This window comes from Dysgonomonas sp. (assembly GCF_035323175.1).
Classification (GTDB): Bacteria; Bacteroidota; Bacteroidia; order Bacteroidales; family Dysgonomonadaceae; genus Dysgonomonas.
The window spans coordinates 1-112,230 of sequence record NZ_DAOKYH010000012.1; the positions used below are offsets into that span (position 1 = coordinate 1).

Sequence of the window (112,230 nt, forward strand, 5' to 3'; positions counted from 1 at the left end):
TACCGCAATATATACAGAATGAAAGGTCTGAAAATAGCTTCGAAATTGTAGCAAATGGTAAATCTGCTAAAATATATGTTGATTCTGATGATTGGAAAGGAGTAATAATTGCCACAAATAATCTGAGTAACGATATATACAAGGTTTCAGGAACTTCATCACTGGTTATTTCAGGAACTAGCTCTGAAAAAAGATCTATTCTGATAGGAACCATAGGTAAAAGTCGGATTATTGACCAACTAATTGCAGAAAAAAAAATAGATGTATCTGATATTCGCGGTAAGTGGGAATCATTTTTGATAGCAACAGTCGATGGCAATCTTGTTGTCGCAGGAAGTGATAAAAGAGGTACCATCTTTGGCATTTATGATATATCAGAAAAAATAGGAGTATCTCCTTGGTATTGGTGGGCAGATGCACCGATAAGAAAGAACTCTAAACTTTATGTTAAAGCTGGAAGATATGTACAACCCTCTCCAAAAGTAAAATACCGAGGTATATTTATTAACGACGAAGAACCTTCATTCGGAGGTTGGGCACGAAGTAATTTTGGAGGTATCAATTCCAAAATGTATGTTCATATGTTTGAATTATTGCTTCGTCTCAAAGCAAATTATCTATGGCCGGCAATGTGGGGAAAGTCATTTAATGAAGACGACCCGATGAATCCTGTTTTGGCTGATGAATACGGTATTGTAATGGGGACTTCGCACCATGAACCAATGATGCGTTCACACAAAGAATATACATCGCGAAAAGATGAAGTTGGTCCTTGGGATTATTCTACAAATAAAGAGAAATTAGATAAGTTCTTTCTTGAGGGAATTAATAGGAATAAAGGATATGACAATCTTGTGACAATCGGAATGCGTGGTGATGGAGATGTCGCTATGAGTGAAGGAGGGGACGAAGAAAATATGAAGATATTACACCGTGTTATTGACGGTCAGAGAGAAATACTTACTAATGTTTATGGAAAGCACCCTTCCGAGATTCCACAAACATGGGCTATATTTACTGAAGTACAACGCTACTATGATGCAGGTTTCTCTGTTCCCGATGATGTACTGCTCATGTTCTGTGACAATAATTGGGGATATATTCGTCGTATTGCACCTCCTCACGAGAGAGGTAAAGCCGGAGGATGCGGTCTTTATTATCATATTGACATGAATGGTGGACCATGGAATGATCGTTGGATAAATACCACCACTATACCCAAGTTGAGAGAGCAATTTAACCTTGCATATAAAAGCGGTCTCGATGCACTTTGGGTAGTAAATGTAGGGGATCTTAAACCTAAAGAACTTCCAATTGACTTTATAATGCGTTATGCATGGAATCCTGATGCTATACCGGCAGATAAAGTGCAAGATTATACAGTCAACTGGGCTGAAAATATTTTTGGAAAAGAATATGCAGAAGATATTGCAGATATTGTTTCCAAATATGCAAAATATAACCTTTGGCGAAAACCCGAAGTTCAGGCAACGACTATCTTTAGTCATGTAAATTATCATGAAGCAGACAGAGTACTGAAGCTATGGCACGATATTGTAGCCAAAGCGGAAGCAATACAACAAAAAATACCTGCGGAAGCGCAAGACGCCTATTATCAGCTTGTACTATACCCGACTAAAGCATCCGCTGGAGTCGCTGAAATATATTTAGCATCCGGTAAAAACAATCTCTATTCCAGACAAGGACGCACTAGCGCAAATGATTATGCAGCAAGAGCACGGGAGTTATTTAAAATCGACGAAGAACTTAGTGATTATTATAATGAAAAGATAGCCAATGGTAAATGGAAGGATATGATGCTGGACAAACATATTGGCTATGAGAAATGGTTCATGCCTAAAGAAAATAAACTACCCGATCTCATAGAAGTAAAAGCACTGGGAAATCCGACAATGGGAGTTGCAGTAGAAGGATCAGAAGAAGCATGGTCGAAAGCAATAGGGAAAGTAAAGTTGCCTGTGTTTGATTTCTTAAATGACAAATCTTATTATATCGATATATTTAACAAAGGAGTCGGGACTTTCGATTTTACGGCCAAAGCGGATAAACCTTGGATTAAATTAAGCAATAATAAAGGTAAAGTCAATAAAGACTTTCGTTTACAAGTTGAAATTGATTGGAATTTATTACCTAATGGAAAAGCAGACGGTATTATAAATGTAAAACAAGGTAAGATAACTATACCTGTCGAGGTGAGTGCAATAAAATCTTCAATGCCGGATACTAAAGAGAATTATTTTGGTGGGTTCATTGGCGAATTTACTATTCCTGCCAATAAATATAATGCTAATATATCAGGACGTGATGCAGAATGGATAACATTACCAGATTTGGGAAGAGGAGAAGCGTGTATGGGAATTTATCCGGTAACAGCACCAAGTGTAACTCCAGAGAAAGCACCTGTGTTGGAATATAAAATATATCTTCCAAAATCGGGTAAAACAACAGTTTGCCTTGGTATCTTACCCACACAAGATGTTTATCCACAAAGGGGACTGAGAATTGCTGCTGCTTTAGATGATCAGACTCCTCTGATTCTTGATGCTCGTAAAGGGCTTGTCGATACATTTGGAGAATACAATAAAGAAAACTTGGCAAAATCTACTGTATTGAAACCATTGCCTCCAGTGAACCGTGATTTAGCATTAATATCTCATAACAAACATTTCAGAAATGAAATTTTTGATAATATCCGCTGGTTGGATGTCGAGTTTGATGTTGATGAACCAGGCATCCATACGTTGAAAGTGTTTATGGTGGATCCGGAGGTCGTTCTTGAAAAGATTATCGTAAATCCCGATAACCAGTACCCTAGCTACTTTGGTGCTATACCAAAGTCGTTTTAAAATAATATGACAAAAACATTTAAATAAATATAAAGTGAAGAAGATGAACTTAAAATCGAATTTATTAAAAAAGTATAGGTTAATAATATTAATAGCTTATCTCATACTCGTATCCATATCAGGAGTATGTTCTGTTCTAGAAAATGGAAAAGCTCTATCTACAGGTGTTCCTATATTTACAAACTTCGTATATCAAGGGAATGATGAGGTTTATAATGAAAATCCATTAAAACTGGACGAATTTTATAATCCTATTCTTCAAGGGTGTTATCCTGATCCTAGTATTACTAGTAAAGGTGATGATTATTATTTAGTTTGCTCGTCTTTCTCTATGGTTCCGGGAGTACCAATTTTTCATTCCAAAGACTTAGTTAACTGGACGCAGATAGGGCATGTGCTCGATCGACCTTCGCAATTGAAGGTAGAAACAGCGGGCATAAGTATGGGAATATATGCTCCTGCTATCAGGTATAACAAATATAATGACACCTTTTACATGATTACAACCCAGTTTGCAGGTGGATTTGGTAACATAGTAGTAAAGACGAAGGATCCTCTTAAAGGATGGAGTGATCCAATCAAACTTAAATTTGATGGTATAGATCCATCTATTTTCTTTGATGATAATGGAAAGGCTTATGTGGTACATAATGACGCTCCGAATAAAGGAGACGAACTGTATAGTGGACATCGCGTGATCAAAGTTTGGGAGTATGACTTGGAAAATGATCAGATAATTCCGGGGAGCGATCAGATTGTAGTCAATGGAGGAGTAGATATAAATAAAAAACCGATATGGATCGAAGCCCCTCATATTTATAAAAAAAATGGTAAATATTATCTGATGTGTGCAGAAGGGGGAACAGGAGGCTGGCATAGTGAAGTAATCTTTGTGAGTGACTCACCTAAAGGGCCTTATACGCCTGCACCAAGCAATCCTATTTTAACCCAGAGGTATTTTTCTCCAAACAGAAAGGATAAAGTGGATTGGGCAGGTCATGCAGACCTAATAGAAGGTCCGGATGGAAAATATTATGGTGTTTTCCTTGCTGTTCGTCCAAATGAGAAGAGTCGTGTAAATACGGGACGTGAGACATTTATATTACCTGTCGATTGGACTGGTACATTCCCGGTTTTTGAAAATGGACTTATACCTATGGAACCTAAATTAAAAATGCCGAAAGGAGCTCACAACCGAACCGGAGATAACGGCTTTTTGCCGAATGGAAATTTTACATTCGCAGATAATTTCTCATCAGATAAATTAGACTATAGATGGATTGGCGTAAGAAGCTGGCGTGAAGACTTTGTTAAATTAACCAAGAAAGGACTACAAATAAATCCTTTCTCAGTCAACATTAAAGAAGTAAAACCAATATCGAGTTTGTTTTACAGGCAACAACATAAAAATTTTACAGTCACAGTTGCATTAGACTATTTGCCAAAGTCAGAAAATGATCTGGCAGGAATCACATGTTATCAGAGCGAATCATTCAATTATGTATATGGCGTTACCAAAAAAGGGAATGACTATTATTTAGTTTTGGAAAGAACGCAAAAAGGACAATCAATAATCATAGCCAGTGAAAAAATAGATGTAAAAAATCCAATTCGTTTACAGGTATCTGCCAAAGGGGACGAATACAGATTCAATTTTTCTACTGATAACAACAACTTTAAGAATTTAGGAGGAACGGTATCCGGTGATATTCTTTCTACTAATGTTGCCGGTGGATTTACGGGTGCCTTGATAGGATTATATGCAACGGCAGCAAATGATATCAGACTATAAGTCTTCCTTTTTAATAGAGAACGAAAACTTATTACGATTCTAAATAAAGTGAAAATATGGAAAAGGTGAGATTTTATATCGTAACTATCTTAATTTTATATACAGTCAATACTTGGGCGCAAGATACTAGATTGTGGTATGACACGCCTGCCAAAATATGGGAGGAGGCTTTGCCTATAGGAAACTCAAGGCTTGGAGCAATGGTGTATGGTATTCCGGAAAAGGAAGAGTTGCAGTTGAATGAGGAAACAATTTGGGGTGGGGGGCCATATAGGAATGACAATCCAGATGCTTTAGGAGCATTACCTAAAGTACGGGAATTGATATTTGAGGGAAGAACCAGAGAGGCTGATCAACTGATAAACCAAACATTCTTCACTAAAACTCATGGAATGCCTTTTCAAACAGCAGGTAGCGTTATCCTCAATTTTCCTAGTCACCAAAACTATCAGGATTATTATCGGGAACTCGATTTAGACAGAGCTTTAGCAACTACACGTTATACCGTAAACGGAGTAAAGTACACTCGTGAAGTCTTTTCATCATTTGCCGATGATGTGATCGTTATGCGGATTACAGCGGAGAAGAAAGGAGCTCTTAATTTTGAGACTGAATATACTAATCGTTCCCAACATTCTATCTCTAAGAAGGATAACATATTGATACTGGAAGGTAAAGGATCAGATCATGAAGGTATAGAAGGAAAAATTCGTTATCAAATACATACGCTGATAAAAAATCAGGATGGGAAGGTCGAAGTTACAGATAGTAAAATCTTGATATCTAATGCTACGGTAGCGACTATCTATATTTCGATGGGAACAAATTTTGTTGACTACAGATCTGTCGAGGGCGACCCCGCTAAGAAGGCTTCAGATGCTTTGGCTAAAGCTCTCAAAACGGATTATATATCGGCACAGAAAAAGCATTCTGATATTTACAGTAAACAATTCAACCGATTCAAACTAGACTTAGGTAGTGTGCCCGAAGCCGAAAAATTGCCGACTACTCAGAGGATTATAGATTTTCAGAAAAATCAAGATCCGTCACTAGTTACATTATTGGCACAGTTTGGTCGTTATTTGCTGATATGTTCGTCTCAGCCCGGAGGACAGCCAGCCAACCTGCAAGGTATCTGGTGTAATAGTATGTATCCGGCTTGGGATAGTAAGTATACCATTAATATTAACGCTGAAATGAATTACTGGCCGGCAGAAGTAACCAATCTTAGTGAAACTCACTTACCAATGATTGAGATGATAAAAGATCTGTCGGAGAGTGGTCGCCAAACCGCAAAAGTGATGTATGGTGCAAATGGATGGGTTGCACACCATAATACTGATATATGGCGTGTAACGAGTCCTATCGATTTTGCAGCGGCCGGCATGTGGCCTACAGGGGGAGCATGGTTGATTCAACATCTTTGGGAACACTACCTTTTTACGGGTGATAAGAAATATTTAGCAGAGGTTTATCCTGCCATGAAAGGTTCTGCAGACTACTTTCTTTCTTCGTTGGTAGAACATCCCCAATATGGTTGGATGGTTGTTAGTCCTTCAGTCTCGCCTGAACAAGGGCCAATGTCTGCTGGCTGTACGATGGATAATCAACTAGTCTTTGATGTATTGACCAGAACAGCGCAGGCAAATAATATTTTAGGTGAAAATGAGGCATATCGAAATCAACTATTATCTATGGTAAGCAAATTACCGCCTATGCATATAGGAAAATACTCTCAGTTGCAGGAATGGCTCGAAGATAAAGACGATCCGAAAAACGAGCATCGTCATGTTTCGCATTTGTATGGCCTGTATCCCGGTAACCAAATATCACCATATACCAATCCCGAGCTATTCGAGGCTGCCCGAAATTCTTTAATATACAGAGGAGATATGGCTACAGGATGGTCTATTGGGTGGAAGGTAAATCTTTGGGCTCGTCTGCTCGATGGCAACCATGCATACAAAATAGTGAGTAATATGCTTACATTGGCAGGAAAAGGGAATGAAGATGGACGGACATACCCTAATATGTTTACTGCCCATCCTCCTTTCCAGATTGATGGGAATTTTGGGTTAACAGCAGGTATTGCAGAAATGCTTATTCAAAGTCACGATGGAGCTGTTCACCTGTTACCAGCTCTTCCGGATGTGTGGAAAGACGGATCAGTATCTGGAATAATGGCACGCGGTGGATTTGAAATATCGATGCAATGGAAGAATGGCCAAGTTTCGGAGATTTCAATATTATCGAAGCTTGGTGGTAATTTGCGTATTCGTTCGCATACTCGATTATCTGGAAAAGAATTGAAAATAGCGGAAGGTAATAACTCTAATCTTTTTTTTGCTCCGGCAGATATAGCAAAGCCTATTATATCTCAAGAGGCTTCATTAAAAGGAATTTCACTAAAAGAAACATTTGAATATGACGTTCCTACCCAAGCAGGAAAGAAATATACTTTTTTACAAAAACGTTCCTTGTAAAATGACTTTAATATGAGAAAGAGTTATAGCTTAATTTTATTATTCTTTTTCTGTATGATAACTCATTCAGATTTAAGAGGGCAGATCGATAGTATTCGAGTTGGGGAAATAAATAGAAAACTGATAGTTTATGCTCCGCACAAAATCCCTGAAAATCGACCTTTGTTAATTTCAATACATGGAGCCGGTCAAGATGCGAATTATCAGCAAAGCCAAGCTAAATATGAATCAATTGCAGATACAGCAAAGTTTATAGTAGTCTATCCTGTAGGGATCAATAAAAGGTGGGATATATCCGGAACAAAGGATATTGAATTTATAGACGCTATAATTGATCAGATGTATAGTCGTTATAAAATTGATCGAAGTCGAATTTATCTGTCGGGTTTTTCGATGGGAGGGATGATGACATATTATGCAGCTACTAAAATTGCAGATAAGATTGCTGCTTTTGCGCCCGTTGGAGGATATTTGATGAGAGGTCCTAATACAGCGAGTTCTCGTCCGATACCAATTATTCATGTGCATGGAACAGATGATGATGTTGTACCTTATGATAGTAGTCTAGTGTCTGTAAGGGCCTGGGCGGCAAGGAATAACTGTTCTTCGGAAGAGCAAATTACCAGTCCTTATCCGTCAGAAAAAGAAAATTCATGCGCTACAAAGAGTTATTGGGGACCTGGAGATAACGGGGTAGAAGTAGTTCTGTTAACTTTGAAAGGGAAAGGACATTGGCATTCTACAGATGTCAATTGTGTCAATTCGAGTGAGGAGATCTGGAACTTTTTGAAAAAGTATTCTTTAGACTCTATAGAAAAATAAAACAGAGTTTTCAGCTCTATTTTTTAATTTTAGTATTTAGTATCAATGAAAAAGATAGTTTTCCTTATATTTATTGTAATTGCTTTTGGAGGTTGTAAAACTTTCGATAAAAAAGTAACCAAATTTACGAATCCTGTAATGTGGGCTGATGTACCTGATATGTCGGCTACCCGAGTCGGAGATGATTTTTATCTGATAAGTACTACTATGCATCTAATGCCGGGTGCTCCTGTTATGAAATCAAAAGATTTAGTTAATTGGGAAATAGTGAGTTATGTTTTTGATAAACTAACAGACACACCCAAATATGACCTGAAGGAAGGTACTGTTTACGGACGAGGACAATGGGCTTCATCGATCCGTTACCATAATGGGAAATATTACGTTTTGTTCTCTCCTAATGATGAGCCATATAAAGCTTATATATATTCTACAAACGATCCTTCGACAAAATGGGAACTGGTTTCACGCACTCAGCATTTTCATGATGCATCTCTTTTTTTCGATGACGATGGACGGGTATACGTATTTTCGGGTACAGGTTCATTAAAAGAACTTAAGAGTGATCTTTCGGGCGTAAAAGAAGATGGTGTAAGTATGCATGTTTTTGAACGTGATGAAGAAGAAACAGGACTACTGGAAGGCAGTCAAGTGATTAAATATAACGGAAAATATTATCTGCTGATGATCTCTTGGCCTAGGGGAAAACCTCGCCGGCAAGTCTGTTATCGTGCTGATGAAATTACCGGGCCTTATGAAAAGAAAGTCATATTGGAGGACAACTTTGCAGGTTTTCCTTATGCAGGACAAGGCTGTTTGATTGATGATAAAAATGGAAATTGGTATGGTCTCATTTTTCAAGATCGGGGAGCTGTTGGTCGTGTTCCTCTTTTAATGCCATGTCGTTGGGTTGATGGATGGCCTATGCTAGGTGATGAATCAGGAAAAGTCCCTATAATAGGGGAAATTCCACTGGCAAAGCATGACACAGGCAAACGTATAGTTGAGAGTGACGATTTTAAAAGCTTGCAATTGAAGATTAATTGGCAATGGAATCATAATCCGATTGATGAAGCTTGGTCTTTAATAGAGCGTCCGGGATATTTAAGATTAAAAACTAATAGAGTTGTAGACAATCTATATGCTGCTCCTAATACGATTACACAAAGAATGGAAGGACCTCAATGTCGCGGAGTTGTATCTATCGATATAGCAAATATGAAAGATGGAGATGTTGCCGGATTTAGTGCATTTAATGGACATTCGGGTATTTTATCCATTACAAAAGATGGGAATACGAAATATTTGGCAATGTCTACAAATGTTGTAAACTTGGAAGATCGAAGCAAGTCTATCCTTGGTGTAGATATAGAAGAAAAAGAACGTATGAAATTTGATTCAGATATTATTTACCTGCGTATTGATGCTGATTTTGACCTAAATAAAGATATCGCTTCGTTTTATTACAGTTTAGACAATAAGGAGTGGAAGAAAATAGGAGATGATTTTAAAATGATATTCGATTATAAGAAACTTTTTATGGGTACTAAATTTGCTATCTTCAATTATGCAACCAAGGCCAATGGAGGATATATTGATGTGGATTTCTTTGAATATAAGAAAAGTGATAATAAGGCATATTGAATATGAATCAGATTAAAATTCTTTTATTTATTGCATTTTGTTCAGTTTCTATATTATCATCCGAAGCGAAAAATCCTCCCAGATTGAAACAGAATATCAACCGTGAATGGAAATTTATTCTCTCTGATATTTCCGGAGGAGAATCAGTAGGATTAGATACAAAAGAGTGGACAGATATACATCTGCCTCATTCATTCTCCATTCCATATTTTATGTGGTATAAAGTTTATAACGGATATGGATGGTATCGTAAGACGGTAGATATTCCCCAAGATTGGAGTGATAAAAATATTTCTCTGGAATTTGAAGGAGCTTTTATCGAAACTGAGGTTTACGTCAACGGTGATTATTTAGGAAAACATGTAGGAGGTTACACCGGATTTTATTTTGATATTACAAAGCATCTAAATCCCGGTAAAAATGTAATTGCAATACGGGTAAATAACCTGTGGAAGCCGGATGTTGCACCACGTGCCGGAGATCATCAATTTAGCGGAGGAATATACAGAGACGTATACCTGAATATTACAGATAAAGTTCATGTAGATGTTTATGGCACATTTGTTTACACACCTTTAGTCGATAAAGAACGGGCTCTTTGCGAAGTACAGACTGATATCTGTAATAATTATAAAGAAGATAAAACCTGTACAATAAAGACAGAAGTCTTTTCTCACGAAGGTACAATTGTTGCCAAAAATCAATCTGTTGAGACGATTAATGGAGCTGAAACGAAAAAGATTAAGCAAATTCTTCCTGAAATAAAAAAGCCGGAACTATGGAGTCCCGAATCCCCGAAACTATATAAAGCAATCACAACTGTTTTGATAGAGGGGAAAGAAATAGATCGTTATGAAACTCCTTTTGGAATACGTTGGTTTGAATGGACATCCGACAGAGGCTTTTTCCTCAATGGTGAGCATTATTATCTTATGGGAGCTAATGTTCATCAAGATCATGCCGGATGGGGAGATGCCGTTACCAATGGTGCCATACGCAGGGATGTACAAATGATAAAAGATGCCGGATTCAATTGTATACGAGGCTCTCATTATCCACACGATCCGGCTTTTTCTAAGGCTTGCGATGAGATAGGGCTTATTCTGTTTCAGGAAAATGCTTTTTGGGGAACAGGTGGTGCTTATGGAGATCGTTTCAGTTGGACCCCTCCTACATCCAGTGGCTATCCTAACAATCCGGCATATAGGGCAAACTATGATAAAAGCGTCTTGAAGCAATTGAAAGAAATGATTAAAATACATAGAAACAGTCCTTCTATTGCTGCATGGAGCATGTCTAACGAACCATTCTTCTCGGACGGAGAAACATACGGAACGATGAAAAATCTGCTGAGGGTTGCTACTGACAGTTCACGCATATGGGACCCAACCCGTGAAGCAGCAATAGGTGGAGCACAACGCGGAGAAATAGACCGATTGGGAAATAATGCTATTGCATTCTATAATGGAGACGGGGCGTCTCGTGAGGAATTTCAGAATCCGGGAGTTCCCAATCTGGTTTCAGAATATGGAAGTACTACGGCTTATCGTCCGGGGCGTTTTTTTGCCGGATGGGGTGATATCGAAAAATCTCCGCAGGAAAGTAAAGACCCATGGAATCCTCCGGCATGGCGTAGCGGACAGATTATATGGTGCGGTTTCGATCATGGAACTATTTTTGGGACATGGTTGGCAACAATGGGTATGATAGACTATTTTCGTTTACCTAAAAGGCAGTATTATTGGTATGTAGAAGCCCTAAAGAAAGGTAACCGAAACCCGGTAGAGCCTGAATGGCCTAAAGAAGGAATCCCTGCGAAACTAAGTCTGAAGGCAAGCAATAAAATCATTACTTCAACAGATGGAACAGACGACGCTCAGTTGATTGTTACAGTATTGGATGCATCAGGCAAACATATAAGTAATAATGTTCCGGTTGAGTTTCGTATAATCTCAGGTCCCGGAGAATTTCCTACCGGACGAGTTATCCGTTTTATGCCACCATCTGAAGACGAAGCCTCTGATATTTTTATCCGCGATGGGCAGGCTGCTATTACTTTTCGTTCATATCATGCCGGAAAAACGATTATCGAGGCCTCGTCTCAAGGATTGGGATCTGCAACTATTGAGATTACGACAAAAGGAAGTCCTACATGGATTGAAGGTGTTACCCTTCCTGTGGTAGACCGTCCGTATAAAAGATATGAAATAGAATCTGTCGTGCAGAAATTGAGTACGCAAGAAATGCTTTTGGCTACATATAGACCGACTTGGGTAAGTTCGTCTTTGACTGGAACCAGCAAAGCCAATGTGAATGACAATGATTCCTATACAGTTTGGAGACCAACAGATGAGGATAAGGATAAATGGTGGAAGTTAAACTTTGAAGCTTTATATTGTATCAACAAAATACAAGTTGAACTACTTCCGGGAGAAGTTGTCTATCGATACAAAATAGAAGTGTCTACAGATGATGTCAGTTGGCAAGAGGTTATAGCCGACCGGGCAGCAGAGAAAGATTCCAAGATTCGGACTTTTGATGGTGACTTTGGCTGTGATATTGCCTTTCTCCGAATAACATTTATTTCTGATAAAGCTGGTTTGGCTGAGGTGAAAGTCGGCGGTAAAAGTCGAAAATAATAAAAAGTTATTGTTGAAAAATGAAGATATATAATATTGTATTTGCGTTTCTAATTATATTGGGATCGTGTAATAGTAAAAACAATAAAGAAAGCTACGATAGTACAACGAAAGAAACAACACAAAGTTTTCGTTATACGAATCCTCTAACAAGAGATACAATGATCTCGATGCGTGACCACTGTATTATTAAGGTTGACGATAAATGGTATTGTACTGGGACATCCAATCCTGTTTGGACAGGACTAAACCCAGGTGTGCGGCTGTTGGTCTCTGATGATTTGATCAATTGGGAGCATCATTCATGGCTGATAGATGCCGAAAAGTTACCCAAAGATTGTCCCTATAATGGTCGCTTCTGGGCTCCCGAAATTCATTTCATACAAAACAAATACTGGCTGACGGTAAACAGTGGTAAGGTTACAGAAGAAGATCCTAAAGGGATGAGTACACATAGTGTTTGGTTGTTTTCCTCTGATAATGTAACAGGACCATATGCGTTAGTGAATGGACCTCTAACCCCCCAGTATAATAATGATGCAACCTTGTTTGAAGATGAGGATGGACAAACATATTTTTATTGTAGTGGAAACGGGCTTTTTCAGGCAAAAATAGATTTAAGTACAGGAACATTAATAGGAGGTGCAGAAAAGTTCTTGGACAAGAGATCTCCCGATAATCCCGATTGGATGATTGGTGGTATAGAAGGTCCTTTTGTTATAAAAAGAGATGGCATATATTTTATGTTCTTTTCATCCTGGACTCGCGGCTATGAAGTTGGTCTCTTGAAATCAAGGACTCCTCTAGGACCGTGGGAGATGGTTTCTCGCGAACCTATTTTTGGAACCAGAAAGAAAGGTTATCGTCCAGAACTAGCCATCGAAGGTGGATACTCGCATCTGAAATTTCAAAATTCGGAAGACCCTTATTGCGAAACAGGACATAATGCATTATTCATAGGTCCGGATGAAAATATTTGGACTTCATGCCATTATTTGATGTATGACAAGCGTCCTTATCCATATTGTACCGACTTGAAGGATTGGGAAAAGACTCCGCAATTAGGTATAGAACCTGTACATTACAGAGATGGTATGTTTTACATTAATGGCCCTACATGGACAGAGCAAATAATAGAATATTGATTATTTCTATTCTTTATGAAAAATTAGCAAAAAAATATAGAAAAATTGGTGGATAATGTATTATTTATAAACTTTCATATACTAATAGAGTCTGTGAAAAATAAATTCTCTCGTTTTAGGCTCATGCCTGAATTTTGATGTTTGGAGATGAAACGACGAGTCTTACTTTACTGATTTTATAAATGAATACCTAATTATAAAACAGGTAATACACCTGCTTTTATTAAAGCGCAAACCTTTGCGTATCTTTTTTGAATTGTCTATTGATGAGATTAGGTTTTTGAAAATATATTTGTATAATAGGTTTGTTAATTCAATAAAATTTATGCGAGACTTAAATAGGCAAACAGCTTTTAATCGGGTTCGTCCGGAACGTATTATTCAATTTGGCGAAGGTAATTTTCTTCGCGCTTTTGTGGATTGGATTATATGGAATATGAATGAAAAAACTAATTTCGATAGCAATGTCGTAGTAGTACAACCGATTCCTAATGGAATGGTGGATACCCTTAATGCTCAGGATGGCTTATATCACCTTATACTGAAAGGTTTATGCAATGGCGAAGCTATACATAACACACAACTGATAGATGTTATCAGTCGTGGCATAAATCCATATACCCAATTCGAGGAATATCTTAAGCTAGCTGTCAATCCAGATATACGCTTTGTAATATCTAATACTACAGAAGCAGGCATATCATTTGACCCCGATAATAAATTTGAAGATAAACCTGCAAATAGCTATCCAGGAAAACTCGTGCAATTACTGTATCACCGTTTCAAAAAATATGATGGGGCAAAAGATAAGGGTCTTATTATTTTCCCTTGCGAATTGATATTTGACAACGGAAAAGTATTAAGACAGTGTATCGATAAATATATCAAACATTGGAATTTGGGAGAGGAATTCAACGAATGGGTAAAACAATGTTGCTATATATATAGTACACTTGTCGATCGGATTGTTCCGGGCTATCCTCGAGAAACAGCAGTTCAGATAAAAGGACAAATTGGTTATAATGATTGTCTGCTAGATGAGGGTGAAATATTTCACCTTTGGGTGATAGAAGCACCACAAAGTGTCGCAAAAGAGTTCCCTACCGATAAAGCAGGATTGAATGTTTTGTTTGTTCCTAGTGAAGAACCATATCATGAGCGTAAAGTAACATTATTAAATGGTCCTCATACTGTACTTTCTCCGGTCGGATATTTATCTGGATTAGATACTGTTCGCCAATGTGTAGAGGATGAAATTATAGGAGCTTATGTTCAAAAAGTAATGTTTGAAGAATTGCTTCCTACTCTTAATTTGCCAAAAGAGGAACTGATTCGGTTCTCTAACGATGTGCTCGACCGTTTTCGTAATCCTTATATAAAACATCAACTAACGAGCATTATGCTTAACTCTTTTTCTAAATTTAAAACTCGAGATCTTCCAGGATTGAAAACATATTCTAACCGTAAAGGTTCCTTACCAGATGGTATCGTATTAGGGCTAGCTGCAATCATCTCTTACTATAAAGGAGGGAAGCGTGGAGAGGATATTATTGTTATTCAAGATGAACCGAAAATTGTAGATATGCTTCAAAGACTTTGGGCAACAGGCTCAACACGTCAGGTTGCCGAGGGAGTTCTTGGTACACAGTTTATATGGGGCGAGAATCTTAATAATGTATCGGGACTTACCGATCAAATAACAAGTTACCTTGATGCTATACAGCAGAAAGGAATAAAAGAAGTAGTAAAGGAGATCCTTTGATGAGTAAATTTATAAAGATCAATCCTGCCGACAATGTTATTGTTGCTATAGATACAATATCAGCAGGTCAGAAGCTATCGATAGATAATATATCGTTTACAGTACTCGAAGATGTCCCTACAGGACATAAGATAGCCTTACAGAATTTTACAATTGGAGATAATATTGTCAAATATGGTTTTCCTATTGGTCATGCATTTAAAGATATCAAACAAGGTGCACTTGTCAATGAGAAGAATATAAGAACTAATCTTGATGGTGTTTTAGAGTATAATTATGAACCGCAGGATGTTTGTGCTGAATCTGTAAATGAGATCCTTACAATTAAGGGTTATCGTCGTAAGAATGGAACCGTTGGTATCCGCAATGAGATATGGGTTATTCCTACTGTAGGATGTGTAAACGGGATCATAAAAGAACTGGTCAATGATTTGAAAACTGAAACCGGATGCAAAGGAATAGATGCAATTGTAGCCTATCCGCATAACTACGGTTGCTCTCAGCTTGGCGAGGATCATGAGAATACACGTAAAATACTTCGCAATATGGTTTTACATCCTAATGCCGGAGCTGTTCTTGTAGTAGGGTTAGGGTGCGAAAATAATCAGCCTGCTGCTTTTCGCGAGATGCTTGGCGAATACGATGCGGATCGTGTCAAATTTCTTGTTACTCAGAAAGTAAATGATGAGCATGAAGAAGGTCTGAAAATTCTGCGCGAACTTTACAATTTGGCTTCAGAAGACCGTCGAGTTGATGTTCCTTTAAGTGAATTGAAAATAGGATTGAAGTGTGGTGGATCTGACGGATTTTCTGGAATAACAGCGAATCCATTATTAGGTGTATTTTCAGACTTTCTTGTTGCACAAGGAGGGACAACAGTCCTGACTGAAGTTCCTGAAATGTTCGGTGCTGAAACGATACTAATGGGACGTAGCCAGAATAAAGAGGTTTTTGAGAAGACAGTTCATCTGATAAACGATTTCAAAGAATACTTTATACAGAATAAGCAATCGATATACGAAAACCCTTCACCTGGAAATAAGGCTGGAGGTATATCCACCTTAGAAGAAAAATCGCTCGGGTGTACACAAAAATCAGGTACGTCAATAGTAAAAGATGTTTTGATGTATGGAGACCTCCTTAGAAAGAGTGGATTAAATCTATTAAGTGCACCCGGTAACGATCTTGTAGCAAGTACAGCTCTGGCAGCATCAGGTTGTCATATAATATTGTTTACAACAGGTAGGGGAACACCTTTTGGCACATTTGTCCCAACTATGAAAATCTCGACTAACAGTAATTTGTATAATCATAAACAAAATTGGATAGATTTCAATGCCGGGACATTGCTCGAAGGCGAAACGATGAAAGATCTAAGTAAACGTTTTATCGAATATGTAATAAAGGTGTCCAATGGAGAGCTTGTAAATAATGAAAAAAAAGATTACAGAGAAATTGCAATATTTAAGACAGGAGTTACTCTTTAGCTAATTTCAAGATAGAGGTTCTAACCTGATATGTTTTTTACAGAAGATTTCCTGATTGACAAAATGCAAGGAATAATAATCTGTTGAACTTTATTACTCCCTTTAATTTGTCTAAGGAGCAATTTGCATGCTGTTCCTCCCATTTTATACGTTTGATGAGTCATAGCCGTTAAAGGAGGATCTACGTAGTTGGAATGCATCTCGTCTGTATACCCGATTAGAGCAATGTCCTCAGGTATTCTTAGTCCCCATTCCCTAATAGCTTTCATCGCTCCAAAAGTCAAGCTGTCTGTCATACCTAGAATTGCATCAGGAGGATTAGTTAATGCCAATAATATGCGAGTCCCTTCATAACCTGTTTCATAACTTATTTTTTTACAAAATACGAGTTCTTTTTCTATTGGTATCTTATTTTCTCGTAAAGCCTGAAGATATCCATGTTTTCGTTGTTTAACTATTTCAAGGTGGTTTGCTCCTCCTATAAAAGCGACTCTCTTTGAACCCGTTTCAAAAAAATGGTTTGTCGCTCTTTGTGCAGATTCGACATTGTCAGTTATAACAGATGAGAATTTTTCTTTGAGACAAATCCGGTCAAAAAACACTAAAGGCACATTTTGCTCAAGTAAAACATCAAAATGAGAGTAATCTGTTGTTTCCTGTGAAAGACACGCAATTATGCCCTCGACCCTGATGTTAATCAAATCTTCGAGACATTGCTTTTCCTGTTCATATTGCTCATATGAAGATGTAATAATTGTCGAATAACCGTTTTTTCGTGCAATATCATTGATCCCACTAATAATAGACGAATAATAATGGGTGACTATATCGGGAACTATTATGCCTATTATTCTCGGTGAGTTTTTTAGCAAACTCATAGCAAAGGGATTAGGCCGATAATTTCGTTTTCGGGCTAAAGCTTTTACCTTATCTGTAATTTCCTTACCGACTTCGGGACTATTTTTTAGAGCCCGAGATACTGTAGAGATTGATACTCCCAATTCCTTAGCCAAATCTTTTAAAGAAATAGGTCTTATCTTTTGCATAGTGTATATAATAATTAAAGAATAAAGATACATAAATGCAAATTAAGCGCAAAGGTTTGCGTTCGATTTTATACTTACTAAGGTTGAAGAAAATGCATGATGTTATATTTTTGAATAATAACAATTATTTAAAATAATATAGTGGAATACAGAGAAATAGGAAAGACCGGAATGAAAGTCTCCAATCTTAGCTTCGGTGCCTCATCATTGGGAGGTGTTTTTCATCAAATCAAAGAAGAAGAGGGTATAAGAGCTGTACATACAGCAATAGAAAGTGGCATTAATTTTATTGATGTTTCCCCTTATTACGGGTATCTGAAAGCTGAAACAGTGCTGGGTAAAGCATTAAAATGCATTGACCGTAATAAATACTATCTATCGACTAAAGTAGGCCGTTATGGAAAGGATGGGGTAAACCACTGGGATTATTCAGCACAGAAGGCTACCGAAAGTGTCTGTGAAAGTATGGAACGTTTGAATATCGACTATATAGATTTAATCAATGTACATGATATTGAGTTTGCCGACCTGGATATGGTATGTAATGAAACGCTTCCGGCCCTTGTCGAATTAAGAGAAAAGGGTATAGTAAAACATGTGGGTATAACCAATCTTACCCTACGACATTTTAAATATATAATTGATAAGGTTCCGGAAGGAACGGTAGAAAGTGTATTATCATTCTGCCATTATTGCCTCAATGACGATGCATTGACCGATTACATAGACTACTTCGAAACAAAAAAGATCGGAGTAATTAACGCTTCTCCGTTTTCGATGGGATTGCTAACCGAGCGGGGGGCTCCCAATTGGCATCCTGCGCCAAAGCCATTGCAGGATCTGTGCAGAAAGGCTGTTAGTCATTGTAAATCGAAAGGAGTCTCAATTGAACAATTGGCTATAAAATATTCAGTTAGTAATCCACGAATTGCAACTACATTGTTCAGCACGACCCGTCCGGAGGCTGTTATACAGAATATAGCATGGGTAAAACAAGCCCTAGATGAAGAATTGCTACATGAAGTGCAAACGATATTAGCACCTCGTTTCAGAGATACTTGGTTAAACAGTTAAATGTAATGTAAGATGAAAGCTATTACGATATTAGAAGAGAATAAACTCGCGATTGTTGAACGGGAAAAACCAATTCTTAAACAAGGGGAAGTACTAGTCAAGATAAAATATGTAGGATTCTGCGGTTCCGATCTGAATACATTTTTGGGTAAAAACCCAATGGTCAAACTACCGGTAATACCCGGTCATGAAATAGGAGCTATTGTAGAAGCCATAGCAGAAGGCGTACCGGAGAATATACAACGGGGTATGGCGTGCACAGTAAACCCTTATACCAATTGTGGATATTGTTCCTCTTGCCGTAACGGACGGCCTAATGCTTGCCAGTTTAACCAGACATTGGGTGTTCAGCGTGACGGCGCTATGTGCGAATATATTGCTGTACCTTGGCAAAAAGTGATCGTTGATAAAGATATCACCTATAAAAATTTTGCCTTGGTAGAACCGATGAGCGTTGGTTTCCATGCCGTTTCGCGTGCACAAGTAACCGATCTGGATATTGTATTGGTTATAGGCTGTGGAATGATTGGTATTGGCGCTATTGTCCGCGCAGCAATACGTGGAGCCAGAGTCGTCGCAATGGATATGGATGATAATAAATTGAGTCTGGCAAAACAATTGGGTGCAGTTTACACTATCAATTCCAAAACAGAAGATGTACATAATCGCTTACAGGAAATAACAAATAATACCGGCCCCGATGTTGTGATTGAAGCCGTAGGTGTTCCTATTACTTATCAGACAGCAATAAACGAGGTTGCATTTACCGGACGAGTAGTTTGCATAGGTTATGCTAAAACGGAAATAGCCTTCCATACTAAATATTTTGTTCAAAAGGAAATAGACATTAGAGGGTCACGGAATGCTATGCCTGAAGATTTCCGGGCTGTAATGGAATATATGAAACGCGGAATCTGCCCTGTCGATGAACTGATTAGTGGTATATATCGACCCGAACAAGCACAGCAGGCACTGGAACATTGGGTAGAAGATCCGGGTAAAGTGTTCAGAGTACTCATTGAGTTCTAAAAAATTATACATGTATGGAATACAAGATAATCGATGCACATGCCCACCTTTGGCTTAAGCAAGATACGGAAATAAACGGACAGAAAATAAAAACACTCGATAATGGGAAGTCCATATTTATGGGAGAATTACGCCAGATGCTTCCTCCTTTTATCACTGATGGAAGAAACACAGCCGAGGTATTTCTTTCTAATATGGATTATGCACAAGTGTCCGCAGCTGTTATTACTCAGGAATATATAGATGGGCTACAAAATACTTATTTATGGGAAGTACAGAAAAAATACCCGAACCGTTTTCTTTGTTGTGGTATGTTTGATGTAAGGCAGCCGAATTATTTAACACATGCAAAAGAACTAATTGATAGCGGTTTTAAAGCGTTAAAAATACCGGCACAGCGTTTTATTTCATCCGAAGAAAGATTGTATCTCACTTCCGAACCTTTAATGGAAATATTCAAGTTTATGGAAACGAATGACATACTGTTATCCATAGACCTCGCCGATGGAGATGCGCAAGTTGGAGAAATGAAAGAAATTATTTCAGAATACCCCAATCTGAGAATCGCGATCGGACATTTTGCTATGGTAACCCGACCTAAGTGGCAGGAACAAATAAAATTAGCACAAAATAAAAATGTAATGATCGAATCAGGGGGAATCACATGGTTGTTTAATGATGAATTTTACCCATTTAAAGGAGCGGTAAAAGCCATAAAGGAAGCTGCAGATCTGGTGGGGATGGATAAATTAATGTGGGGATCTGATTATCCCCGTACTATTACAGCTATTACATACCGAATGTCATATGATTTTATTTTAAAGTCTAAAGAAATAGAAGAGGAAAATAAAGCGCGGTTTCTTGGATTTAATGCAGAAAAGTTTTACCGATTTAAGAACTTGATTGACCTCCCTTATATTAAAAATATGTCAGAATAGATAATAACTTATATACCATGAAAACAAATAACAAAAACAAATATACCATAACTCTAGCTCTTATATTCAGCTTGTTTTTTATATGGGCTATAAGCAGTAATCTATTGCCTACAATGATAAGGCAGCTGATGAAAACCTTTGAGCTCTCTGCATTCGAAGCATCTCTGACTGAGGCTTCTTATTGGATGGCTTATTTTATATTCCCTATACCAATAGCAATGTTTATGAAACGCTTTAGTTACAAAGCCGGAATTATTGTTGGACTGTTGATTGCTGCTACAGGAGGATTATTGTTTTTTCCGGCAGCATCTATACAACAATACTGGGCTTATCTGGCTATCTTCTTTATTATTGCAACAGGTATGTGTTTTCTCGAAACAGCAGCCAATCCTTACGTAACTGTTTTAGGAAGTGCCGAAACAGCTCCTCGCAGGCTCAATCTTGCCCAGTCATTTAATGGGTTGGGAGCATTCATTGCAGCCATGTTCCTTAGTAAACTGGTATTGAGCGGCAATGACTATAGTAGAGAAACTATCCCTACCGATTATCCTGGTGGATGGGAAGGTTTTGTACAACTCGAAACAGATGCGATGAAGCTACCATACTTAATTCTCGCAGGTATTTTAATTGTGATTGCGATTATCTTTATATTTTCTCATTTACCAAAAATTAAAGAGGGTGACCATGATGAGGGAGATATTAAAGGCGAAAAGCTGATTGATTTTGGTGTGCTGAAGCGTTCTCACTTGCGCTGGGGTGTTATAGCCCAATTCTTTTACAATGGTGGACAGACTGCCCTGAATGCTATGTTCCTTATTTATTGTTGCAAATATGTAGGACTTTCGGAAAGTACAGCTACTACATATTTCGGTTTCTATATGCTGGCATTTTTGTTGGGACGCTGGATCGGAACAATGTTGATGGTAAAATTCAAGCCTCAGAGTATGTTGGTTATATATGCTCTTGTTAATATTATGTTATGTGCTGTAATTATGATGTTTGGAGGTATGACAGGTATATATGCGATGCTTGGGGTATCATTCTTTATGTCGATCATGTACCCTACTCAATTTTCTCTTGCTCTGGAGGGATTAGGGAGTAAAACAAAGAGTGGTTCGGCTTTCCTTGTTATGGCTATTGTCGGCAATGTTGTGCTACCTCCATTAACAGGACATTTAATGGACTTGAACGAACGCTTGTACCACATAGCTTATGTAATTCCTCTTGTATGCTTTATTGTATGTGCCTATTATGGCTGGAAGGGGTATAAGATTATAAATTGAAGAGATAAATAATAGTTTTTTAATACTAGGTGATTTAAATTAAGCAAGATGGAAAAAAAGGAATTTGGGTATACTTCAAAAAGATATGATTTTCCTACTAAACGTTATTATCAGACTTTAGATCTAAAAAATGATGCCAATCTGATAGAAATGTATAGGCAGCGTCATCAAAAGGGATTCTATTGGGACGAAGTTGGAGCAGGTATCCGTGAAATAGGAGTTCTTGAGATGGAAATATTTATATACAATCAACATCTAGTTATGGTTGTGGAAACTGCCTTAGACTTCGATTGGGAAAAATCTTTTGAGAAATTATCAGAAATGCCCATACAAATCAAGTGGGAGGAATATATGGCTATGTTTCAAGATGCGGATTCGAAAGCGTCATCATCTGAAAAATGGCAAAGAATGGAGCGAATTTTTCAGCTGCCTTAGTTTCCCCGTTACTACGTTGAAAAATACAAAAAATAATAGAAAGTAATAACTAAATATATAATACCGAATGAAAAAAAAAATTCAAAGATTAGCTTACATTTGGCTTAGTATCGTACTGATGTCTTGTTCGGCGACAAAGCATGAAACGTTGTTGGAAGGGAAATATAGCCCCACTTGGCAGTCGCTTTCTCAATATAAGCAGGCTCCGGATTGGTTTCGTGATGCAAAATTTGGAATTTGGGCACATTGGGGACCTCAATGCCAACCGGAACAGGGTGACTGGTATGCCAGAGATATGTATATGGAAGGAACTCATAAATATAAATGGCATGTTGAAAACTATGGACATCCTTCAGAATTTGGATTCAAAGATGTAATCAATTTATGGAAAGCCGATAAATGGAATCCTGACCAACTGATGGATTTATATTATCGGGCAGGAGCGCGTTATTTCTTTACACTCGGAAACCATCATGATAACTTTGATCTCTGGGAAAGCAAATACCAGAAATGGAACTCAGTAAACATGGGTCCTCGGAAAGATATTGTCAGTGCATGGGAAAAAGCAGCCAGAAAGCATAATCTGTATTTTGGAATCAGTATCCATTCTGCTCATGCGTGGACATGGTATGAAACGGCGCAAAGAGCCGATAAAGAAGGTACCAAAGTCGGTATACCGTATGATGGGAAATTAACAAAAAAAGATGGAAAAGGAAAATGGTGGGAAGGTTACGATCCTCAGGAGTTATATGTACAAAACCATGCATTGAGTAAAGAAAGTGAAGATAACTGGAAAATCCACAGTCAATGGGCGTGGGGGAATGGAGCATCAGTTCCTTCAGATGAATATTGCCAGAACTTCCTTGACAGAAATATTGATGTCATAAACAAGTACAACCCCGATCTGATTTACTATGACGACACAAGCTTGCCACTATGGCCGATAAGTGATGTGGGGCTAAAGATTTTATCGCACTTCTATAACAAAAGCTTAAAATATAATAAAGGAAAAAATGAAGCCGTTGCATTTGCTAAAATATTGACCGATGAACAAAAAAACGCTTTGGTTTGGGATGTGGAGAAGGGTATCCCGGATAAGATTCAAGAAAAACCATGGCAAACATGTACCTGCCTCGGAGTTTGGCATTATGATCGATCTATTTATGAAAATGACAATTATAAATCGGCCAAGACGGTGATACATATGCTAATTGATATTATAAGTAAAAACGGGAACTTATTGTTAAGTATTCCCCAGAGAGGAAATGGCACAATAGATGATAAAGAGTTGAAAATACTGGAAGATATTGCAGCGTGGATGGCTGTAAATAGTGACGGTGTATATGGGACTCGCCCATGGAAGGTATTTGGAGAAGGGCCAGTTGCCGAGGCACCTAACCCTATACAAGCTCAGGGATTTAATGAAGGAAAACACCAACCTTACACATCAGAAGATATCCGTTTTGTGACTAAAGGAGATGTTCTGTATGCGCATGTGCTGGCATGGCCTGAGAATGGCAAAGTTGTAATAAAGTCCCTGTCTGATGGGAATAGTTTGTACCCTAAAACGATTCATAATATACAAATGGTGGGTAATGATGGGAAAATAAAATATTCCAGAACAAAAGAAGGCTTGGTTGTTGAATTACCTGAAAATTCAGATAAAAAGGCCATATCTATCTTATTGAAAATTATTTAAGAAAAATATTTTCCGTTCTAAGAAAGTTGACTATAAAGTTATTCATAAACTAACAGAAAATATATAAAATAAAAATATTTGCAGATGTTCTTCTAAAACAAAACAGGTATATAATGCTTATTGCCCTTGTGTTGATAATGATTATGCAGACTCACTTAAGGAAGAGAATATAGGAAGCCTTTTTATGTGGCAAGCCATGTTTTATAATCAATGTATGTTGAATAATGTGGGTTTTGATTATGAAACAGGAGAGCCTTATTCCGCTGATTTTTGGTGGTGTAACTTCGAATCGTAAAGATGGAGTTGTATTTACATGGAAAGAAGTTGATGGAATTTAGTACATACTAAAATATCTCTATGTTAAAACCACAATCAAAAATAGACGAAGATGCAACAGTGTTAAGTGTAAGATTGGTGATATTGATGACATACAGTTGTCACTAAATATATTTATTTTTGCTCTTAATTGTTATTTGAATGATTGTATACGAATAAATAAAATTAAATGAGAAAATTATTTCTGTCCTCTTCTTTCAAAGATGTAGCATCTTTATTGATAGATTTTGCAAAAGAAGACATAAAAGGGAAAACCGTAACTTTCATCCCAACTGCGAGTATTAATGAAAAGGTAAAGTTTTACGTTGGATCAGCACGTAAAGCATTCGAAAATATGGGTTTAGTAGTAGACGAGTTAGAGTTAACAAAAGCTACTAGTAAGGATATACTGAACAAGTTGAAAAAAAATGATTATATCTACGTGTCGGGAGGAAATACATTCTTTTTACTTCAAGAGTTAAAGAGAACAGGAGCAGATAAGATAATTATAGATGAAATTAATTCGGGAAAATTGTATATTGGCGAATCCGCAGGAGCAATGATTGTGTCTCCAAATATTGAATATGTTAAGGATATGGATGATTGTAAGATGGCATCAGGTCTAAATACATTCGAAGCTTTGAATATAATTGATTTTTATCCGGTGCCTCACCATACAAACTTTCCGTTTGCTAAAGCAGTGGAGAAAATAATAGCTAAATATGAATCAAAAATAAATTTATATCCGATTAATAACTCTCAAGTTATTTTAGTAGAAAAAGATAATATTCGGGTTGTTGGTAAATAATTTATATGCATTTATAGGGGCTGTTTTTGCCCTGTGCTTATATGAAAAAATAATAGGAAATACCGAAAGTATTTCCTATTATTTACTAAAAATATCAGATGTAGGTTGGGGCTGATTTATTTAGCAGTAGCTTCTACGTATTCCTTACCTTCGTCATCCAAGATAACAACTTTAAGGCTTTCTTCTGATTTTGAAGATAGGGTTACTTTAGTAAGTTTCTTATCTGCATTGTAGGCAAGAGCTGTAACATTATAAGATTCAGTGTATCCTTGTATCGCAGCTTGTACTTTTTCATTCAAGTCTTCAAACTTCACGTCTACATATCCATCATCGTTTGTTTGATTGATAGCAACAACTGCATTATTTTCACTAGAGAAACTTTGTACATTTGCAAAAGTTGATGTTCCAAAAACTATCGCAATGGCTAACATCATAAATTTCATTGTTTTCATGTCTTCTAATTTTTAAATTACTATTAATTTAGGTATAAATGTGTAATCTTCACTTACACTATATAGTTTGCAATAGCTATGCCAAAAGAAATAGAAATGTCTTTTGTTTGTGTAATGTGTTTATTATTAGATTTTTATTTCAATTTTATTTTAATAAAGAAGAATAATCGAACTGTAGAATTGTGGAAAATTTCTACAATCTAAGTTGTGGAAAACTAAATAGAATCATTAATTGTTCGTTTTATATATAGAAAAGACTAAGTAATGGTAGAAACTCCCGAGAAAAATATAAGATTCAAAGCTGTACTGATATATTTAATCGTAGCTCTTATTTGTTGCGGAATGCTCATTTATATATATAAACTTAGAGACGATATCGATGATCAAAAAAGAAGGGTTTTGCAGTATTATAAGGAGTTGTCACTTGTAAACAAGCTGATTGATTCTGTAAACGCATCACAATTGGAAGTAAACCTTTATGTATCTTCGAAACAAGTAAAGCATTATAAACTCTTTAATGAAAGATTAAATATTGTTGAATGTTTAATGGATTCTCTAAGTCATATAAATCCACTACACAATGAGAAACTACAGCAGATCAATAATCTTTTGGTAAAGAAAGGAGTAATTGTATCAAATTTGAATAAGCAGTTTAGCAATAAAAATCCAATCGAGTCAATAAATGAAGTATTAAAAGAAATTGATCCTGTTATCAGAAAAGATACTGTTTTAGTTACTGCTACCATACAAGATACTATAATCTATTCGGGCTCTAAAAAAGGTTTTTGGAAAAAACTGGGTGAATTATTTTCATCATCAAAAGGATCAGATACTGTAACTTCTATTACTACAGCCAAATTGGATACATTGACCATGCCCAAGAATGATACACTCCATATAGTATCAGAAGTCACAGAAATAGCCGAACAAGCTAAAGACGATTATGTAAAACGAATTATATCAATCGAAAGCAATTTAAGTAATCTAATTGTGGCAGACCAAGAAATTTCTTCTGAGATTACAACATTACTTATTGGTCTGTATAACCAGACTGTACAGACAAGACTTGATGAGATTCAGAAAAGCGAACAACTTATACGTGATAATAATACTTACTCTATTATAAGCAGCATTGTTTCTCTTATCCTGATTTTTATATTCATATTGCTTATAATAAGTGATGTAAATAAAAGTTATAGGTTGCGAAAGAATTTAGAGCAGGCAAACCGAAGAATCAAGCAAATTATGGATAGCCGTCATAAGTTATTACTGTCTATTTCTCATGATATCAAAACGCCTCTTAATTCTATACTCGGAACCTTAGAATTAAAAGAAACAAAGAATGATTTCCTTTCTGATGAGATTCGCACAATGAAGGATTCGGGACAATATATTCTTGCACTTTTAGGTAATTTATTAGAATTTTCGAGCATTGAGCAAGGTACCTCGAATATATCGAATCGTATATTTAATTTGCGTGACCTGTATCTGCAGACAGTCGAGATGTTTACACCATTAGCCAATAAGAAGAAGCTAAAATTGTCTTATACATTTGAATTCGATGAGAATTTGATATTATCATCTGATTCTTTAAAAATCAAACAGATACTAATAAATATCTTATCTAATTCGATTAAGTATACATCTGAAGGCTCCGTTCAATTTGATGTGAAATATTCTAATTCCATATTATATTGCATTATAGAAGATACGGGCGTAGGTATTCCTGAAAATCAGATAAAAGATATATTTCTACCATTTAGCCGGATAGATCAAAATTCTCATTTATCTGAAGGTTCAGGCTTTGGGCTGTACGTGGTTAAGGGGTTAGTCGATTTACTAAGAGGGAGTATAAAAGTTTCTTCTCAGGAAGGGAAAGGCACGAGAACTGAAATATCTATTCCTGTAAGCGAGGTCTTTGTAAAGGATAGTTTCATTCCTAAGAGAATATTAGTGGTAGACGACGATATGCCTTATCTGATTATTATTCGTAATATGTTGTTAAGACTAGGTCATATACCATCTACTTGTAATAATATAGATGAATTTGACGCGATAGTAGCTGAGATTGGTCAATATGATGAGATCTTGACAGATATGGAAATCGAGACTTTTAGTGGTATTGATGTTTTAAATAGGATAAAATACAGTCGAATAAATGTACCGATTACAATAGTCACAGCCCGAGAAGATGTCGATTATGATGACTTTATAAGAATGGGCTTTAAAGCCTATATTAAAAAGCCTGTGTCAATAAGTGATCTAAAATTATTATTTGGAGGGCAAATAAAAGATGAAAGGGTGATAGGTTTTAGTTCACTTAATAAAATTCTGGAAGAAGATACCGAAGCTTTACATGAGGTTCTGATATCTTTTGTTCAATCTACATTCGAAAACGTGAGTAGGCTTAAGCAGGCTCTCCTTGAGAGTGATTTTAATACGGCTCAACTTATAGGTCATAAAATGCAGCCAATGTTTATACAACTTGGGGCTGTTGATAAATTAGATGTATTGAAGAAACTAGATGCACATCGTTTAGATGCTGCTGTAATGTATCCGGAGTGGGAGAGCGACGTCTTTGAACTTATCGAATATGTCGAGCAAATAATAACCGATGTTCAAAATTATTTGGATTCTCATTAAATTTCCATACCATATTGATGCATTTTATTGTAAAGGGTTTTTCTATCAATATTGAGTAGGTTAGCTGCTTTCGTTTTATTTCCCTTTGTTATTTTTAAGGCTTTGATAATTTGCTCCCGTTCATCTATTGGTAATAAGATTTGCTCTGTTTGCTTCGGGATTTGGATAAACTCAGGTAAAAGGTCTGGCGTAATTTCTGTTCCTTTCGTAAACAATACTGTTCTACGTATTACATTTCTTAATTCTCGCAGATTTCCGGGCCAGTGGTATTCTTTTAGTATCGACATACACTCTTCCGAAAATCGCTCCACTTTTCGTTCCAATTCTTTATTGGCATCAGTTAAGAAGCTATTTGCAAAAAGAACAATATCATCTTTTCGCTCGCGCAAGGGTGGAACTATGAGTGTAAATTCATTTAATCTATGGTACAGATCTTCTCGGAAACGTCCTTCGGTGATAGCTATTTCCAAATTTTCATTCGTTGCAACTATCATTCTTACATCTACTTTTATGTCTGTGGCAGAACCCACCGGGCGTATTTTTCGCTCCTGTATGGCTCTTAATAACTGAACCTGAACCTCATATGACAAGTTTCCGACTTCATCAAGAAAAACAGTACCTCCCTCTGCTTGCTCAAATACGCCCTTCTTATCTGCAATAGCAGAGGTAAATGATCCTTTAAGATGTCCGAACAATTCACTTGGGGCTAATTCTTTTGATAAGCTACCACAATCCACAGCTATAAACTGAGCTTGTTTTCTTTGACTGTAATCATGTATCATTTTAGCCGTATATTCCTTTCCGGTGCCGCTTTCTCCTCTTATAAGTACAGACAAATGTGTAGGTGCTACGAGTTGTATATGCTCATACATCTGTTTGGATAAAACACTGGTACCATAAACGATACGTGTAGTAGAAGGTGTTTCTTTTGATGTTCGAATAGGAGTATGATTTAGAGCCTCTTCTATTTTTGATTTTAGAACTTCCGGGTTTATGGGCTTTTCCATATAATCAAAAGCTCCTAGTTTAATAGCCGAGACTGCGCTTTGCACTTCCCCATAGCTGGTCATAATGATAACAGGTGTATTTATTTTCTTTTCTCTAATCCAAGTCAGTAACATTATACCATCTCCATCAGGAAGTCTTAGATCTGTGATAATTAACGAGAAATCAACTTTTAATAAATCTTTTTTAGCTTCGTCTACAGTCGATCTAACCAAAGGATCGAATCCATTTTTATTAAACCATTTTTTTAGGACAATTCCGAATGTATTGTCATCTTCAATAATTAAAACTTTGGAAGCCATTATTCATTATCAGTTAGAGAAATATTATCTCAAAATTATTTGTTTTTCTTCTCAGACGAAAAGCTTTTATTCATAATTAACACTAATAAATAAAATGCTATTAGATCAACTTACTAATCAAAGTTGTATAAAACAACATATAACTGAAGGGGATTAATCTCCCCTCAACTATATTGTTTGATTAATAATAATCATATGTTTTTTGTAAATGATATTGATAATGGGTAACCTAAATCAATTCCATTTAAATAGTTTCATACCTATAACGAAACAGATAATTCCAAGAGCCGATAGAGTACAAGTAGGATAAATCACTTCCATCCATCCTGCTCCCTCATTAAAAATACTACGTATTCCATCTGTTAGTGCCGTTAGCGGAAGTAACTTAATAGTACTGATGCTCCATTCAGGGAAATTATGGTAACTAAAGAAGATACCCGATAGTAACATCATTGGCATTTGTACTGCATTAATCCATCCTGTACCCACCTCCGTTTTAGTAGTGCGGGATGCAACTAAGATGGCGATTCCTGTAAACGCAAGATTGCCGGCCAAAAATAAGACAATCAACGCTCCGATGTTTCCTTGGATATGAATATCGAATATTAGCCATGCGAAAAACAGAAGAATCAGAGACTCAACTACATTCATGAGAATACGTACAAACATCAATGCAAACAAGAAATTCGATTTCTTCATGGGTGTCGCAACCATCCGTCTTAACAGCTTCTGAGATCTTCGTTCGATAATTGTATAACTAATTCCCCACATAATAGAACTCATCAATCCGAAAGCAATTAGCCCCGGTATGAGGAAGTCAATATAACGAACACCCAGTAATGTTAATGGTTCTATATTGGTGTTTTCAGCATTCATGGTTGAATCGGGTGATTTTACCAATGCTGAAAGTTTCATATATGCTAATTGAGACTGAGTGTTGAGCGGGTCGAAATGATAGATGGCCTTTCCCAACGAGTCTGTTACAATGACATCTGCTTCACCCCTCTTTAATGAAATGATAGCAGAATCCCAGTCGCTTTGTGAGAACTTAAATACGGTATTACCCAGTTCTTTGTTACTAATTTTCCAATTTAGGACGTTCCCTTCTTTACTCTGTACACTTGTTCCATAAATATGGAGGAGTGAATCTAATTCTGTTTTATTCTTTTCAACAAGAATAACATTAAATTTTGATTCCGTTTGCTGTGTAAAAGCCAAACCCAATCCGATGGAGATGAGTACAGGAAAGATCATACCCCAAAAAAGAACTTCCGGTTCACGGATTGTTAATAAAAACTGGGTCTTGAAAAGTTGATATAGTTGATTGGTTTTGATTGATTCCTTTATTGACATAATTGAAAGTATATAAGTGTTATTTACAGTACAATATTTCCGTTCTCTCGAAGAGCTTTTCCTGTGAGGTTGATAAATAATTCGTCGAGGTTGCGGGAATTTTCGTCCAACAATTCTTCTAGTTTTCCTTCCTTTAATATTTTTCCTTCATCAATAATGATTATATGGTCGCAAAGAGATTCAGCTTCTTCCATATAATGTGTTGTCAGGATAAGAGTGGTTTCACCTTTGTCTTTTAATTCTTTCAGAATATTCCACAGATCGAGTCGTGAATGTGGGTCAAGTCCGGTAGTAGGTTCGTCCAAAAAAAGAATTTGCGGAGTATTTAGTAGTGCTACTCCTAAGGCTAGCCGTTGTCGCTGTCCTCCGGAGAGTGTTCCTACCATAGATTTTCGTTTACTTTCCAGACCGGTGAGTTCGATAATTTCATTTGCTCGTTTCTCGCCAAGTCGGAAGAAACTGGCAAACAAGCATAATGTTTCAAAGACAGTCAGTTTATCCGAGAAACGAGTCTCTTGCAATGATAGACCTATTATCGCCCGGAGTTCCTTTTCATTCTTATGCCAATTTTTACCCTGCAAGAGAATTTCTCCCGAGTCCGGCTTTTTTAATCCTTCCATCATCTCAACCATTGTTGTCTTTCCGGCTCCATTAGGCCCAAGCAAAGCTACAAATTTACCGGGTTCTATTCCAAAAGAGATACCTCTAACGGCATGTACATCCTTAAATGACTTATATACGTCTTTTACTTCTATCTGATACATTATTCTAATTTATTTACCCTACCTAATTTATTATTAAGTGATAAAAGTAATAACGAATTTTATCACTACAAAGTTTTGGTATCTGGTAATCTATTTTGATTATGGCTCTAAACACATCTTTATATCCATATTAAAATTAAAGGCGTATGTTGTTCATTAGTTTGTTATTGTATGTTTCAGTAAGAATATTTTGGAGATGTTGTATTTGCTATATTCAATACCGCTTTAGAAGCCACGATGAATAATCAAATTTTTATATCTAAAGAATATTATTAGAAAAATATTAGAGCCCTACTCTTTAATTCTAATGTTTTTATAATGGATTGTTTTTCATTTGTTTATGTTGCAATATCTACCTTTGCAGTATCAAAATTAGAAAACAATATTATAAAATCAAAAATAGTTTAAATCACAATTAAAAAATTAAAGAAATGAAAAGAATTTATTTGTTTATCGTAGGCTTTATATCTTTGGTAACAATACCGAAAGCAAATGCATGTACACGTGTCGTTTATACCGGAGATAATGGAATGGTAGTAACAGGTCGTACAATGGACTGGAAAACTGAAATGCATAGTAATATATGGGTTTTCCCTAGAGGAATGGAAAGAAGTGGGGAAACTGGAAGCAATTCTTTAAAATGGACCTCTAAATATGGTAGTGTAGTAACATCTGCTTTTGAAATAGCCAGTACCGATGGTATGAATGAGAAGGGTTTAGTTGCAAATTTGTTATGGTTGAATGAGTCTGTATATCCGGCATGGGATAAGAGCAAACCGGGACTAACCATAGCTGCTTGGGTGCAATATATGCTCGACAACTTTGCTTCGGTTGATGAAGCTGTTTCTTTTGTAGGTAAAAATTCTTTTCAAGTAGTTTCTGATAAGATGCCTGATGGTTCGAGACTGGCAACATTACACCTTGCTATTTCTGATGCTACAGGCGATAGCGCTATTTTCGAATATATAGATGGAAAGCTCAATATCTACCACAGCAAGGACTATAATGTAATGACCAATTCTCCAACTTATGATAAACAATTGGCCTTGAATGACTATTGGAAGTCTATTGGCGGATTGACTTTCCTTCCGGGTACTAATCGTGCTGCCGATCGTTTTGCGAGAGCAAGCTTCTATATCGATGCACTTCCTAAAATAGGTGATGAGAAATTAGCGGTAGCAAGCATTTTCAGTGTTATTCGTAACGCTTCTGTTCCTTATGGAATTTCTACTCCTGATAGTCCTGAGATTTCTACAACACAATGGAGAACAGTATCGGATAGTAAGAATTTGACTTATTTCTTTGAATCGAGTTTGACTCCGAATACATTCTGGGTAAATCTTCAGGACATGAATTTATCAAAAGGTGCTCCTGTCCTTAAATTGTCTTTAGCTAATGGTGAAACTTACAATGGGAATACAATAAATAACTTCAAGGTTTCACAGCCGTTCAAATTTTTGGGTGTGAATGATTAAGGAATAAAGATTGAAAAGTCCATTGAAGAAATGGACTTTTCGATTTGTATTTTGCACGTAGTTTATTACACTTATTTTTGGTCTTTATCCAATAAATATACTACCCACTTTGGCTCTGTTTTATAATAATTTAGGATTCGGTGTTACATCGTTTTATTCTCGAGCCGTCTTTATCACAAAGTGCAATATTCTTATCTTCTTAAGTAAATCAGATTCGCACTTGTTCTAAAAGTATTTACGCTACCATATTCCGATATTATTTTTCGGTATATAACTGTAAAGATTTTTTCTCTTTGGAAAAAGTCATGGGTGTCTTATTCTATTTTATAACGACAATCGGACATTAAGAAGTGTAAAATATTTATTGATAGATCGTGCGTTGCTACTGTCTTATCCGTTTGCTCTTATTGAGGAGTATTTATGATAAATCAATTAATTTCTATAAATAATCTAATTATTCTTTGGAGAATCAGATAACATACAAATTATTAGAAGCTTTACATAAAGGGAACCATAAAGCATTTGAAACTATATTTCTGAAGTATTTTCCGAAAGTAAAGTATTACATAAATGGCTTTGTAAAGTCTGTTGCTGTTGCAGAAGAACTAACTCAGAATGTATTTGTCAAAGTTTGGGAGAATCATGATTCGTTTACGATAACTTCTAAAGGGATTAAAGGCTTTGATTCATATATATACACGATTGCCTATCGCCAAACGATCGATTACATCCGAGGCAAACAGATTCGCGAATCATTTTATAATGAACGAATAGTATTACCCTTAGACTTAGTAAATGCTGAGGATGAGTATATAGCAAAGGAAACCATGCTGCTGGTAGAAATGGAAATAGAAAATATGCCTGAAAAGCAGCGAACTATATATAAGATGAGCAGAAATCAAGGGATACCGAACGATAAGATAGCCGAACAGCTAGAGATAAGTAAAAGAACAGTCGAAAATCAATTGAGCTTAGCAATGAGAAAAATTAGAAATGTACTATCATTTTTCTTTTAAAAAAAGATATACAATGATCATATTATTAAAACATTATGTAATTAAAGAAAGAAAATTATTTTTTTGACCGTGCGTAGATATAGGCTAGATCGTTTTTAATACAGAACGTGAAAGTAAAGCTCAACAAAAAATAGAAAATGGATAATATACCAACTAAGCAATATTATAAGCTTATAAGCCGGTTCTTTGAGAATAGATACTCCGAGAAGTTGGAAAATAAGATACATGCATGGCTGGTTAATCCTGAAAATTCTGAAGAAAAGCAAAAAGCTATGCATAGGCTCTGGGATTCATTAGATAATCAGGAAGATTTATCTTCTAAACAAGAATATGAAAAGATTACAAAAAAACTAGGCTTTAACAAAAAGAAAAGAATGAGCCAACGCCCTTATTATTGGCTTCGTGTAGCAGTAGTGGTTTTACCTTTACTACTATTGATAGGAATATATAATTTGACGAAGGATGTTCAGAAAGATAAAGATAAACAGGTGGTTGTAGTTGATGTTCCTTATGGCAAACATGAAGAGGTGAGGCTCGCTTGCGGTTCGCAGATATGGATTAAGCCGGGGAGTAAAATTAAATATAATGAAAATTCGAATGACAGCGCAAGAATTATTAATCTGGAAGGGCAAGCTTATTTATCAGTAACAAGGCAGAAGGACATGCCATTTATAGTACGCACAAAATATCTAGATGTAAAGGTCCTTGGAACCCAATTTAATGTATCGGCATATCCTGATGACCAATCAACTGTTGTAACACTAAATAAGGGTTCGATTGCTATACGAACTATTGATAATAGGGAATTTAAACTAAAACCGAATCAGCAGTTTGTGTTAAATAACACAACCAAAGAAGGGATCATACGTGATCTGGATACAAATGTAGTTAAAGATATTGCGGATTGGACGAATGGGAAGATTGTATTTAATAATGAAACACTAAAAGCAATTGCTTTAACGCTTAAACGAGAGTTTGATATTGATGTAGAAATTGATAAAGATGTCGATCTCAATAGAAGTTATACACTAACGATAGACCAATCGGATAACATAACTGAGATAATAGAGATATTCAGATGTCTGGATAATAGCTTATCCTATAAAATAGAAAAAAATACGGTATATATAAGTAATAATAAGACAGAATAACCAACTTAAAAATGCAACTATATAACAAAATGTATCCACTTATGTATGGATATAGGCTTTACATGCTCAAAATGATACTTTTTTTACTTTGCTTCTATGCATTACCTGCACTATCGGCACAGGAGAGTAGCGTGACAGTTGTAGGACAAAATATTCCGGTGAGTGAAGTTCTATCTCAGATAGAATCTCAAACAAAATATTCTTTTGCCTTTGTAAACTCCAACTTTAACACAAACCGTAAGATAACAATTAGGTTGCATGACGCTGATCTGAAAACTGTTTTAGATAAATTGTTAGCAGATACAGACTATACTTATACTATACGTAAAAATCTTATTTTTTTATCTACGACTAAAACCTCTAAAAAAAAGGAAAATCTTGTTCACGTAAAAGATACTAAAGAAAGTCCGTTAGTATCTGTTAAGGTGGACAAAGAGTTGAATGAGGAAATAAAAATAATGCCTGTTGATCTTTCATTACCATCAGAGAGCAAGCATGTCACTTTGGAATCGATATCCTCAGCAAAAGATTCTTTGGATTTGAACAAAATGGTTGATATTCTGAATAATCTGACAGATTGGAGACCAATTCAAGCGAAGACTCCTCTATGGGCAGTAAAAAGTAACTTGTTGTTTGATATAACTAGCTCGATTGCTTTTGGAACAGAATTCAAAGTCGGAGAAAGATACAGCATCGATCTCTCTTTTAGTTACAATCCATGGGAGTTTAATGTAAACAAGAATATGAAACATATACTTGTACAGCCTGAAATTCGGTACTGGTTATGTGAACCTTTCAGTGGTCATTTTTTCGGATTGCATGGCGTCTATGCTTATTATAATTTGACTGGGCTTCCATTCTCGGATTATATGAAAAGCAGTCGTTTGCAGGGAGACTTATATGGTGTTGGATTTAGTTACGGATATCAATGGGGTATGTCTAAACGTTGGTCGCTTGAAGGAAATTTTGGAATGGGGTATGTCCATGCTGATTATGATCGATATGCCTGCAAGAATTGTAAAAAGTTTTTAGGCAGTGAGAGCAAAAACTTCTTTACTCCCACTAAGGCTTCATTATCTGTGATTTATTTTATTAAGTAACAGTTTGTAACAATCAAGAGAGAATAAAAATTGGCAGACATACTTCTAAATATGTTTGACTAATAAAATATAACAAATATCTAAAGCCTTTAATGAATGGCTTAAGTAAAATCATATGAAACGAATATTAATATTTATACTATTCACAATCATTGTATTAAATGTTTCTGCAAAGGGATATACAGGACGAATCATTTTTATAAGTAACGAGGTAAAAGAAGAGAATGATAGTCTTCATATATACTTTAAAGTAAATATCCGTGCAGGTGCTGTCAGTGATTGTACTGCCATGTATTTAACACCTCAGTTAGTTTCAAATGAATCAATTATGGAGTTTCCCTATATGCTCATTTCCGGAAATAAGAAATACAATCTAATCGAAAGATGGAGGTCTTTAAATAAAGATAAATTTGAAAATATTGTTCCCTATACAACCATTATTACCAATCAGTTTACAGATACATTACTTACTTATGATTTTAAAGTTCCGTATGAGATGTGGATGGATAGTGCACATTTTGTAATCAAGCAAGAAGTTGCAGGGTGTAGAAATGAAAGTCACTTGTTTACTTTTCTGATGAACAATAAGGTAAAATTAAAATTTCAGACCCCTTATCAGGTAAATCCTTCCGTTTCTTATATAGAGCCAAAGTATGAATCTAAAATACTTACAATACATGGAGATGCATATCTTGATTTTCAGGGAGGGAAATCTGTTATTCTTCCCCAATATAGGCATAATCAGGAGGAGTTAGAGAAAATAGATACTTTGGTAAAAGGTATTATCAATGATCCTGATTTAAAAATAAAAAGCTTATTTATTGAAGGTTATGCTTCTCCTGAAGGTTCATATGCCTTTAATGATCGCTTGTCATATGCACGGGCAATATCCTTGAAAAACTATATGAAAGATAAATTTGGTTTTTCGGAAAGCTGCTTTCGGGTAAGTAATATTACTGAAGATTGGGATAGGCTTAAACAGCTGGTACTTCAATCGAATATTACATACAAGAATGAGATAATAAATATTATAGATAATGCAGATACTTCTGATGGATACGAGTTTGAACTGAGAAAACTAGCAAATGGAGTACCTTATAAACAAATGTCAGACGAATTATTTCCTCAATTGAGGCGTGTTGAATATAATATAAACGTGACGGTTAAAAATTATACACTCGATCAGTCCAAAAGTTTATTTCGAAAAAAAGACTCACAACTCAATCAATTGGAACTTTATGAAATAGCTCAAAGCTATGGTGAAGGGAGTAAAGAATTTGTAGAGATATTAGTCGATACTATTCCAAAATATTATCCCGGCGATCAAACGGCAAATAATAATGTAGGTGCAGCTCTTATCTTAGTAAATGAATTGTCTCTAGCTAAAAGAAATCTATTAAATGCAGGCTCTAATCCATCCACATTAAATAACCTTGGTGTCATTTTTTTGAAAGAAGGAGATCTGGATCAGGCTGAAGACTTGTTTCGAAGGGCTTTAACAGGAGGGGTTCCAGAAGCAGGTCATAATCTACAGGAGTTGCAGATCAAACGAGAAGATAATCTCAAATTAGAACGATATAATAAGTAAGGATGAGAGGTGTGATTAGAGTATTGATAATCATTATAAAAACATTAGATTTTTAGATGCTGATTCTAACTTTTTTATAATGAGATATATAAGATCATCCTCATCTGATATGCCTAGTTTTGTACTATAAATTAAAGTGATTGATAATCTCGAATCAGGAAACCTGAAAAAGATTTATTCGATAAATAATTTATAAAGAGAGAATCCATAAATAAATAATTAATTCAAAAACAATTTTAAAAATGAAAGTATTTTTCAACTATTTAATTGCAACTTCAGCTCTGATAGCTGGTTTCACAAGTTGCTCCAATGATGATGACTTAATAGGTAAGGGTGGAAACCCTACTCCTAATGGTAAAGCTACAACTTTTACTCTTTCGATAGCTCAGCCAAAAACTTATGCAACAGATATGAATGCTACTGCCGATGAAAATATGATGACTTCAGTTGATGTATTCATCTTTAACGATAGCGATGTCCTTGAGAAACGTGAACGTTTGAGTAGTTCAGACTTTACCTCGTCTACAGATAACGAGTACACAGCTAACAGGACAATTGCAACAACAGTAGGAGCAAAAAAAATCTATGTGGGTGTTAACTTATCCGACGAATTAGCAAGAGATGTTGCAAGCAGGGGGCTGACTGCAATATATCAAGTTTCAAGTGCAAATGATTTAATGAATCCTGCAAACGGTTTTGCTATGTTCAGTAAAGTTGCATCAAATCCTACTTTTGTAGAAGAGACTGATACTAATGCTGCTACAGCAAACAAAGTATCTGCAACTGTATCTCGTTTATTAGCAAAGGTAGCCGTAGAAAAAGGCGCAGGATTGCAATATAATGTATTGGGAGGAACAGTATCTGACTTACAATTTTCACTAAGTAACATTACGAAATTATATTATGTACTTCCTAGTGCTTCAACGTTTAGTCCGACCAATACACTAGCTGATTTTTATAAAGAAAATACTTATAAAGCTGTAAATGCAAATGGTACAACCATTACTACAGCAAATGTATCGTATGCTTTGGAAAATATATCTGCTCAGAGTCTCGAAGGTTATTCTACCTACACTTCTATCCGTGCAAAATTTTTACCAACTAAAGTTGTAAAACTGAGTGTTGCCGGAAATGGTTCTAGCGGATTAGTTAGTGAAACGGCTCCGGTTAATCCCCAAACATTCTATGTTGTATCAAATGCCGGTGTTAAATATTATTTTATAGATCAAATAGATGCTGCTGCTTATGATGCTACAATAAATGGGACTACTCCAACTATGATTACCTATCAAGACGGATATTGTTTTTACAAGGCCTATTTGAATCCGGCACATAATTATAATATTTTCCGTAACAACCTTTACAAAGTAAATATTACTGCAATAAATGGTTTAGGACAAAGTGGAGATAATATCGATAATCCGGGTCATGAAATATCTAAACCAACTAACATTACAGTTGATATAGTGGTTGAGCCTTGGGCAGAAAATACTCAGAATAGTGAAATTTTATAATTCTAACATTAAAAGAAAATAGTTAATACCGGTATCGCAAAGCAATGATACTTTGCGATACGGATTAACTCAATAAAAAGATTCTCTTATTGACAAATATTTATAATGAAACACTTGAAATATATACCGCTATTATTTCTGATTCTGTTAGTTTCAATGCAATATTCTTGTATTGACCAGAAGCTGGAAGATTGCCTTCCCGAAAATAAAGATATACGTGTATATTTTGAATACACACCTCGAATCTACTCAGGTACTATTCTGGATACAAAAGAAGTAAACGATGTAAAGCTTTATATATTTGATAAAGATGGCAACTTTATGCAAGAAAAGCATGATGCTCAACCATCATTCGGAACAAATTATTACATGACTATTTCTCTTCAGCCAGGCACATACACTTTTGTTTCATGGATAAATTTAGAAGATCCATATAAACAAAACAGCTACTCGAATTTAGATGAAAGACGAGTATATATTGAAAAAGATAAAGATGATACTGTCCGAACAAATCCTCCGGCATTATTTTATGCCTACAGAACATCGGTAGATGTAAAAGAAGAGCAAGATCAAAGTGTGAGATTGTCTCTTACAAGAAATACAAATACAATAAATATTAAGACGAAAAATTTCGTACCAAACAGTAACGATTACAAGCTGATTATAACAGCACGTAACGGTATTTATAAATTTGACAACTCATTCGCTTCCGATACGGAAGAGGTTCATTATACAAGTTCTCTGCTAATTGGCGGAGATCAACAATTGTCAGGTTCACAGAATATACTCAGATTGAGTAAAGACCGTAAAGATCCTATCCTGAAAATTCTAAGTCCTATAAACAGCCAGATTGTCTATCAGGCCAACCTGATGACTCTTATCGAAAAAGTGAATGAAGGCGGAGAGGTGATAGATATCGAAAATACATATACATATGACATTCTATTGACATTTGCTCGCCCTTATGTTCCCGGGCAATCTAATATGGATATAACGGTTACCATTAATGGATGGGTCGTAAATATGGATAATACAGAATTACAATAACTCATAATAATATAGAAAACAGATAATCGATGAAGCAAATATTTTTTTATATACTACCATTACTTTTGGTACTAATCGGCTGTCGTGACGATTATGAAGAAGGAGATCACTTTCCCGTATCGAAAGAAGGTAAAGTACAAGTGCCATTTAGCATAAGTATGCCGGCTCAATTGCCAAGAACATATGCATTGGTTGAAAACGATGAAAATGAAGTTAGATCTATTGATATATTGGCTTTTAAAGTAAATGGAAATGACGAAACCTTCGCTTATCGCGCACAAGCCGAGCAAGGATCGATAGTCGATGATGGAGTTAATAATAAGAAAAAGTTTGTTGTTACTCTCTTTAAAGATGGTACCCAGACATACCGATTTGTTGCTTTGGCTAATGCGAAAGATCAGTTGGATAATACTTTTGCCGGAGGTATTACTGAGGGGGCGTCTAAAGATGCCATAATGCAACAATTGCAACTTACAGGTATAAACAAATGGAATGTAAATAATGAAACTGCCGGATATTTACCAATTCCGATGTGGGGAGAAACGACTAATAATATAATAATTCAAGATAATACTACAATTACAGACTTGAAGTTATTACGTATGGTTGCCAAGATTAATGTCAAAATAGATCCATCAATAAGCGAGAATAGTTTTGCTCTATCAAGCGTGTCTTTATATAACTATTATAGCTCGGGAAGGATTGTTCCTGATGCGGAAAATCTTGTGCCAGGTAGCAGCTCAACCGTGGAAAAGCCCACCGTAACAGGTACAACAACTAAAGGGCCTATCGACTATGAAGGCTCTGGTATTGTTATAAACAATAGTATTATTAATAACATATATACTTTCGAATCTTTAGTACCGAAGACAGCTTCTGAAGTGAATCTGAGTAAAGTAACAACTTTGGTGCTGGGAGGCAAATATAATGGTTCTACCGAGGTTAGTTATTATCGTGTTGATATCGCTAATGGGAAGACTTATTTGGATATACTACGAAACCACCTATACACAATTAATATAACCAAAGTGAAATCGGCAGGGTATGGTACTAAAGAAGATGCATTCAACTCAAGACCTATCAATATTGAGGCGGAGGTTGTTGTCTGGGATGAAGCTGCGATTGGCAATATTGAATTCGATGGGCAGTTTATGCTTGCAGTTTCTCAAGGGAAGTTTGACTTTACAAAAAGTGCTTATACTACATTTAGTGATGATAATACAGTAAGCATTAAGACTGACTACAAAAGTAATGATGGTAGTATACAAGGGTGGAAAGTAACTTCTATCATCGATGACAGCGGTAATCCTATAAACGATTGGTTAAAAACTTCAGTTAATAAAGGTGATGCTAATGTTACTACCGATATGCAACTAATTCTGACTGAAAATAATTCGGGGGCAAATCGACTCGGATATATTACTATCAGTGCCGGAAGGCTCACTTATAAGATTGAAGTGAGACAAAGTATGGTTCCTCCACTCGAACTGAGATTGAAAAAATTGAACGGTGTAGAAATCAATGAGCTTATATTTGAGAGTCAATCGGCAGGTATAATTCCTGCTAGTCAACAATTTGTAGCTTCGTGGATGCCTATTGATAGGGAATGTGGTTTGACTTATTTAGGATTGGGCGGAAAGCCTTTTAGCTTTGGTTCAGGTTCTGATACTCCCGGGTTGAATGGTATACTTAATACTTCTGCTGGAGGTACAGGAAAACAAACCTTTACGATTGTTCCTACAGCTCTGACTCAGGCCGAAATAGATGCAAATCCTCTTATAGAGAAGGCATCTAAAATTGACTTTACTCTATCTAATGGAGCCGGTTTCACTACCAAAACGATCTATTTGCGCCAAATACGCTATGGGGTACAGTCTGTACTAAATCAATATTATATCTTAGATAATTCACAACAAAGTATGAGGATAAAGTCGAATAGCTTGTGGAAAATCAAAAGCGTGAGTGATCCTCAATCATTATTGATTTCATTCGATATGAACCAAAATGGAGGCTACAACGTAGCAGGCGGCGATCTTTTACTTTTTACTTTAAGAAAACCGTCTACAGAAGCTGATCTTTCGTCGTATATTATATTTACACTTTTTGATCCTGCAGGTAAATATGAGGATGTGCAAGTGCAGATTAATCCTGTGGCTTGCGGTATAAACGGAGTAGCAGTTCCTTTGAAAATCGGTAATCGATCTTATTTGACTCATATGTATGGAACGAAATGCTGGATGGTAGAAAACTCTAAAGAAGGTACAGCAAGTGCTGTGTATTTTGGTGGAGCTATTAGTGGGACGAATTGGAGAAATGGATCTACTTATCCGCCATCAGCAAGTAACGGACAGTACTATTATTCGGATAATAATAGATATTCAGCATGTCCTGCTGGGTGGCATTTACCTGCAACTGGAGAAGCTTCAAGTCTAATAAATCTGGTAACTCAGGATATAGCAAATACCCAAGGAAAGAAAGGTGCTCAATGGTGGGCAGGACCGGCTATAACAGGACTAAACTCTTCGAATGTAAATGCTACATTAACAGGAGGTGCTTTCTATTGGGTTTCGGATTCTTATTATACATGGTCAAGCTGGTCTCAGCTAGGTTATTGGTGGATAAATGGTGGAACAAATTTAGTTGGAAGTTCGACCAAATTAGCTTCTGAGACAGGACGGAGTACTACGGCTATCTTGCCTGTACGTTGTGTACAAGATTAAAATAAAAATCAACAAGAACCGGCAATGGAAAGTAAATTTCCATTGCTCGTTCTGAATAAAAAAAGAAACTTGATGATTAGGAATAGTTTGACCGCTTTAATCGTATCTTTTATACTTACTCTTGCGATTGTCTCGTGTGGGAAAAAGAATCAGCATTATATAGAAAAAATAATAGAAAAAATGGAGAAAGGAGGGACATCAGAAGAAATTGTAGAAGTAGAACTTTATACGGTTGATTCACTCAATTTTGTCTCACTCGATTCGCTTGGTCTCACAAAACAGTATATAAATGCCTGGATAAAACTGTACGTGGATAAGAGTGGAACAGAAAAGTTAGTTAGAGATTCTAAGAGACTAATAGATCGCTTGGAAAAACAATCTCTGGAAAATATAGAAATTTTTATTAAAGTTATTGCTCATAATAATGCTTTGAGAGAATATCCAGATGCTACAGCGGCTATTGTTGCTTATGCTTATGGAATAGATGTGCCGGCCGATGGATATAGTGAAATTGCAACACGTCTTCTTGTGTCCACTAGACTTCCCCGAAATAAAGCTCCTCAGATTGAAGGATTACAATCTATGACGGGGGTAAATTCGACTTTAATTTTATTTTACGATGGTAGTTGTGGTATTTGTCAACATTTATTGGATGAGCTGGCAGATAACTACAGTAAATTGACAGAAAGAGGAATCAGAGTTGTGACAATATCTGCAGATGGGAGTAATGAGGCTTTTGAACAGAATATTCGAAAATACCCATGGCCAGATAAATTATGCGATTATCAATCGTTTAGCGGTATAAACTTTAAACGTTTTGGTATAGCAGCTACTCCTGAGATGCTTGTGATAGATAAAGATGGAATGGTAGTAGATCAGTATAGAAATCTGCAAGAAACAAAATTATTGGATTAGATTATTTCTGTTTGATTACATTCCAGCTGATAATATATAAATAAAAAATGAAGACAATAATAAAAATAGCTCTAATTATCTTTTCTGGGATATTCTTTGTATCCTGTGAGAAAGATGAGAACACTTCTGTTGTAACTTCTAACAAACATCTAATCCTTCTTTATTTGGGAGGTGATAACAATTTATCTTCCGAAACTTACCAGAAAATAGAGGCTATTAGGCAAGGATGGAAAGGCAGTGCTGATAAAAAGTTGTTGATATATACGGATTCAGCCGATACTACCCCGTCATTAATAGAAATAGCCACAGAGAATGGGCAAAACATAAAGAAAACAATCTATAATTACAACGAGGAGAATTCTGCAAGCAAAGAAACTTTGTCCCGTGTTATAAAAGAAGTGACAAGTCTTTATCCCTCTTCCTCATACGGTCTCATCATTTTCTCGCATGCTTCTGGCTGGTTACCTCAGGCTACATTAACAAGCCCAAGGTCTATTATTATGGATAAGAAGCATGAAATGGAACTGGTTGATTTTGCTCAGGCCATTCCTGATAATACGTTTGAATACATCATCTTTGAAGCTTGTTTCATGGCTGGTGTAGAAGTCGCCTACGAATTAAAAGAAAAAACAAATTATATTTTGGCATCCTCAGCAGAGATCATATCTCCTGGCTTTACTGCAATTTATCCCAATAGTATAAATCAGTTATCGGGTTCTTTAGATGGACTAAAACTGTTTGCAAAGGATGCTTTCTCTTGGTTTGATAATAAGACGGGGTATTTACATTCGGTGACATTTTCTATTATTAGAACGTCAGAACTTGATAGGTTGGCCGGATGGCTTAAAGATAATTGCGACTTATCTAAGCAAGTTGATATAAATACAATTCAACACTTCGACAGATATTCTTATAGTCTATTCTTTGATTTCGAAGATTATTACAGTGCATTGCTTGAAACAGATGCACAGAGAGATATGTTAAAGAGTTTGATTTCCAATTGTGTTTTATGGAAGGAATCCACCTTATCCTTTATGAAGGATTATAACGGCTTTGATATAAGAAAACATTCGGGGTTGACGGTATATATAGGCCAAAAGCAATACTCTTATTTAAATACAGAATATAAGAACTTGAAATGGTATAAAGCTTCAGTTAATGTAGAATTAGAATGATAATTAACATTCTGGCACAAATATCATATCGAAATACAGGCGAGTCTCAAGCCTGTGTGTAGTTTTGTAAAGTTTGCGGCCATGTGGGTTGGGATAATTCGCATGGCTTTTTTTACATTAAAAACGAATATTATTTAATAACAGATATCAATAAAGCTGAATTTGATTCTTTAAGAATAGATGATTAACTCGATATATTTTATTGATGGAAAAACAAAAAATATTATTTTTACTGTAATTGTCTTCAGTTATATGATAGTTAAGAAAAATATATAAAAATAGAGGTATGATAAGAAAATATAGTATAATGAAAATTTTATTATGGGTTATCTATCCAATAGTCATTCTGTTAGTACTAGGGCTTCTATTTGTGACATGTATAAAAAAAGGGTCTGAACAAAATAAGAGAATGGATCAGGATAAACTCGGATTAACACCAAAAACATTCCGTATGGTGGCTATCCCTGACGCATTAACCCAAGCCAATGAAAGAGCTGATTATCTATTGTCTCATTATTGGGATAATTTCGATTTTGCCGACACCACCTATATTCATTTACCCGAGATTACAGAACAGGCATTTGTAGATTATATTAATATATTTCCTCAAGTAGAGAATGAAAAGGTCTACTCTTCGATAACCAAAATGTTAGAACATTCTATAAGGCAAGATAAGACGAACAAAGTATATTCATATTTTCTGGATTTGTATAAAAAGTATCTATACGATGCTAATTCACCGATGCGGGATGATGAATATTATATTCCTGTTGTTGACTGCATACTTAAAGATACGATCAATGATCTGACAACGAAAGAACGCGCAAAGTTTTCCTTAATGATGATGCAAAAGAACCGTAAAGGAAATGTTGCGACAAATTTCATCTATACTCTTCAAGCAGGGAAACAGAGAACACTACATCAGATAAAGTCTGAATATACTTTATTGATGTTTTACAACCCTGATTGTCATGCCTGCTCGGAGACAGTTACTTACCTCAAACAATCAAAAATAATCAATACTCTTCTGGCAGAAAGGCGGTTGAGTATTTTCGCATTTTATCCGGATGATGACTTGAGTATTTGGAAGAAGCATCTTTCGGATATTCCCGAAACTTGGATAAATAGTTATGACCAGAAACAAGAGGTGAAGAATAAGTTATTATATGATTTGAAGGCAATACCATCTCTTTATCTTTTAGATAAGGAAAAAAGAGTATTACTTAAAGACGCCAATGCAGCAGACATTGAACTCTTTCTAAAAACAAAGGTATCATCATCAATGATATATGATAATGATACCTCCCGATTTTGATTGAAGGTTTTTAATAAGTTCTCATTATTTCTTTAAAATACCATTGCACTTTTCCGAAGTTTTCGAGCGAGATGTATTCATTCTCATTGTGAATTGTACGCTGTTCGTACTGATTTAATTCAAGAGGTAAAAGACGGTAGATATGATCACTTACAATCTGATATTTGTAGGCATCAGTTCCTCCTATGGTAATGTATGACGTTACTATTGCTTCAGGATATATTTGTGCTATTTTTTCTTTTATGACTTCAAATCCTCTGACGTCTATAGGTGAGATACCCGAAGGTTCGCGTTGAGATATTACTTCTATATTAACATCGTAACCGTTACATATTTTTTTAACATGCTCAATAACGTCGGCAACTGAGTCTCCGGGTAGGATACGGAAATTTACAGTTACTACTGATTCTGATGACAATACATTCGGTGCATCACTTCCCTTCGCCATTGTAACAGCAGTTGTTGTTCGCACCAGGGCATTCGAAGCCGGAGTTTTCTCCATGGTTTTTAACAATAGTCGTTTCAGTATCCATTGGTTAGCTATTGCCATGCGAGCGAAGAAATTCATTTCATTGCCTATATTATCAAAAAAAGATGCTATCGGAGAAATTATACGTGCTGGAAATTGGTTTTCATTTAGTTTTTCTATTATCTCTGCTGCATATATCAACGAACTTTTAGCCGGAGGCATGGAAGAATGCCCGCCAATGCCTTTAACCGTTAGTTGTAAAGTAAGGAAACCTTTCTCGCCAATACCTACGAGAGCCATAGGCTTTTGAATCATCTCCATAGCTGAACCCGGACTTGCGATAATACCACCTTCATCGTAAACAGCGTCGAACCTTAATCCTTTTTGCTTAAAATAGTCTGCAATTTTAAGAGCTCCTTGACGTCCACTTACTTCTTCATCGTGACCGAAAGCGAACCAAATATCTCTTTCCGGTTGAAAACCTTCTGCTATAAGATTATCAGCACCTTCCATGAGAGAAAACAGCATAACCTTCATGTCAAGTGTACCACGGCCATATATGCGTCCGTTTGTTACTGCGCCCGAAAATGGAGGATAATCCCATTTGTCAGGAATAGACTGAATAGGAGGTATGGGCTTGTCATTTATCTGCAAAACGGTATCGCTTGTATCCATCATTGCCGGATCATAGCCAATTACAGGAACCACATCATAATGAGATAGAAATAGTATAGGCTTCAGGCTACTATTTTTTCCTTTCCAATGAAACACTAATCCATATGTATTTATGGTGTCGGTTTCCATTACTCTATACACTTCAGGATATACCTGAGCTAGATATTCTTTAAACTCATCAAATGGTTTAAAGTTTGTCTGATTATAAGTTTCATTACTGATTGTAGGAATTCGTATTCCACCTGCAAAACGACGAATCGCTTTTTCAGAAGGCTTCGTGTTTACGGCTTCTTTATTACTTGAACCATTTGCCGTATTTCCAAATTTATACGTAATAGTTCTTATGATAAAAACAAGGCTAAGAATAACAATTATGACCAATAAAAAGATGATAATTTTTTTTGCTTCCATATTTTAATTTTTAGGGTGTTGTTTTTATTTGATTATGCAATAATCGATTCTGCTTTGGCCTTCTTGATATTATACCTGTATGCTAAGCAAGCAGTAATAAAATAAACGAAGCATTGTATCCAAAGCGTTATGTATTCAGTTTTGATATCAGCTAATGAGGCTCCCATCGAGTTTACCTTTATATATGCCAAAACGCCGGAAGGAGCGGGAATAATATAGTGCACAGCTTGCCAATACCAGGGCATTAATTCGAGTGGGTAAGATATTCCTGAAAGGAAAACAAGCCCTACAGAAAAGAAAGCTACCATAAGAATAGGGCTTTCAGAATCGGTATAGAAAATAGAACATGTAAATCCAAAGAAACAAGATGCTAAGAAAAATGGGATCAAAAGCATTATGATTTCCCCAGTATTGCCAATATCGGGTATGCTGAATATTTTAGGTAATAATCCTATCAGGAAATATGCAAATACGGTATAAAGCATACTGTAAACAAATGTTTTGCTTAATATTATTAAAGCCATATTTCCAAATCTAAAACCGTTTTTTTCATAATAAAGAATAGACTTTTCATGGCGCTCATTTCCTGTTATCATACCTATCACCATCATTAATGTCTGAAATATGATAACAATAAGCACAGCCGGAATAAGGTAACTTCCATATCCTTCTGTATAATTAAACAAATGAGAACCAACGATGTTTACGGTTTGTGATTGCGACATTGCATAAAGTGTTGTTAAGGGAAGGAAAACTACCATGTCGGAGCGGTGGCGTGTATCAAGCTCAAGCATTGCACCAACCGTAGCCTCCTGGATGGATGCAAAATTGAGAAAAGCACTCGTATTTCCCATCGCTAAAAACACTGATTGTTGCCCACGTCCCATTCTTGTCTCAAAATCCTGTGGAATATAAATAATACCTACCGTTTCTTGCTTTTTCATCAATTCCTCTGCACTGTTAATATCTGTAGAAAAGCTATGTATCGTTACCTGTGGAGAGGCTTCGAGCAACCTTGTATATTCACGGCTCAAAGGTGAGTGAGACATATCTACAATGACTATAGGTGCGCTACGAATAAGGTTTGGCTGATACATGTAGTTGTATAACAACCCGTAAATAAATATACCTCCAATGAGTACCAACAAGATAGAATAGCTGGTAGCTATCGTTTTAAACTCTCTTATAATATATGTTGATATTATGTTCAATTGTTTTTTCATATTATTCAATGTCTGGATATTTATGACTTAATGTTGCGTTTTTCAAACGAGGTAATGTTAGTAGAGCCAATAAAACATATATAAGCAAGATACCTATATGTTGCCATGAATAAGCGAATCCATAGTTGCCGTATAAAATATTCTGGTTGATCTCGATAAAATGTCTTATTGGAAAAAGAAACGAAGAGTAATAAACTGGCGGAGGCATAGCAAAAACCGGGAATGTCACCCCCGAAAGAGTAGCTCCTAAAGAACCAATCATTGATGCTACACTAATGATGATGCTTAAGGCCGGAAAAAGAGAAAATATAAAAACACTGAAAGCCTGCGTAGCAATAATAAATAACGCAGTGACCAGATTGACGAAAAGAAAACTTGCACTCAAGGGTATATTCGATATATTGAACATCACGAAATTACCTAAAATAGCCATAATAATATACATAATCGTATAAGGTAGCAGTTTGCCTGTAACTGCAATAAAAATATTCATATCAGCTGTTTTTAGCCATTCATCAGCCGTTTTAAACTTTATTTCAGATCCTAAAACATACATTGTAACTAATATGATAATTATTTGTAACAGGACAAAAAAGAACGGATTCGTAAGATATATAGAATAGTCTAAGGACGGATTGAATAAAGGATGAGCCTCAAAACTGACAGGTAAGATAACGCTTTCGATTCTGTCTTGATCTGTTCCCGCAGCTGTTCCTGCACCTACCATAGGAGCTAAAGAGACTTCTGCCAGAACAGTTTCGAGTGCGGCTTCCATTTCTACACCTACACTCAAAAGAGCATAATGAATATAATATGGGATAGTAGCATCACGTTTACCCAGTAGGTCAGATTCTAGATTCTTGGGAATAACAACATATGCATATATTTCCTTCTTTACAGTGGCTTCTCTTGCCGCTTTCGGATCGGAATAGTACTTTGTGGTTTTAGCAGTAGGAATAGTACTCAGAGTACGGCTTATTTGTCGCGAAGTTGAAGTCTGATCCATGTCTACAATGCCTATAGGTATGTTTTCCATACCTCCCGAGCCAAAGATTGTATTCATAAAGAATATACAAAATAAAGGGAGAATAATACATACTCCAAAGTATAGCCTTCGTGATGTTATTCTTGCCAGTTCTCGTTTGAGGACAAGAAAGAATGCTTTGTTTGTTTTTGCTGTTCTCATTCAAAGGCTTATTTACTCATTGTTACAAGTACCGACATTCCCGGACGAAGGTCAGCAACCTTCTCTGTTGGGCGTGCTTTTATTTCAAAAGTCCTCATATCATACGAGCCGCTCTGTTTCGTAGATTTCCATGTAGCATAACTCCCTAATGGACTTACATAATATATTTCGAATTCGATTCCTTGCTGATTGATAGATGGAACATCTCCTTTGAATTTTCCGCCCATTTTGAAGTGCGGCATGAGGTCTTCCCTTATGTTCAATACTACATAGGCATCGTCAAGTACCACGAGTGACATTATAGGTGTTCCGGGGCCCACTAATTCTCCACGCTTAGGGTAAACAACCGCAATTTGTCCTGATTCAGGCGCAATTAATTTTGTGTCTTCTAAAAGGGAGGCAATCTCCTTTACTGTGCTTTTGGCGGCATTGACTATAGACTTTGAGCTTTCTCTGTCTTGTTTTCTCGCTCCGTCCTTTGCCATTTGGTATTCTTGGTAGGCTGCCCTTTCAGCAGCTTGTGCTGCTTTATATAATGCTACTGTTTCGTCAAAACGCTGCACTGTGACTACACTATCTTTGTAAAGTAATTCAATCCGGTTGTAAGTAGTTTTTGCCAACTCGAGGTCTGACTTTGACTTTTCCCATACCTGACGTACTGTCTCTACAATTTGCTTGCGAGGGCCTTCCTCTATTTTTTGATTTTCAAAGATCGCTACATTACCCAATGCACTTACCTGATCATACTTTGCTGAGAATTCGGGACTGTTTATAATTACGAGTGTATCTCCTTTCATTACATTTTGCCCTTCTTCTGCATAAAATTTATCGATACGTCCCGGTATTTTTCCTGATATACGGATCTCTGTCGCCTCTATTTGTCCTTGTAGTATTTCGGGTTTGTTTCCCAAAGAAATAATTCCAACAGTAGTGATAACAACTACTAAAATAAGTACCACTACAAATGCTATTGCTATATATTTTTTATTTTTATCCATAACTGTATGATTAATATTTTTTTTTAAGTGTTTTTATTTTAAAAGAATCTGACTTTCGTCCTTACCCGATAGGCTGTATTGATGGAATGTTTCAGGTATTCCGCATACTGCTAATAGATTTATCAGACCCGAATCGAACTGGTAGTAAGCCATTAGAGTTGCTATACGTACTTTTGAAAGTATTAGCTCTGCGTCAATTACTTCGGATGAAGATGCCATGCCTTCGGTAAATGCTCTTTGACGTGAACGTACAAGCTCCATACTCATCTCCATTGTGGTTTTAAGAGCAGAAACATTCACCAACGCTGATTGAGTTTGATTATAGAACTTATCTACAGTCAGAGCTATATCGTCTACAATCTTTTCCTTCTCAGTTTCTAAAATGACGCTCTTTATTTTTGCTTGCTTTATTCTCTTCTCACGATCCAGTCCGTCGAATATATTCCATGAGAAACCAACGCCTACCATTGTGCGTGGGGCTATATTTTTAGGAATTCCATTCGAATAGAGCGTTTGTTTTCCGAACAATTCTATATTCGGAAAATAGGCTGATTTAGCGATTTTTACTTCGTTTCTCTGAATGTATTGTTGTGTCGTCAATCCGTTAACCAAATGGTTTTTCTCTATAATAAGATTCTTAAAATATATAATCTCCGGTAGAGATTCGTTAATGAACATGGGTGTGGTAGTGAGGATATTATCTTCTGACTCTATTTTTGTTAGTGTTTTAAAGGCGTTTTTTACTATTTCCAAATCTTTCACTGCAATCTCAAGTTCTCTCTTGGCCTCATCCCTGTTTACCTGAAGGAATAGCCTTTCAGCTTTATTTATCATTCCGTTGGCTTCGAGTTTCGATGCATTCTGGTAATGATGTTCAAGTGCATTATATGTTTCTTGTTTTACTTCTACTATTCTTTGTCCTAGACGCAAACCATAATAAGCTTCAACTAAAAGGATTTGTTGATCTGCACTTATTTTCTCTTTATTTATTTCAGCAATATCTACCATTAATTTGCCTATTTTCCCGGCATATATTCGTTTTCCTCCCGTGAAAACCGGCATGGTAACAATAGCATCAATACTTGTCATATTCTGTGGTAAAATAGGAACACTGAAAGAACTTTTGCCTAAATTATTAAGAATAGAGGATATAAACTGTTCACTCGGATCTATAGAGTGAATGAAATCTGTAGTCGGATTTGTAAATTGAGATAATGGTTCTTTCACTTCTATATCATTCACCATATGCATATATGCTCCGGTTGTCATTACTTGCGGGTACCAAAAAGAATTCAGCCGCTGTTGTTCATTTTTAGCCCATTCCATTTCTTTATTTGCAATCTTCAATGTTTTATTGTCTCTGTTCATCAGTTGATATGCCTCTTCAAAGCTTATCTGCCTTTGTCTCTCTTGCGCTGATAAAGAAGCTACTGAAAGAAACAGGAAAATACAAGTGATGATGACTTGGCGAGTAAAAGTTCTTTTGGTATTATAAACTAACTTCATATTAATTGACTATTATAATTTTTTAATATTAACTCTTCAAATTAATCTTCGTATCACAAAGGTAGAGGGAGTCAACTGTTTATTTATCAGAAGTTTCATTACAAAAATATTAGAATTGAATTTTGGTTTCTAATGATTTTCTAATGCTTGTATAATAGGTAGAAATATGAGTTAAAAGAGTTGTTCGATCGTCTGTGTTATTACCCGAGAATATGTGTATTTAATAATCTGAGCTTGTCTATTATTATCTGTATTATAAAGTAAATATTGTATAAAGGTAAATTGGTTATTTTTCATGTAAAATATATATAGTTAGTTGATAAAGATTAGTATATTTTGTTTTATTTTACTATTTGATTTTCTCAATAAATTCTATCGCCTATGATACGAAGTGGTGGCTATCTTAAAGCACAAAATCAATTATAAAAAACTCAGGTAAATATGTTTTTATATTCGTATTTGATAAACCCTCTATATATAGGTTCTTTTGCAAATCTGGAAGCAAAAGGTTATACAAAACTTTAAATACAGATTATTGTTAATACATTAATAACATTACGAATGAAAAAGATATTGGTAGTAGAAGATGAACTGAGGATTGCCGAACTTCTTAAAAAAGGGTTGGAAGAATTTGGCTATATTGTTACCTTGGCCTTTGATGGAGAAATGGGAAAACGCCTCGTAAATAATCATATATATGATCTAATAATTACAGATGTAATTCTACCGCATATCAATGGCTTCGAACTCTGTAAGGAGATAAGGGCAGTTCAGCCCGAAATTCCAATTATTATGCTTACGGCTTTAGTCACAACAGATGACAAACTAGATGGTTTTGATTCGGGTGCGGACGATTATATGGTAAAACCATTTGATTTGAGAGAGTTAAATGCTCGTATAAATATTCTGCTAAAAAGAAAAAATGGCGTATCGGCAACGGTTAAAACAGATCATTTAGAATATGCCGATATAAAATTAAATTTAGATAATAAAACCGTAACGAGAGGTGATCGAGAGATGAAACTTACCCCCAAGGAGTTTAACTTGTTGCAATATATGATGCTGAATCCCGAACGTGTACTCTCACGAACTGAAATCTCTGAAAAGGTATGGGATACTCATTTCAATACGGGAACTAATTTCATTGATGTTTATATAAATTACTTAAGGGTGAAGATTGATAAAGGGTTCGATTCGAAACTCATACACACTCGTCCGGGATTAGGTTTTATACTAAAGAGTGGAGAATGAAAATACGCACTAGGATAGCTCTTCGTATTACAGCTGTGATAACTGCTGTAATGTTTGTATTTGTTGCACTCAACTATATTGTATCCACTAGGGTAAGGATGCAGGAATTTTATGTAGATCTGAAAAAGGAAGGTGCTGCAAGAACAGAACTTTTTTTGAAAGCAAAAGTTATCCAGAAAGAATTAGATAAAATAGATGTTTCTATATATGATAGTAATTACAAACTTCTTTATACCGACGCAGATCGTATTTCTAACAGAACACAAGAAATAACAACTATACTAAAAGAGATATTTGATACAAAAGAAGATTATACGAAAAATGAAGGGAAATTCCAGACCATCGGATTTCTCTTTACTCATCAGAATGTAAATTATGCAGTAATTACATCTGGACATGATAACTATGGACAGATCAAAATGCAAAAATTGGTTCTTTACCTTCTTATATTAAGCTTGGTTTCTTTACTTGCGGCATGTGCCCTCGGATACTATCTCGCAAAATCTGTTTTAAAACCGGTAGGAACTATTTCGGATAGAATGAAAGATATAACGGCTAATAAACTCCATTTACGACTGGTAGGATATAATGAGAAAGATGAATTTGGAGAACTTGCAGCATCATTTAATAAAGCATTGGATATAATAGAGACATCCTTTGAATCTCAGAAAATGTTTGTAAGCAATGTATCACATGAACTTCGTACACCTTTGGCAACACTTATAGGAGAAATAGATCTATCATTATTAAAAGAACGTACGGCAGAAGAATATAGAAATACTTTAATAAACTCGCGTCAGGATACAAGTAAACTGATAAAACTGCTTAATGGTTTACTCGATTTGGCAAAAGCCAGTTACGATGAAAACAATATGTCAATGAGTCCCGTAAAGATTGATGAAGCACTCTTAGAGGCAGTAGAATTAGTTTTAAAAGGAAATCCTGAATATGATATTAAGCTTATTTTCAATCAAGGTATTATGGAGAATACAGAACTATCTATTATTGGAAATGAGTATCTTTTAAAGACAGCCTTTGTTAATCTAATGGAGAATAATTGCAAATATTCGCATAATAAAACCTCTACTATTGAAATTTCACTTATTGGCAAAAGAGTTATTTTGCGATTCTCAGATACCGGTATAGGTATTCCCGAGGATGAAATAGAACATCTATTTACTCCGTTTTTCCGGGGAACTAACAAAAAATATGTACAGGGGAATGGTATCGGGTTAGCTTTGGTAAAAAAAGTAATAGTTCTGCATAAAGGCATAATAAATATTCATTCTGTTGTAGATAAAGGAACCACTTTTACGATTGAATTTACTCTGAACTAAGAATATTAAAAAGCTTCATTTATGTTAATATAAAATGCAGACTGACTTTTACCTATCCCGTAATCAATTCGAAGATTAGTTTGGTCTTTAACCCTAAAACGATATCCAAGACCAACAGTAGACAAGGTTTCTTTTTTCTTGAAATCGCTTAATTTAGGAAAAACATTTCCTGCACCTGCCCATGCAACCATACCACTTCGTTTGTAAATATGCTGTCTTAATTCGATTTGTGATTCTATGAAATTTTTATCTCTGTATTGTCCTGTATAATATCCACGCATTTGGCTTGCATCTCCCGCTTGAGCCATAAGGTTCCAAGGGACATCCCCCCTATTGAATTGCCCTCCAAGATCAAAAGAAACGGTAGTTCTCTTATTGAGTTGTTTGTAATATCTGAATGTCATCTCTGTTTTGTTAAATCCTGAAGTGTTACTAGAAAAATTAGGATAGAATACATCTCCTATTTTTGTATAGATTCCCTTATGAGGTTCAGTAATATTATCTCTGGAATCATAGATTAAATTCATTCCGGCACCTATAGCTGTGATTTTTCTTTTCTCTCCATTCAGCACATTCATATCATCAAAATATTTGCCCCTTATATCTCGAGTATTTGTTATCAAACCTATCGCAGTATGGTTATCTATTTTCTTGAATAAATTGACGTTTACCTGCATATCTTGTATGTTATAATCAGTGTAATATGAATATCTTCCTGCATTATAACCAACACCCCAATATTGGGAAGGCGTATCGGAAAAAGAAATATCTGAATCTATCCAATATTTCTTTTTAGGGAAATAAATACTACTGCGTATTCCAAGAGCATAAGCTCCCGAGGAGGTTGCGTTGATATATAAAGATATATTAGACGGATCATTATCTTTTTCACAACCGTGTAGCCGAAATAGCCCTGAGCCTATAAGCCCCATACCAACCTTAGTTTCATTCGTATAATAAGGGCCTCCGATTACAGAATAGTTAAAAGATTTGTCTGATGAGGTTTGATCGGATTTTTGTAAATATTGAAAAACTGTATTTTCGATATAACTAATCGCCGGTTTTATAAAGCCTTTATTTTCAACTATAATTGTGTCTTTCTCGTTATTTGTTTGTGCGCTCACTGTTGTTACTATTCCTATAAGGAGAAAAAGTGTTATTTTGTTTCGCATATAATTTATTAGGGATTTATTTGTCGGTTTTTTCACGATACAAAAATAGAGTCTCCAGCTTGTTTATTCATCTTGTTTTCAATTAGAAAGTTATTAAAATTAGATATTCCATTCTAATGATTTTCTGTCTTTTATTAAAATGATATTTAAGGTGTTTTTGCTTGTCTAAGGGCGGAAAATCCTTTTATGAGAGCTTTTCAAATGCTTTTCCACAAAAAAGAAAGCCTCGAATTCTTATATAAGATTCGGGGCTTTTCCAAAATAAGTTATGCTTGAAGAATAATTACATTTCTTTAATATCCGTAATTCTGTCCATTTGGATCCATTGGACTTACTCGGTCTAAATGTTTTTGAGGTATAGGTCTGAATCGGTGGAACGGTTTAACATTCGGTGCAGCAAAAGAATTGCGTTCTTTGAGCATTTTGACAAAGAAATCGGCTCCATTTCTTACTAAATATTCAAAACGATGTAATTCTCCTTCTGTCTCTTTACCGTTTTCGTCAAGGAAGAATACTAATCTTGCATCATCGGTCATAGCACTGATAAAGCCTGCAGTAACTTTCATTTCATCTACTGTCGATTTCTTTCTGTCAGCGTAGTTACCTCCATCATATTTCCAATAATGTGAATATTTGCTCTCTCCTTCTTTCCATGCAGCGCGTTCGCGGACAATATTTAGAGCTGCAGCCGAATTTGCATAATCTCCTTTCATAGCCAAAGCTTCAGCTAACAAGATATATGTTTCTCCCAAGCGGTAGCAGAAATAATCCCTAAATCCGGCCTGATCGTTGGTTGATGCTCGGCGACTATCCAAATATTTTATTAGAGTAGGGAAAGTATTTGTTATTCCGTCTCTGATACCTCTATTTCCAATCTCGGTTTTTGTAATAGATTGCATTGGTATATACCAGTAAGGTTCCATAGAACGTGCTAAAGCAAGCTTCTCAGAACGAGTTCCACTCTGGAAACGTTTATCCAGATTCTCTACAGAGAATACAATGGCTGTATCGCCTACCACATAACGAGGAGACCCTTCAGTCTTACCTATCGATGTAGGATCAAAGGTTCCTGCGGCATTCGTGAAAGATTTCCAACTCACATCAGCCGAAGGTGTCTGATTGGCATAATATACCCATACATGAGACTTATAAAGACGAGAGTCTATCAGTTTACCTTGTTTAGAACTTGCATAATATTGTGGCCCGTATAGTCCGTTATCAGCATACAAGAAAGGTGTTGGAGAAGTCCGTCTCCATCCGCGACCAGTAATTAAATCACGACCTATTCCCATACTGGTACCTCTACTTACACTTTCTGTACCTTTTCCATTTTCTGTAACCATAGGCATACCGTCAGCTTGTGTAGTGAACATCATATGCAGCCAGTTACCGCCATCATTGACTTTGTCCGGAGTCTGGTTATTATAAAAGTGGTTGGTTGAAAACTGTATGCTAAAAAGAATTTCAGGGCCTGCATAATCACCAGGAGTAGGGCCTCCTGTCTTAGGATTAAACCTCCATAAGTCAGCATAGTCGGGACTAAGGGTATGATTGCTGCCACTTCCTGCACCAGTACCAAAATTACAAACTGCACTTGCATATTTTATAGCCAAATCTAAATCGTCTGTAGTTGCTCCACGATCTTCATTCATTTTAGGGTCAGACTGACTTTGTGTATATTTCTGACAATAACGGAACATATGCGATTTAGTTAGTAAATGCCCTGCAGCACCTTTACCTACACGACCATAATCACCTGTTACTTTACCTTGCGCATCAGCCCACGGAAGTAAATTCCATGCTTCTGTAGCATCGTTTATGATTTGTGCCCAAATTTCTTTTTGTGGCGAACGTACAAAGTTGAGCTTTGGTGCATCAACAGGCTCTAGTACCAACGGGCAATCACCGTAGTGTATAGCCAGCACGTAGTAATAATAGGCTCTCAGGAACAATAGCTCACCTTTTCTTATATTCTTGATGTCAGCAGCCATCGTTGTATTCGATTCTATGTATTTTAAGCCTAGATTAGCTCTAGCTACGCCATTGTAACAATCTGTCCAAAAGGCAGAGAATGTCTCATTCGAAGGATTCATTGCTGATGTATATAAAGCAAAATCAGTACCTCCGTCTCCCCCTATTGTGTACATATCTGTACCGATCTCCTGAAAGATTATTCCTGATGGAGTATTCGATGTTGAAAACATTCCCCTTCCGTTTTGGTAAGCTGATACAACCAACGCGTTAAGCCCTTCGTTGGAATTGTAGTAGGTATAATTCGTGTTATATCCTTTTTCTTCCAAAAAATCTGAGCAGGATGCCATAATACATCCAAATATTCCAATTGTAATTATATATTTTAAGGATTTCATGTTTCTTATTATTTAATTGTTAAAATGTTAAATTTACGCCAAACATATAATTTCTCAGGGTTGTAGGTTCACTATAGGATTCGTGTTTGCGAGCATAGTCTCTTGTCGCCTTAACCGAACCTTCAGGGTCGTTGTTTGGATAACTCGTAAATGTGAACGGATTCTGTAATTGTGCGTAAAATCTAGCTTTTTCGACACCAACAATCCTTGTAAGACTCGCCGGTAAAGTATATCCTAATGTAATATCAGATATTCGAACGAAGTCTCCCTTGTTATACCAATAAGCTTCTCTATGCGGTTGGTCAGCATCTCCTTTTGTCGGTTTTCTGAAACTGCTCTGAGTATTTTCAGGTGTCCAATAGTTTACTACCCGTGTGTTCATACGTCCATCGTGTCCTACTCCTGGATCGCTATAAATTGTATGTCCAAACATTCCATACATAAATATATAAAGGTCAAAATTCTTATAATAGAAATTATTTCCCATACCAAGATTCCATTTTGGCATTTTTTGTCCGCGGAAATCACGGTCTTTTTCATCAATTTTGTAGTTTCCATCCAGATCAACAAAACGTAAATCACCAGGTTTGTAAGAATGGCCATTTGCATTAAATTTTGCCATTTCTTCCATGTCCTCTTTTGAGTATCCCCAAACGTTTTTAGTATTTACATAATCGTAATATGTATCAACCGGATGTCCAACAAACCACATATTTGCGACATCTTTTTCTAGACCGGATGCTAATTTTACAATTTTTTCCTTATTCATCGAAAACTGTAATGAGGTATTCCATTTGAAGTCTTTTGTTTCAAAGTTCACAGTGGAGATGGCTACTTCAATCCCTTGATTTTCTGTTTCTCCGATATTTGAAAGAATTTGACCAAATCCAGATACTTCAGGTAATGCACGGAACATTAACAAGTCCTTTGTGTTTTGCTTGTAAACATCAATGGAACCTGAGATGCGCCCTCTTAATATTCCAAAATCAACTCCGAGGTTGTATTGTCCTGTAGTTTCCCATGTTAAGAGTGGATTAGATAGCGAATTAGGAGCATAACCTATTGCACCGATCTCTCCCCATGTGTAGCGACTACTAGAGATTTGTCCTATAGTTTGATATGGATTAACAGCAGAGTTTCCTGTCTTTCCATAACCTAAACGAAGCTTCAAATTAGAAACTACTGGTATATTATTTTTTATAAACGCTTCATCGGAAATACGCCATGCAAAAGATGCAGATGGGAATGCAACCCATTTATGACCTTCAGCCAGACGAGAAGAACCATCACTACGGATAGATGCTGTTAACATATAACGATTATCTTTGAACCCATAGATAGCACGACCCATCCATGACATCATTGACCATTGCGTGTAACCACTTGTAGCAGATTGTGTACTTGCTGTTCCTAGATTGTAATACCATTGAGACTCAATTGGTAGGCCCACACCGCTTGCAGTAACAGGCTCATCGATTGATTTCTCAACAGACTGTACTCCTGTTAAATTAAGGCTATGTTGTCCAAACGTTTTGTTATAGCTAAGTATGTTCTCAAAGGTCCAACTTCTTTTAAACTCCAGATTTTGATTGGCTCTGGCATTACCAAAACCTTGTTGTGTAGAGGCAGAAGCGTAAAAAGCCTGCTCTTGTCCACTATAATAATTTGTTCCGAAATTAGCTCGGTATGATAATCCATTGTCTAATGTTATTTGAGCATATAGGGTTGCATCAATCTGGTTTCTTTTGGTTTTCCCTTGATTTCCGGTAAAGTCATAGAAAGGGTTCCATAGCATACCTTCTCCTGTTGGATGAGGAACTAAACCTAAAGCAGGATCTCCATTTTTTGTAACATCACCTCCATTACCGTAATCACCACTACCGCCCGGAGTATAATAAGGAGTCCCTAATGGGTTCCAGTTTCCTCCAACTCCGGTACCATTAAAATATTCCCAATAAGCAAAGTTTGTAGTAGCTCCCATATTTATGTGTTTACCAAGTTTTTGGTCTACGTTCATACGTAAAGTATATCTTGTACGAAAAGATCGTGGGGTAATTCCTTGATTATCCATAAACGATCCAGATAGGAATATTTTGGTATCCTTACTTCCTCCACGTATACTTATGTTATGATTTTGAGATATTGCCTCATCCCTGTATCCTGCCATTTGCCAGTTGAATCCGCGAAGCATAGATGGGTTATATGTCCCACTTTCCCATGCTTTGCGTACAGACTCAAGGACATATCCAGATTGATCGCGGGTGATATATTCCATTTTTTGATCATATTCCCAATTCGGAGTCATGGATGGGTATGCCGAAGTAGGGTCTAAGGTATATCCTCCTTGTCCGTCATAGATATATTTGCGATCGGCTTCTCGTAAATATTCTATATATTCCGCCGCATTTCGCACTTTCCTCATATTATCTATTTTACCAATAGTGACATAACCATTATATTCTACATTCACTTTTCCTTCTTCTCCTTTTTTGGTTGTCACAAGTATAACTCCATTTGCTCCGCGAGATCCATATATTGCTGTTGCAGATGCATCTTTTAAAACTTCAATTGAGGCAACATCCGATGGGTTGATTACACTTACACCACTGGCTGATGGTATTCCATCAATGACAAATAAGGGATCATTGGTTGCTTCAATAGAGCGATTCCCTCGTATACGAATCATGGGGTCGGTATTAAGATCTGCTCCCGCAACCATCATCCCTGCCACTTTTCCACGCAGAGCTTCTTGGATCGTTGTTGGTGCTGTAGCAATCAAGTCTTCGGCTTTCACTTGAGATATAGAGCCTGTAAGGTCTCGTTTCTTTTGCACACCATAACCAATAACCACAACTTCGTCTAATCTCTTGTTATTTTCTTTTAAGATAATTTGGATATTGTTTTTGTTCGAAACATCAATTTGTTGTGTTTCCATTCCGATATATGAGACTATGAGGACTTGCTCTCCCGAGATAAGTTCAATGTTAAATTCCCCATCTGTATTTGTTACAGTTGCATTCTTTGTATTCTTTTGTACAACAGAAACTCCAATGAGTGCTTCCTGTGTCTCATCTAAAACTTTACCATTTATTGTTCTACCTTTTTGCTGTGCTAAAGTCGGTAAACTATATAAAATACCTAATAGTAATATGACTAAAAACGACTTACTCTTGGTTAGAGAAGTAGGTTTATATAAAAATGTATTTTTCATTATAACAATTTTAAGTATTAAAAATTTAATTGTTTTATTCGCAATATCTTCTTTATAAGAAGCTTGATGTTATTTCTTTTTTGTTACATGTTATTTCATAAATATATCATTTAATGTTTTGTATTTTTCATCACTTGTTGTTTTATTCTACAGAAGATTTCAGAATTTGATAGGAATTCTACATAGACTTAGGCTAATCAGTAAAAAAGAAATTTTTATAAAACACTATCGATTTAGATTCTCAAAATAACAGCTTTCAGCCATTATCTTTTTAGGTTAAATTTTCCAAAGTTCAGTTGTAATAGATTTGATTTTTAGCAGCTTTTTCATAATATAAAATATTTTATAACAAAAAGAATCACTCAGCGATAGTTATAAAAACTATACACCAATCGTTATATCCTTCTGAACACAGTTCAGATTCCACTATAATATTTATGCAATATATACCGGCGCTTATGCAAAAATACGTTAAACAAATCTAGAAACTAGCATGGATTATTGTTTAATGAAACTATCTTCTATTTGTTTAAAATTGTTGTACCGAAATGAATTTTGTCGCATATTATTTAGTTTTTGTCGCACCTAGAGATATTTAATGTTTTTTTAGATAAAAAATGCAATAGGTTATGTGTTAATGTACTCTAAATTAGTATTTTATTGTTTAATAGTGTTCTTTGACTTTATACTTATTAATGTGTTAATAAGGTATCGTATTATCCATAATAGATAAGGAAATTTCTTCTAAAAATAGTATCTTTGTTATAATCTAAATTTAAACCATGAAATACTTATATCTTTTATTTATATTGTCATTGTTCTACCTAAGTAAAGTCTCAGCACAGAATACACATCCTTATAATATGAAAGATTATCGGATGACAGAATTATCTTCAAATCTTATCAATAAAATAATTCAAGATTCTAGCGGTTATATATGGGTCGCTACCGATTATGGACTAAATAAGTTTGATGGGATTAAATTTACTCAATATTTGCATATTGAAGGAGATAGTACATCTTTGTTAAGCAATAATGTTAAAACATTAATGATTGATAAGAATGGTATACTATGGATCGGCACTAACAAGGGAATTCAATGTTATAATTCTTTAGAAAATTCATTTAAAACAATTATTTTTCCCGAGAATCTATATCTCCACGTTTCAAATATAATTGAGTTACGTGATGGTCAGATGTGGGTGACGACAGCAGGAACTGGAGTTTTTTCTATTGATAAGGATAACCTGAGAGCAAAACCACTTGACGAAATTACACGGTTGACAGATGATTTTATTGCATATATGTATCAAGATAAACAAAACTATATTTGGTTTGGAATTAATGACAAGGGACTTATCCAAATGAACCCTATTACAAAGAAAACAAAACAATTTACAATCCCTGATATTCCTTCTAACTCTATTATTTGTATGCTCGAAGACGATAATGATAGATTATTAATGAGTACCTCAATATCTGTGAGTTATTTTGATAGAAATAGTCAAAAGTTTATTCCCATAGAATGGGAAGGGCAACCTGGGTATGGCATTACGGATATGACTTTAAGCCATAATGGGAATGTGTTTGTTAGTACTACGACTAAAGGTCAGGGAGTTAAATATATCGATAAGAAAAGTGGGAAATTGCTAACGTATACAAATTCGAGAAACAGCTTGGCTATTAATACAGGAAAGATTCATGCCTTATTAGAGGATCGTGATAAAAATCTTTGGTTGGGTTGTTTTATGAAAGGTTTATTAGTAATACCTAATAAGTCGACCCAATTTAATTTTTGGAATATTGTAAATAATCAAAATCAGCTAGGGAATTTAATTACATCGATATATAAGGATCATGAAGGTTATATTTGGTGCACTGTAGATAGAGTTGGTATCCTTAAATTGAATGAAAAAGGGGAAATAATAAAGCAATATACAGAGATCGATGATGCAATATCGATAGTGGAAGATTCAAAAAATAATATTTGGATTGGTTCTTATAGTAAGGGGCTTGCTAAGTTAGATCGTAAAACAGGTAAATGTAATTTCTTGAATATCCCTTATTATGGCTATATGAAGACAATAAGGGAAGGTAGGGATAATTTACTCTATATATCAACTTTTGGTGCCGGATTTATTCAATATAATCCTCAAACAGGTATTCACAAACAGTATAATATGAGGCAGGAGGACCCGCAAAAGGGTAGGCTTGGCAATGATTGGATTACTTCTATCCTATGTGATTCCAAAGGGTTAATATGGTTTGCCCATTATAAAGGGGTTAGTTGTTTTGACCCATCTCAAAATCGTTTTATTCCTATTAAGCATGATAGTATTTTATCAAATCAGATATGTTTGTCTATTATGGAGAGTAACGATGGCAATATATGGCTAGGAACATATAATGGACTTTTCTCTATAGATAGAGCTACTCAGGATATAAAGAATTACACAGTAAAAGATGGGCTGTCGAGTGACGTTATTTGTGGCTTGGCTCAAGACAAAGAGGGGAATATTTGGTGTAGTACCTTTCAGGGTATTAATCAAATAAAAATAAAAGATAATAAAATAATAAACTATTATATAGGAAATGGATTATTTGATAAGATTTATAATAGAGGTGTTTATTTTCAGGGTGCTGATGGAATTATTTATTGGGGAGGGAATAATGGAATAACTTCTTTTTATCCTGAAAATATTATTACACCCAGTTATGAACATGAGATATTGACTACTAATCTGTATGTCCATAATCAGTCTGTGAATATTAATACATTATCAGGAGGGAAGCATATAATCGATTCGGAGATACTATCAGCAAAAGAGTTTAAATTTTCATATGAAGACAACACTTTCACATTCGAATTCTCGACTATGGATTTTATTGACCCGGAGAATATATACTACGAATATAGATTAAAAGAATTAAGTAGCGAGTGGAGTTCAACACTACCGGGAATCAATCAGGTAACATATAATCATCTGAATCCCGGAAAATACACATTAGAGGTTAAGGCCGGTAAATTTGGTGCTTTCTCTCAGCCCAAGCAGTTTTCTATTATTATATCACCTCCCTGGTATAAGAGTACATGGGCATATGCATTTTACTTATTTCTCATTCTTATTTTTGGAGTATTGATCGTGAATCTTATTCGGAAGAAGAGAAATGAACAGATAAATGAATCGAAGCTTCAGTTTTTTATTAACATCTCACATGAGATAAGATCTCCTCTTACTCTGATAATAAGTCCTATGGAAAAACTTCTGAAAAGTAATTTCGATACAGAAACCATGCAAACTTTGCAAAATATGCATCGTAATGCAAATCGAATATTGGGGCTTGTGAATCAATTGCTCGATATAAGAAAGCTGGATAAAGGACAAATGAAGTTGAGGTTTAGTAAGACTGATATGGTTGGTTTCATAAAGGAGTTGTTTGACGTTTTTGAATACCAATCAGTGAGGAGAAATATTCAGTTTACCTTTCAACATCAAGATGACAACTTAGAAGTGTGGATTGACCGGAATAACTTCGACAAAATATTGATGAATATATTATCAAATGCGTTCAAGTATACTCCTGATGGTGGAGAAATAAATGTATCATTAGCCACAGGAGTCGATAACAGTGTTTGGGGGCCACTTCAGAAATACATGGAGATATCAATCGTTGATTCAGGTATAGGCCTAGAAGAAGGGAAGATAGAAAAAATATTTGATAGGTTCTATCAAGGACAAAATCAGGAGACGTTCACTACTGTAGGGTCGGGAATAGGATTAAACCTTGCTCGGACATTGGTGCTATTACATTATGGTGCTATTACAGCTAAGAACAGAGAGGGTGCTACAGGTAGTTGTTTTACAATTCGCATACCCTTAGGAAATCAGCATTTGAGAAAGGATGAGATTGCAGATCAGACATCAGACAGTCGTCCGTTGTTGAACCAAAGGAACTTTATGGAAAATGTTGTAAATGAAAAATCCGAAACGTATAGACGAAGAACAAATTATAAAATTCTAATAATCGATGATGAAGAAGAAATAAGAGATTTTCTTTCTCAAGAATTGGGTGAGTTATTTAAAGTAATTACTGCTGTTGATGGTGTTGATGGGTTACAAGTTGCTATAGATCGACTGCCCGATTTAATTATTTCTGATGTAATGATGCCCAATATGGATGGTTTAAATTTGGTGAAAAGACTTAAAAACAATAATAATGTAAGCCATATACCTATTATTCTTCTAACATCAAAAGCTGAATACCAAGATCGTATACAAGGCTTAGATAGGGGAGCAGATGCCTATTTGTCCAAACCATTTAATATAGAAGAACTAATTGTTACAATAAATAATCTGATTTTAAACCGCAGGCTACTTAAAGGGAAATTTTCGGGAGCTCAGGATCAAGAAGATAAAATAAAACCGATTGACTTCAAATCAGGCGATGATATCTTAATGGAACGTGTTGTTACGGTCATAAATGAGAACATAAGTAATACCGAACTCAATGTAAATATGCTGGCATCTCAAGTTGGACTAAGTCGGTCGCAGTTACATCGACGGATGAAAGATATGACCGGCATATCGCCTGTAGACTTTATTAAGAATATTCGACTCAAGCAAGCTGCGAATCTTCTTAGAGAAAAGAAAATGGATGTGTCTTTAGTTGCATATTCCGTCGGATTTACGAATCAATCTTACTTCTCCACAATGTTTAAAAAACTATATGGCATTTCTCCTACTGAGTATATAATGAAAGCTCAGGATGAAGATGATGCAAAAAAATAGAATTAATATGAACCTCAAGAATTATCTTGAGGTTTATTTTTGCTATCAAATAAGAGTTTTACAGGCCTTTTGAAATTTAGTTTGCTAATTTATTTAACTGTAAGTAGATATGCGAAAAAAGTGACAAAGGTGACAAAAGTAACAAAAGTAACAGGTTATTGTATATATTTCCTTGTTACTTTCTATTCGACCAACTCATATATAGATAAATAATCCTGCCAAGAATAACACTGGCAGGATTAAATCTCAAGTTCATTTATATATATAGAGAATCTGACTAGAACAACAAGAAGTCATATCATAGCAAAATCATCTATTCTCCAAACATCCAATAGTCGAAATTGAATAAAGAGTGAGGTTCTTTGCCTTTAAACACAAAGTATACATCATGAACATCTTTTGTGTTTTTAACAGCTGTTTCCACTAAGCTCCAATTATCCCATTCTCCGGTATATGGCGCGTGCAAAGTACCGACCAGTTTTCCGTCAATATTGTCAAGTCGTATTTCAATAGTTCCACCATGATATCTACTTGATATTGATGCGGAGAATCGTGAAGCCCCTTTATTTCCGAAATCAACGTCGCGTAATTTAATATAATCTCCATTATGTATGGAGGTTACATAAACACCGATTTTCTCATTCTCTTCTATCGATATACCTTCACTCCAAGCCATCGTTTCTGCTTCAGTTCTTTTAAAAGGATTCAATTTGTTAACACCCTTCATGATACCCTCTTTGGTCATTTTCATCTCAGGGATAGATCCATCCTCATTATAGGAGAATTGCTCTACACATACAGAACGACAATAGCTATGGCCTTCGGGCAGGGCATCATTGTGATAAAAGAAGTATGAATTTCCCTTATAATCAATGATTCCGGGATGATTGGTATTACTGCCCCCTTCCAAAGGCATTACACAACCTTTATATTCCCACGGACCTGTCGGATTTTTACTTACTGTATAATGGAGCGACTCAGGGAAACCTGATGCATAGATCATATAATACAAACCTTGACGTTTATAGACCCATGGAGCTTCGGTAAAGCCTGGTCCAAAGATAGATTTGTCTTTTGCATCGAGAGCGGTAATGTCACCATCAATCGAAATCATGTCATTATTAAGTTTAGCCCAATAACATACGCCATTACCCCAATACAAATAAGATTGTCCATCATCATCTATAAAGACAGAAGGATCCAGATCATCCCATGCATGTTTAGCATGGCGAGTCATATCATTAGTCACTAACGCCTTCCCCAATGCGTCTTTAAATGGCCCATAAGGGCTCTCGGATGAGGCTACTCCTACAGCAACTCCCGGAAAGAACTTGTTCATTGATGAGATATACCAATAAAACTTACCATTCCTATAAATACATTGTGCCGCACTTGCATCACCTACCGACCAAATAAAATCACTTGTTCTCAAGGGTGTTTTATGTGCTGTCCAGTTTACCATATCTATGGTTGAAAATAATTGGTAATCCCTCATTAAATAACCATTTGGCGGTGCATCCTTTTCGTCATGGCCCACATATAAAAACAATGTATCATTATAGACTATCGGTGCCGGGTCTGCGGTATACATTGTTTGTATAATAGGATTTTGAGCCTTTAAATTAAATAAAGGCAAGTTGATCAAGATCAATAATAAGCAGAGACGTATAATTCTTTTTTTATTCATATTATTCTGTCATATAAATATTTAAACTCCGCTGTAAGCACTAAACCCACCATCGACAGGAAGCACTACTCCGGTTATAAAACTAGCAGCATCACTGCATAGAAACTGTACAACTCCGTTTAGTTCTGTAATATCACCGAAACGTCCCATTGGGGTTTTAGCCAATACCTTTTTACTTCTCTCTGTTAAAGAACCGTCAGGATTGATAAGTACAGCCCGGTTTTGGTCTCCGATAAAAAATCCCGGAGCAATAGCATTTACCCTGATCTTATCTCCATATTTTAGAGCCATTTCGGTAGCCATCCATTGTGTGAAATTACTTATTGCTGCTTTTGCTGCCGAATAGCCGGGAACACGACTTATTGCAGAATATGCAGCCATAGAAGATACATTTATAATATTTCCGCGTCCTTGTTCTGCCATAACTTTTGAAAATATCAGAGTTGGAAAAACTGTACCGTCCATATTGAGCTTTATAACTTTTTCCCAATCAGTTGTTTTCATTGTATAAAAATCCTGATCAGGAGCTAATGTTGCTCCCGGAACATTACCACCTGCTGCATTAACGAGAATATCTAATTTGCCATATATGCTGAGTATCTTTTCTCGGCTTTCTGTCAATTGATTTTCATCCATCACATCGCATTTGATGAATAAAGATTTACCTCCATTTTCATTAATATCCTTAACAAGAGCATTTCCTTTATCTTCGTTACGTCCTAGTATTACAACATCTGCTCCTTGTTCTGCAAGGTGTCTGGAGATACTGCCACCTAATACTCCGTATCCTCCTGTTACAATCGCAACTTTACCTTCTATACAAAAGAGATTCTCTTTTGTTTTTGTATTAATATCTGTCATCTGTTTAATTCGTTTTTTATGGTTTCTATTACTCCATCCATCTGTGCTAGAGCATACATGCGTCCGTAGAATGAGTAACCCGGATTATAACCTTTATCAGCATCATCGAGCATTAGTCTGCCATGATCTACTCTCATGGGCAGTAACGGATTTTCTTTTTCAAAAATATGCACCAATTCGATTAGATGTCCCCGCCCTTCCAGATGTGGTGCTTCGATAAAATTGCCATCCGAAAGGATATTTGTACTTCTTAAATGTACGAAGCGTGTACGAGATACAAACTGGCGAGCCAATTCCCGAACATTATTGTGTATTCCGGAACTTAGCGATCCTGCACAAAATGTGATTCCATTATGTGGGTTGTTAACAGCATTTAATATCCATTCAATATCTTCTCTGTTAGAAATAATACGAGGTAAACCCAATACCGGATATGGCGGATCGTCTGGATGAATACACATATTAATACCGTATTCGTCACAGACAGGCATTATTCGTTCTAAAAAGTATTTTAAGTTTTCTCTTAATCCTTTTTGATCTATCCCATTGTACAATGCTAGAAGTGTTTTAAAAATAGCAACAGGATTTTTATCCCCGTCTTTTATATTACCATTGATAAAACCCTGTGTCTTTACAATGATAGTGTCTATCAACTGTTCTTTTTCATGTTCTGTTATAACCTTATCCAGTTGGTAGACCTTATCCATTTCTTCTTTTGAGTAATCCTCTTTTGCACCCTCCCGTTTAAGGATCATGCAATCAAAGTAAGCGAAGCGTGTCTTATCAAAATAGAGAGAGAAAGTACCGTCAGACCATGGGTACATGAGATCTGTACGAATCCAGTCTATAACGGGCATAAAATTGTAGCAAACAGTTTTAATACCGGCTTCTCCAAGGTTTCGGAGGCTTGTAATATAATTATCTATCAGTAAATCTCTATTATCTCCTCCATATTTAATGGCTTCGCTAACAGGCAGGCTTTCTACAACAGACCAGTACAGTCCGGCTTCTTTTATATAGTTATTCAGATCGTTGATTGCTTCTGACGACCACACTTCACCGTTCGGTATATCATGCAATGCGGTAACAATCCCTTCTACTCCGATTTGCCTCAATATAGGCAGCGTAATCTTATCTTTTTTCCCGAACCACCTCCATGTCTTTTTCATTTTCCAGTTAATTATGGTGTTTCATATCTAGTTTTATTTTCATCAGGTCATCGAGCTCATATATAGGACGTTCAAGATCATAGGGGATAGGCTTTTTTGAGAATGTCTGGAAGTACAACAAACAAGCATCTCTCCACCATACGGCATCTCGTGCCTGAATTTTTAATTTGGATTGAACCTCCTCGAAACGTCTGGAGTCTACATATTGCTCCATTCTATCCCAAACTTTCTGATACTCTCTTACCTGCTGTACACCCGAATCATACTTATAACAAAGAGCATCCCACATCGTTTTATCGTCATTCATCTTATAGTTCCATGGAACATGATGAAACCACAACAGTAAATTCTCTGGACAGGTTGATATGTCATTATAAATATTATTCAAAGGAGGAAAATAATGGGACACGGCATCACTCCCCGTTGTTGTACGATTAAAACCGAGCCCTATAGTATCTGCTTTGTGATAGTATACAGAAGTCCAGTCTTCTCTAGCGGCTTGAGACAACCAAGGTTCAGGTCCGTAATGGTGGTCTTCGGCAAAAATATGGTGAAGTCCTAGCGGCATCATATAGTCAACAATGGTTTCTCTAGAACTCAACATCATATTTTTCACCGGTTCTACAAATTCGTTATTATCCGAAAATGTCATTCTTATCCATTCATCAGCTATTTGGTTTGAAGAAAGTTGATGATTCCAAGCTAAGCGTCCGAATGCATACCAGTTAGTCTGTGCAAAATGATGTCCACACCAGTTTGTATCTTCACCTATATTAGATACAGCCGATATGGCCGTCGTTTTAGCCGGACGTAATGTCCCGTCTGTTATTTTGGCTACCGTAGAACCTTTTCCATCTGAATACGTATCGCTATCAAGAGTTTCCTTGAACATAGTAGCCAGATATGCAAGATGGTTAGAAAAACCGAGATACTCTTGTGTTATCTGAAATTCTACCATTGCCGGAGTCTTACGCAGTGCGCCAAACAAAGGATTGAATGGTTCACGTGGTTGAAAATCGATAGGGCCGTTCTTTATCTGAATAATGACGTTATCCCGAAATTGTCCATCCAATGGTACAAACTCCTGATATGCCTGTTTTGCCCGGTCTTCCATACTCGGATTATATACAAACGCTCGCCACATAACTATACCCTCGTATGGCTTCAGTACATCGGCTAGCATATTTGCGCCATCGGCATGGGTTCGTCCGTAATCTTGAGGTCCGGGTTGCCCTTCAGAATTAGCTTTTACCAGAAACCCTCCGAAATCGGGGATTAGTGAATAGATTTCTTTGGCTTTGGCTTTCCACCACTTCTGCACCTCCGGGTTTAATGGATCCGAATCGGATAGACCTTCCAATACCTTAGGAGAAGAGAAATTTACAGAGAGATAAACTTTAAGTCCATAGGGACGGAAGATGTCAGCTAAAGCTTTTACTTTTTCCAAATAATCTTTCTTTAGAATATTCGGTGAAGCATTCACATTATTCAGTACAGTTCCGTTAATTCCTATCGAAGCATTCGCCCGAGCATATTCTTTATATCGTGGAGAAAGTGTATTGGGCAGTTCATCCCATTTCCATAACGAATAACCCGCATATCCACGTTCGATAGTTCCGTCTAGATTATCCCAGTGATTGAGGATACGTATATCATAAGAGGGCAGTTCTTCTATATCTAAAGTAGTTAAATCTGCTCCTGTCTGTTGCAATCGTAATAAACAATATGATCCATATAGTAGCCCGACATCAGAACCTGCTGAAATAATAATTTTCTGATTATTGGATTTAATACTATACCCATCTTTAAGATGCTTGAGTTTTTTATTTAACTGTAACTCTACGGTCTGCCCTTCCCAATGATTTGATAATTCATCCAAAGCAATATTGATAGTAGGGCTACTATGTGATGATAGTATCGATTTCTCTTTTTGCTTTATTTCAGGGTAGCGTAGCCATAAGCGGCTTCCGTCTTCAGCCCATGATAAGAGAGATGATAAAATAAAAATAATAAAGAGCGAAATGTATCTGATTGTCATATTAATCCTTTTAATATTAAATACAAGGGCGAATATTCATTCGCCCTTGCCAGAAAACTAAGAGTCCAAAAAATTAACCTAAAACCTTTAAACCTAAAATAAACTAATAGCTTTCTAACCCTTCTATTGTTTTAATTGTTCCGTCATTGTTATATTCCAATTCGATAACTTTCATACTTCTAAGCCATGTTTTTCCGCCCGAGGGTACGGAGTCATGATGGAAAAGAAACCATTTGCCTCTGTATTCGACAATGCTGTGATGCGTTGTCCAGCCGACTACAGGAGTGAGTATAACACCACTATAAGTGAAAGGCCCGTATGGATTGTCACCTATAGCATAGCATAGAAGGTGCGTATCTCCTGTGGAATACGAGAAGTAATATTTGCCGTTATATTTATGCATCCATGATGCTTCAAAGAATCGTCGATTGGTGTCACCTTGCGTCAATGGATTGCCATGTTCATCAAGAATAATTACATCTCGAGGCTCTTCGTCAAATTCGAGCATGTCATCTCTCAGGCGTGCAACTTTTCCACACAAAGCGGGTTCATTTTCAGCCGGAAAAGCAGCGCACTCCAATGCTTTATTTTTGCGATAGCGTTGCAGCTGTCCGCCCCAGATGCCTCCAAAATAAATATAATATTGTCCGTTTTCTTCAAATACACAAGGGTCTATACTATAACTTCCTTTTATTGGGTTATCCTGTGGTATAAATGGTCCGTAAGGTTTATCGCTAACAGCTACTCCCAAACGGAAAATATCATTTTTGTCTTTCATCGAGAAATACAAGTAATACTTACCGTCCTTAAAAGCCGTATCGCTATCCCATAGCTGACGACCAGACCAGGGAATATCTTCTACTGAAAGAACAACCCCATGATCGGTTACCTCTCCGTTTTCCACATCTTCTAAAGAGAAGACATGATAATCTTTCATATTAAAATGATCTCCGTTGTCATTTTCTGCAATGCCGCTTTCCCAATCGTGGGAAGGATAAATATAGATCTTACCTTCGAATACATGTGCAGATGGGTCAGCCATATAATCCTTCGGAAATAAATATCGTGCTTGTTTCATTTTTTTATTAGATAATGATGCTTATTATTTTTGCTTATTTTTTCTCTTCAGGAAGACCAGCCATCTTGATAATTTCTTGAACAACAGGTTTAGCCTTGTATTGTCTGTCAAACAATAAAGGATAGTCGGTACGGCCTTTCATTGGAAAATCGTTTTTCCATGAATCTACATCGCTTACACCCCATAAGGTGACACGGGTTATTTTTTCCTTATTATCTATAAAGAGCTTAAAGAAACTTCCCATACGCTCTGTCCATGCTACTGAAACGGAATCAGGTAGTCCGGTTGTATATGGATTCATTTTCTGATTATATGCTTCTATATCAGAGATGTTTGCTCCTGTGTTGCGACGAGGGGAGGGTAGGGCACTAAGATCTAATTCTGTAACCATAACCTTTACACCTGTTGAAGTATAATCATCAATAGTTGCCTGATATTCTTCCAGACTTGGTCCATCCATGCCAAAATGTCCTTGCATACCAACAGCGTCGATTCGTATATTTTTTCCCTTAAACGATTTTATCAAATTGATAATAGCTTCACGTTTGCCTTTATGCCATTCGTTATAGTCGTTATAATACAGTTCAGCTTCAGGGTCAGCCTCATGAGCATATTGGAAAGCTAAAGGAATAAACTCTTCTCCCAAAATTGTGTAAAACTTACTTTTACGATATGATCCATCTTCCATAATCGCTTCGTTCACCACATCCCAACCTTTTATACGTCCCTTGTAGCGAGACACTACTGTCGTGATATGAGTTTTCATGCGTTGTTTAAGAACTTCAGCTGATACGTCTTTTCCATCATTATCTACGAAGAACCACGATGGAGCTTGTGAATGCCAAATTAGACAATGTCCTGTGATATAAAGATTGTTTTGTTCTCCAAATTCTACAAACTTATCAGCATCATCAAAGAAAAATTCACCTTCTTTGGGTTGTAGAAACATACTTTTCATACAGTTTTCTGCTACTATGGCATCGAATTCGTTTTTCACAATATTTATCGATGCGGTATCTTTCCCATGTATCTGGGTTACATTAAGAGCTGTCCCTATATAAAATTTCCCTTTTAGGGCTCCTTTTAGTGACGGTTCATTTTTTATTTCTTTATTACTTTTTGCGCTACAGGCAAATGCTGTCATCAGCAACAAAGAAATGAGAAAATAATAGATGTTTTTTTTCATACTAAAATGTTTTATAGCGTTATTTTTATTTCAAATGTCTCTCTTCAATCTCCATGTTTATTTTGTCGATTACATTATCTTCCAGCTCATATCGGGATATAATGAACATGGCTAAAAGAAGAAGTATTGCAGGTATTACAGCTACAAGCCATAAAATACCTTGTTCGGCAAAGGCCGATTGTGTAACTTCGTTGTCTTTGTCGAATCCGACAAATGCCAATACAAGTCCCGGAACAACACCACCTAAGGCCATTCCTGCCTTATAGAAGATCCCTGTCAAAGCATTGACTATTCCTGAAATTCTTTTACCTGTTGTATGTTCTCCATACGAGATTACTTCCGGAACCAGAGCCCACATATAACCAGTAGCAACAATTATTCCTGTCGATTTGATGAATTGGGCAATAAAGACCAGCCAGACTTGAGTCTTAAGCGCAGGTATTACAGAAATGGCATACAACAACCCCATACCGATAATGGCAACCGTTAGAAATACATAGAACATTTGTTTTTTGCCGATTGCTCTTTTGATGGCAGGTACCATCGGCATAAAGATAAAGGCAGGGATAGATCCTAAAGCCATAAAGTATGGGAGCATATCGGGAGCCTGCACGTTGTAAATCATATAATACGACCCGGCTGAATTGCCGATTGCCATCATAGCAAAAGCTGTGATGAAGAAAAAAGCCAGTATTCTCAGAGGACGATTATGTTTAAATTCTATCCACAAGTCTGAAACTTTTACATTTTCTGTTTCTTTTTCAGCCATTACTACTCGTTCTTTAGTCTGTGTAAAGCAGAAAATTAATAAGGTTAATCCGGCTATGGCATAGATAGTCATTGTGATAAACCATGCGTTGGCAGATTCCGGCGAATTAATTTTCCCGTCAGATGAGAAGAGCTTTACAAGAATAGGTATTCCATAGCCTACCGCCAGTCCTCCCAAATTAGCCATAAACATACGTACCGAAGTCAGTTTGGTAATTTCGTCTGTATCGCGTGTAAGTGAGGCATTCAACGCTCCATAAGGAACATTTATAAGGGTATAAAGCATTGATAAACCAACATACGTTATGTAGGCATAGAGCAATGACCCCGAAAATCCATTCCAAAAACAAAGGATGGCAAAGCCGGTAAGCGGTATGCCTCCAAGCACCAGATAAGAACGGTATTTACCTAATTTAGGATTGTGTTTGTCTACGAATGCTCCCACTATAGGATCCCAGATTACGTCAACAATACGTACTATAAGAAACATGATCCCAGCTGCGGCAGCAGAAATGCCGAATACATTTGTGTAGAAAATGAGAAGGTACATTGATACCGTCTGATAGATAAGGTTTTGGGCTAAATCGCCCGAGCCGAATCCAATGCGTTGTATTCCCGATAATTTGTAAAAACCTTTTGATTCGGCTTTACCTTGTGATGTTGATTCCATTGTATGTTTTATTTATTTTTTTATTAATTCAACTTGGAATGAAGATGCGGGAAGACCTTCCTTATTCTTTAGGTTGGCTCCTTCTGGATTGTCAGCCCAGCCATATCGTACAGATACAGGTTGTTGCACCTGATTGCTCCATACTTTTATTGTATTTCTGTTTAATACAGCCGCTTCTGCCCAAACATACCTATTATCTCCTCCTGCAATAGTGAATCCGTTAAGCACCTGGTTGGAATATAGACCAGATCCTACAGAAGAGAAAGTGAGAATGATATTATTGCCTTTAACTTCGAAGCTTTCCAATTGGGGGCCTCTGCTTACAATTGTGGTGTCACCATAAGCTACACGTTGAGTTTCCAATGCCAAACGATGACCTACTCCTTTTTTGTTTTGTGGGTGAATATCGTTCCAGTCACCGAGTCCTAATGTGACAGCCATACCTGTATATGGTAAACATAAAGCTTTTCTTTGTGCTTCTCTAAGTTCGGCCATGCCACTCTCCGAAGGATATTTGTTTGCTCTGTTAAGTTCCGGCAGTTGAGCGTATATAAATGGTAACTCCGGTTCATTTCGTTGGGTTCTCCAATCTTTGATCAAATCCTTAAATAAGGCTTCGTATTCTTTTGCCCGGCCGACGTTAGACTCTCCTTGGTACCATATTACACCTTTGATCTTATAGTTGTTTGATGGAGCAATCATACCGTTATACAGTGCGGTAGGTTTATCCTGATAAGAAGTAAAACCGCCTTCTATAGGTAGATTTTCTATTCCGACACGATATTTCCATTCTCCTGTCAAATCGATTGTCCTGTCACTCAGAATTATCTTATATGGCTTTTCTTCCATAAATCCACCTCCTCTATTGGTAACAACTCTTATCGTAATAGTATTTTTCCCGGCTTTAAGTATTCCTTCGGGAACATTATAGATACGCGGCGGATATTGATAACTTGTTGTACCGACAAGTTGCCCGTTAACAAAGGTTGAATCTGAATCTATTATATATCCTAAGCGTAAGATTGCCGCTTGAGCTGCTTCATCTTTTGTTAGTTCAAACTCTTTACGAAACCAGATGACACTTCTATTTACTTCCATGTCTTTTTCTCTCCATGAGCCCGGGAGATAATAATCTTTCCATTCCGATATATCAATATCTTCTTTATGCCAACTACCTGCACCTTTGTCAATTGGTCTGATGCCAGACCATCTTTCAAGTCTTTCTTGTTGTTCTCTTTTTTTAGTTTCTTCGATAAATCCTATTGTTGCAAACGTTTCTGCTTCAGCATTGAGGTCAGGATATTTCTTTATAGTTTCGCCACTGATCCATGCTTCCACAGGAGTGCCACCAATGGCAGTACTTATAAGTCCTATTGGAACTTTGTACTTGTCATACAGCTCTTTTGCAAAAAAGTATGCCGTGGCTGAAAATTCCATAATGTTTGCCTGCGAAGCATCTTTCCATTCTCCTCCTTTATAATCAATAAGTGGCTCGCCGAATGCATAATTGTTTGGCATACGGAAAAGTCTTATATATGGATTATTAATCTCCTTTACTTCTTCACGGTACAAATCGAGTGTTCGTCTGATCGGTAATTCCATGTTAGATTGCCCAGAACATAACCAAACATCTCCAAATAAAATGTTTTTAATTATGATGTCATTGATCTGTATTTCGGAGGGTTCCCCTGCTTTTTGTGCCGGCAAAATAATTGTCCAATCTCCATTTTTATCGGCTTTTGTCTTATATGTTTCTTCTCGAAATTTTACAATTACAGATTCTTCCGGTGATGCCCAGCCCCATACTTTGACAGGGGTATCTCTTTGAAGTATCATTCCGTCGCTAATCAGGCGAGGTAATTTTACTTTCGCACTTGATTGTATACCAAAACCCAAAATGAATAGTACAATCAAACAGAATTTTACAATATTTTTACTTTGCATATTATTAAACTTTATTTCAATTCGCTTTCAGGTGCACCTAAGTACGACGGTTTCAGACCTCCAGTATCTATTAATATTTTTTGTAGAACAATGCCCGATTCTAATACACGGAATCGAAGAGTGTGTTTTCCTTTTTCCGTTATCGTATGCTTTGTGGTCGATTTAATTATAGCTTCTGCCTGCCATAGACCAAGCTCGCCTTTGTAATGCCCGTTGAAATTTACGATTTGTTCATTCCTACCATCAAATGAGATTGCATAACGAAGCCCTTTATTCGCATTGAAGTTCAATGTCGGAGAAAGTAATAGATTTACATTAAAGTCTCCTGTGGATTGGAAATCAATGTCATACTCGAGATAGATATTATCATTTTCTTTTGGATAGATATTTTGAGGGAAAGTCGTCATGGCTGATTTTGTCTTCCCCATATCCGGTATCATGTCCCAATGTATCCTGTCTGAATTATTCAAGCGACTGTAATTGCCCGCTTCAATAGAAACATATCCGTTTTTCTCGACAAAAACTTTGTTCTGGTAGTCTTTTGTCTGCATTATGTATTCTACCTTAGGCATAATGCTTTTAGGTGGATTGTTCCAGCTTCTATATCCTATACGTACCTGATCCATCATATGCGGCCATTTACCTCCGGCTATAGTCTGATTGTAATGGACAGTCAGTAATGAATCCCTCTTAAAACAATCTTTTACTTTATCTGCCCAATAATTAGCCTGTACATCTTTTTTAGCTGCATACGATTTATTCTTTGCTTGAGCATAATACATTTCATAAAGATTGGAACATGCATTGATTGGGAACAATACCAGCTGATCGAATGTATCTTTATATTCACTTGGCATGAGGTAATATAAACGCATAGCATCGATTACCAGATTGCGATAATCGTTCATTACAGTCTCAAATTCGTTATAATTTTCAAGGCTGTAAGTCTTATCATTTAATAATTCAGGAGTAACACGTCTATTGTATTTTGAGTAAAGATTAATCAATTGTGCCGCTTCTTTTGCATATTTACCTCCGAATTGCTGTTCGCACCACTTTTCTGTATGATCCAATAGGTTATGCGGATTGAATTGGCTGGGATTCCATGCCATATCGAGGAAGAAACTGATTGGATATTCCATTGGTTTGAGATCTCCTACATTAACAACCCATATACGATCCACTCCATGTGTGTAAGTAAGATTCATCTGTTCCCAGACACGTTGTATCGGATTTATATTGATCCACTTCGAATTTCGGGGGGCACCTACATAATCGAAGTGATAGTACATTCCATATCCTCCTTTATGTGGTTTCGAATTGATTTCGGGAAGTTTTCGTACATTTCCCCAGTTGTCGTCACAGAAGAGAAGTGTGACATCATCAGGTACTCGCATCCCCTGATCGTAATAATCTTGTACCTCTTTATACAGCGCCCAAACTTGAGGCGTTTCCTCCGGTTTCTTTCCTGTAACTTCGCTTATTATCTTTCGTTGATCCTTTACTATTTTTTCAAGCAAAGCAATGTTTGTATCTTCGCTCATTGCTTCGTCTCCATCTCCGCGCATGCCTACTGTTACTACTTTTTCCCAGTCTTTAGCTCGCTTCATTCCGAACCTCCAAGATTCTTGTAGCGCTTTTGTATTTTTAGTATAATCCCAAATGTTTGGTAAGTTATTCCTTTTTACATAACGATGCCAGTCGGATTGTGCCATAGCCATGGGTTCGTGGTGAGATGTACTCATGACAATTCCCATTTCGTTTGCTAAAACTCCGTTTTGAGGATCGTCGTCATAGAATGCGCTTCCCCACATGGCCGGCCAGAAGAAATTGCCTTTCAGGCGAAGGATTAGCTCAAAAACTTTCTCGTAAAATTTACTATTAAAGCCGCCAAATGTTACATTAGCCCAACCACTAAGGGCAGGGGCTTCATCATTCAGGAATATGCCTCTGTATTTTACAGCAGGTTCTCCTTCTGTATATTTTCCTCTCTTTATATATATATTCTGTTGTTTTTTTATCGGAACATCTGCCCAATAATACCAAGGAGAAACTCCTATTTGTTTAGACAGTTCGTATATACCATATATGGTACCTCGTTTATCGCTACCAGCTATAACTAAGGCTTCCTTTACTCCTTCGAAAGGATTTTGTACGGTTTGAATCAAATATTTCTCATATTTCCCTTGCAATTCTGAAGCATTAATCTTTTTGTTTTTTACCAAATCATCAATGTATTCGCTCCTACCGATAGTGCCTATCAACAATACTGTTTCTTCGGCAGACACTTTATCTACTTTCAATAAGGGAGATACTCCTGTTACTTTATCTACGTCCACAGATAAGTTGGTTATTGCTTTCAGTATTCCGGAGTCTATATTGTCATCGATCAATATAGGTGCGGCAATAAAAGGTTTTACCAGAGTAAAGACGTCCTCTTTGTCAGAGAATGAAACAAATTGATCTGCTTGAGCAAATAAAATCAAAGGGAATAAGCAGAGCGTTAATAGAATGTACTTTATATTATTCATGATATATGATAGATTTTCAGTATCGATAGTTTTATCATCATACCGGCATAAAACCGGTCAATTTTAGTCTAAGATTATGTACGATATGTATTAAACAAAATTAAAACAAGCTAAGAGAAACAGAGACTATTGTTGTATACTATTACCCAAGTAAATGTCTTATCTATATTGCATGTGTTGCATATCCTTTCGTTTTTGTCTTATTGTTTAATTTTAGAATTAAAATTGTCTTAAATTCTAGCTTTTAGATTAGCTGTTAATCGTCTTTTCTTTTTGAATCTTGCAGTTTTTTATTGTATTGTTTTTTCGGTGAATCTCTTTAGTTTTAATTGAAATTTAGGAAGTTGAAATCGAGAAAAATATTAATATCAGTAAATAGTCCGTGCGTTAATTGTATGTTTTTAGAAAAAACTGATGGAGTTTGTTCTATTTCAGCTTTCGCTGTAGATATAATGCAATTTCCATCTGTCTGTTACTTCTGGTGTGGTGATAATAATCGCATTTTGGCTATTTTCTTTTTTTTATAGGTATATCTAATTAGAAATGAGTTCTTAATTACTCTTATGGATAAATGGTTGTGCGCCTTGTGTGCAACAAAAGCAAAAGGATATGCAACACATGCAATATAGATAAGACATTTACTTGGGTAATAGTATACAACAATAGTCTCTGTTTCTCTTAGCTTGTTTTAATTTTGTAGTATGCCGTGTGTTTGGTCTGTACCAACGTGAATTATCACAATCCTTATTCTAAATATGAAAAATAAATAATCTAAATATTTACCATATGAAAAATATTATTTTAGTATTAGCCTTATTTATATCAGCTTTGGCTGGGTGCAAAAACACACCTTCAGTCAAAAAAGATAAGTTTACAAATCCTGTAATATATGCAGATGTTCCCGATATGGATATAATCAGAGTTGGTAGTGACTACTATATGGTTAGTACTACTATGCATTTAATGCCCGGAGCTCCTATTATGCGATCTAAAGATCTTGTTAATTGGGAAATTGTAAGTTATCTCTTTGATGAAATTAAAGACAGCCCTTTATATGATTTAGAAGGTGGCAACGTATATGGGCAAGGACAATGGGCGTCATCTCTTCGATATCATAATGGAAAATTTTATGTTCTGTTTGCTACGAACAGACCTCAGAGAACATATATTTATGAGACAGAAGATCCTACAGGCAAGTGGAAAAAAATAAGCGAGTTTGATAAAAACTTCCATGACGCATCACTTTTGTTCGACGACGATGGAAAAGTTTACCTGGCCTATGGTAGCGGTCAGATTCGCATAACAGAATTGAAGAGTGATCTTTCGGATGTTAAACCTGATGGACTTGATGTCGTTGTAATTAAAGGAAAAGAAGATGGCTTTCCTCATTTGTTGGAAGGGACTCATCTATGTAAATACAACGATAAATATTATATGTTTTTAATCTGGTGGCCTCAGGGGGGCATTCGTACACAATTATGCTTTCGTTCAGACCAGATAGGAGGACCTTATGAGTCAAAAGTAATCCTGTCAGACTTTATGGATAGACCGGGTGCAGGTGTTGCACAAGGTTGTATTGTTGATACAGAAGATGGAGATTGGTATGGCTTCTTATTCCAAGATAGAGGGGCTGTAGGACGTGTACCGGTATTGATGCCTTGCCGTTGGGAAGATGGTTGGCCAATACTAGGTAATGAAGAGGGGAAAGTGCCTAAAGTAATGGAAAAACCTATACAAGGATTTAATGCAACACCGTTAGTTATAAGCGACAATTTCGATACTGATAAATTAGCTCTGAACTGGCAATGGAACCATAATCCTGATAATAATTTATGGTCTCTATCAGAACGTCCGGGATACATGAGATTGAAAACAGGTAAAGTAGTTGAAACTATATTTGAAGCTCGTAATATTTTATCACAAAGAACCGAAGGTCCAAAATGTAGTGGTATTATTTCTATGGATATTTCGAATATGAAAGATGGAGATATTGCAGGGCTCGGAGCATACTGTGCAGAACCGGGATTAATATCCGTGGTAATGGAAGGGAGTAAAAAGTACCTTGTTATGACAGACCGAGATCAAGAAAAAGCTAGAGTTGATCTGTCCGTTGATAAGGTATATTTACGTATGGATTGTGATTTCAATACCGATAATGCTAATTTTTTCTATAGTATTGATAAAGAAAATTGGATACAGTTAGGTACCGAATTTCATATGATTTATAACCTGAAACATTTTATGGGCAACCGTTTTGCAATATGCAATTATGCCACTAAAGCTGCCGGGGGGTATGTTGATGTTGACTATTTTGAATATGCTAGAAGCGAATAATATGAATGTACAAGGGCTAAAATAGTTTCTAAGGTGAAATAAATCCTAACCGTAGTGTTTTTATTCTATGCATAAGTTGATGTACTTAATCTAAATCATATAGTATGAAAAATTTTTTCTTTTTGCATTTATTTATTTGGGGACTGACAGTCGGGGCTATCAGTCAAAATTATAAAAGTGCGCCGAATGGATACGATGTACCCCGCACTGGGATATCTCATGGACAAATAGATACGGTAACTTATTATTCTAAGACCGTAGATACTAATAGGAAAGCTCTTGTTTATACTCCTCCCGGATACTCTAAAAATAAACAATATCCTGTATTGTATTTGTTGCACGGTATTGGAGGCGATGAAAAAGAGTGGCTTAAGCATGGACAGCCTCAAGTAATTCTTGATAATTTGTATGCAGAAAAGAAAGTAGTACCCATGATTGTCGTATTGCCCAACGGACGTGCTATGAAAGATGATCGTGCTATTGGAAATATTATGGAGGCACCAAAAGTAGAGGCATTTGCTACTTTCGAGAAAGATTTGTTAAATGACCTTATTCCTTTTATCCAGAAAACTTATCCTGTCTTGAAAAATCAGGAAAATCGAGCGCTTGCCGGCTTATCGATGGGGGGCGGACAATCTTTGAATTTTGGACTGGGTAATTTTGATACATTTGCATGGGTAGGAGGTTTTTCTTCTGCGCCAAACACTAAAGCTCCAGATGTGTTAGTCCCTAATCCGGATGAAGCAAAGAAAAAATTAAAGCTCCTTTGGATCTCTTGTGGAGACAAAGACGGATTACTTAACTTCAGTAAGCGTACCCATGATTATTTAGCTAAAAATCAAGTTCCTCATGTTTATCAGGTTATACCGAATGGATATCACGATTTCAATATTTGGAAGCAAAACTTGTATATGTTCTCCCAATTGCTGTTTAAACCTGTGACTGCTGATCTTATCGAACAATACAGCTATATTCCTGAAGAAGCAGAGGGCGGTATCCCTGCATCAACAAATGTTCCCGGGGCTCAATATCCTCAGATATTATCCGGAAACAGAGTGTTATTTCGTATAAAAGCACCTGATGCTAAAAGAGTGCAAGTGGATTTAGGAAAGAAATATGACATGGTTAGAGAAGAAGAAGGTTCATGGGCAATTACTACCGAACCTATTGTTGAAGGATTTCATTATTACTCTATCCTTATTGACGGTGTTGCTGTTTGTGATCCTGCAAGTCGCACTTTTTATGGTATGGGCCGTATGGCAAGTGGGATTGAAATACCCGAGAAAGGGGTGGATTACTATAACTTAAAGAATGTACCTCACGGACAAATAAGACAGATTCGTTACTTCTCAGATGTGACGAAAGCATGGCGTAGAGCATTTGTATATACGCCGGCAGGATATGATACAAATACTTCGCAAAGATATCCTGTACTTTATTTACAGCATGGTGGAGGCGAAGACGAAACAGGATGGCCTAACCAAGGCAAAATGGATGCAATTATGGATAATCTGATAGCAGAAGGTAAAGCTAAGCCGATGATCGTAGTTATGGATAACGGCTATGCTGTAGATCCGTCGGCATCTTCAGCTAATTCGCCTCAGGGGCTTAGAGGATTGTTTCAGAACAGTGCATTGGAAAAAGTTTTTATTAACGAGATTATCCCTTTGGTAGATAAAGAATTTCGTACTATTCCGGATCGTGATCATCGAGCTATGGCAGGCTTATCGATGGGAGGGTTTCAGTCATTCCAGATTGCTATGACAAATTTGGATAAATTTGCTTATGTAGGCGGATTTAGCGGAGGCGGAATAATAGAACAAGGCGCTGATTTTTCTAAAATGTATAATAATGTTTGGTCCGACGTTGATGCATTCAACAAAAACGTGAAATTGATATATTTAAGTATTGGAACTGCCGAGCCGACAAATATGTATCAAACTGTAAATAACTTTCATAAAGAATTCGATAAAGCAGGAATTAAACATGTTTATTACGAATCGCCGGGAACATCCCACGAATGGTTGACATGGAGAAGATCATTGAAACAATTTGCTGAGTTGCTATTTAAGTAACGATATAATTAGATTGTTATACGAAAATAATAATAGTCTAAAGATTGAATTGTAAGAAATGAATATAATTGACAAGTATCATATACGTGAAAAACAATTGTTAAAGGAACAACAAAATATAATCTAATGAAAAAGAAAGCTTTGATTTTTTTCTTGGGTGTTTTGCCATTGGCGATAGCTACTAATGCTCAAAACCCAATTATCACTCACATGTTTACAGCCGACCCTGCACCTTTGGTACACGATGGCACAGTATATCTTTATGCCGGACACGATGGTGCAACAGAACAAGATACAAATTATAAAATGCCCGACTGGTATGTTTTTTCGTCTACCGATATGGTAAATTGGAAAGATCATGGATCTTGTCTTTCACCTTCAACATTTTCGTGGGCTACAGGCGATGCCTATGCTGCACATTGTGTTGAACGTAATGGTAAATTCTATTGGTATGTATCAACTTTTCATAAAAGTGACGAAAACTCTAAAGGTGGTGCAGCAATAGGTGTCGCTGTTTCTGATAGTCCTACAGGTCCATTCAAGGATGCGATAGGAAAAGCCCTCGTTGTAAATGAAATGACTACAGATATGAAACATGGATGGGATGATATTGATCCGGCCGTATTTATAGATGATGATGGACAAGCTTATCTCTATTGGGGAAATGGCAGTTGCAAATGGGCTAAACTGAAAGAAAATATGATTGAACTTGATAGTGAGATCACAGCTTTCAAGCCGGAAGGATATATTGAAGGTCCGTGGCTTTACAAGAGAAATGGAATGTACTATTTAATCTATGCAGGAGCAGGTACAAAACCCGAGATGATCGAATACTGTATGTCGAATAGTCCTGAAGGACCATGGGAATATAAAGGAATAATACAAGATAATGTACCCAATAGTTTTACGACTCATCCCGGAATTCTTGATTTTAAAGGCAATACTTATTTCTTTTATCACAACGGGGCTCTTCCTACCGGAGGAAGCTATCGCCGTTCTATTTGTGTAGATTATTTATATTTTAATCCGGATGGGACGATTCAGAAAGTTGTACAAACAAAAGAAGGTGTAAAGCCCGTTTGATAAAGTATATCAAGAACTGGAATTATAATAATTTAGAATTATGACAACAAAAATAATTAGAAAAGCTTGTCTCTTTTTGAGCCTGACTTTATCTGTTTCGTTTTTGCAACTTTATGCTCAGAAATCTTCGACGGCTAAAATAACTGTTGATGTTGGAACACCAGGACATACAATTTCGCCTACTTTGTTCGGTATATTTTTCGAAGATATAAACTTGTCGGCTGATGGTGGGTTGTATGCAGAACTTATTCGCAACCGCTCGTTTGAAGATGCCGATACATTACAGTACTGGAAGTTTATTGGGGCTGAAAAAAAATCAACAGCTAATATTATTAAGGCCAATGTTCATTCGAGTCCACCCGTGCCACCGTTAAACCCTTACAATCGTAAGTCACTTCTTATCGATTTTGATGGCTCCTTCAAATTAGAAAATAACGGTTATTGGGGGATTCATGTTGCTAGTGGTGAACGATATTTGTTCAAATTGGCTGCCTGCGCTGTTGGCGGACTAAAAACCCCATTGCAAGTAAAGATTGTGAGTGCAGACGGAAATGTTCTTGCTTCGGGTGAAATAAACGGTATCACTTCAGAATGGAAATATTATCCTCTCGTACTTACAGCATCGGCAGGAGACTCTAATGCCCGGCTTGAAATTTCAGGTAGTGGAAATGGTAAATTATTTCTGGATATGGTTTCATTGATTCCCGAAAAAACGTGGAAGAACAGTGGATTACGTATCGACCTGGCTGAATCAATCAACGCTTTAAAACCTACCTTTCTTCGTTTCCCAGGAGGCTGTTGGGTAGAAGGAGAAGATTTAGCCCATATGAACAATTGGAAAAAAACTATCGGTAATATAGATACCCGTACACCATTGTGGAATATTTGGGGATATAATGCTACACACAGCCTGGGGTATCATGAATATTTACAATTATCAGAAGATCTTGGCGTAGAACCTTTATTTTGCATTAATGCCGGTATTTCGCACCGCGAGGTGGTTCCAATGGATCAGATGGGACAATGGATACAAGATGCTTTGGATGCGATTGAATATGCAAATGGTACTGTCACTTCTGTATGGGGGAGTATTCGTGCCAAAAACGGACATCCCGAACCATTCAACTTGAAATATTTAGAGATAGGAAATGAAAATGGAATGGCTCCTTATGCTGAACGCTGGGAACTCTTTGTGAAGGCTATTCATGATAAATACCCTGATATTGTTTTAATCGCTAACGAATGGGCTGGGGGACATCCCAAAAATCCAAAACCACAAATCGTGGATGAGCATTATTATAGCAATCCTGATTGGTTTATCTGGAATTCAAATAAATATGACAGTTATGATCGCAATGGCTCTAAAATATTTGTGGGAGAGTATGCTGTCACAAGTGGTACAGGGAATGGAAATATACGTGGAGCTATCGGTGAAGCAGCTTGGATGACGGGTCTGGAGCGCAATTCTGATATCGTGGTTATGGCAGCTTATGCGCCACTTTTTTGTCATGCCAAGCATAAAGCATGGCCTGTAAACCTGATCAATTTTGATAATAATCGCTGGTTCGGTATTCCAAGCTATTATGTTCAACAGATGTTCGCAACCAATCAAGGAACAGTAAATTTGCCAGTTAATATAGACTATGCCCCGAATGTTGAGATGCCTCGTTCGAGTGGCTGTATTGGATTGGGAACTTGGTTGAATTCGGCAGAGTTCAAAGATTTGGAGGTAACAGCACCGAATGGTAAAGTACTATTCAAACCAGATTTTAATAAAATAGATGAAACATGGAAACATACACCTAGTAGTGAATGGTCTGCAACCAATGGTGTATTGAAACAATCTGCAATTTCACCAAATACCACTATTTATATGGGAGATACCCTCTGGACGGATTACACTATAAAAGTGAAAGCTCGTAAGATTGAAGGAGAAAATGGATTTCAAATTTATTTCCACAATAAGAATAGAGGAGAGCGTACCCGGTGGGATTTAGGTGGCTTTACAAACTCTGTGAACATGTTAGAGGTCGGTTTGATAACGGAAAGTATGCCTTATAATGTAGAACCCGGTCGTTGGTATGACGTGAAGATAGAGCTTCGCGGCACTTCAGTGAAAGCATATCTGGACGGTAAACTTATACAGGAAGTCTCTGCTGATGAAAGTCTGAAAGTAAAAGGTCTTTGCTCAAGTGCTTCACGTGATGATAAAACAGGCGATATTATTTTGAAAATCGTGAATGTTACGGGTAAAAGTGTTAAGACTGAGATTGACTTGAAGGGTACTGATTTGCTTACAGGAAATGGGGAGGCTATAGTATTGACGTCTGCTAGTCCGTTTGATGAAAACACTTTGGACGAACCCACAAAAGTTTCGCCTAAGAGTGAAAATTTCAAATTTTCTGGGAAAAAGCTTACACGTTCATTCCCCGGTAATTCGTTGATAGTATTACGCCTGACAACTAAAAAATAAAAATTGAGAAAATAAAAATCTTTATAAAAGCAAAGGCATCTCGCATTGAGATGCTTTCGTTTTTCTTATGCTTATTTTTCTCTATGCTTATTCGTTTATTAATAGTCTTTTATGGGCTTAAATGAGACTGTTTGATGTCTAAAATTAGGGTTTCCATTCTACTATACCTGTAGCCGGATTCTCCTTACGCCATTCGATAAAGTCTTGATATGTTCTCACACCACCTTCAATTACAGCCTGATAATACTCAATTCCCATTATTTTTTGATCGTCAGGCGTTTCGTACTTCAAACGTAGAATAGTATTTTTTATTTCTTCGTTCAATACGCTAGCAATACGATTCGTAACATTTTCAAAATATCCATCAAAGCGTGAATTTTTGACGATATGAATCATATCAATGTGCCACATTTTTCCATCCTTGTCTTCATACCATGCATGCCATTCGAGGCAAGCATCCTCTTCCTTTAAAAGGTTACTATATTCTATTCGTTTTATAGAAGGATGCTCAGCTAGTTGAGCCATAGCTGCAAAACTATCAGTTAACGAGAATGGAGATGTGTATATATGAAAATCGATATCGCAGTGCTTCATCATAAGTCCCAACTTTAAAGACCCAATCAGATAGATTGTTGCTCCTATAGATTTCCATATATTTATTACGTTAGTATCCTTAATAATATCCCAAGCTTTTTGCTGATTTTGTGTAGACAATGCTAAAATTTTATCCATCATTCGATTTCTATTACGTATTTCGAAAACAAATATATTCAAAATATTAAAATGGGGTATAACGATCCTTTTCTCTTATTTTTACCTTCTCCACCTCTAATATTCAAAAATCTACTTGATATATTATTTAGTCCATAGGTCAACACCTAATGTCCACTTGTCAATCCTTTTTGAAAAGCCCCTTAAAGCTCAAGAAATTTGTGTCTGTAAACTATTAAAGTATTGATATGACTAAAAGAGCTTCTATTTCTATCCTTCTTATTTTCTTCTATTTAATTCTTAAGGGGCAGACTGAAATAAAAAATGATACATTGATATTGCATAAATATTTACTTAACAAGCAAATTGATATGGAGGGGAGGGCTGATTCTGTGTTGTTAGAGCCGATACTTACTCCCGTATTGTTAGAAGACGATAATATAGATTTGAAACTAGCCGATTTGAAATTTGAGATTAATAACCAGCCTAAAATAAGGATTCCTTATGCGAATCTGATCGCTCCATCGTTGTTGATCTCTTATGGTATTGCTGCTCAATATGTCAAGCCTTTGCAGAAATTAGATAAAGAAGCTCAATTATCTGCAATAAAGCATGTAACCAAGCGTATTCCGGCAGATGATTATATTCAGTTTGCTCCAGCAGTAGGTGTATATGTCTTTGATTTGATGGGGATAAAAGCAAAACACAACCTCAGGGATCGTACAATTCTAATGGCAACATCGAACCTCTTGATGTGTGCGACGGTACAGACATTGAAGCATACCACTAAAGTGATGCGTCCGAGCGGTTCAAACAGGCAATCTTTCCCCTCAGGACATACAGCCACCGCATTTGTTAATGCACATATTCTATTCAAAGAGTATCGGGATTCTAATTGGTGGCTGGCTGTTAGTGGTTATGCCGTTGCTACTGCAACAGGAGTCTTGCGCGTGATGAATAATAAACATTGGGTGAGCGATGTAGTGGCAGGAGCAGGAATTGGTATTTTGAGTGCAGAAGCAGCTTATCTGTTGCTACCTTATGTTAAGAAAATGTTTGGAATTGAAGATGTTAATAAGAACCTGGCTATTGTTCCTATTATTTCCCAAAAACAGTATAGCATAGGAGTATCTTATACCTTCTGATAAAGATTACTTACCAAAGAGTTTTTTATTGATAACTATTTTAAATAAATCACCGCGCCGGTATTTTGAGAGAGGCAGTTCCTTGTTTTTTACATAAATTCTACCTCCTTTTATACTGTCGATATGTGATATATTTACAAGAAAAGACTTATGGATTCTGAAGAATGATTCTCTGGGTAGCATCTCCTCAGTAGCAGCCATTGTCTGATGTACGATATGAATTTTATCCGATAGGTGAATTTTTACATAATTTTGCATAGACTCTATATACCGTATATCTGCCCATACAATACGTATAAATGAATCGCCTTGCTTAATATAAATATCATTGTCATTATTTTCCAAATTTTGTTTGAAAAGTAACTGCGAAGTATAAGTGTTTTTCGCTTTTTGTGCAGCTTGAAAAAAGCGTTGAAAAGCAATAGGTTTCAACAAATAGTCGATAACATTGAAACGATAACCTTCCAAAGCATATTCAGAGTATGCTGTTGTAAGAATAGTTAAAGGTGCAGTTTCCAACGATTCGAGAAATTCAAGCCCTGTGAGATCCGGCATGTTAATGTCAAGGAACATCAAGTCAATTTCCTTTTCTTTGAGTATGCTGGCTGCATCGATAGCAGAGAAGCAGGTATCTACAATTTCTAGAAAATCTAATTTGCCAATATAGAATTTGATTCCTTCTATTGCGCCCGGTTCATCGTCAATAATTAAGCATCTCAGTCGTATATTATTTAGATTCTCCATCATTGCTGAGGTTTATTATAAGTTTTGAATGATAAACATTTTCAGTTTCACTGATTATGAGACTATGTTTATTCGGGTACAAAAGGTTGAGACGTTTTTTTACATTATCCAGTCCTATTCCCGAATTGAAAGCTGTTGTTCGTTTTATAGATGATTTTGAATTCTCAACCTCAAAAGTTAATTCTTTATTGTTTTGGTTCAGATTGATACTGATATATCCTTTTTGTGACTTTGATCGCGAAACATGTTTAAAAGCATTTTCTATAAATGGAATGAGTAATAGAGATGGTACTTGCATCTTAGGGTTTTCCAATTGCCAGTTGGCGTTAAAATCCAAGGTGTTTTCCCAACGATACCTCTCAACTTCTATGTAGCCTTTCATAAATCGGATTTCATCTTCTATATTCACACTCTCTTTATCAGAGCCATAGAGTTGATAGCGAAGAATGTCAGAATATTTTATGAGCAACGAAGAAGCCAAATCTGAATCTTTTTGTATCAGGATATGTATGTGATTTAGTACATTAAACATAAAGTGCGGATTGATTTGAGCCTGCAAGGATTGAAGTTGAGTTTCCAGATGTTCTTTTTGTAATATAAGATGTTGCTCATAGAGCTTAGCATGCTCAAAATAAAACTTTAGCCCACCAAAACCAAGATTAACCAGAATAGTCAATGGTAAAAAACCAAATACTTCTGCTAAAAAGAGCTCTTTATTTTCTGAATTTTCAGATAACGGCAATATTCCATGTGATTCCAATAAGTAGAATCCCTCTAAAAATAACGACAACAGAATGGATTGACTAATAGCCATTAGGAAAATCCAGATGACTATTAGAGGCATTCTGTTTTTTAGGATTGCTCCTGATAATATACGATTGCACAAAAGGTGTGTAGTAACAATTAAGGTTCCTAAAAGAGCAATCGCCGATAATATTTTTTGAAATAAAAATGGATAATTAGAGTCATCTACAGCCCATATGATACCTGCAATAATAATCCATAGCAGGAAGAATACACTGTCGAAGCTTTTTAATTGATACTTTTTCATTTGACAAAGTTAATAGATAATACACAACAGTAAATGTCCACAAATCACAGGAATTAGACTATTGGTCAATAAATGCTATCGTATTAATTACATCTGATATTCTCTCTATCATTCTATCAAATATAAAGATTTATTATCTCAGTGTTTTTTATGTGTAATCAGTAGAGTTCTATTCTTTGTATTTCTTTTTTTTATGGCTTTATTCAATTATATTTGTTATCTGTTTTAGACTTTTGTTATAATCTTAAAGCTGATATCTTTAACTCTTTCTATCCCAGAAATTATATACAAGGCAAAGAAAGTACTATGCCTATTATAGCTTTAATGAATGGACATCATATATCATGAAGAATATTTTACTTTTACTTCTTTTTTTTATATTTACAATTAGTGCACTTGCTGCTGATATCCGATTTTATAATATAAATGATGTTTACGGTACATCCATTCGTGAAGTATATTCTATAACTAAAGACGATAATGGATTTATTTGGGGTGCCTCCAAAACGGGCATATTAAGGATATCTTCTAATAATTGCAGAAAATATCAATTACCTCATAAATCTACCGATATTTACTTTACAAGACTCGATTATTCGGACTCTACATTAATAGCTTACACAAATAATAGTCAGATATTTAAATACGATCCTCTATATGATCGGTTTGATTTATTGGTCGACTTGAAGCGATTATTAAATAACGAATATATTGCTACAAAAAGAGCTGTAGTCGATAAAAATAAAAGTATTTGGATTGGCACCTCTAATGGTTTGTACAAATATGAGAATCATCAATTGAAATTAAAAGTACACGATCTAGAGATTGTTTTCATAAGCAAGTATACTTCAAATAGCTTGTTCTTGGCTACTCCTGAAGGAATGGCTATTTTTCATACGGATACAGATAAACTGGAATATATATATAAGTATAGTCGAGATAACGAATTGGAAGTTTCCTCATTTTTATACGATGCGCAAACAAATAAACTTTGGATAGGAACAATATCGAATGGGCTTTGGTCTTATGATCTTAGTAATCGTCAATTGTTGAATAAAGAAACAAATAAATTACCCAGACAACCTATATTGTCGATAAAAAAAAATACAACCTCATCACTTCTTATTGGTATTGATGGTCAAGGATTATGGGAATTGAGCGAAAACGGCGATAAAGTATTGAATATCTATAAAGAAGATGTTAACGACTTTTTCTCGCTTCATGGAGATGGTGTATATGATATATTCTGTGATGATAATGAACGTATCTGGGTGGCAACTTATACCGGAGGTCTATCATTCTTTGAACAAAAAATTTTCCCTGTAAACCAAATTACCCATCAAATTAATAACCTAAACTCGCTAATAAATAATCATGTAAATAAGGTAATTGAAGATAAAAAAGGGAATATATGGTTTGCAACGAATAATGGCGTAAATAGATGGAATCCAAAATCAAATAAATGGGATGCATTTTACGATAATAAACAAGAACAGGCTAAAGTCTTTTTAGCCTTATGTGAAGATAATGATGGGAATATTTGGGCAGGAAGTTATTCGTCCGGAGTATATGTTCTTGATGGCGATACAGGAAGAGAACTGAATCATTATTTTCAAGAGAAAGAAGAAAATGGCTTTTCCGGTAAATTTATATCCGATATATTTAAAGACTCTCAAGGTAATATTTGGATTGGGGGGACCGGCAATATTATTTGCTATAAAGAGAAAGAAAATCGTTTTCGTATTTTTGATCGTCAATCCATGTATGCTTTTGCAGAGTTGTCGTCCGATAAACTTCTTTTGGCTTGTGATTATGGATTAATATCTATGAATAAAAATACAGGTAATAAGGAGTTGCTCTTAAATGATTGTCTTGTACAGGATATTCTTATTAATGGGGATGATATCTGGCTGGGGACTTCAGGAAATGGATTGGTTTACTTCAACTATAAAACAAGAAATTCAAAGAAATATACTTCCGAATCAGGGTTGACATCGAACTACGTAAATAGTATTATGTTAGATAATGATGCTCTATGGCTTGGTACCGAAAGTGGTTTATGTAGATTCAGCATAAAAGATAAATCGGTATATGAGTACCCATCATCATTATCATTAAAAACAGTATCATTTAATACAAATTCGAAATACAGACAGAAAAATGGAAACTTGATCTGGGGTACAAATAAAGGAGCGGTTATTTTTAATCCTGATTTATTATATAATAATGAAACTAAAGGGAAGATATTTATTCAGGATATAATTATATCAGGAAAATCTATACGACAAAATCCGGATTTATTGAGTGATATACCAATCAATAAAAGAGCTGAATTAACATTGAGGCATGACCAAAATAATTTTACGATCGAATTATTACCATTAAGCAGCTCTTTAAGTGGATATAAATTCTCATGGAAATTAGAAGATTTTGATTCAGACTGGAGTAATCCCAGTGATTTATCCATTCTAACATATACAAATCTCCAGAAAGGAAATTACAATTTGAAAATACGAATGTTTGATAGCTCTGGCAATCAGCTAGATGAACGTTCGTTGTTTATAAATGTAACCCCTCCATTTTGGCAAACATGGTGGTTTCGCCTTATTCTTCTTATAATTATAATAGGAATTATAGCTTACCTTCTAAGGTCATATTCCAATAGGTTAAAACAAAAGCATGCCAGAGATAAGATACGATTCTTTACCAATATTGCACATGATATCCGAACTTCAGTAACATTGATAAATTCTCCGATTGAAGAACTCGAGAAAGATCAAATGATGTCCGAAAAATCCAAATATTACCTGTCTTTAGCACAAAGTCAATCGAAACGTTTGCTCTCTGTTGCCACACAATTGCTGGATTTCCAAAAAGTAGATATTGGAAAAGGACAGGTTTTTTTGATGATGACAGATATTGTAGCATTAATATCTCAGCGATGTTTGATGTTTGAAGAAATGTCAAGAAAGAGAAATATAAAATTAAACTTCTCTTCAAATCAAAATTCATATACTACTGCATTGGATGATATGAAAATAGAAAAAGTAGTAGATAATCTTATTTCCAATGCAATAAAGTATTCGCACGATGATACCCAAGTCGATATAATTCTAACATGTGAGTCTAAGCAATGGATTTTAGAGGTTAAAGATTACGGACTAGGAATATCCGAAAATGCAAAAGGTAAATTATTTAGAGAATTTTACAGAGGAGATAATAATATAAATTCCAAAATAGTTGGCTCGGGTATTGGGCTATTACTTGTGAAAAGTTATATACTCATGCATGAAGGCAATGTTCTTTTCGAAAGTAAAGAAAATGAAGGTTCTAGTTTTAAAATAGTTGTTCCTTATAAACACGTTGAGGAAGTAATTCCTAAACCAGCTTTGTCTGAAATAAAAAATAATACAGAATTCAACGATGACATTTCGCTTTATAAAGATATAGATCAGAAAAATATTCAAGATAAACAAATGTCTATATTGCTTGTAGAGGACAATATAGATCTTCAGAATTTTTTAGCTTGTTCTTTTAGAGATCAATACAATGTTACAACTGCACGTAATGGGGGTGAAGCGTGGGCTATTATTCAATCCAAATCTTTTGATTTGATTCTTTCTGATATTTTGATGCCTGAAATGAATGGGTTGGAATTGTGTAAATTAGTAAAATCGACATTCGAAACATCACATATACCTGTTATACTTTTAACATCTTTAGCCGAAAAAGAGAATCTGATTGAAGGTCTGCACCTTGGAGCCGATGATTATATAACAAAGCCTTTTGATATCCGTATTCTTAATTATCGAATCAGTACAATCTTAAAAAATAGAATTATAGTCCGGGATAAAGCTCTAAAGCTAATTAGTCAATCTGATGCAGAGCAAGATATTTTCATAAATGAGTTGAATGATAAATTTATAAAAAAAGCATTGAGTATAGTTCATGAAAATATGTCAAACACTCAATTTGGGAAAGAAGAGTTTGCTTCAGAAATGCACATCAGCTCTTCTCTTCTATATCAGAAACTGAAGGCACTTACAGGACAATCACCTATCGATTTCATCAGATCAATAAGATTTAATCATGCCTTGGAATTATTGAAAACGCACCAATATACTATTTCGGAAGTAAGTGATATCTGTGGCTTTTCAAGTAATAATTATTTTAGCACAGCATTCAAAAAATATTTTGGAAAATCTCCCACAGAAATATAATAACACTACATATAATTAGAAATAAACAGGCTGATTTGTCTAAAATGTAAGGTTTTTTATCTGAAATCAAACATGAAAAAGGGAGTTCATATATTAGTTTTGTTAAATCATATTTGTTAATGAAATCTAATATACAATGAAACCCAGTCTCATTTTTTTACTTCTATTTCTTACATGTGGCTATACTTCACAGTCAATAGCTCAAAATTATCAGGATACACAATCCGGTATTCGAACTACCATAGGTGATATAGATATAGAGCTTCGCTTTTACACCCCATCTTGTGTAAGAATATTAAAATCTCCACAAAATCATCAATACAAAAAGGAAAGCCTTTCGGTTATCGATAATAATCGTGCTGTAAATATAGAAAAAAGGCAAAAGGGAGATATTCTTATATTAAAGACTCCATCAATGCATGTTACTCTGGATTTAATATCGGGACAAATGTTTTTTTACAATGCGCAGAATAAACTTTTGCTAAAAGAAAAAGGCAAACCTGTATTTACGGATTTTGATGATGCCGGAGAGAAAACGTTTTCGGTCTCTCAAAAATTTGCTCTTGAAAAGGATGAATCGATTTATGGTTTAGGGCAGCTGCAAAATGGAAAAATGAAGCAACGAAATTTAACCAAATATTTAATTCAGGGAAATGTGGAGAATGTTGTAACATTTTTCCAATCAAATAAAGGCTATGGTGTATTTTGGGACAATTATTCTCCAACTACATTTAAGGATGATCAAGAAGAGACTTCTTTCTCCTCTGAGGTAGGAGATTGTGTTGATTATTACTTTATGTATGGCGGAAATTCGGATGGAGTAATTGCTCAAATGCGCGAACTTACAGGGCGAGTACCCATGTTTCCGTTATGGACATACGGTTTTTGGCAAAGCAAAGAACGATACAAAAGTCAGGATGAAACAGTTGGTGTTGTAAAAAAATATAGAGACTTGGGAGTTCCTCTTGATGGAATTATTCAAGATTGGCAATACTGGGGACATAATTATCTGTGGAATGCGATGGACTTCCAAAACCCACTATTTAACGATCCTCAAAAAATGGTTGATGATATTCATTCGATGAATGCTCATATGATTATTTCCATTTGGTCGTCATTCGGTCCTGCAACAAAGCCTTACAGAGAACTCGACAAAAACGGATTACTATTCAATTTTACAACATGGCCTCAGTCTGGTATGGATACTTGGCCTCCAAATATGGATTATCCATCGGGTGTGCGTGTATATGATGCGTATAGCCCTAAAGCGCGAGATATCTATTGGAAATATTTAAATAGCGGTCTTTTTAAATACGGAATAGATGGATGGTGGATGGATTCTACCGAACCCGACCACTTAGATTGGAAACCCGAAGATATGGATACCAAAACTTATCTCGGTTCGTTTCGAAAAGTGCGTAATGCATTTCCATTGATGACAGTAGGCGGTGTTTATGACCATCAGCGAGCTACCTCTTCGAATAAACGTGTATTCATACTTACCCGTTCTGGTTTTGCCGGTCAGCAACGATATGGAGCCAATGTTTGGTCAGGGGATGTTAGTTCGTCTTGGGAATCTTTACGCAATCAGGTTCCGGCTGGTCTTAACTTTTCTATTTGTGGGTTGCCTCATTGGAATAGCGATATCGGAGGTTTCTTTGCCGGTGCTTATAATAAAACGTGGAATGACGGCAGTGCAACTCGTAATCCAATGTTTCAGGAATTGTATGTTCGTTGGTTACAATTTGGGGCTTTCAATCCGATGATGCGTTCCCACGGAACAGATACGCCAAGGGAAATTTATCATTTTGGAACAAAAGGAGAGCCTATTTATGATGCCATTGAAAAAACAATTAATCTGCGCTATGCGCTTTTACCATACATTTATTCTACCTCATGGGAAGTAACCAATAAGCAGTCTAGCTTTATGCGAGCTTTAGTGATGGACTTTCCGAATGATCCTAAAGCATTAGACCTGAATGACGAGTTTATGTTTGGTAAGTCAATACTTGTAGCTCCTATCGTGAAAGCACAATACACGCCCGAAAAGATTGTAAAGGTAAATGAAGAAGAAGGATGGAATAGAGATCAGGCAAAAGATGCGGATGGCAATATGGTTGTTGATTTTGCAGCGAAGAAGCGTACTCAGTTATATCTCCCGGCCGGAACTACTTGGTATGATTTCTGGACTAATCAACAATATAAAGGCGGACAAAGAATAGAGCTGGAAACAACTATTGATAATACTCCATTATTTATTAAAGCCGGAAGTATTATTCCCTTTGGACCAAAAGTACAATATGCTACAGAGAAACAATGGGATCACTTACAACTACGTGTATATACAGGTGCTAACGGGTCATTTGTTCTTTACGAAGATGAATTTGACAATTATAATTATGAAAAGGGAGAATATACTGAGATTCCTATTATATGGAATAATGCTTCTCATACCTTAATTATCGGAGATAGAAAGGGATCTTATAAAGGGATGTTACTTAGTCGAAAATTCACAATAATTCTTCAGGATGCTACCCAAAAGACAGTTGAATACGATGGTAATAAGTTAGAAATAAAATTTTGATATATACTTAAATATAGAATAAAAGAAAAAATGAAAAGAATTGTTTGTTTAGTTTTTATAGCCTTTTTTATGTTTCAGGCATATAGTCAGAAAGCAACAGTGACTAGCCCTGATGGCCTATTATCGGTAAATATTTTCCTTGATAATGGTATTCCTATGTATGCCGTTGAGTATAAAAATAAGACTATGCTAGAAAAGTCTCCATTAGGTATTATTACAAATGAAGGTGACTTTAGTAAAGGACTCGAATATATTTCAAAAAAAGAGGGAGCAGTAGATAAAAAATATACACAAGATAAAATAAAGCAATCAGAGATCCATTATAATGCAAATTCTTTGATTTGCACATTTCAGAATCCAAGAGGGAATCAAGTATCTATCCTGTTTCAGGTTAGTAACAATAACATTGCTTTCCGTTACGAACTTCCAGAATGGGGTGAGAGAAAGGCTTGTGTTATAGAAAAGGAAGCTACCGGTTTTAAATTTCCTCAATCGACTACAACCTTTTTGTCATATATGATGAGTCCGATGCAAGCCTTTGCCCGTACTTCACCGAGTTACGAAAGTGGTTATACTAATGATGAACAAGTAGGAAAACCAACCCACGAAAATCAAGGATATGTTTTTCCCGGTCTATTTCGTATAAATGATGCCGGCTGGGTTCTTGTTTCAGAAACAGGAGTTAACAGTTTGTATTGTGCATCGCATTTAAGTGATGGTACGCAAGAAGGCTTATACACAGTAGCATTTCCGGATAAAAGGCAAAATAACGGATTTGGCAGCACAGGTGCTCAGGTTAGCCTGCCCGGTATTACGCCTTGGCGTACGATAACTGTAGGAGAAACACTCAAACCTATTGTAGAAACTACTATTCCATTCGATGTTGTTGACCCTCTATATCAAGCAAGCCAATCATATAAATATGGCCGAGCAACTTGGAGTTGGATTGTATGGCAAGATAATAGTATGAATTGGGATGATCAGGTAAAATATATTGATCTGGCTTCTGAAATGGGATACGAATATATTTTGGTGGATGCATTATGGGATGTAAATATCGGCTATACAAAAATTGAAGAGTTGATAAAATATGCGAAATCAAAAAATGTAGATGTGTTCTTGTGGTATAATTCTAATGGAGGCTTTAATGATGCTCCTCAAGGTCCAAGAAATAAAATGAACACATCTATTTCGCGTAAAGAAGAAATGAAATGGCTAAAGAAGATTGGGGTTAAAGGATTGAAAGTTGACTTTTTCGGTGGTGATAAGCAAGAGACAATGCGCTTGTACGAAGATATTCTTTCAGATGCTAACGATTATGAGCTGATGATTATTTTCCATGGATGTACTCTTCCTCGTGGTTGGGAACGTATGTATCCGAACTATGTGGGTAGCGAGGCTGTATTGGCGTCTGAAATGCTTGTGTTTTCGGAAGGTGTACGGGAGAATGAGGCATTCTTTTCGACACTGCATCCGTTTATTCGCAATACGGTAGGATCTATGGAGTTTGGTGGTGTATTCTTGAATAAATTCCTGAATAAAGGGAACAAGCAAGGACAAAAGCGATTGACGACCGATGCTTTTCAGCTGGCAACAGGTATTTTATATCAGAATGCTGTTCAAATGTTTGCTCTTACACCTAATAACCTTACAGATACACAAGGCTTCATTCTTGATTTTATGAAAAAAATACCCACAACTTGGGATCAGACATTATATATTGACGGATATCCGGGGAAATATGCTGTGATTGCCCGCCGTAATAATGACCAATGGTATGTTGCCGGAGTAAATGCCTTGAAGGAAACTCAGAAGTTAAAATTAAACTTGCCTATGTATGCCGGTAAGAAGATCAAAATGTATAATGATGATAAAAATAGAGAAACCTATTTGAAGGAAATAGAAGTGAAACAGAATGGAGATGTAGAAATATCTATTTTGTCTCAGGGAGGATTTGTATTAACTTATTAAAATAAATTATGAATATAAGATTAACTCTTTTAAGCTGTTTTGTGTGTCTTTTTGTTATTAATTTATCACAAATTAAAGCACAGTACCCACTTATACAGACAAGATATACAGCTGATCCGGCTCCAATGGTATATAACGATACCGTATTCCTTTATACCACCCATGACGAGGACGATTCTCAGGGATTTAAAATGCTCGACTGGTTGCTTTATACCTCTACGGATATGGTAAACTGGACAGATCATGGGACTGTTGCATCATTAAAAAGTTTTAGTTGGGTTACAAAGGATAATGGAGCTTGGGCTCAACAAGTTGTTGAACGAAATGGTAAATTCTATATGTATTGTCCGATACATGGGCAAGGTATTGGCGTTTTAATATCTGATTCTCCTTATGGACCATTTAAAGATCCTATAAACAAACCACTTGTCTGGCAAAAAGAACATTGGGAGGATATAGATCCCACAGTTTTTATAGATGATGATGGACAGGCATATATGTATTGGGGGAATCCGAATGTTTATTATGTGAAGCTGAATGAAGATATGATTTCTTATTCTGGAAATATTGTGAAATTAGATAAGAACCCTGAGCATTATCAGGAAGGACCATGGGTATATAAACGAAACGGACATTATTATATGGCTTTTGCCGCTACTTGTTGTCCCGAAGGATTAGGGTATGCCATGAGCGACAAACCTACAGGCCCGTGGACAACCAAAGGATATATAATGAAACCAACTCAGCGTACAAGAGGAAACCATCCCGGTGTAATTGATTATAAAGGTAGTTCTTATGTGTTTGGATTGAGTTACGATTTAATGCACCTAGAAACCTTCAAACATCATGAGAGGAGGTCGTCTATGGCAGCAAAAATGCATTATAATGCGGATGGAACTATTCAGGAAGTTCCATATTGGACAGAGAATGTATTGGAGCAAATTGAATTATTTAATCCGTATCGCAGAGTGGAAGCCGAAACTATGGCTTGGGGATATGGTTTGAAAACGGAAAAGATGCCTGATGGCAGAATTTGTCTTACCGGAATAGATGATAATGAATCATTGTGTGTTCGTGGTGTTGATTTTGGTAAAGGAGCAAAAGAATTTTCAGTGCTTGCAGCATGTAATGTAAATGGTGGTTATATCGATATTCGCCTAGATAGTACCAGTGGCCCTTTGATCGGCACATTAGAAGTAACTCGTTCGGGTGCAATGGACAGGTTTAAGCTGATGTCGTGTGCAGTAAATGGTGCTAAGGGGGTACATGATCTTTATTTCTGTTTTAGAAGCACCTCTCAGAAAAATAACTTGTTCTTCCTTGATTATTGGGAATTTAAATGAAATTAGAATCCGAAAAAAATATGAAAGAGAAAATATACTTAATAATGTTGGCAATATTTATGCCAACATTATTGCAATCGCAGAATCCGATCATACAAACGATGTATACAGCCGATCCGGCTCCAATGGTGTATAATGACAGATTATATGTTTATACAACTCATGATGAGGATAACTCTACATGGTTTACAATGAATGATTGGAAGTTGTATTCTACAGATGACATGGTTAACTGGACAGATCATGGTGTAATTCTGAAATATACAGACTTCGAATGGGCAAAAGGTGATGCTTGGGCGCCTCAATGTATCGAGCGTGATGGGAAATTTTATATGTATGTACCTGTTATATCCGGAATAAATAATAGGGGAGCAATCGGTGTTGCGGTAGCAGATAGTCCGTCTGGCCCTTTTTATGATGCTCTTGGTGAACCTTTGGTACAAACAGAATGGGGAGATATCGACCCTACAGTATTCATTGATGATGATGGTCAGGCTTATCTTTACTGGGGAAATCCCAAGTTGTATTATGTTAAGTTAAATGAAGATATGATCTCTTATTCGGGCGATGTAGTCCGTGTTCCGATGGTTGCAGAATCATTCGGCAAAAGAGAAAATAATCCGGAGAGACCGACTTCATACGAGGAAGGACCATGGTTATATAAGCGTAATAATCTTTATTACTTATTTTGGCCGGGAGGCCCTTTGCCCGAATTTATAGGATATTCGACAAGTAAAAGCCCTATAGGGCCATGGAAATATGGTGGTATTGTTATGCCTACAGAAGGTAAATCTTTTACAAACCATCCCGGAGTGATCGATTTTAAAGGGAAAACTTACTTTTTCTATCATAATGGAGCACTGCCTGGTGGAAGCGGTTTTACAAGGTCTGTCTGTGTTGAGGAAATGACGTTTAATGCAGATGGTTCTATCCCCCAATTGAAAATGACAGAAGGAATTAAGCAAGGAATAGAGACTCTCAATCCTTATCGAAAAACAGAAGCAGAAACAATTGCATGGTCTGAAGGTATAAAGGCATCTCAAAATAAACAGGTTGGAGTCTTTGTGACCGCAAAAAAGGATGGGGCATACATAAAAGTTAGAGATGTTGATTTCCAAAACAAAGGAGCTTCTAAGTTTTTTGCACGAATAGGAACTACTCATAATGCAAATGTTACATTTGAAATTCGTCAAGATAAACTAGATGGGGCTTTACTCGGTACAATAAAAGTTCCACGTACCGGAGGCAGTGACAGATGGAAGTTGGTTTCGATTGATGTCCCTAAGATAACAGGTGTTCATGATCTATATTTCGTTTTCAAAGGGCCTCAGAATACTGATGTCATGTACTTTGATTATTGGAGGTTTGCTGAATGATATAATACTTTTATAATCAATTATATCTTCAGATTTTACTATTAAATATGCATTTATATGAAAAAAAATATTCTTTTTATTGTATTGTTTTTTATGTCACTTCATATGTCCATTGTAGCTCAGGATAAGTTTCATGTTTTTTTATGTTTTGGGCAATCCAACATGGAGGGGCATGCGAAGATTGAAGCACAAGATACTATTGATGTAGATGGTCGTTTTATGATGTTGCAAACGGTTGACTGTCCTGAACTGGGACGTTTTAAGGGAAACTGGTATAAAGCTATTCCACCATTAGCACGATGTCATACAGGACTTAGTCCGGCTGATTATTTTGGAAGAACTATGGTTGCAAATCTTCCGTCAGATACGAAGGTTGGTGTAATCAATGTTGCGGTAGGAGGTTGTAGAATAGAACTCTTTGATAAAGAAAATTTTCAATCTTATGTAGACCAATCTCCAGAATGGCTCAAAAATATGGTTAATGAATATGATGGCAATCCTTATGCCCGATTGATAGAAATGGCTAAGCTGACTCAAAGTCAGGGTGGTGTGATTAAAGGAATATTACTTCATCAAGGTGAATCTAATAACGGAGAAACTGATTGGCCGGAAAAAGTCAGAAAAGTATATGACAATATACTAAAAGATCTCAATCTTGAGCCGAATTCAATCCCCTTACTAGCCGGAGAACTATTAGATGAAGAACAATATGGCGCATGCGCAAACATGAATTTAATAATAAATACTTTACCCAACGTTATACCAAATGCCCATGTTATTTCTTCAAAAGGATGCGAAGGGGTTAAAGACCGATTGCATTTTAGTGCTGTCGGATATCGAACTTTAGGAACTAGATATGCAGAGAAAATGCTGCAATTGTATAAAGAAAGTTCATTAAAGAAGTAATTAAAGTGTACTTATGGAAAAATATTATTGTAAATTATTATTCTCCGTACTTTGCTTGTTTTCTTTGATATCTTGTAATCATAATAAACATATCGAAGTTACTCCATGGGAGACAGGAGCTTTTGAATCGCAGAAATATAGGAATCTTTTTACTGAAGTAGGATACTCTAAAGAACAGGTTGATGAGAAATTACAGGGAATATTTCAAAATCTCTTTTTCGGTCGAGATAAGATTTACTTTGAAGTCGGAGATTCAATGGCTTACATATCAGATGTCAAAAATCATGATGTGCGGACAGAAGGAATGTCTTATGGAATGATGATTGCCGTACAACTGAATAGAAAGGATATTTTTGATCGTTTATGGCGTTGGAGTAAAAAGAATATGCAACATCAAGATGGACCTTTTGAAGGTTATTTCGCATGGAGTTGCAAAACCGATGGAACGCCTAATGCAAAAGGACCGGCGTCTGATGGAGAGCTCTATTATATTACTTCTTTGATATTTGCATCTAATCTTTGGGGAAATGATGAAGGAATTGATTATTTGAAAGAAGCTCAGAATATACTTAACTGTTCGATGAATAAGGGTGGGGGAAAGGAAGGAGTGACTAATCTTATCGATGCAGAGCACAAACTGATTACTTTTGTGCCTTTCAGAGGGGCCGCTCTGTTTACCGATCCATCGTATCACATTCCTGTATTCTATGAAGTTTGGGCTAAATGGGCAGAAGATGGACGTTCTGAATATTGGAAAGAATGTGCTCGCTCTAGCCGAGACTATCTGCATAAGGCTGTACATCCTGTAACAGGCTTAACTCCTGATTATTCATATTACGATGGAAGGCCATTTCGTACTGAATATGGTATTGTAGGTGAAGATTTTCGATTTGATTCATGGAGAGTCCCTTTGAATATAGCATTGGATTATTCGTGGAGTTGTGCAGACAAAGAATGGCAACAAGACTATGGCACTAAGATACAAAGTTTCTTATACTCTCAAGGCTTGGAAATATTTGTAGACCAGTATACGATTGATGGAGGAATGGTTTCTGATACATTACCGGCAGGGAACTATAAAAAGAATTTAAGACACTCCTTAGGATTAGTTGCAACAAGTGCTGCAGCAACTACAATGTCTACTTATCTTAAGCGGAGTGAATTTGTTCATCATCTTTGGAATTCTGAACATAAGCCATACGAAGATGGATTTTTCGATGCATACTATGATGGACTATTGTATTTGTTTGCTTTTATGCATTTAAGTGGAAACTATAAAATAATATTTCCGTCCTAACTATTAAATATCTAATTATTATGAAAAACTGTATTTTGCTGTTTATTTTAGTTCTGTCTATTGCCTCTAAAGCTACAGCACAAGATTTAGAAGGAGGTATTTCATCTGAGTACAATATTCCTGAAGGTCAATATCCTATAGTGAATAGAGATTTAAGTGCTACATTCCGCATACAAGCTCCTTCTACGCAAAGCATGCAAGTTGATATATGCGGGAAAAAATATCCGATGACAAAAGATGCAGCCGGTATATGGGAAGCAACAACCGACCCATTGGTAGTAGGATTTCATTACTACTTCTTATTGATAGATGGATTATCTGTAGTAGATCCCGCCAGCCAGACGTTTTTTGGTTGTGGAAGAATGGCGAGCGGTATAGAAATTCCGGAACCTAAAACAGAATCTGCCTATTATTCGTATCAAAAAGATATTCCTCATGGACAAGTTAGAGAATGTTATTATTTCTCGAAAGTAGAGGAGAAGCAACGTAGATGTTTTGTATATACGCCTGCCGAATATGAAACAAATCCTACAAAACGCTATCCTGTGCTGTATCTTCAGCACGGTATGGGCGAAGACGAAACTGGCTGGAGCAGACAAGGAAAAATGGCTTTTATTTTAGATAACCAGATAAGTGAAAAGAAGTGTGTTCCGATGATTGTTGTAATGGATTATGGTAATTGTGGATATATACATGGAACTAAAAAAGGAGAATCTCAGAAGGAGTTTGGAGCATTATTTACCCCAATACTTATAAATGATATTATACCCTATATTGATTCAAATTTCCGGACCCTTTCGGATAGAGATAACAGAGCCATGGCCGGTTTGTCGTGGGGAGGTCATCAGACATTTGAGACTACATTGAATAATATAGATAAGTTTTCGCATATAGGAGCTTTTAGTGGTGCTCTTTTCTTTTTGAAAGAAGACAATATAAAGAAAGCCTACAATGGAGTTTTTGCTCAACCTGATGTTTTCAACAAAAAAGTTCATACTCTTTTCTTAGGTATGGGTTCAGAAGAGGGAATGGGTAGCAAGCGCATCAGTGATTTCTTAAAGGAAAATGGGATAAATAATACATATTACGAATCTCCAGGAACTCATCATGAGTGGCTTACTTGGAGACGATGCCTTAATCAATTTTTACCTCTAATATTCAAACAAAAACAATGAAAAAGCTGTTTTTTCTATTCAGTATATCTCTCATTTTATTGGTAAGTTGTACTACATCTAAGGTGAAATCATTTGTAGATAACAATTATGATACACCTATTGGCTTCGATCAATACAAACCGGATGTAAGGTATGGTGTGGTTAACGATGTCAGTTATTTTTCGAAGACAACCAATAGCAATAGGCCCGCTAAAATAATTTTACCGCCAAATTATGATAAGAATAAGAAATACCCGACCTTATATCTTCTTCATGGTTTGGGAGGAAATGAGAATGACTGGTTTGGCGGCAATCCGGATCAAATTATATCGAACTTACTCGATGAGGGAAAATGTAAAGAAATGATAGTTGTTATTCCCAATATCAAAGCCAGGCATGATAGTGTGAAAGTTGCCCCGGAGTTTTACTCTGTCCAACATTTTAAGGAATATGATAATTTTTTGAATGACCTTCAAAATGACCTGTTGCCATATATAGAGAAAAATTATCCGGTACTTTCCGGACGAGATAATCGTGCTGTAGCAGGTCTATCCATGGGAGGTCGTTCTGCTCTCCATATTGGAATAGAAATGATTGATGAATTTGCATATATCGGAGCATTCACTCCTGCAGTAGGTGTTCTGCCTTATGATGTAGAGAAAGGTCTTTTTACACAAGAAACGCTTACAGTGCCTTCAAAGTATAAGAAATCAACTTTGATAATGATAGTAAAAGGAAGCAATGATGATGTCGTAAAAGAATGGCCAGAAGTATATAATAACACACTTAATAAGAATGGAGTAGAACATATCTATTACATTACACCCGGAGGGCACGATTTTGATGTATGGAAGAATAGCCTGTATAATTTTGTCAGACGAATATTTCAAGAATAAACAAGTTTTACTTATTAGAGAATATAATATAGATCGTAGTTAAGTGTTTAACTATCTGTGTCTTTATTCTAGTTGTTGTATATTCATACTTTTGTCTGATGACGCAATATTATATATTGAATACGAGTCGGATAGATAATTATAAAAAAGATGGTATATTTGCATGTAATAAGTGTTTGTTATACACTCTATTGTTTGTTTTTAATTTAAATAAATTGAGATGACACCATCATTCTATAAAGAGCAAGAAAAATTCTATATATCCGTCGACTGTATAATACTTGGTTTTAAAGATGATAAAATGTACTTACTTATTTCGAAGCGAAAATTTAACCCATTAGAAGGTCATGATACACTCATGGGTGGATTTTTGCGTTCGAATGAACATCTTAATGAAACAATCTCTCGTGTTGTTTATGAATATACCGGTATTCAGAACGTATATATGGAAGAGGTTGGTGTATATGGCGATATTAATCGTGATGAAGGAGAACGGGTTGTGTCTATCGCATATTATGCATTGATTGATCTGGAATTGTTCGATGATAAACTTTGTAAGGTTCACAATGCCAGATGGGAAGAAGTGGATAAAGTTGGAGAATTAGTTTTCGACCATAACCAGATGCTATCAGATACATTAGTGATACTTAGACGAAAAGCTGCGGCTCAGCCTATCGGTTTCAATTTATTACCAGAAAAATTTACTTTACCTCAATTGCAATCCCTTTATGAAGCAATCTATCAAACAAAATTAGATAAACGTAATTTCAGAAAGAAGATGCTGGAAATGAATGTTTTGGAAAAGCAACAGGATAAAGATAAATCAACCTCGAAGCGAGGTGCTTTTTACTACAAATTCAACAAAGAAAAATATGATGAATTATTGAAAAAAGGGTATTCCTTTTTTTCATATGTTGATTAATATTGGTTACATACCATTAATATTATCGTAAAAAAGAACCAAGACTTGGCAAGTCTTGGTTCTTTTTTACTTTAATGTAAAGGTAATACTAAACAGCTATTTATTTTCTAATAACCTAACCTCTACAATTTTCGGTGTTGTATGTTCTTTGTTTGCAGTAAATTTAATATCTAATATATCTTTTGTCCTCTCACTTTGGGGGATATCTAATAGTATAAATTGGATTCCCGATTCTGGCTTATTATCTATACTTAGATTCTGAAGTTTCTCTCCATTGACTGAAATTTCATAAATGCTTGGTTTATCAGAAGCTAGATATTTGACATATACAACTTTGGCTTTTTTCTCTTTGTTTCTCATTTGATAACTAAACCAATCTTTTGCTTCCCGCCAGTGAATGTTCTCGAATGATCCTGCATTCGATTCTTCGAATTGTATAAAGTGATCTGATTCCGGTTGTTGTTCTCCACAAGCTACCTTATCTATGGTTTTAGAATCCAGTTTTATACGTTCTTGTTCCTCTCGTTTTATTTGTTCATGCAAACTAGCCAATCCTTCAGTTGTTGTTTGGGGCAAATATATAATATAGCGAGACTCATGCAGTCTGAAAAAAGGAATAAATTCCAATTCTGACGGATATTGGGTGGAATAAAGGCTACTCAACAAGAACGTTAAAGGTTTACCCGGTACAGGTTTAATTTTTGAAGTAATATCTTCTTTATCGCTAACCAATAAAGGCATTTCGGACAAAGGAAGAAGAGTTCCGTGTGCTATATGTCCACCACGGCTATCATCAGCAAACAAACCAGTCATATCTTCCTGCCCTGTTTTCGCAGCAAGAACAATAGGTCCATATCGAAATGAATAGTAATTTGATTTGTCAGGAAGTTGCTCCGCAACAATAGTCATCGGTAATTCTACGCTTATGCGATCTCCTTTTTGCCAAGTTCTTTTTATTGCAATATAACCATTCTTTAGAACTCCAGCATATGTTTTTCCATTCAGCCTAATTTTCATTGTTCCTTTTTCTACCCATGATGGATATCGTACATGCACTGTAAATTCACTTTTTTTCTTAGGGTTTACAGTGATTTCTGTTTTTGATTCGTCGGGGAATTTATTATCCTGAACGATCTCAACATTTTTTTCTTTCCAGTTTAATGAAGAAGGAATGAATAGGTTTACATATAAATCATCACTTGTGTGTGCATAAATCATTTCTCCATATTTTGCATGGCTTTCTATTCCTGATCCAACACAACACCACATACTGGTTTGAGGCTGCGAATATACACGATAATGTCCGGGGCGCAATTGTGTGAAATAAACTAAGCCTCCCGTTTGAGGATTTTGACTTGAAAGGATATGATTATATAATGCTTTTTCGTAATAATCAATATATTTTTTATCTAAGGATGTTTGATAAAACATTTTAGATAGACGGAGCATATTGTATGTATTACAAGTCTCGGGACCTTCATTACTTGTTATCATACTCGAAAAATCATTTGTTGGGTGGAAGTGTTCTCTTACACTATTTCCACCTATACATACCGAGCGATGCTCTACTACAGTTTCCCAAAAGAAACGAGAGGCCTCCGACCAAGATTCATTCCCTTCGATATCAGCAATACGTTTAAAACCTAAAACTTTAGGAATTTGCGTGTTTGCGTGTAATCCTGTTAGTTTATCTTCATGAGCTAATAATGGGTTTAGTATTAATTGGTGAGAAAACTGATGAGCTAATTTCAAATATTTTTCATTTTGCGTTATTACGGCAACATCCGCAAAAGTTTCGTTTAGTCCTCCGTGTTCGCTGCGCAGCATATCTTGTATTTGCTCTTCAGACAAATTCGATACTAGTTTTATGGCCCAGTCTGTCATTTTAATTAACATATCCTTTGCTGTCTCATTCCCTGCAATAAGGTAGGCATCACGTAAGCCTGCATAAGTCTTATGAATATTGTAGAGAGGAACCCACCTGTTATTTAACCCAAAACCAGAGGCTCGAATATCACCTTTGGCTATTTCCTCCCAAATAGCCTTTCCGCCCGGAACACCTCCAATGTATCCATTACCATTTTTATCCTGACATCGTTTCAATTCATTTATCATATAGTCAAGACGATTTTTTATCTGTTCATCTCCTGTAGAAGCATACATCAAAGCAAGAGCTGAAACATAATGCCCTCCGATATGTCCGTCAAGACCCGTGTTTTCCCAATTCGTGTAACTCTCTGCCTTTCTCTGCAATCCAGCTTCTCTTAAGAATGGTGCCAAAAGTCTATCTGCATCTAAATCTAAAAGATATTTTTTATCAAGATCCTGTGCCCTTTTGAAAGGACTATCCAATAACATTATGTCTTTCAGATCAAAATAGTTGATTTTAGGAGTAGTTTCCTGAGCACAAAGGTGAATAACACAAACGAAAGAGAATATTGTTGTAAATAATTTCTTCATTGATATTGATTTAATTTCTATACATAAATACTATTAAAAATAGACAAGCTGATATACTTCTGGTTGGTTAACGAGCCATTCTGTATATCAGCTTTGTTTTTTTATATTACTTCAGATATTCTTTGACCTGTTTATATACATTATCAGGTGTA

At 36.1% G+C, this 112,230-nt stretch carries 72 protein-coding genes; 46 read left to right on the plus strand and 26 right to left on the minus strand.

The features are described 5' to 3' along the window. The 9 genes from PKC55_RS13330 to PKC55_RS13370 form a co-directional block, all read left to right on the plus strand. A partial coding sequence (locus PKC55_RS13330; RefSeq protein WP_324373383.1) for a glycosyl hydrolase 115 family protein occupies positions 1–2,867 on the plus strand: 2,867 nt, incomplete at its 5' end. A 43-nt stretch (positions 2,868–2,910) separates the two neighbouring features. Continuing rightward, complete coding sequence (locus tag PKC55_RS13335) at positions 2,911–4,659, plus strand: glycoside hydrolase family 43 protein (RefSeq protein ID WP_291129877.1); 1,749 nt, start codon at positions 2,911–2,913, stop codon at positions 4,657–4,659. A gap of 56 nt (positions 4,660–4,715) precedes the next feature. After that, positions 4,716–7,142: a glycoside hydrolase family 95 protein gene (locus PKC55_RS13340; protein WP_291129876.1), complete on the plus strand. Its 2,427-nt coding sequence runs from the start codon at positions 4,716–4,718 to the stop codon at positions 7,140–7,142. Positions 7,143–7,196: 54 nt separating this feature from the next. Further along, entirely contained in the window at positions 7,197–7,964 is a 768-nt protein-coding gene (locus PKC55_RS13345) for a CE1 family esterase (protein ID WP_291129875.1), read from the plus strand. A 45-nt stretch (positions 7,965–8,009) separates the two neighbouring features. After that, on the plus strand, positions 8,010–9,608 hold the full coding sequence (locus PKC55_RS13350) for a glycoside hydrolase family 43 protein (protein WP_291129872.1): 1,599 nt from the start codon (positions 8,010–8,012) through the stop codon (positions 9,606–9,608). 2 nt (positions 9,609–9,610) lie between these two features. Beyond that, positions 9,611–12,247 (plus strand): glycoside hydrolase family 2 protein, encoded by a 2,637-nt coding sequence (locus PKC55_RS13355; protein WP_291129869.1) that lies wholly within the window; start codon positions 9,611–9,613, stop codon positions 12,245–12,247. Between the two features lie 20 nt (positions 12,248–12,267). Next, positions 12,268–13,392 carry a glycoside hydrolase family 43 protein gene (locus PKC55_RS13360; RefSeq protein ID WP_291129867.1) on the plus strand — a complete coding sequence of 375 codons (1,125 nt, stop codon included), beginning with the start codon at positions 12,268–12,270 and terminating at the stop codon, positions 13,390–13,392. Between the two features lie 325 nt (positions 13,393–13,717). Beyond that, entirely contained in the window at positions 13,718–15,154 is a 1,437-nt protein-coding gene (locus tag PKC55_RS13365) for a tagaturonate reductase (protein WP_324373387.1), read from the plus strand. Next, on the plus strand, positions 15,151–16,641 hold the full coding sequence (locus PKC55_RS13370) for a UxaA family hydrolase (RefSeq protein WP_324373389.1): 1,491 nt from the start codon (positions 15,151–15,153) through the stop codon (positions 16,639–16,641). Before PKC55_RS13365 ends, PKC55_RS13370 begins: the two co-directional genes overlap by 4 nt. A 20-nt stretch (positions 16,642–16,661) precedes the next feature. Here the strand turns inward: PKC55_RS13370 and PKC55_RS13375 are convergent, their stop codons facing one another. After that, positions 16,662–17,687, minus strand: a complete 1,026-nt coding sequence (locus tag PKC55_RS13375) for a LacI family DNA-binding transcriptional regulator (RefSeq protein ID WP_291127898.1) — start codon at positions 17,685–17,687, stop codon at positions 16,662–16,664. A gap of 141 nt (positions 17,688–17,828) precedes the next feature. Here PKC55_RS13375 and PKC55_RS13380 point away from each other — a divergent pair, with 141 nt between their 5' ends. From PKC55_RS13380 to PKC55_RS13410, 7 genes are all read left to right on the plus strand, one after another. After that, positions 17,829–18,761, plus strand: a complete 933-nt coding sequence (locus PKC55_RS13380; protein WP_291127895.1) for an aldo/keto reductase — start codon at positions 17,829–17,831, stop codon at positions 18,759–18,761. A gap of 12 nt (positions 18,762–18,773) precedes the next feature. Beyond that, a complete protein-coding gene (locus tag PKC55_RS13385; protein WP_291127891.1) occupies positions 18,774–19,790 on the plus strand; it encodes a zinc-binding alcohol dehydrogenase family protein in 1,017 nt (338 codons plus the stop codon). A 14-nt stretch (positions 19,791–19,804) separates the two neighbouring features. Then, a complete protein-coding gene (locus PKC55_RS13390) occupies positions 19,805–20,728 on the plus strand; it encodes an amidohydrolase family protein (protein ID WP_291127888.1) in 924 nt (307 codons plus the stop codon). A gap of 17 nt (positions 20,729–20,745) precedes the next feature. Continuing rightward, entirely contained in the window at positions 20,746–22,011 is a 1,266-nt protein-coding gene (fucP, locus tag PKC55_RS13395; protein ID WP_291127885.1) for an L-fucose:H+ symporter permease, read from the plus strand. 48 nt (positions 22,012–22,059) lie between these two features. Then, positions 22,060–22,446 (plus strand): L-rhamnose mutarotase, encoded by a 387-nt coding sequence (locus PKC55_RS13400; RefSeq protein ID WP_291127882.1) that lies wholly within the window; start codon positions 22,060–22,062, stop codon positions 22,444–22,446. Between the two features lie 67 nt (positions 22,447–22,513). Beyond that, on the plus strand, positions 22,514–24,145 hold the full coding sequence (locus PKC55_RS13405; RefSeq protein WP_324373393.1) for an alpha-L-fucosidase: 1,632 nt from the start codon (positions 22,514–22,516) through the stop codon (positions 24,143–24,145). A gap of 505 nt (positions 24,146–24,650) precedes the next feature. Further along, a complete protein-coding gene (locus tag PKC55_RS13410) occupies positions 24,651–25,268 on the plus strand; it encodes a peptidase E (protein WP_291126022.1) in 618 nt (205 codons plus the stop codon). Positions 25,269–25,384: 116 nt separating this feature from the next. Here the strand turns inward: PKC55_RS13410 and PKC55_RS13415 are convergent, their stop codons facing one another. Continuing rightward, on the minus strand, positions 25,385–25,720 hold the full coding sequence (locus tag PKC55_RS13415) for a hypothetical protein (RefSeq protein ID WP_291126020.1): 336 nt from the start codon (positions 25,718–25,720) through the stop codon (positions 25,385–25,387). A gap of 264 nt (positions 25,721–25,984) precedes the next feature. Here PKC55_RS13415 and PKC55_RS13420 point away from each other — a divergent pair, with 264 nt between their 5' ends. Then, on the plus strand, positions 25,985–28,363 hold the full coding sequence (locus PKC55_RS13420) for a hybrid sensor histidine kinase/response regulator (protein ID WP_291126019.1): 2,379 nt from the start codon (positions 25,985–25,987) through the stop codon (positions 28,361–28,363). Here the strand turns inward: PKC55_RS13420 and PKC55_RS13425 are convergent. The 3 genes from PKC55_RS13425 to PKC55_RS13435 all read right to left on the minus strand — a co-directional run bounded on the left by PKC55_RS13425 (position 28,360) and on the right by PKC55_RS13435 (position 31,787). Continuing rightward, positions 28,360–29,670 (minus strand): sigma-54-dependent transcriptional regulator, encoded by a 1,311-nt coding sequence (locus PKC55_RS13425; RefSeq protein WP_291126017.1) that lies wholly within the window; start codon positions 29,668–29,670, stop codon positions 28,360–28,362. The genes PKC55_RS13420 and PKC55_RS13425 overlap by 4 nt on opposite strands. A gap of 234 nt (positions 29,671–29,904) precedes the next feature. Beyond that, complete coding sequence (locus PKC55_RS13430; RefSeq protein WP_291126015.1) at positions 29,905–31,023, minus strand: ABC transporter permease; 1,119 nt, start codon at positions 31,021–31,023, stop codon at positions 29,905–29,907. A 23-nt stretch (positions 31,024–31,046) separates the two neighbouring features. Then, complete coding sequence (locus tag PKC55_RS13435) at positions 31,047–31,787, minus strand: ABC transporter ATP-binding protein (RefSeq protein WP_135104210.1); 741 nt, start codon at positions 31,785–31,787, stop codon at positions 31,047–31,049. Positions 31,788–32,218: 431 nt separating this feature from the next. Between PKC55_RS13435 and bsh the strand changes: the two genes are divergently transcribed. The 11 genes from bsh to PKC55_RS13490 all read left to right on the plus strand — a co-directional run bounded on the left by bsh (position 32,219) and on the right by PKC55_RS13490 (position 46,803). Next, on the plus strand, positions 32,219–33,262 hold the full coding sequence (bsh, locus tag PKC55_RS13440; protein ID WP_291126013.1) for a bile salt hydrolase: 1,044 nt from the start codon (positions 32,219–32,221) through the stop codon (positions 33,260–33,262). Between the two features lie 461 nt (positions 33,263–33,723). Continuing rightward, positions 33,724–34,278, plus strand: coding sequence for an RNA polymerase sigma-70 factor (locus PKC55_RS13445; RefSeq protein WP_135104212.1), 555 nt, complete (start codon positions 33,724–33,726; stop codon positions 34,276–34,278). A 137-nt stretch (positions 34,279–34,415) separates the two neighbouring features. Next, entirely contained in the window at positions 34,416–35,429 is a 1,014-nt protein-coding gene (locus PKC55_RS13450; protein ID WP_291126010.1) for a FecR family protein, read from the plus strand. Positions 35,430–35,500: 71 nt separating this feature from the next. Continuing rightward, positions 35,501–36,529 carry a DUF3575 domain-containing protein gene (locus tag PKC55_RS13455; RefSeq protein WP_324373400.1) on the plus strand — a complete coding sequence of 343 codons (1,029 nt, stop codon included), beginning with the start codon at positions 35,501–35,503 and terminating at the stop codon, positions 36,527–36,529. A gap of 115 nt (positions 36,530–36,644) precedes the next feature. After that, complete coding sequence (locus tag PKC55_RS13460; RefSeq protein ID WP_291126006.1) at positions 36,645–38,117, plus strand: DUF3868 domain-containing protein; 1,473 nt, start codon at positions 36,645–36,647, stop codon at positions 38,115–38,117. A 242-nt stretch (positions 38,118–38,359) separates the two neighbouring features. Continuing rightward, positions 38,360–39,631, plus strand: a complete 1,272-nt coding sequence (locus tag PKC55_RS13465; RefSeq protein WP_291126004.1) for an Mfa1 family fimbria major subunit — start codon at positions 38,360–38,362, stop codon at positions 39,629–39,631. A 105-nt stretch (positions 39,632–39,736) separates the two neighbouring features. Beyond that, positions 39,737–40,678, plus strand: a complete 942-nt coding sequence (locus PKC55_RS13470) for a FimB/Mfa2 family fimbrial subunit (protein ID WP_291126001.1) — start codon at positions 39,737–39,739, stop codon at positions 40,676–40,678. A 29-nt stretch (positions 40,679–40,707) separates the two neighbouring features. Next, complete coding sequence (locus PKC55_RS13475) at positions 40,708–43,398, plus strand: FimB/Mfa2 family fimbrial subunit (protein ID WP_291125998.1); 2,691 nt, start codon at positions 40,708–40,710, stop codon at positions 43,396–43,398. 72 nt (positions 43,399–43,470) lie between these two features. Then, positions 43,471–44,313 carry a peroxiredoxin family protein gene (locus PKC55_RS13480; protein ID WP_291125996.1) on the plus strand — a complete coding sequence of 281 codons (843 nt, stop codon included), beginning with the start codon at positions 43,471–43,473 and terminating at the stop codon, positions 44,311–44,313. Positions 44,314–44,360: 47 nt separating this feature from the next. Next, positions 44,361–45,488: a clostripain-related cysteine peptidase gene (locus tag PKC55_RS13485; RefSeq protein ID WP_291125994.1), complete on the plus strand. Its 1,128-nt coding sequence runs from the start codon at positions 44,361–44,363 to the stop codon at positions 45,486–45,488. 307 nt (positions 45,489–45,795) lie between these two features. Beyond that, positions 45,796–46,803: a DUF5106 domain-containing protein gene (locus tag PKC55_RS13490; RefSeq protein ID WP_291125992.1), complete on the plus strand. Its 1,008-nt coding sequence runs from the start codon at positions 45,796–45,798 to the stop codon at positions 46,801–46,803. A gap of 10 nt (positions 46,804–46,813) precedes the next feature. On the opposite strand, the gene PKC55_RS13495 is transcribed toward PKC55_RS13490, so the two are convergent. From PKC55_RS13495 to PKC55_RS13515, 5 genes are read right to left on the minus strand one after another with little or no spacing between them, the layout of a single operon-like run. Next, positions 46,814–48,358, minus strand: a complete 1,545-nt coding sequence (locus tag PKC55_RS13495; protein ID WP_291125990.1) for a M20/M25/M40 family metallo-hydrolase — start codon at positions 48,356–48,358, stop codon at positions 46,814–46,816. A gap of 32 nt (positions 48,359–48,390) precedes the next feature. Then, positions 48,391–49,581 carry an ABC transporter permease gene (locus tag PKC55_RS13500; RefSeq protein ID WP_291125987.1) on the minus strand — a complete coding sequence of 397 codons (1,191 nt, stop codon included), beginning with the start codon at positions 49,579–49,581 and terminating at the stop codon, positions 48,391–48,393. Between the two features lies 1 nt (position 49,582). Beyond that, complete coding sequence (locus PKC55_RS13505) at positions 49,583–50,767, minus strand: ABC transporter permease (protein WP_291125984.1); 1,185 nt, start codon at positions 50,765–50,767, stop codon at positions 49,583–49,585. Between the two features lie 8 nt (positions 50,768–50,775). Further along, positions 50,776–51,765, minus strand: a complete 990-nt coding sequence (locus PKC55_RS13510; protein ID WP_291125981.1) for an HlyD family secretion protein — start codon at positions 51,763–51,765, stop codon at positions 50,776–50,778. A gap of 33 nt (positions 51,766–51,798) precedes the next feature. After that, a complete protein-coding gene (locus PKC55_RS13515; RefSeq protein ID WP_291125978.1) occupies positions 51,799–53,271 on the minus strand; it encodes a TolC family protein in 1,473 nt (490 codons plus the stop codon). A gap of 561 nt (positions 53,272–53,832) precedes the next feature. Here PKC55_RS13515 and PKC55_RS13520 point away from each other — a divergent pair. Then, positions 53,833–54,522 (plus strand): response regulator transcription factor, encoded by a 690-nt coding sequence (locus PKC55_RS13520; protein WP_291125976.1) that lies wholly within the window; start codon positions 53,833–53,835, stop codon positions 54,520–54,522. Beyond that, positions 54,519–55,859 (plus strand): sensor histidine kinase, encoded by a 1,341-nt coding sequence (locus PKC55_RS13525; protein WP_324373410.1) that lies wholly within the window; start codon positions 54,519–54,521, stop codon positions 55,857–55,859. Before PKC55_RS13520 ends, PKC55_RS13525 begins: the two co-directional genes overlap by 4 nt. 5 nt (positions 55,860–55,864) lie before the next feature. Here the strand turns inward: PKC55_RS13525 and PKC55_RS13530 are convergent, their stop codons facing one another. The 3 genes from PKC55_RS13530 to PKC55_RS13540 form a co-directional block, all read right to left on the minus strand. Continuing rightward, a complete protein-coding gene (locus tag PKC55_RS13530; protein WP_291128808.1) occupies positions 55,865–57,031 on the minus strand; it encodes a BamA/TamA family outer membrane protein in 1,167 nt (388 codons plus the stop codon). A gap of 293 nt (positions 57,032–57,324) precedes the next feature. Then, on the minus strand, positions 57,325–59,400 hold the full coding sequence (locus PKC55_RS13535; RefSeq protein ID WP_291128811.1) for a RagB/SusD family nutrient uptake outer membrane protein: 2,076 nt from the start codon (positions 59,398–59,400) through the stop codon (positions 57,325–57,327). 19 nt (positions 59,401–59,419) lie between these two features. Next, on the minus strand, positions 59,420–62,611 hold the full coding sequence (locus PKC55_RS13540; RefSeq protein ID WP_291128814.1) for a SusC/RagA family TonB-linked outer membrane protein: 3,192 nt from the start codon (positions 62,609–62,611) through the stop codon (positions 59,420–59,422). Between the two features lie 782 nt (positions 62,612–63,393). Here PKC55_RS13540 and PKC55_RS13545 point away from each other — a divergent pair. After that, on the plus strand, positions 63,394–67,401 hold the full coding sequence (locus tag PKC55_RS13545; protein WP_291128817.1) for a two-component regulator propeller domain-containing protein: 4,008 nt from the start codon (positions 63,394–63,396) through the stop codon (positions 67,399–67,401). 313 nt (positions 67,402–67,714) lie between these two features. Here the strand turns inward: PKC55_RS13545 and PKC55_RS13550 are convergent, their stop codons facing one another. The 9 genes from PKC55_RS13550 to PKC55_RS13590 all read right to left on the minus strand — a co-directional run bounded on the left by PKC55_RS13550 (position 67,715) and on the right by PKC55_RS13590 (position 81,333). Then, on the minus strand, positions 67,715–69,088 hold the full coding sequence (locus tag PKC55_RS13550; RefSeq protein WP_291128819.1) for a glycoside hydrolase family 43 protein: 1,374 nt from the start codon (positions 69,086–69,088) through the stop codon (positions 67,715–67,717). A 21-nt stretch (positions 69,089–69,109) separates the two neighbouring features. Beyond that, entirely contained in the window at positions 69,110–69,949 is an 840-nt protein-coding gene (locus PKC55_RS13555) for an SDR family oxidoreductase (RefSeq protein ID WP_291128821.1), read from the minus strand. Then, entirely contained in the window at positions 69,946–71,118 is a 1,173-nt protein-coding gene (gene uxuA / locus PKC55_RS13560) for a mannonate dehydratase (protein WP_291128823.1), read from the minus strand. The genes PKC55_RS13555 and uxuA overlap by 4 nt, the downstream gene beginning before the upstream one ends. Positions 71,119–71,125: 7 nt before the next feature. Continuing rightward, positions 71,126–73,156, minus strand: a complete 2,031-nt coding sequence (locus PKC55_RS13565) for an alpha-glucuronidase (RefSeq protein ID WP_291128826.1) — start codon at positions 73,154–73,156, stop codon at positions 71,126–71,128. A gap of 103 nt (positions 73,157–73,259) precedes the next feature. Next, positions 73,260–74,234 carry a glycoside hydrolase family 43 protein gene (locus PKC55_RS13570; RefSeq protein ID WP_291128828.1) on the minus strand — a complete coding sequence of 325 codons (975 nt, stop codon included), beginning with the start codon at positions 74,232–74,234 and terminating at the stop codon, positions 73,260–73,262. A gap of 34 nt (positions 74,235–74,268) precedes the next feature. Next, positions 74,269–75,420 (minus strand): endo-1,4-beta-xylanase, encoded by a 1,152-nt coding sequence (locus PKC55_RS13575; protein ID WP_414647311.1) that lies wholly within the window; start codon positions 75,418–75,420, stop codon positions 74,269–74,271. Positions 75,421–75,445: 25 nt separating this feature from the next. After that, a complete protein-coding gene (locus PKC55_RS13580) occupies positions 75,446–76,858 on the minus strand; it encodes an MFS transporter (RefSeq protein ID WP_291028585.1) in 1,413 nt (470 codons plus the stop codon). 12 nt (positions 76,859–76,870) lie between these two features. Next, positions 76,871–78,802, minus strand: coding sequence for a sialate O-acetylesterase (locus tag PKC55_RS13585; protein ID WP_324373417.1), 1,932 nt, complete (start codon positions 78,800–78,802; stop codon positions 76,871–76,873). Between the two features lie 11 nt (positions 78,803–78,813). Continuing rightward, positions 78,814–81,333 carry a glycosyl hydrolase 115 family protein gene (locus PKC55_RS13590; protein ID WP_324373419.1) on the minus strand — a complete coding sequence of 840 codons (2,520 nt, stop codon included), beginning with the start codon at positions 81,331–81,333 and terminating at the stop codon, positions 78,814–78,816. A 786-nt stretch (positions 81,334–82,119) separates the two neighbouring features. On the opposite strand from PKC55_RS13590, the gene PKC55_RS13595 reads away from it, so the two are divergent. The 4 genes from PKC55_RS13595 (at position 82,120) to PKC55_RS13610 (ending at position 89,298) form a co-directional block, all read left to right on the plus strand. Further along, positions 82,120–83,667, plus strand: a complete 1,548-nt coding sequence (locus PKC55_RS13595; RefSeq protein WP_291125529.1) for a glycoside hydrolase family 43 protein — start codon at positions 82,120–82,122, stop codon at positions 83,665–83,667. 104 nt (positions 83,668–83,771) lie between these two features. Beyond that, positions 83,772–85,742 carry an alpha/beta hydrolase-fold protein gene (locus tag PKC55_RS13600; RefSeq protein ID WP_291125526.1) on the plus strand — a complete coding sequence of 657 codons (1,971 nt, stop codon included), beginning with the start codon at positions 83,772–83,774 and terminating at the stop codon, positions 85,740–85,742. A gap of 126 nt (positions 85,743–85,868) precedes the next feature. After that, the gene (locus PKC55_RS13605; protein ID WP_283686980.1) at positions 85,869–86,825 is read left to right on the plus strand and encodes a glycoside hydrolase family 43 protein; all 957 of its coding nucleotides are present in this window, start codon (positions 85,869–85,871) and stop codon (positions 86,823–86,825) included. Positions 86,826–86,865: 40 nt separating this feature from the next. Continuing rightward, the gene (locus PKC55_RS13610) at positions 86,866–89,298 is read left to right on the plus strand and encodes an alpha-L-arabinofuranosidase family protein (RefSeq protein WP_291125523.1); all 2,433 of its coding nucleotides are present in this window, start codon (positions 86,866–86,868) and stop codon (positions 89,296–89,298) included. Positions 89,299–89,442: 144 nt separating this feature from the next. On the opposite strand, the gene PKC55_RS13615 is transcribed toward PKC55_RS13610, so the two are convergent. Continuing rightward, on the minus strand, positions 89,443–90,030 hold the full coding sequence (locus PKC55_RS13615; protein WP_291125532.1) for an endo-beta-N-acetylglucosaminidase: 588 nt from the start codon (positions 90,028–90,030) through the stop codon (positions 89,443–89,445). A gap of 227 nt (positions 90,031–90,257) precedes the next feature. Between PKC55_RS13615 and PKC55_RS13620 the strand changes: the two genes are divergently transcribed. After that, the gene (locus tag PKC55_RS13620; protein ID WP_291125521.1) at positions 90,258–91,154 is read left to right on the plus strand and encodes a phosphatase PAP2 family protein; all 897 of its coding nucleotides are present in this window, start codon (positions 90,258–90,260) and stop codon (positions 91,152–91,154) included. Between the two features lie 6 nt (positions 91,155–91,160). Here the strand turns inward: PKC55_RS13620 and PKC55_RS13625 are convergent, their stop codons facing one another. Beyond that, a complete protein-coding gene (locus PKC55_RS13625) occupies positions 91,161–91,901 on the minus strand; it encodes a LytR/AlgR family response regulator transcription factor (protein WP_291125519.1) in 741 nt (246 codons plus the stop codon). Next, a complete protein-coding gene (locus tag PKC55_RS13630) occupies positions 91,882–92,949 on the minus strand; it encodes a sensor histidine kinase (protein ID WP_291125517.1) in 1,068 nt (355 codons plus the stop codon). The genes PKC55_RS13625 and PKC55_RS13630 overlap by 20 nt, the downstream gene beginning before the upstream one ends. Before the next feature lie 344 nt (positions 92,950–93,293). On the opposite strand from PKC55_RS13630, the gene PKC55_RS13635 reads away from it, so the two are divergent. The 10 genes from PKC55_RS13635 to PKC55_RS13680 all read left to right on the plus strand — a co-directional run bounded on the left by PKC55_RS13635 (position 93,294) and on the right by PKC55_RS13680 (position 109,618). After that, complete coding sequence (locus PKC55_RS13635) at positions 93,294–97,169, plus strand: hybrid sensor histidine kinase/response regulator transcription factor (RefSeq protein ID WP_291125515.1); 3,876 nt, start codon at positions 93,294–93,296, stop codon at positions 97,167–97,169. 136 nt (positions 97,170–97,305) lie between these two features. Continuing rightward, positions 97,306–99,753, plus strand: a complete 2,448-nt coding sequence (locus PKC55_RS13640) for a glycoside hydrolase family 31 protein (protein ID WP_324373426.1) — start codon at positions 97,306–97,308, stop codon at positions 99,751–99,753. A gap of 30 nt (positions 99,754–99,783) precedes the next feature. Further along, the gene (locus PKC55_RS13645; RefSeq protein WP_291130129.1) at positions 99,784–101,724 is read left to right on the plus strand and encodes a glycoside hydrolase family 97 protein; all 1,941 of its coding nucleotides are present in this window, start codon (positions 99,784–99,786) and stop codon (positions 101,722–101,724) included. Between the two features lie 8 nt (positions 101,725–101,732). Next, entirely contained in the window at positions 101,733–103,067 is a 1,335-nt protein-coding gene (locus tag PKC55_RS13650; RefSeq protein WP_291130126.1) for a glycoside hydrolase family 43 protein, read from the plus strand. 20 nt (positions 103,068–103,087) lie between these two features. Then, a complete protein-coding gene (locus PKC55_RS13655; protein ID WP_291130123.1) occupies positions 103,088–104,443 on the plus strand; it encodes a glycoside hydrolase family 43 protein in 1,356 nt (451 codons plus the stop codon). A gap of 93 nt (positions 104,444–104,536) precedes the next feature. Continuing rightward, positions 104,537–105,349 carry a sialate O-acetylesterase gene (locus PKC55_RS13660; RefSeq protein WP_291130120.1) on the plus strand — a complete coding sequence of 271 codons (813 nt, stop codon included), beginning with the start codon at positions 104,537–104,539 and terminating at the stop codon, positions 105,347–105,349. 13 nt (positions 105,350–105,362) lie between these two features. Next, the gene (locus tag PKC55_RS13665) at positions 105,363–106,646 is read left to right on the plus strand and encodes a family 8 glycosyl hydrolase (protein WP_324373430.1); all 1,284 of its coding nucleotides are present in this window, start codon (positions 105,363–105,365) and stop codon (positions 106,644–106,646) included. 20 nt (positions 106,647–106,666) lie between these two features. Then, positions 106,667–107,821, plus strand: a complete 1,155-nt coding sequence (locus PKC55_RS13670; protein ID WP_324373431.1) for an alpha/beta hydrolase-fold protein — start codon at positions 106,667–106,669, stop codon at positions 107,819–107,821. Next, the gene (locus PKC55_RS13675; protein WP_324373433.1) at positions 107,818–108,696 is read left to right on the plus strand and encodes an alpha/beta hydrolase; all 879 of its coding nucleotides are present in this window, start codon (positions 107,818–107,820) and stop codon (positions 108,694–108,696) included. Before PKC55_RS13670 ends, PKC55_RS13675 begins: the two co-directional genes overlap by 4 nt. Before the next feature lie 220 nt (positions 108,697–108,916). Further along, positions 108,917–109,618 (plus strand): NUDIX hydrolase, encoded by a 702-nt coding sequence (locus tag PKC55_RS13680; RefSeq protein ID WP_291130112.1) that lies wholly within the window; start codon positions 108,917–108,919, stop codon positions 109,616–109,618. A 96-nt stretch (positions 109,619–109,714) separates the two neighbouring features. On the opposite strand, the gene PKC55_RS13685 is transcribed toward PKC55_RS13680, so the two are convergent. Next, complete coding sequence (locus tag PKC55_RS13685) at positions 109,715–112,078, minus strand: beta-L-arabinofuranosidase domain-containing protein (protein ID WP_324373436.1); 2,364 nt, start codon at positions 112,076–112,078, stop codon at positions 109,715–109,717. Between the last annotated feature and the right edge of the window lie 152 nt (positions 112,079–112,230).

What these genes read in the sequence shown, in the direction of transcription:
- PKC55_RS13530 (WP_291128808.1), bottom strand. Translation starts at nt 57,031, where the DNA reads ATGCGAAACAAAATAACACTTTTTCTCCTTATAGGAATAGTAACAACA.
- PKC55_RS13490 (WP_291125992.1), top strand. Translation starts at nt 45,796, where the DNA reads ATGAAAATTTTATTATGGGTTATCTATCCAATAGTCATTCTGTTAGTA.
- PKC55_RS13550 (WP_291128819.1), bottom strand. Translation starts at nt 69,088, where the DNA reads ATGAATAAAAAAAGAATTATACGTCTCTGCTTATTATTGATCTTGATC.
- PKC55_RS13660 (WP_291130120.1), top strand. Translation starts at nt 104,537, where the DNA reads ATGTCACTTCATATGTCCATTGTAGCTCAGGATAAGTTTCATGTTTTT.
- PKC55_RS13615 (WP_291125532.1), bottom strand. Translation starts at nt 90,030, where the DNA reads ATGGATAAAATTTTAGCATTGTCTACACAAAATCAGCAAAAAGCTTGG.
- PKC55_RS13415 (WP_291126020.1), bottom strand. Translation starts at nt 25,720, where the DNA reads ATGAAAACAATGAAATTTATGATGTTAGCCATTGCGATAGTTTTTGGA.
- PKC55_RS13410 (WP_291126022.1), top strand. Translation starts at nt 24,651, where the DNA reads ATGAGAAAATTATTTCTGTCCTCTTCTTTCAAAGATGTAGCATCTTTA.
- PKC55_RS13435 (WP_135104210.1), bottom strand. Translation starts at nt 31,787, where the DNA reads ATGTATCAGATAGAAGTAAAAGACGTATATAAGTCATTTAAGGATGTA.
- PKC55_RS13635 (WP_291125515.1), top strand. Translation starts at nt 93,294, where the DNA reads ATGAAGAATATTTTACTTTTACTTCTTTTTTTTATATTTACAATTAGT.
- PKC55_RS13565 (WP_291128826.1), bottom strand. Translation starts at nt 73,156, where the DNA reads ATGACAATCAGATACATTTCGCTCTTTATTATTTTTATTTTATCATCT.
- PKC55_RS13405 (WP_324373393.1), top strand. Translation starts at nt 22,514, where the DNA reads ATGAAAAAAAAAATTCAAAGATTAGCTTACATTTGGCTTAGTATCGTA.
- PKC55_RS13645 (WP_291130129.1), top strand. Translation starts at nt 99,784, where the DNA reads ATGAAAAGAATTGTTTGTTTAGTTTTTATAGCCTTTTTTATGTTTCAG.
- PKC55_RS13480 (WP_291125996.1), top strand. Translation starts at nt 43,471, where the DNA reads ATGATTAGGAATAGTTTGACCGCTTTAATCGTATCTTTTATACTTACT.
- PKC55_RS13425 (WP_291126017.1), bottom strand. Translation starts at nt 29,670, where the DNA reads ATGGCTTCCAAAGTTTTAATTATTGAAGATGACAATACATTCGGAATT.
- PKC55_RS13570 (WP_291128828.1), bottom strand. Translation starts at nt 74,234, where the DNA reads ATGAAACAAGCACGATATTTATTTCCGAAGGATTATATGGCTGACCCA.
- PKC55_RS13460 (WP_291126006.1), top strand. Translation starts at nt 36,645, where the DNA reads ATGAAACGAATATTAATATTTATACTATTCACAATCATTGTATTAAAT.
- PKC55_RS13495 (WP_291125990.1), bottom strand. Translation starts at nt 48,358, where the DNA reads ATGGAAGCAAAAAAAATTATCATCTTTTTATTGGTCATAATTGTTATT.
- PKC55_RS13515 (WP_291125978.1), bottom strand. Translation starts at nt 53,271, where the DNA reads ATGAAGTTAGTTTATAATACCAAAAGAACTTTTACTCGCCAAGTCATC.
- PKC55_RS13630 (WP_291125517.1), bottom strand. Translation starts at nt 92,949, where the DNA reads ATGAAAAAGTATCAATTAAAAAGCTTCGACAGTGTATTCTTCCTGCTA.
- PKC55_RS13365 (WP_324373387.1), top strand. Translation starts at nt 13,718, where the DNA reads ATGCGAGACTTAAATAGGCAAACAGCTTTTAATCGGGTTCGTCCGGAA.
- PKC55_RS13535 (WP_291128811.1), bottom strand. Translation starts at nt 59,400, where the DNA reads ATGAAATCCTTAAAATATATAATTACAATTGGAATATTTGGATGTATT.
- PKC55_RS13505 (WP_291125984.1), bottom strand. Translation starts at nt 50,767, where the DNA reads ATGAGAACAGCAAAAACAAACAAAGCATTCTTTCTTGTCCTCAAACGA.
- PKC55_RS13620 (WP_291125521.1), top strand. Translation starts at nt 90,258, where the DNA reads ATGACTAAAAGAGCTTCTATTTCTATCCTTCTTATTTTCTTCTATTTA.
- PKC55_RS13600 (WP_291125526.1), top strand. Translation starts at nt 83,772, where the DNA reads ATGAAAAATTTTTTCTTTTTGCATTTATTTATTTGGGGACTGACAGTC.
- PKC55_RS13555 (WP_291128821.1), bottom strand. Translation starts at nt 69,949, where the DNA reads ATGACAGATATTAATACAAAAACAAAAGAGAATCTCTTTTGTATAGAA.
- PKC55_RS13355 (WP_291129869.1), top strand. Translation starts at nt 9,611, where the DNA reads ATGAATCAGATTAAAATTCTTTTATTTATTGCATTTTGTTCAGTTTCT.
- PKC55_RS13655 (WP_291130123.1), top strand. Translation starts at nt 103,088, where the DNA reads ATGAAAGAGAAAATATACTTAATAATGTTGGCAATATTTATGCCAACA.
- PKC55_RS13335 (WP_291129877.1), top strand. Translation starts at nt 2,911, where the DNA reads ATGAACTTAAAATCGAATTTATTAAAAAAGTATAGGTTAATAATATTA.
- PKC55_RS13585 (WP_324373417.1), bottom strand. Translation starts at nt 78,802, where the DNA reads ATGCAAAGTAAAAATATTGTAAAATTCTGTTTGATTGTACTATTCATT.
- PKC55_RS13340 (WP_291129876.1), top strand. Translation starts at nt 4,716, where the DNA reads ATGGAAAAGGTGAGATTTTATATCGTAACTATCTTAATTTTATATACA.
- PKC55_RS13350 (WP_291129872.1), top strand. Translation starts at nt 8,010, where the DNA reads ATGAAAAAGATAGTTTTCCTTATATTTATTGTAATTGCTTTTGGAGGT.
- PKC55_RS13540 (WP_291128814.1), bottom strand. Translation starts at nt 62,611, where the DNA reads ATGAAAAATACATTTTTATATAAACCTACTTCTCTAACCAAGAGTAAG.
- PKC55_RS13465 (WP_291126004.1), top strand. Translation starts at nt 38,360, where the DNA reads ATGAAAGTATTTTTCAACTATTTAATTGCAACTTCAGCTCTGATAGCT.
- PKC55_RS13430 (WP_291126015.1), bottom strand. Translation starts at nt 31,023, where the DNA reads ATGTCAATAAAGGAATCAATCAAAACCAATCAACTATATCAACTTTTC.
- PKC55_RS13475 (WP_291125998.1), top strand. Translation starts at nt 40,708, where the DNA reads ATGAAGCAAATATTTTTTTATATACTACCATTACTTTTGGTACTAATC.
- PKC55_RS13455 (WP_324373400.1), top strand. Translation starts at nt 35,501, where the DNA reads ATGATACTTTTTTTACTTTGCTTCTATGCATTACCTGCACTATCGGCA.
- PKC55_RS13450 (WP_291126010.1), top strand. Translation starts at nt 34,416, where the DNA reads ATGGATAATATACCAACTAAGCAATATTATAAGCTTATAAGCCGGTTC.
- PKC55_RS13685 (WP_324373436.1), bottom strand. Translation starts at nt 112,078, where the DNA reads ATGAAGAAATTATTTACAACAATATTCTCTTTCGTTTGTGTTATTCAC.
- PKC55_RS13400 (WP_291127882.1), top strand. Translation starts at nt 22,060, where the DNA reads ATGGAAAAAAAGGAATTTGGGTATACTTCAAAAAGATATGATTTTCCT.
- PKC55_RS13360 (WP_291129867.1), top strand. Translation starts at nt 12,268, where the DNA reads ATGAAGATATATAATATTGTATTTGCGTTTCTAATTATATTGGGATCG.
- PKC55_RS13375 (WP_291127898.1), bottom strand. Translation starts at nt 17,687, where the DNA reads ATGCAAAAGATAAGACCTATTTCTTTAAAAGATTTGGCTAAGGAATTG.
- PKC55_RS13520 (WP_291125976.1), top strand. Translation starts at nt 53,833, where the DNA reads ATGAAAAAGATATTGGTAGTAGAAGATGAACTGAGGATTGCCGAACTT.
- PKC55_RS13595 (WP_291125529.1), top strand. Translation starts at nt 82,120, where the DNA reads ATGAAAAATATTATTTTAGTATTAGCCTTATTTATATCAGCTTTGGCT.
- PKC55_RS13675 (WP_324373433.1), top strand. Translation starts at nt 107,818, where the DNA reads ATGAAAAAGCTGTTTTTTCTATTCAGTATATCTCTCATTTTATTGGTA.
- PKC55_RS13485 (WP_291125994.1), top strand. Translation starts at nt 44,361, where the DNA reads ATGAAGACAATAATAAAAATAGCTCTAATTATCTTTTCTGGGATATTC.
- PKC55_RS13590 (WP_324373419.1), bottom strand. Translation starts at nt 81,333, where the DNA reads ATGAATAATATAAAGTACATTCTATTAACGCTCTGCTTATTCCCTTTG.
- PKC55_RS13610 (WP_291125523.1), top strand. Translation starts at nt 86,866, where the DNA reads ATGACAACAAAAATAATTAGAAAAGCTTGTCTCTTTTTGAGCCTGACT.
- PKC55_RS13650 (WP_291130126.1), top strand. Translation starts at nt 101,733, where the DNA reads ATGAATATAAGATTAACTCTTTTAAGCTGTTTTGTGTGTCTTTTTGTT.
- PKC55_RS13390 (WP_291127888.1), top strand. Translation starts at nt 19,805, where the DNA reads ATGGAATACAAGATAATCGATGCACATGCCCACCTTTGGCTTAAGCAA.
- PKC55_RS13525 (WP_324373410.1), top strand. Translation starts at nt 54,519, where the DNA reads ATGAAAATACGCACTAGGATAGCTCTTCGTATTACAGCTGTGATAACT.
- PKC55_RS13580 (WP_291028585.1), bottom strand. Translation starts at nt 76,858, where the DNA reads ATGGAATCAACATCACAAGGTAAAGCCGAATCAAAAGGTTTTTACAAA.
- fucP (WP_291127885.1), top strand. Translation starts at nt 20,746, where the DNA reads ATGAAAACAAATAACAAAAACAAATATACCATAACTCTAGCTCTTATA.
- PKC55_RS13640 (WP_324373426.1), top strand. Translation starts at nt 97,306, where the DNA reads ATGAAACCCAGTCTCATTTTTTTACTTCTATTTCTTACATGTGGCTAT.
- PKC55_RS13670 (WP_324373431.1), top strand. Translation starts at nt 106,667, where the DNA reads ATGAAAAACTGTATTTTGCTGTTTATTTTAGTTCTGTCTATTGCCTCT.
- PKC55_RS13345 (WP_291129875.1), top strand. Translation starts at nt 7,197, where the DNA reads ATGATAACTCATTCAGATTTAAGAGGGCAGATCGATAGTATTCGAGTT.
- PKC55_RS13680 (WP_291130112.1), top strand. Translation starts at nt 108,917, where the DNA reads ATGACACCATCATTCTATAAAGAGCAAGAAAAATTCTATATATCCGTC.
- PKC55_RS13625 (WP_291125519.1), bottom strand. Translation starts at nt 91,901, where the DNA reads ATGATGGAGAATCTAAATAATATACGACTGAGATGCTTAATTATTGAC.
- PKC55_RS13500 (WP_291125987.1), bottom strand. Translation starts at nt 49,581, where the DNA reads ATGAAAAAACAATTGAACATAATATCAACATATATTATAAGAGAGTTT.
- PKC55_RS13420 (WP_291126019.1), top strand. Translation starts at nt 25,985, where the DNA reads ATGGTAGAAACTCCCGAGAAAAATATAAGATTCAAAGCTGTACTGATA.
- PKC55_RS13470 (WP_291126001.1), top strand. Translation starts at nt 39,737, where the DNA reads ATGAAACACTTGAAATATATACCGCTATTATTTCTGATTCTGTTAGTT.
- PKC55_RS13665 (WP_324373430.1), top strand. Translation starts at nt 105,363, where the DNA reads ATGGAAAAATATTATTGTAAATTATTATTCTCCGTACTTTGCTTGTTT.
- PKC55_RS13510 (WP_291125981.1), bottom strand. Translation starts at nt 51,765, where the DNA reads ATGGATAAAAATAAAAAATATATAGCAATAGCATTTGTAGTGGTACTT.
- PKC55_RS13605 (WP_283686980.1), top strand. Translation starts at nt 85,869, where the DNA reads ATGAAAAAGAAAGCTTTGATTTTTTTCTTGGGTGTTTTGCCATTGGCG.
- PKC55_RS13575 (WP_414647311.1), bottom strand. Translation starts at nt 75,420, where the DNA reads ATGAAAAAAAACATCTATTATTTTCTCATTTCTTTGTTGCTGATGACA.
- bsh (WP_291126013.1), top strand. Translation starts at nt 32,219, where the DNA reads ATGAAAAGAATTTATTTGTTTATCGTAGGCTTTATATCTTTGGTAACA.
- PKC55_RS13385 (WP_291127891.1), top strand. Translation starts at nt 18,774, where the DNA reads ATGAAAGCTATTACGATATTAGAAGAGAATAAACTCGCGATTGTTGAA.
- uxuA (WP_291128823.1), bottom strand. Translation starts at nt 71,118, where the DNA reads ATGAAAAAGACATGGAGGTGGTTCGGGAAAAAAGATAAGATTACGCTG.
- PKC55_RS13545 (WP_291128817.1), top strand. Translation starts at nt 63,394, where the DNA reads ATGAAATACTTATATCTTTTATTTATATTGTCATTGTTCTACCTAAGT.